Origin of the sequence: Streptomyces sp. NPDC056580 (assembly GCF_042793175.1) — a bacterium.
In the GTDB taxonomy this organism is placed as follows: domain Bacteria; phylum Actinomycetota; class Actinomycetes; order Streptomycetales; family Streptomycetaceae; genus Streptomyces.
This window is the reverse complement of record NZ_JBHTVE010000006.1, coordinates 224,840-333,944: the sequence shown is the minus strand read 5'-3', so window position 1 is coordinate 333,944 and position 109,105 is coordinate 224,840. Positions and strand designations below refer to the sequence as shown.

Annotated in this window: 98 protein-coding genes, 1 tRNA gene and 15 pseudogenes (2 of these 114 cut by a window edge); 60 read left to right on the top strand and 54 right to left on the bottom strand. The window is 72.5% G+C overall.

Features of this window, described 5'->3' with window-relative positions:
- A pseudogene (locus ACFQ9Z_RS15375) lies at window positions 1–339 on the bottom strand (PAS domain-containing protein); its annotated part reaches 213 nt to the left of the window's first position; the annotation flags it as partial.
- Window positions 340–943: 604 nt separating this feature from the next.
- Here ACFQ9Z_RS15375 and ACFQ9Z_RS15370 point away from each other — a divergent pair.
- Both ACFQ9Z_RS15370 and ACFQ9Z_RS15365 read left to right on the top strand, forming a co-directional pair.
- On the top strand, window positions 944–1,618 hold the full coding sequence (locus tag ACFQ9Z_RS15370; RefSeq protein WP_383016646.1) for a helix-turn-helix domain-containing protein: 675 nt from the start codon (window positions 944–946) through the stop codon (window positions 1,616–1,618).
- Between the two features lie 141 nt (window positions 1,619–1,759).
- Complete coding sequence (locus tag ACFQ9Z_RS15365; protein ID WP_143634572.1) at window positions 1,760–2,221, top strand: hypothetical protein; 462 nt, start codon at window positions 1,760–1,762, stop codon at window positions 2,219–2,221.
- On the opposite strand, the gene ACFQ9Z_RS15360 is transcribed toward ACFQ9Z_RS15365, so the two are convergent.
- Window positions 2,200–3,108, bottom strand: a complete 909-nt coding sequence (locus ACFQ9Z_RS15360; protein ID WP_383016643.1) for an alpha/beta fold hydrolase — start codon at window positions 3,106–3,108, stop codon at window positions 2,200–2,202. The genes ACFQ9Z_RS15365 and ACFQ9Z_RS15360 overlap by 22 nt on opposite strands.
- Window positions 3,109–3,449: 341 nt before the next feature.
- Between ACFQ9Z_RS15360 and ACFQ9Z_RS15355 the strand changes: the two are divergent.
- Window positions 3,450–3,581, top strand: a pseudogene (locus tag ACFQ9Z_RS15355) (LysR family transcriptional regulator); the annotation flags it as partial.
- Between the two features lie 92 nt (window positions 3,582–3,673).
- Window positions 3,674–4,148 (top strand): annotated as a pseudogene (locus ACFQ9Z_RS15350) (LuxR C-terminal-related transcriptional regulator); the annotation flags it as partial.
- Window positions 4,149–4,381: 233 nt separating this feature from the next.
- Here the strand turns inward: ACFQ9Z_RS15350 and ACFQ9Z_RS15345 are convergent.
- A complete protein-coding gene (locus tag ACFQ9Z_RS15345) occupies window positions 4,382–4,552 on the bottom strand; it encodes a DUF5670 family protein (protein ID WP_143634452.1) in 171 nt (56 codons plus the stop codon).
- Between the two features lie 246 nt (window positions 4,553–4,798).
- Here ACFQ9Z_RS15345 and ACFQ9Z_RS15340 point away from each other — a divergent pair, with 246 nt between their 5' ends.
- Entirely contained in the window at window positions 4,799–4,972 is a 174-nt protein-coding gene (locus tag ACFQ9Z_RS15340; RefSeq protein ID WP_383016640.1) for a CsbD family protein, read from the top strand.
- A gap of 165 nt (window positions 4,973–5,137) precedes the next feature.
- Here the strand turns inward: ACFQ9Z_RS15340 and ACFQ9Z_RS15335 are convergent.
- The 4 genes and pseudogenes from ACFQ9Z_RS15335 to ACFQ9Z_RS15320 all read right to left on the bottom strand — a co-directional run.
- Window positions 5,138–5,290, bottom strand: a pseudogene (locus ACFQ9Z_RS15335) (TetR family transcriptional regulator); the annotation flags it as partial.
- A pseudogene (locus tag ACFQ9Z_RS15330) lies at window positions 5,290–5,684 on the bottom strand (maltose acetyltransferase domain-containing protein); the annotation flags it as partial. The pseudogenes ACFQ9Z_RS15335 and ACFQ9Z_RS15330, both read right to left, overlap by 1 nt.
- 89 nt (window positions 5,685–5,773) lie before the next feature.
- Entirely contained in the window at window positions 5,774–6,403 is a 630-nt protein-coding gene (locus tag ACFQ9Z_RS15325) for a DedA family protein (protein WP_383016637.1), read from the bottom strand.
- Between the two features lie 130 nt (window positions 6,404–6,533).
- Window positions 6,534–6,758, bottom strand: a pseudogene (locus tag ACFQ9Z_RS15320) (fic family toxin-antitoxin system, toxin component); the annotation flags it as partial.
- 187 nt (window positions 6,759–6,945) lie between these two features.
- On the opposite strand from ACFQ9Z_RS15320, the gene ACFQ9Z_RS15315 reads away from it, so the two are divergent.
- Together ACFQ9Z_RS15315 and ACFQ9Z_RS15310 are read left to right on the top strand one after the other, a co-directional pair.
- Window positions 6,946–7,377: a peptidoglycan-binding protein gene (locus ACFQ9Z_RS15315; protein ID WP_383016634.1), complete on the top strand. Its 432-nt coding sequence runs from the start codon at window positions 6,946–6,948 to the stop codon at window positions 7,375–7,377.
- Window positions 7,378–7,999: 622 nt separating this feature from the next.
- Window positions 8,000–8,365 carry a gas vesicle structural protein GvpA gene (locus tag ACFQ9Z_RS15310; RefSeq protein WP_383016631.1) on the top strand — a complete coding sequence of 122 codons (366 nt, stop codon included), beginning with the start codon at window positions 8,000–8,002 and terminating at the stop codon, window positions 8,363–8,365.
- Between the two features lie 30 nt (window positions 8,366–8,395).
- On the opposite strand, the gene ACFQ9Z_RS15305 is transcribed toward ACFQ9Z_RS15310, so the two are convergent.
- Together ACFQ9Z_RS15305 and ACFQ9Z_RS15300 are read right to left on the bottom strand one after the other, a co-directional pair.
- Window positions 8,396–9,472 carry an enoyl-CoA hydratase/isomerase family protein gene (locus ACFQ9Z_RS15305; RefSeq protein WP_383016629.1) on the bottom strand — a complete coding sequence of 359 codons (1,077 nt, stop codon included), beginning with the start codon at window positions 9,470–9,472 and terminating at the stop codon, window positions 8,396–8,398.
- A gap of 73 nt (window positions 9,473–9,545) precedes the next feature.
- Window positions 9,546–9,710, bottom strand: a complete 165-nt coding sequence (locus ACFQ9Z_RS15300) for a DUF6191 domain-containing protein (protein WP_383016626.1) — start codon at window positions 9,708–9,710, stop codon at window positions 9,546–9,548.
- Window positions 9,711–10,276: 566 nt separating this feature from the next.
- Between ACFQ9Z_RS15300 and rph the strand changes: the two genes are divergently transcribed.
- Window positions 10,277–12,874, top strand: a complete 2,598-nt coding sequence (rph, locus tag ACFQ9Z_RS15295) for a rifamycin-inactivating phosphotransferase (RefSeq protein ID WP_383016623.1) — start codon at window positions 10,277–10,279, stop codon at window positions 12,872–12,874.
- Between the two features lie 50 nt (window positions 12,875–12,924).
- Here rph and ACFQ9Z_RS15290 read toward each other — a convergent pair whose 3' ends face one another.
- Window positions 12,925–14,001, bottom strand: a complete 1,077-nt coding sequence (locus ACFQ9Z_RS15290; protein WP_383016620.1) for a fatty acid desaturase family protein — start codon at window positions 13,999–14,001, stop codon at window positions 12,925–12,927.
- Between the two features lie 219 nt (window positions 14,002–14,220).
- On the opposite strand from ACFQ9Z_RS15290, the gene ACFQ9Z_RS15285 reads away from it, so the two are divergent.
- Window positions 14,221–14,373, top strand: a complete 153-nt coding sequence (locus tag ACFQ9Z_RS15285; protein WP_383016617.1) for a hypothetical protein — start codon at window positions 14,221–14,223, stop codon at window positions 14,371–14,373.
- Window positions 14,374–14,715: 342 nt separating this feature from the next.
- On the opposite strand, the gene ACFQ9Z_RS15280 is transcribed toward ACFQ9Z_RS15285, so the two are convergent.
- From ACFQ9Z_RS15280 to ACFQ9Z_RS15265, 4 genes are all read right to left on the bottom strand, one after another.
- Window positions 14,716–17,469 carry an alkaline phosphatase family protein gene (locus ACFQ9Z_RS15280; RefSeq protein ID WP_383016614.1) on the bottom strand — a complete coding sequence of 918 codons (2,754 nt, stop codon included), beginning with the start codon at window positions 17,467–17,469 and terminating at the stop codon, window positions 14,716–14,718.
- 4 nt (window positions 17,470–17,473) lie between these two features.
- Complete coding sequence (locus ACFQ9Z_RS15275) at window positions 17,474–18,829, bottom strand: ABC transporter permease (protein WP_383016612.1); 1,356 nt, start codon at window positions 18,827–18,829, stop codon at window positions 17,474–17,476.
- Window positions 18,826–19,773, bottom strand: a complete 948-nt coding sequence (locus tag ACFQ9Z_RS15270; protein ID WP_383016609.1) for an ABC transporter ATP-binding protein — start codon at window positions 19,771–19,773, stop codon at window positions 18,826–18,828. The genes ACFQ9Z_RS15275 and ACFQ9Z_RS15270 overlap by 4 nt, the downstream gene beginning before the upstream one ends.
- A gap of 170 nt (window positions 19,774–19,943) precedes the next feature.
- A complete protein-coding gene (locus ACFQ9Z_RS15265) occupies window positions 19,944–20,861 on the bottom strand; it encodes a phosphotransferase (protein WP_383016606.1) in 918 nt (305 codons plus the stop codon).
- Window positions 20,862–21,142: 281 nt separating this feature from the next.
- Here ACFQ9Z_RS15265 and ACFQ9Z_RS15260 point away from each other — a divergent pair, with 281 nt between their 5' ends.
- Complete coding sequence (locus tag ACFQ9Z_RS15260) at window positions 21,143–22,096, top strand: YihY/virulence factor BrkB family protein (protein ID WP_383016603.1); 954 nt, start codon at window positions 21,143–21,145, stop codon at window positions 22,094–22,096.
- A 117-nt stretch (window positions 22,097–22,213) separates the two neighbouring features.
- On the opposite strand, the gene ACFQ9Z_RS15255 is transcribed toward ACFQ9Z_RS15260, so the two are convergent.
- Window positions 22,214–22,582 (bottom strand): hypothetical protein, encoded by a 369-nt coding sequence (locus ACFQ9Z_RS15255; protein WP_383016600.1) that lies wholly within the window; start codon window positions 22,580–22,582, stop codon window positions 22,214–22,216.
- A gap of 176 nt (window positions 22,583–22,758) precedes the next feature.
- Window positions 22,759–23,061 carry a hypothetical protein gene (locus tag ACFQ9Z_RS15250; protein ID WP_383016597.1) on the bottom strand — a complete coding sequence of 101 codons (303 nt, stop codon included), beginning with the start codon at window positions 23,059–23,061 and terminating at the stop codon, window positions 22,759–22,761.
- Between the two features lie 272 nt (window positions 23,062–23,333).
- Here ACFQ9Z_RS15250 and ACFQ9Z_RS15245 point away from each other — a divergent pair, with 272 nt between their 5' ends.
- Window positions 23,334–25,487 carry a SpoIIE family protein phosphatase gene (locus ACFQ9Z_RS15245; RefSeq protein WP_383016594.1) on the top strand — a complete coding sequence of 718 codons (2,154 nt, stop codon included), beginning with the start codon at window positions 23,334–23,336 and terminating at the stop codon, window positions 25,485–25,487.
- 99 nt (window positions 25,488–25,586) lie between these two features.
- Here the strand turns inward: ACFQ9Z_RS15245 and gdhA are convergent, their stop codons facing one another.
- From gdhA to ACFQ9Z_RS15225, 4 genes are all read right to left on the bottom strand, one after another.
- Window positions 25,587–26,945 carry an NADP-specific glutamate dehydrogenase gene (gene gdhA, locus ACFQ9Z_RS15240; protein WP_383016591.1) on the bottom strand — a complete coding sequence of 453 codons (1,359 nt, stop codon included), beginning with the start codon at window positions 26,943–26,945 and terminating at the stop codon, window positions 25,587–25,589.
- 245 nt (window positions 26,946–27,190) lie between these two features.
- Window positions 27,191–28,375, bottom strand: a complete 1,185-nt coding sequence (locus ACFQ9Z_RS15235) for a type III polyketide synthase (protein ID WP_383016588.1) — start codon at window positions 28,373–28,375, stop codon at window positions 27,191–27,193.
- A gap of 302 nt (window positions 28,376–28,677) precedes the next feature.
- Complete coding sequence (locus ACFQ9Z_RS15230) at window positions 28,678–29,889, bottom strand: PP2C family protein-serine/threonine phosphatase (protein WP_383016585.1); 1,212 nt, start codon at window positions 29,887–29,889, stop codon at window positions 28,678–28,680.
- Window positions 29,886–31,469, bottom strand: a complete 1,584-nt coding sequence (locus ACFQ9Z_RS15225) for an ATP-binding protein (RefSeq protein ID WP_383016582.1) — start codon at window positions 31,467–31,469, stop codon at window positions 29,886–29,888. Before ACFQ9Z_RS15225 ends, ACFQ9Z_RS15230 begins: the two co-directional genes overlap by 4 nt.
- 106 nt (window positions 31,470–31,575) lie before the next feature.
- Here ACFQ9Z_RS15225 and ACFQ9Z_RS15220 point away from each other — a divergent pair, with 106 nt between their 5' ends.
- Both ACFQ9Z_RS15220 and ACFQ9Z_RS15215 read left to right on the top strand, forming a co-directional pair.
- On the top strand, window positions 31,576–31,938 hold the full coding sequence (locus tag ACFQ9Z_RS15220) for a hypothetical protein (RefSeq protein WP_383016579.1): 363 nt from the start codon (window positions 31,576–31,578) through the stop codon (window positions 31,936–31,938).
- A gap of 3 nt (window positions 31,939–31,941) precedes the next feature.
- Window positions 31,942–32,373, top strand: coding sequence for a response regulator (locus ACFQ9Z_RS15215; RefSeq protein ID WP_383016576.1), 432 nt, complete (start codon window positions 31,942–31,944; stop codon window positions 32,371–32,373).
- A 115-nt stretch (window positions 32,374–32,488) separates the two neighbouring features.
- Here the strand turns inward: ACFQ9Z_RS15215 and ACFQ9Z_RS15210 are convergent, their stop codons facing one another.
- Window positions 32,489–33,355 carry a Rieske 2Fe-2S domain-containing protein gene (locus tag ACFQ9Z_RS15210; RefSeq protein WP_383016573.1) on the bottom strand — a complete coding sequence of 289 codons (867 nt, stop codon included), beginning with the start codon at window positions 33,353–33,355 and terminating at the stop codon, window positions 32,489–32,491.
- Between the two features lie 167 nt (window positions 33,356–33,522).
- On the opposite strand from ACFQ9Z_RS15210, the gene ACFQ9Z_RS15205 reads away from it, so the two are divergent.
- From ACFQ9Z_RS15205 to ACFQ9Z_RS15190, 4 genes are all read left to right on the top strand, one after another.
- Window positions 33,523–33,726, top strand: coding sequence for a DUF6207 family protein (locus ACFQ9Z_RS15205; protein WP_383016570.1), 204 nt, complete (start codon window positions 33,523–33,525; stop codon window positions 33,724–33,726).
- A gap of 212 nt (window positions 33,727–33,938) precedes the next feature.
- A complete protein-coding gene (locus ACFQ9Z_RS15200; protein ID WP_383016566.1) occupies window positions 33,939–34,604 on the top strand; it encodes a hypothetical protein in 666 nt (221 codons plus the stop codon).
- 216 nt (window positions 34,605–34,820) lie between these two features.
- Window positions 34,821–35,423, top strand: a complete 603-nt coding sequence (locus ACFQ9Z_RS15195) for a rhodanese-like domain-containing protein (protein WP_383016564.1) — start codon at window positions 34,821–34,823, stop codon at window positions 35,421–35,423.
- Window positions 35,420–36,601 (top strand): cysteine desulfurase family protein, encoded by a 1,182-nt coding sequence (locus ACFQ9Z_RS15190; protein ID WP_383016561.1) that lies wholly within the window; start codon window positions 35,420–35,422, stop codon window positions 36,599–36,601. Before ACFQ9Z_RS15195 ends, ACFQ9Z_RS15190 begins: the two co-directional genes overlap by 4 nt.
- Before the next feature lie 29 nt (window positions 36,602–36,630).
- Here the strand turns inward: ACFQ9Z_RS15190 and ACFQ9Z_RS15185 are convergent, their stop codons facing one another.
- Window positions 36,631–37,242, bottom strand: coding sequence for a peroxiredoxin-like family protein (locus ACFQ9Z_RS15185; RefSeq protein WP_383016558.1), 612 nt, complete (start codon window positions 37,240–37,242; stop codon window positions 36,631–36,633).
- Window positions 37,243–37,310: 68 nt separating this feature from the next.
- Here ACFQ9Z_RS15185 and ACFQ9Z_RS15180 point away from each other — a divergent pair, with 68 nt between their 5' ends.
- Complete coding sequence (locus ACFQ9Z_RS15180; protein ID WP_383016555.1) at window positions 37,311–37,925, top strand: TetR/AcrR family transcriptional regulator C-terminal domain-containing protein; 615 nt, start codon at window positions 37,311–37,313, stop codon at window positions 37,923–37,925.
- A 69-nt stretch (window positions 37,926–37,994) separates the two neighbouring features.
- On the opposite strand, the gene ACFQ9Z_RS15175 is transcribed toward ACFQ9Z_RS15180, so the two are convergent.
- The 3 genes from ACFQ9Z_RS15175 to ACFQ9Z_RS15165 form a co-directional block, all read right to left on the bottom strand.
- On the bottom strand, window positions 37,995–38,915 hold the full coding sequence (locus tag ACFQ9Z_RS15175; protein ID WP_383016552.1) for a class I SAM-dependent methyltransferase: 921 nt from the start codon (window positions 38,913–38,915) through the stop codon (window positions 37,995–37,997).
- 110 nt (window positions 38,916–39,025) lie between these two features.
- A complete protein-coding gene (locus ACFQ9Z_RS15170) occupies window positions 39,026–39,370 on the bottom strand; it encodes a hypothetical protein (protein ID WP_383016549.1) in 345 nt (114 codons plus the stop codon).
- Window positions 39,371–39,380: 10 nt separating this feature from the next.
- The gene (locus tag ACFQ9Z_RS15165; RefSeq protein ID WP_383016546.1) at window positions 39,381–40,070 is read right to left on the bottom strand and encodes a hypothetical protein; all 690 of its coding nucleotides are present in this window, start codon (window positions 40,068–40,070) and stop codon (window positions 39,381–39,383) included.
- A gap of 92 nt (window positions 40,071–40,162) precedes the next feature.
- On the opposite strand from ACFQ9Z_RS15165, the gene ACFQ9Z_RS15160 reads away from it, so the two are divergent.
- The gene (locus ACFQ9Z_RS15160) at window positions 40,163–41,185 is read left to right on the top strand and encodes a magnesium and cobalt transport protein CorA (protein WP_383016543.1); all 1,023 of its coding nucleotides are present in this window, start codon (window positions 40,163–40,165) and stop codon (window positions 41,183–41,185) included.
- Window positions 41,186–41,239: 54 nt separating this feature from the next.
- Here the strand turns inward: ACFQ9Z_RS15160 and ACFQ9Z_RS15155 are convergent, their stop codons facing one another.
- Window positions 41,240–41,719 (bottom strand): ATP-binding protein, encoded by a 480-nt coding sequence (locus tag ACFQ9Z_RS15155; RefSeq protein WP_383016540.1) that lies wholly within the window; start codon window positions 41,717–41,719, stop codon window positions 41,240–41,242.
- Between the two features lie 133 nt (window positions 41,720–41,852).
- On the opposite strand from ACFQ9Z_RS15155, the gene ACFQ9Z_RS15150 reads away from it, so the two are divergent.
- The 8 genes from ACFQ9Z_RS15150 (at window position 41,853) to ACFQ9Z_RS15115 (ending at window position 48,284) form a co-directional block, all read left to right on the top strand.
- On the top strand, window positions 41,853–42,425 hold the full coding sequence (locus tag ACFQ9Z_RS15150) for a phosphatase PAP2 family protein (RefSeq protein ID WP_383016537.1): 573 nt from the start codon (window positions 41,853–41,855) through the stop codon (window positions 42,423–42,425).
- A gap of 89 nt (window positions 42,426–42,514) precedes the next feature.
- Complete coding sequence (locus ACFQ9Z_RS15145; RefSeq protein ID WP_383016534.1) at window positions 42,515–42,946, top strand: phage holin family protein; 432 nt, start codon at window positions 42,515–42,517, stop codon at window positions 42,944–42,946.
- Window positions 42,943–43,401 carry a DUF3618 domain-containing protein gene (locus ACFQ9Z_RS15140; RefSeq protein ID WP_383016531.1) on the top strand — a complete coding sequence of 153 codons (459 nt, stop codon included), beginning with the start codon at window positions 42,943–42,945 and terminating at the stop codon, window positions 43,399–43,401. The genes ACFQ9Z_RS15145 and ACFQ9Z_RS15140 overlap by 4 nt, the downstream gene beginning before the upstream one ends.
- Before the next feature lie 4 nt (window positions 43,402–43,405).
- Window positions 43,406–43,672, top strand: coding sequence for a DUF4235 domain-containing protein (locus ACFQ9Z_RS15135; RefSeq protein ID WP_383016528.1), 267 nt, complete (start codon window positions 43,406–43,408; stop codon window positions 43,670–43,672).
- A gap of 363 nt (window positions 43,673–44,035) precedes the next feature.
- Entirely contained in the window at window positions 44,036–44,299 is a 264-nt protein-coding gene (locus ACFQ9Z_RS15130) for a hypothetical protein (protein ID WP_383016525.1), read from the top strand.
- Window positions 44,300–44,351: 52 nt separating this feature from the next.
- Entirely contained in the window at window positions 44,352–44,738 is a 387-nt protein-coding gene (locus ACFQ9Z_RS15125) for an SRPBCC family protein (protein ID WP_383016522.1), read from the top strand.
- A 743-nt stretch (window positions 44,739–45,481) separates the two neighbouring features.
- Window positions 45,482–46,408, top strand: coding sequence for an SDR family oxidoreductase (locus tag ACFQ9Z_RS15120; protein ID WP_383017169.1), 927 nt, complete (start codon window positions 45,482–45,484; stop codon window positions 46,406–46,408).
- Between the two features lie 178 nt (window positions 46,409–46,586).
- Window positions 46,587–48,284 carry a RecQ family ATP-dependent DNA helicase gene (locus ACFQ9Z_RS15115; protein ID WP_383016519.1) on the top strand — a complete coding sequence of 566 codons (1,698 nt, stop codon included), beginning with the start codon at window positions 46,587–46,589 and terminating at the stop codon, window positions 48,282–48,284.
- On the opposite strand, the gene ACFQ9Z_RS15110 is transcribed toward ACFQ9Z_RS15115, so the two are convergent.
- Window positions 48,206–48,733, bottom strand: a complete 528-nt coding sequence (locus ACFQ9Z_RS15110) for an STAS domain-containing protein (protein ID WP_383016517.1) — start codon at window positions 48,731–48,733, stop codon at window positions 48,206–48,208. The two genes, ACFQ9Z_RS15115 and ACFQ9Z_RS15110, sit on opposite strands and share 79 nt — an antisense overlap.
- Window positions 48,734–48,848: 115 nt before the next feature.
- Between ACFQ9Z_RS15110 and ACFQ9Z_RS15105 the strand changes: the two genes are divergently transcribed.
- Window positions 48,849–49,178, top strand: a complete 330-nt coding sequence (locus tag ACFQ9Z_RS15105) for a helix-turn-helix transcriptional regulator (protein WP_383016514.1) — start codon at window positions 48,849–48,851, stop codon at window positions 49,176–49,178.
- Window positions 49,179–49,347: 169 nt separating this feature from the next.
- Window positions 49,348–49,773, top strand: coding sequence for a DUF6003 family protein (locus ACFQ9Z_RS15100; protein ID WP_383016511.1), 426 nt, complete (start codon window positions 49,348–49,350; stop codon window positions 49,771–49,773).
- A 49-nt stretch (window positions 49,774–49,822) separates the two neighbouring features.
- Here the strand turns inward: ACFQ9Z_RS15100 and ACFQ9Z_RS15095 are convergent, their stop codons facing one another.
- The 4 genes from ACFQ9Z_RS15095 to ACFQ9Z_RS15080 all read right to left on the bottom strand — a co-directional run bounded on the left by ACFQ9Z_RS15095 (window position 49,823) and on the right by ACFQ9Z_RS15080 (window position 53,180).
- Window positions 49,823–50,215: a DUF2267 domain-containing protein gene (locus ACFQ9Z_RS15095; protein ID WP_383016508.1), complete on the bottom strand. Its 393-nt coding sequence runs from the start codon at window positions 50,213–50,215 to the stop codon at window positions 49,823–49,825.
- 80 nt (window positions 50,216–50,295) lie between these two features.
- Complete coding sequence (locus tag ACFQ9Z_RS15090) at window positions 50,296–50,793, bottom strand: hemerythrin domain-containing protein (protein WP_383016504.1); 498 nt, start codon at window positions 50,791–50,793, stop codon at window positions 50,296–50,298.
- Between the two features lie 66 nt (window positions 50,794–50,859).
- On the bottom strand, window positions 50,860–51,504 hold the full coding sequence (locus ACFQ9Z_RS15085) for a transglycosylase SLT domain-containing protein (RefSeq protein WP_383016501.1): 645 nt from the start codon (window positions 51,502–51,504) through the stop codon (window positions 50,860–50,862).
- Between the two features lie 257 nt (window positions 51,505–51,761).
- Window positions 51,762–53,180: an MFS transporter gene (locus ACFQ9Z_RS15080; RefSeq protein WP_383016498.1), complete on the bottom strand. Its 1,419-nt coding sequence runs from the start codon at window positions 53,178–53,180 to the stop codon at window positions 51,762–51,764.
- Between the two features lie 263 nt (window positions 53,181–53,443).
- Here ACFQ9Z_RS15080 and ACFQ9Z_RS15075 point away from each other — a divergent pair, with 263 nt between their 5' ends.
- Together ACFQ9Z_RS15075 and ACFQ9Z_RS15070 are read left to right on the top strand one after the other, a co-directional pair.
- Window positions 53,444–54,373, top strand: a complete 930-nt coding sequence (locus ACFQ9Z_RS15075; protein ID WP_383016494.1) for an amidohydrolase family protein — start codon at window positions 53,444–53,446, stop codon at window positions 54,371–54,373.
- A gap of 161 nt (window positions 54,374–54,534) precedes the next feature.
- Window positions 54,535–56,616: a SpoIIE family protein phosphatase gene (locus ACFQ9Z_RS15070; RefSeq protein WP_383016491.1), complete on the top strand. Its 2,082-nt coding sequence runs from the start codon at window positions 54,535–54,537 to the stop codon at window positions 56,614–56,616.
- Between the two features lie 84 nt (window positions 56,617–56,700).
- Here the strand turns inward: ACFQ9Z_RS15070 and ACFQ9Z_RS15065 are convergent, their stop codons facing one another.
- Together ACFQ9Z_RS15065 and ACFQ9Z_RS15060 are read right to left on the bottom strand one after the other, a co-directional pair.
- Entirely contained in the window at window positions 56,701–57,702 is a 1,002-nt protein-coding gene (locus ACFQ9Z_RS15065) for a DMT family transporter (protein ID WP_383016488.1), read from the bottom strand.
- The gene (locus ACFQ9Z_RS15060) at window positions 57,699–58,304 is read right to left on the bottom strand and encodes a TetR/AcrR family transcriptional regulator (protein WP_383016485.1); all 606 of its coding nucleotides are present in this window, start codon (window positions 58,302–58,304) and stop codon (window positions 57,699–57,701) included. Before ACFQ9Z_RS15060 ends, ACFQ9Z_RS15065 begins: the two co-directional genes overlap by 4 nt.
- A 192-nt stretch (window positions 58,305–58,496) precedes the next feature.
- Here ACFQ9Z_RS15060 and ACFQ9Z_RS15055 point away from each other — a divergent pair, with 192 nt between their 5' ends.
- On the top strand, window positions 58,497–58,979 hold the full coding sequence (locus ACFQ9Z_RS15055) for an SPW repeat protein (RefSeq protein WP_383016482.1): 483 nt from the start codon (window positions 58,497–58,499) through the stop codon (window positions 58,977–58,979).
- Window positions 58,980–59,147: 168 nt separating this feature from the next.
- Window positions 59,148–59,990, top strand: coding sequence for an SDR family NAD(P)-dependent oxidoreductase (locus ACFQ9Z_RS15050; RefSeq protein WP_383016478.1), 843 nt, complete (start codon window positions 59,148–59,150; stop codon window positions 59,988–59,990).
- 37 nt (window positions 59,991–60,027) lie between these two features.
- Here the strand turns inward: ACFQ9Z_RS15050 and ACFQ9Z_RS15045 are convergent, their stop codons facing one another.
- The 3 genes from ACFQ9Z_RS15045 to ACFQ9Z_RS15035 all read right to left on the bottom strand — a co-directional run bounded on the left by ACFQ9Z_RS15045 (window position 60,028) and on the right by ACFQ9Z_RS15035 (window position 62,854).
- A complete protein-coding gene (locus ACFQ9Z_RS15045; RefSeq protein WP_383017166.1) occupies window positions 60,028–60,288 on the bottom strand; it encodes an STAS domain-containing protein in 261 nt (86 codons plus the stop codon).
- A gap of 52 nt (window positions 60,289–60,340) precedes the next feature.
- Window positions 60,341–61,141: a thioesterase family protein gene (locus ACFQ9Z_RS15040; RefSeq protein ID WP_383016475.1), complete on the bottom strand. Its 801-nt coding sequence runs from the start codon at window positions 61,139–61,141 to the stop codon at window positions 60,341–60,343.
- A gap of 426 nt (window positions 61,142–61,567) precedes the next feature.
- Window positions 61,568–62,854: a PAS domain-containing protein gene (locus ACFQ9Z_RS15035; RefSeq protein ID WP_383016472.1), complete on the bottom strand. Its 1,287-nt coding sequence runs from the start codon at window positions 62,852–62,854 to the stop codon at window positions 61,568–61,570.
- Window positions 62,855–63,191: 337 nt separating this feature from the next.
- Here ACFQ9Z_RS15035 and ACFQ9Z_RS15030 point away from each other — a divergent pair, with 337 nt between their 5' ends.
- From ACFQ9Z_RS15030 to ACFQ9Z_RS15020, 3 genes are read left to right on the top strand one after another with little or no spacing between them, the layout of a single operon-like run.
- Window positions 63,192–64,565, top strand: coding sequence for an acetyl-CoA carboxylase biotin carboxylase subunit family protein (locus tag ACFQ9Z_RS15030; RefSeq protein WP_383016469.1), 1,374 nt, complete (start codon window positions 63,192–63,194; stop codon window positions 64,563–64,565).
- On the top strand, window positions 64,562–66,574 hold the full coding sequence (locus ACFQ9Z_RS15025) for a PEP/pyruvate-binding domain-containing protein (RefSeq protein ID WP_383016466.1): 2,013 nt from the start codon (window positions 64,562–64,564) through the stop codon (window positions 66,572–66,574). The genes ACFQ9Z_RS15030 and ACFQ9Z_RS15025 overlap by 4 nt, the downstream gene beginning before the upstream one ends.
- A gap of 8 nt (window positions 66,575–66,582) precedes the next feature.
- Complete coding sequence (locus ACFQ9Z_RS15020) at window positions 66,583–67,929, top strand: MFS transporter (protein ID WP_383016463.1); 1,347 nt, start codon at window positions 66,583–66,585, stop codon at window positions 67,927–67,929.
- Between the two features lie 264 nt (window positions 67,930–68,193).
- Here the strand turns inward: ACFQ9Z_RS15020 and ACFQ9Z_RS15015 are convergent, their stop codons facing one another.
- From ACFQ9Z_RS15015 to ACFQ9Z_RS15005, 3 genes are all read right to left on the bottom strand, one after another.
- On the bottom strand, window positions 68,194–70,503 hold the full coding sequence (locus tag ACFQ9Z_RS15015) for a S9 family peptidase (protein ID WP_383016459.1): 2,310 nt from the start codon (window positions 70,501–70,503) through the stop codon (window positions 68,194–68,196).
- On the bottom strand, window positions 70,476–72,260 hold the full coding sequence (locus ACFQ9Z_RS15010) for an N-acetylglutaminylglutamine amidotransferase (RefSeq protein ID WP_383016456.1): 1,785 nt from the start codon (window positions 72,258–72,260) through the stop codon (window positions 70,476–70,478). Before ACFQ9Z_RS15010 ends, ACFQ9Z_RS15015 begins: the two co-directional genes overlap by 28 nt.
- Before the next feature lie 248 nt (window positions 72,261–72,508).
- Entirely contained in the window at window positions 72,509–73,702 is a 1,194-nt protein-coding gene (locus tag ACFQ9Z_RS15005) for a glutamate--cysteine ligase (protein WP_383016453.1), read from the bottom strand.
- A 257-nt stretch (window positions 73,703–73,959) separates the two neighbouring features.
- On the opposite strand from ACFQ9Z_RS15005, the gene ACFQ9Z_RS15000 reads away from it, so the two are divergent.
- The 3 genes from ACFQ9Z_RS15000 to ACFQ9Z_RS14990 all read left to right on the top strand — a co-directional run bounded on the left by ACFQ9Z_RS15000 (window position 73,960) and on the right by ACFQ9Z_RS14990 (window position 75,980).
- Window positions 73,960–74,754, top strand: coding sequence for a hypothetical protein (locus ACFQ9Z_RS15000; RefSeq protein ID WP_383016450.1), 795 nt, complete (start codon window positions 73,960–73,962; stop codon window positions 74,752–74,754).
- 470 nt (window positions 74,755–75,224) lie between these two features.
- Window positions 75,225–75,581, top strand: a complete 357-nt coding sequence (locus ACFQ9Z_RS14995; RefSeq protein ID WP_383017163.1) for a PRC-barrel domain-containing protein — start codon at window positions 75,225–75,227, stop codon at window positions 75,579–75,581.
- Between the two features lie 225 nt (window positions 75,582–75,806).
- Window positions 75,807–75,980 carry a hypothetical protein gene (locus ACFQ9Z_RS14990; protein WP_174266353.1) on the top strand — a complete coding sequence of 58 codons (174 nt, stop codon included), beginning with the start codon at window positions 75,807–75,809 and terminating at the stop codon, window positions 75,978–75,980.
- A gap of 75 nt (window positions 75,981–76,055) precedes the next feature.
- Here ACFQ9Z_RS14990 and ACFQ9Z_RS14985 read toward each other — a convergent pair whose 3' ends face one another.
- The 3 genes from ACFQ9Z_RS14985 to ACFQ9Z_RS14975 form a co-directional block, all read right to left on the bottom strand.
- Window positions 76,056–77,423 carry an alkaline phosphatase PhoX gene (locus ACFQ9Z_RS14985; RefSeq protein WP_383016447.1) on the bottom strand — a complete coding sequence of 456 codons (1,368 nt, stop codon included), beginning with the start codon at window positions 77,421–77,423 and terminating at the stop codon, window positions 76,056–76,058.
- 155 nt (window positions 77,424–77,578) lie between these two features.
- Window positions 77,579–77,926, bottom strand: coding sequence for a hypothetical protein (locus tag ACFQ9Z_RS14980; RefSeq protein WP_360669273.1), 348 nt, complete (start codon window positions 77,924–77,926; stop codon window positions 77,579–77,581).
- 313 nt (window positions 77,927–78,239) lie between these two features.
- Window positions 78,240–79,151, bottom strand: a complete 912-nt coding sequence (locus tag ACFQ9Z_RS14975; protein ID WP_383016443.1) for a DMT family transporter — start codon at window positions 79,149–79,151, stop codon at window positions 78,240–78,242.
- A gap of 364 nt (window positions 79,152–79,515) precedes the next feature.
- Here ACFQ9Z_RS14975 and ACFQ9Z_RS14970 point away from each other — a divergent pair, with 364 nt between their 5' ends.
- Window positions 79,516–80,550, top strand: coding sequence for a galactosyldiacylglycerol synthase (locus tag ACFQ9Z_RS14970; RefSeq protein WP_383017160.1), 1,035 nt, complete (start codon window positions 79,516–79,518; stop codon window positions 80,548–80,550).
- A 339-nt stretch (window positions 80,551–80,889) separates the two neighbouring features.
- Here ACFQ9Z_RS14970 and ACFQ9Z_RS14965 read toward each other — a convergent pair whose 3' ends face one another.
- The gene (locus tag ACFQ9Z_RS14965; RefSeq protein ID WP_383016440.1) at window positions 80,890–81,657 is read right to left on the bottom strand and encodes a polysaccharide deacetylase family protein; all 768 of its coding nucleotides are present in this window, start codon (window positions 81,655–81,657) and stop codon (window positions 80,890–80,892) included.
- Between the two features lie 67 nt (window positions 81,658–81,724).
- Window positions 81,725–82,531 (bottom strand): SDR family NAD(P)-dependent oxidoreductase, encoded by an 807-nt coding sequence (locus tag ACFQ9Z_RS14960; protein WP_383016437.1) that lies wholly within the window; start codon window positions 82,529–82,531, stop codon window positions 81,725–81,727.
- A 397-nt stretch (window positions 82,532–82,928) separates the two neighbouring features.
- Between ACFQ9Z_RS14960 and ACFQ9Z_RS14955 the strand changes: the two genes are divergently transcribed.
- On the top strand, window positions 82,929–83,816 hold the full coding sequence (locus ACFQ9Z_RS14955) for a DMT family transporter (RefSeq protein ID WP_383016434.1): 888 nt from the start codon (window positions 82,929–82,931) through the stop codon (window positions 83,814–83,816).
- Window positions 83,817–83,951: 135 nt separating this feature from the next.
- On the opposite strand, the gene ACFQ9Z_RS14950 is transcribed toward ACFQ9Z_RS14955, so the two are convergent.
- Window positions 83,952–84,749, bottom strand: coding sequence for a hypothetical protein (locus tag ACFQ9Z_RS14950; protein ID WP_383016431.1), 798 nt, complete (start codon window positions 84,747–84,749; stop codon window positions 83,952–83,954).
- A gap of 336 nt (window positions 84,750–85,085) precedes the next feature.
- On the opposite strand from ACFQ9Z_RS14950, the gene ACFQ9Z_RS14945 reads away from it, so the two are divergent.
- Together ACFQ9Z_RS14945 and ACFQ9Z_RS14940 are read left to right on the top strand one after the other, a co-directional pair.
- Complete coding sequence (locus ACFQ9Z_RS14945) at window positions 85,086–85,628, top strand: DUF5709 domain-containing protein (protein ID WP_383016428.1); 543 nt, start codon at window positions 85,086–85,088, stop codon at window positions 85,626–85,628.
- Window positions 85,629–85,673: 45 nt separating this feature from the next.
- A pseudogene (locus tag ACFQ9Z_RS14940) lies at window positions 85,674–85,772 on the top strand (DDE endonuclease); the annotation flags it as partial.
- A 4-nt stretch (window positions 85,773–85,776) separates the two neighbouring features.
- On the opposite strand, the pseudogene ACFQ9Z_RS14935 reads toward ACFQ9Z_RS14940, so the two are convergent.
- Window positions 85,777–85,971 (bottom strand): annotated as a pseudogene (locus tag ACFQ9Z_RS14935) (RNA-guided endonuclease TnpB family protein); the annotation flags it as partial.
- Window positions 85,972–86,087: 116 nt separating this feature from the next.
- Between ACFQ9Z_RS14935 and ACFQ9Z_RS14930 the strand changes: the two are divergent.
- Window positions 86,088–86,615: a DinB family protein gene (locus ACFQ9Z_RS14930; protein WP_383016425.1), complete on the top strand. Its 528-nt coding sequence runs from the start codon at window positions 86,088–86,090 to the stop codon at window positions 86,613–86,615.
- Window positions 86,616–87,015: 400 nt separating this feature from the next.
- On the opposite strand, the gene ACFQ9Z_RS14925 is transcribed toward ACFQ9Z_RS14930, so the two are convergent.
- Both ACFQ9Z_RS14925 and ACFQ9Z_RS14920 read right to left on the bottom strand, forming a co-directional pair.
- Window positions 87,016–87,089, bottom strand: a tRNA-Met gene (locus ACFQ9Z_RS14925).
- A gap of 62 nt (window positions 87,090–87,151) precedes the next feature.
- Window positions 87,152–87,461 (bottom strand): annotated as a pseudogene (locus ACFQ9Z_RS14920) (transcriptional regulator); the annotation flags it as partial.
- Here ACFQ9Z_RS14920 and ACFQ9Z_RS14915 point away from each other — a divergent pair.
- A complete protein-coding gene (locus tag ACFQ9Z_RS14915; RefSeq protein ID WP_383016422.1) occupies window positions 87,411–88,208 on the top strand; it encodes an SDR family NAD(P)-dependent oxidoreductase in 798 nt (265 codons plus the stop codon). The pseudogene ACFQ9Z_RS14920 and the gene ACFQ9Z_RS14915 overlap by 51 nt on opposite strands.
- Window positions 88,209–88,560: 352 nt before the next feature.
- Here ACFQ9Z_RS14915 and ACFQ9Z_RS14910 read toward each other — a convergent pair.
- Both ACFQ9Z_RS14910 and ACFQ9Z_RS14905 read right to left on the bottom strand, forming a co-directional pair.
- Window positions 88,561–89,151: pseudogene (locus ACFQ9Z_RS14910) on the bottom strand (IS5 family transposase); the annotation flags it as partial.
- Window positions 89,152–89,296: 145 nt separating this feature from the next.
- Window positions 89,297–90,454, bottom strand: a complete 1,158-nt coding sequence (locus ACFQ9Z_RS14905) for a nuclear transport factor 2 family protein (RefSeq protein ID WP_383016419.1) — start codon at window positions 90,452–90,454, stop codon at window positions 89,297–89,299.
- 94 nt (window positions 90,455–90,548) lie between these two features.
- Between ACFQ9Z_RS14905 and ACFQ9Z_RS14900 the strand changes: the two genes are divergently transcribed.
- The 6 genes and pseudogenes from ACFQ9Z_RS14900 to ACFQ9Z_RS14875 form a co-directional block, all read left to right on the top strand.
- Window positions 90,549–91,514 carry a LysR family transcriptional regulator gene (locus tag ACFQ9Z_RS14900; RefSeq protein ID WP_383016416.1) on the top strand — a complete coding sequence of 322 codons (966 nt, stop codon included), beginning with the start codon at window positions 90,549–90,551 and terminating at the stop codon, window positions 91,512–91,514.
- Window positions 91,515–91,736: 222 nt separating this feature from the next.
- Window positions 91,737–92,516 (top strand): alpha/beta fold hydrolase, encoded by a 780-nt coding sequence (locus ACFQ9Z_RS14895; RefSeq protein WP_383016413.1) that lies wholly within the window; start codon window positions 91,737–91,739, stop codon window positions 92,514–92,516.
- A gap of 51 nt (window positions 92,517–92,567) precedes the next feature.
- Complete coding sequence (locus tag ACFQ9Z_RS14890; RefSeq protein ID WP_383016410.1) at window positions 92,568–93,551, top strand: transposase family protein; 984 nt, start codon at window positions 92,568–92,570, stop codon at window positions 93,549–93,551.
- A gap of 169 nt (window positions 93,552–93,720) precedes the next feature.
- Complete coding sequence (locus ACFQ9Z_RS14885) at window positions 93,721–94,674, top strand: BlaI/MecI/CopY family transcriptional regulator (RefSeq protein WP_383016407.1); 954 nt, start codon at window positions 93,721–93,723, stop codon at window positions 94,672–94,674.
- Between the two features lie 102 nt (window positions 94,675–94,776).
- Window positions 94,777–94,929: a hypothetical protein gene (locus ACFQ9Z_RS14880; RefSeq protein ID WP_383016404.1), complete on the top strand. Its 153-nt coding sequence runs from the start codon at window positions 94,777–94,779 to the stop codon at window positions 94,927–94,929.
- Between the two features lie 36 nt (window positions 94,930–94,965).
- A pseudogene (locus tag ACFQ9Z_RS14875) lies at window positions 94,966–95,637 on the top strand (transposase); the annotation flags it as partial.
- Between the two features lie 317 nt (window positions 95,638–95,954).
- On the opposite strand, the gene ACFQ9Z_RS14870 reads toward ACFQ9Z_RS14875, so the two are convergent.
- Window positions 95,955–96,860: a helix-turn-helix transcriptional regulator gene (locus ACFQ9Z_RS14870; protein WP_383016401.1), complete on the bottom strand. Its 906-nt coding sequence runs from the start codon at window positions 96,858–96,860 to the stop codon at window positions 95,955–95,957.
- Window positions 96,861–97,104: 244 nt separating this feature from the next.
- On the opposite strand from ACFQ9Z_RS14870, the gene ACFQ9Z_RS14865 reads away from it, so the two are divergent.
- The 3 genes and pseudogenes from ACFQ9Z_RS14865 to ACFQ9Z_RS14855 form a co-directional block, all read left to right on the top strand.
- Complete coding sequence (locus tag ACFQ9Z_RS14865) at window positions 97,105–97,962, top strand: SDR family NAD(P)-dependent oxidoreductase (RefSeq protein WP_383016398.1); 858 nt, start codon at window positions 97,105–97,107, stop codon at window positions 97,960–97,962.
- Window positions 97,963–98,036: 74 nt separating this feature from the next.
- Window positions 98,037–98,261, top strand: a pseudogene (locus tag ACFQ9Z_RS14860) (SDR family NAD(P)-dependent oxidoreductase); the annotation flags it as partial.
- Between the two features lie 67 nt (window positions 98,262–98,328).
- A pseudogene (locus ACFQ9Z_RS14855) lies at window positions 98,329–98,769 on the top strand (RNA-guided endonuclease TnpB family protein); the annotation flags it as partial.
- Here the strand turns inward: ACFQ9Z_RS14855 and ACFQ9Z_RS14850 are convergent.
- Window positions 98,725–99,429 (bottom strand): annotated as a pseudogene (locus ACFQ9Z_RS14850) (transposase family protein); the annotation flags it as partial. The pseudogenes ACFQ9Z_RS14855 and ACFQ9Z_RS14850 sit on opposite strands and share 45 nt — an antisense overlap.
- Window positions 99,430–99,723: 294 nt before the next feature.
- Here ACFQ9Z_RS14850 and ACFQ9Z_RS14845 point away from each other — a divergent pair.
- The 4 genes and pseudogenes from ACFQ9Z_RS14845 to ACFQ9Z_RS14830 all read left to right on the top strand — a co-directional run bounded on the left by ACFQ9Z_RS14845 (window position 99,724) and on the right by ACFQ9Z_RS14830 (window position 102,297).
- Window positions 99,724–100,044 (top strand): PadR family transcriptional regulator, encoded by a 321-nt coding sequence (locus ACFQ9Z_RS14845; RefSeq protein ID WP_069782265.1) that lies wholly within the window; start codon window positions 99,724–99,726, stop codon window positions 100,042–100,044.
- A complete protein-coding gene (locus ACFQ9Z_RS14840) occupies window positions 100,041–100,895 on the top strand; it encodes a hypothetical protein (protein WP_383016395.1) in 855 nt (284 codons plus the stop codon). The genes ACFQ9Z_RS14845 and ACFQ9Z_RS14840 overlap by 4 nt, the downstream gene beginning before the upstream one ends.
- Before the next feature lie 284 nt (window positions 100,896–101,179).
- Window positions 101,180–101,403 (top strand): annotated as a pseudogene (gene tnpA, locus ACFQ9Z_RS14835) (IS200/IS605 family transposase); the annotation flags it as partial.
- A gap of 519 nt (window positions 101,404–101,922) precedes the next feature.
- Entirely contained in the window at window positions 101,923–102,297 is a 375-nt protein-coding gene (locus tag ACFQ9Z_RS14830; RefSeq protein WP_383016392.1) for a hypothetical protein, read from the top strand.
- Between the two features lie 95 nt (window positions 102,298–102,392).
- On the opposite strand, the gene ACFQ9Z_RS14825 is transcribed toward ACFQ9Z_RS14830, so the two are convergent.
- Window positions 102,393–103,139: a hypothetical protein gene (locus tag ACFQ9Z_RS14825; RefSeq protein WP_383016389.1), complete on the bottom strand. Its 747-nt coding sequence runs from the start codon at window positions 103,137–103,139 to the stop codon at window positions 102,393–102,395.
- Between the two features lie 152 nt (window positions 103,140–103,291).
- On the opposite strand from ACFQ9Z_RS14825, the gene ACFQ9Z_RS14820 reads away from it, so the two are divergent.
- On the top strand, window positions 103,292–105,403 hold the full coding sequence (locus ACFQ9Z_RS14820; RefSeq protein WP_383016386.1) for a glycosyl hydrolase family 28-related protein: 2,112 nt from the start codon (window positions 103,292–103,294) through the stop codon (window positions 105,401–105,403).
- 199 nt (window positions 105,404–105,602) lie between these two features.
- Here the strand turns inward: ACFQ9Z_RS14820 and ACFQ9Z_RS14815 are convergent, their stop codons facing one another.
- Window positions 105,603–105,980 (bottom strand): hypothetical protein, encoded by a 378-nt coding sequence (locus ACFQ9Z_RS14815; RefSeq protein WP_383016383.1) that lies wholly within the window; start codon window positions 105,978–105,980, stop codon window positions 105,603–105,605.
- 1,142 nt (window positions 105,981–107,122) lie between these two features.
- Here ACFQ9Z_RS14815 and ACFQ9Z_RS14810 point away from each other — a divergent pair.
- Window positions 107,123–109,105, top strand: the 5' portion of a protein-coding gene (locus ACFQ9Z_RS14810; RefSeq protein ID WP_383016380.1) for an NACHT domain-containing protein. It continues 1,005 nt past the right edge of the window; only the first 1,983 of its 2,988 coding nucleotides appear in the window; its start codon is at window positions 107,123–107,125; the stop codon falls past the right edge of the window.

Sequence of the window (109,105 nt, the reverse complement as noted above, 5' to 3'; positions counted from 1 at the left end):
CGCGAAGACGGGCGCGTTGACCGGGCTCCAGTAGCGCTCCTCTCAGCGGCCGGGGTGCGCGGTGGATTCCACGTCGTAGCGTTGCAGCGCCATGGTGTCGATCTCGCGGTTGGCCAGGACGGCGCGCAGGGACAGCTCCAGATTGCGGGCGCCGGAGGCCGCGGGGTCGGCCGGGTTGGCGGGGAAGGCATCGAAGACGTAGCGGCCCACCACCTGCTCCTGCCTCCGGCCGGCCTGCCGCAGAAACGCGGTGTTGGCGTCGGCGACCACCAGGTCGGGTGTCACCAGCGCGACCGCGCCGGGCAGCGCCTGGAAGACCGCCGCGTAGTCGATACCCATTGGTGCAGCGTATGAATGCACGGAGGGATATAGGGCTTTGCCACCTTTGGAAGCGCGTACGGGGTCTGTGACCGTCTCCAGAGCCCATGTGGAACGGCTTGAGGACGGGACCGAGGTGAAGCTGGGCGTGTTTCTGTCGAACACCAAGACCAGGCGGGCGAAGCTGGACCCCGAGCAGCTGCAGGCGGGCTGGACTGGGCGCAGCAGACACTGCCCCAGCCTCGCTTCATCCGCCGTCCACGGGCGCGGCAGATCCTCATCGCCGGGTGTCCGAGTGGTGCCGCCGTCAGGCGCTGCCGGGTTCCGGCCGAAGGCCCCGACCCCGCCCGGCACCGTCCGCACAACCGACCAGTCGGGCGTGGGCGGGATCCTTTGCTGCTCTTGACCTTGCCCCAAAGGCAAGCCCCAGCGGCCTGGGCGTCGTTCTCAGCAGTCACGGGAGCGGTGGCGCGGAAGCAGCCTTCGAGCATCCCAGGTGTGTGCGGGGCGACACGCCGGAATGGTTTCGCCCGGCACAGCGGTCCGGGGAACATGGTCCCGGACGTTGAGGGCCGCGCCGTTGTGGGGGGACGCGACCGGGACACGCCATCGGGGGGGGGATGCCATGGACACAGCCGTACGCACACGAACGGCGGACAGAGGACGCGGAGTCCTGGAGGGGGCGTTCGCGCTGCTGGAAGCCCTGCGGCAGCGCGGCGACGAGGCAGGGGTGACCGAACTGGCGGTCGCTTGCGGAGTGCCCAAGAGCACGGCTCACCGACTGCTGGAGCAGTTGGTGACCCTGGGGGCCGTGGAGCGCCGTGGCGCGCGCTACCGGCTGGGCGCACAGCTCTACCGGCTCGGCCAGGCATGGCAGCCGCACCCGGGACTGCGCATGGCGGGACGCCTGCCGCTGCACCGGCTGAGAGCCGCCACCGGAGGCAGTGCGGTGCTGGCGGTGATGCACGAGGAACGGGCTCTGACAGTCTGCTCGGTGCCTGGCCGGACGGAGCCACTCGTGCCGGTCCGCAACGGCGAGGCGTTCTCGCTGGACACGGCGCTGGGCAAAGCGCTGCGAGGCCCGGTGCGCAGCGGCGCCGTCCTGGACCGGGAGGATGTGGTGGCCGGGGTCTGCTGCGCCGCGCTGCCGGTGCGGCTCGCGGCGGGGGCCGTGGTGGGGGCGGTGGCTGTGATGGTCGAGGCCGGCCAGCGGCTGGAGGTGATGGCGGACCGGGTCGCCGAAGCAGCCGCCGCCGTCACCCGAGCACTGGGCCGGTCCGGGATCGAGGTACGTCCGTGAGGGCGTCCGGCCGCGTTCCGCTCAGTGGGACGCGCGTAGATGCGAGGCGGTGACGGCGGGCAGGGTGGATGCGTGCCGGGGGACGGCACGGGCCTCGCAGGACAACGCCGGGCCACCACACCGTTCAAGGGGGAACCAACCATGCGTGGAATCGCTCGAGTGGCCACGGCCGCTCTGCTCTCGCTGGGCAGCGTCGCCGGATTCGCCGCGGCGGCCCAGGCCGAGCCGATCGACTACGTCCGCATCGAACTGCTGGAGCTGACCTGTCACCAGCAGAGCGAGGGCGATCACGACGAGGCCTACCTGAAGGTCACCGACGCCAACGGAAACGCCGTCAAGGTGTGGCCAGGGAGCCTCAAGTACCAGACGATGGGCCCGGGTTACGTCCGGTCGATGACCGATGGCAACGGCAACGCGGCCCTCGTCCTCGGCAAGCAGCAGGCGCGCACCATGACGCTGTGGGACTACGACACGACGAGCGGCGACGACAAGCTGGGTGCGACGCTGGTGACGGGCAGTGAGGCGGGCGCCGAGATCCAGTACCGCTCGCTCGAGGGGTCCGGTGGCGTCTACACCATCGCCTACCGCGTCATCGACATCTGACGGTCCGGCGCCCTCGCGTCGACGGCCTGCCGGGCGGGTGTCGCCGCGCGTTCGGCGGAGCCGATGTCGTCCGCGCCCTTGCTCGGCGGACGGCCGTCATTGTGGTCGATCAGCGCGGTGAGGGCCTTGGCGAGCGGCGTCCAGCCGTCCGTGCCCAGGTCGAGATGGTCGCTGATGGCGTACGCGAGGTCGTCGGCGTCGATTTTCCTTCCGGCGCCGGCCGGGGCGGGCTTCTTCTCCAGGCGGTCGGCCAGACGCGCCATGCGCCGCGCTGCCTCCTCGGGCCCGTCGCCGGTCGGGCAGTGGCGGATACGGGCTGCGCAGTGCGCGGCGAACCGGTCGAACGCCGCCTGGACCGCCTTGACCTGCGACACCTGTTCCTCATCGAGGTCCTCGGTCGGATCGACGGGCGCTTCGAGGACGAGCCGTCCGACGTGCGCCGGGTACAGGTGGGCGTAGACCGCGCCGAGCGCCGTTCCGTACGAGACGCCGAAGTAGTGCAGCCGCTCGTCGCCGAGGAGGTAGCGCATCAGGTCGAGGTCGCGCGCGGTGTGCGAGGTGCCGATGTACGGGAGGAGCGTCCCGGAGTGCTTGGCGCAGGCGTCGGCCCCGTCGTAGCCGGTGTCGTCCGCGGACTTCCCACAGCGCACGGGAATGGTCGCACCGACGCCGCGCGGGTCGAAGGAGACCAGGTCGTAGCGGTCGAGGAGCGGTTCGTACTGGCTGAGGCGTTCGGGCAGTCCGCTCACCCCGGACACGCCGGGGCCGCCGAAGTTGAGGACGAGCGAGCCTGTGCGCCGGGCGTTCGATCCGGTGGCCTTGCGGCGGATCAGGGCGACGTCGATCGTCCTGCCGTCCGGTTTCCGGTAGTCGAGAGGGGCCTTCATGGTGGCGCAGTCGTAGCCCGTGCGCGCGGTGGGGGGCGAGGTGCAGCGGGACCAGTGGAGGTGCTGGCCGGTGGTGAGCGCGGTGGGCAGACCGGTGGGCGGGTTGTGCGCGGTGAACTCCGTACGCGGCTACGTACTCCGGCCGGAGACGTCGTACTGGAGCCAGGCGCCGACGGCACGTGCGACGCGTCCTTCGTCTGGTTACCGCTGCCCGACCCGGACCGCTACCGGTGGGTGGTGGTCGCCGAGGAACCCCGCCTGGTCGCCCTGCCCGACGCCCACCGCTCGCCGGCCAGGAGGTCGTCGACTTCCCCGACCTGCTGGGCGAGCCGTTCCTGGCGATGCCCGACAGTGCCGGGCCGCTGCGGGACTACTGGCTCGCCACCGACGCCCGCGGCGGAAGACCGGCACTGATCGGCGCGGAGGTGGCAAGCAGCGAGGAGACGTACGAGGCGCTGGTGGCGGGCCTCGGCGTGGTGCTGCTGGCGGCCGGGAACGCCCCGCTGGTCACTCTCGGCGGAGTCGTCACCCGTAATCCCGTGCGGGGCCCCGCGGCAGGACGAGGGGCCTGCGCGCGGCCATGCGCCTGCGCGAGACCCGCCCCGCGCTCCCCGTTCTGGTCCTCAGCCAGTACGTGCAACGGGCCTACGCCGCCGAACTGCTGGACTCCGGCGAGGGATCGGGCGTCGGCCACCTCCTCAAGGACCGGGTCGGCCACAAAGGACCGGGTCGGCCACATCGAGGAGTTCACTGCGGCGCTGCGCAAGGTGGCGGAGGGCGCGACCGTGGTCGACCCCGAGGGGGTACGCCAGTTGCTGCGGCGCCGCCGGGATCCGCTGGAGCAGCAGACCCCGCGCGAGCGCCAGGTGCCGGCGCTGATCGCCGAGGGCAGGTCCAACAAGGCGATCGCCGGTGAACTGGTGGTCTCCGAGGCCGCGGTCGGCGAGCACATCGGCAACATCCTCACCAGGCTGGACCTGACGGTGACGGACACGACCCACCGCAGGGTCCTGGCCGTCCTGACCTATCTGCAGGCCTGACCCGGCCGAGGCGGCGCACCGGCCCCGCAGGGATAGGAGGCGCAGGGTTCCACTGCTGCCACTGCGGGGCCGGTGCATGGGACATGTACCCCCTGAAGCGCCCGATACGCCCGATCCCTCCCCGCAGCCCCGGCGCGTTGCGGCCCGCGCACGGCGTGGGGCCCGGCCGTTCCCGGCCGGGCCCCACGTTCATCCGCGCTGCCGACAGCGCTCCTCGATCCGAGGGACTGCGTCTACCAGCGGTACCAGCGGCCCTTGCGCCCCGAACCGTCCGCGGACCGGACGACGAAGCCCAGCAGCCAGACGACCAGCACGATCACCGCGATCCACCACAGCGCCTTCAGGGCGAAGCCCGCGCCGAAGAGGATCAGAGCCAGCAGAAGAACCAGAAGCAGGGGAACCATTGTTATCAACCTCCTGGCCACCGGATGCCCTTATCCCGCCCCTACAAGCCCACAAAACGTAAGTTACTTTCACCGGATGCAGGGCATGCGCACGCCTCGCACAATTCCCCCTGTCCACCGTCCGACACTCGGTGGACCCGAATGGACGATCACCCGACGCGATTCTCTGGCCATAGGTTTGCCCGCGCCGTACGGGGCCATGCGCACAGCCAGAACCGCACGCCGGAACCGAGGAGGGTGGGCAGCATGACCGCCAGTGAGAAGGCACGGGCCAAGGCCGAGCGGGCCGTCGGCAAGGCCGCCCAGGCAGTCGGACGAGCCACCGGTAACGAGAAGCTGGTCGCCAAGGGCCACGCGGCCGAGGCCGCGGGCAACGCCCGCGAGGCCAAGGACTCGCTCAAGGACACCGGCCGGCCCTGACCGGCCTGAGATACCCGCGAGTGGGGGTGGTCCCGGAATCCGGGACCACCCCCACTCGTACGTCCCCACTCGTACGTCCCCACTCGTAGGTGCCGCCCGTGCCCGGCGAATGGCGCCGGCGGGTGAGCCCGTGCGGCGCCGGTCAGGTGGGTGCCACGCGGACGGTCAGCGGGCGCGCTCCCCGCGTGTGGCGATGCGGTCGATCGCTTCGAGCGTCAGCGCGTGGTCGTGCGGCTGACGCGAGAGTACGCGGTGCAGGGTCAGCCCCTCGATGAGCGCGTCGAGTTGCCGGGCGGTGCCGGCGTCGAAGTGCCATTGTCCCGCCGTGGCCGCGGCTCCAGCGGGTGGGTCGGAGTCAGCAGCTGGACGCCCGGGCCGATCTGGCAGTCCTCGCCGATCGTGATGGCCGCGACGTCCAGCGCCGTGAGGTTGTAGTTGACGAAGGTGCGCGCCCCGACGCTGATGTTGCTGCCGTAGTCGACGTGGACCGGCGGCCGCAGATGGGCTGCTCGCCCAGGAATCCGAGCAGTTCGCGCAGCAGCGCCTGCGCGGCGTCGGCGTCCTCCGCGTAGGCGGCCTGGTAGCGGGCGGCCAGGCGCACGGCCCGCTGCCGGCGATGAGCGATCTCGGGATCGTCGGCGATGTGGAGATCGCCCGCTTCCATGCGTTCCAGGTTCGTGCGCGGGTCCTGCGCGAAGTAGTCCGTCGGCATGCGCGTCTCAGTATGCACTCGAATGTACGAACTGTACGAACGTACACTCCTCGTCGGGACGGCACCGGCGTTCCGCGTACCGCGAGGGGTCAGTCCGCCGTCCGGCGGCGACGGCGCACCACGGCGCGGACGACGAACGCGACGACCAGCACGCCCAGGGCGATGAGGACGTAGGTCGAGTAGCGGTTGACCTCGGTGTAGATGGTCGTGATGTGGTCGCCGGCGTAGTACCCGACGCCCGCCCACAGACCGACCCACAGCAGGGCCCCGAGCGTGTTGAAGGCGACGAACCGGGGCCAGGGCATCTCGGCGGCGCCCGCGATGATGCCGTTGAGCTGGCGCAGCCCCTCGATGAACCGTGCGACGGTGACGACCTTCCCGCCGTGGCGGGTGAAGAACTTCTCGGCCTTCTCGTACCGTTCGGGCGGCAGGAAGACGTACTTGCCGTAGCGCTGCACCAGGGCGTGCCCTCCGGTGCGGCCGATGAGGTAGCCGACGTTGTCGCCGAGGACGGCGGCGAAGACGCCGATGGCGATGACGGCGAAGATGTTGAGCTGCCCGGCCCCCGCGTACACCGCGGCGGCGATGAGGATCGTCTCGCCAGGCGCGGGCACGCCGAAGTCCTCCACGAAGATCACGCCGCCCACGGCCCAGTAGCCCCAGTGGTCGAGGATCGGTGCGATGTCACCGAGAACCCCGGGCAACGGTGGTGAACTCATGCGGATCGCGTCCCTTCCGCGGAAATGGCGAGGCAGGTCGTCGTGCGTCTGGTACCGGGGCCGTGGCGGGGCGGTCGTGTTCAGCCTATTGCGGCGCCGCGGTGCCGTGGGGGAGGCGCGGGGAGGGGCGGGCCTGCGCGACGGCCGGATTGATTCGCTCCAGCCAGCGGTAGCGGGCCAGGGTGTGCACCAGGGCGGCGGCCGCGGCGTAAGGGCCGTCGTGAACGGGCCGCCCGAACGGCTCGGCCCGGTGACGGGCGGCCACCGGGACGGGTACGCCGTAGTCGTCGGGTGCCGGATCATGCGCCCCGGCGGGCTCGGCTACCTGCAGGATGTACTCGGCTACCTGCAGGATGTAAAAGCGGGGCGCTCGTACGTCACCGCCCGTTCCTGCCACGCACCAAGGTCCGCAGGGGTCGTTGAGGAAACCGTGCCACGAGTGACCGTATAACCGCCACGCGCCCCGCCACTCCCCCAGATGCAGCCCACGACCTGCAAGCGCAGCATGAAAGAAAGGGCACGCACCTTCTACGGAGGGGGTGATGAGGATGCGACGCGGGTACACCGTCGCCGCGGCCCTTACTTTCTCAGTCGCCCTGACAGTAGGTCCAGCCGCCGGGGCCTCTCACGACACGGGACCTGCCGTGTCCGGCACAGTCGTTCACGCAGAGAAGCCGTGGGGTGCGACAGTTCGCAAGGACGGCCCCGGACCGGACGACGTCTGCAACTACACCAAGAAACGACCGAACCTCCAACGTGGGTCCTCTGGGCCGGCAGTCCAGCAAGTGCAGTGCTACCTGAATAACGCTATTGGCGCCAACCTGGGCGAGGACGGCCAGTTCGGTAGCGACACCCAGACCGCGACCAGGGACTTCCAGCGATGCGCCGAGATCCCCCCTGACGGGCGCGTCGGAGCTCAGACATGGTCCTTCCTGTCCTTCTGGGCCAACAGCGCAGGCGCGCCCTTCTGTTGACCCCGCCTGAGACCAAAGGGGCATGACCGTTCGTCCAGGCCACCCACCTGACCCGCAGTCGTCGTTCTTCAACGTGAACGCCCCCGTGCCCGAAGTCAGCGCGGATCATGTCGTCAACGCATGGTGCGGCAAAGCCGAATGGGCGGTGACGGTGCAGGGGCCGGTCCGGCTGGCGATGGCAACGGCGAGGTACGGAAGCCCCTGGCCGAGGAGCTTCGCCAGCGGCGGACTGACAGACGACTCCGGGGCATTCGAAGCACCGGACGATCAGCCGTGCCGGCTGTCGCGAGCGCTGTACAACAGTCGGCCACATGCCAGGAGCCCATTGCCCTCGTCCGTCCTCGCGCACCGTGTGTGCGGGACCCGTCACAGGGGGCCAGGTGGGCCTGGACGAGGGTGGCCGGCAGGTCATCTTGGTCGGTTCGAGGGTGTCAGGCTTGGAACCGGCCCGTCGGACTGCCGGCTGCCTGCCGTCACGGCGAGCGGACTCGTACTGGTGTTTCGCCGCAGGTGGTGGGGGCAGTCGCAGATTGAGGTCCGGGCCGCGCTGCCGGCCGACGACAGACGAGCCCGACAGGCTCCGCGGACAAGGCCGAAACCAGACGATGAGGGGTTGGTCGCAATGACCGTGGCGACACAGCAGGGCGGCGGGGGCGGTTCCAGCGGCCTGTACGACGTTCTGGAACTCATTCTCGACCGCGGGCTGGTGATCGACGCGTTCGTGCGGGTCTCCCTCGTCGGCATCGAGATACTCAAGATCGACATACGGATCGTGGTCGCGAGCGTCGACACCTACCTCCGCTTCGCCGAGGCGTGCAACCGGCTCGACCTGGAATCGGGGCCGCGCAAGCCGGCCGGACTCACGGAGCTGAAGGGAAAGCTCACGGAGTCCGGCGCACAGGGCATGACCAAGGGCGCCCTCTCCGGCGCCGCCGAGACCATTTCCGACGCCTTCAAGCAGGCGCGCGCCGAGGGCCGGGAGCGCTAGCGCGGCCCGGCCGGCCGGGCCGGGGCCGGCTCACCGCGCCGTGCGCGCCGTGGCGGCAGGCCCGGCGAGTCCGAGTTCGTGCTCGCCGAGCGGGGCGAAGAAGCGTTCGACGTCGGCGTCGCCCACCTCGGACAGGGCACCCGGCGACCAGCGCGGATCACGGTCCTTGTCGACGACCTGGGCGCGGATGCCCTCCACCAGGTCGGCGGTGCTCAGTGCCGCGCAGGAGACGCGGTACTCCTGGTCGAGGACCCGTTCCAGCGGGCCCAGGCGCCGGGCGCGGCGCAGGGCGGCCAGCGTGACCTTGAGCGCGGTGGGCGACCTGGCGAGCAGGGTCTCGGCGGCTTCCTTGGCGGCCGGGTCCCCGTGCGCCAGCAACCGCTCGACGATCTCCTCCACCGTGCCGGCGGCGTAGCAGGAGTCGATCCACTCCCGCCGGCCGGCCAGCTCGCCCTCGTGCGCGGGCCGCGCGTGGCGGCTGACCGCCTCCCCTGCGGGCATGCCGGCGAGGTCGTCGAGGAACCGGGGCAGCTCTCCGCTCGGAACGCAGTGGTCGGCGAGACCGCAGTGCAGGGCGTCGCCCGCACCGATGACGGCGCCGGTCAGCGCGAGGTGGGTGCCCAGCTCGCCCGGCGCCCGGCCGAGCAGATAGGTGCCGCCGACATCAGGGACGAAGCCGATCCCGGTCTCCGGCATCGCGACCCGCGAGCGTTCGGTGACGACGCGGACGCTGCCGTGCGCGGAAAGCCCGACCCCGCCGCCCATGACGATGCCGTCCATGACCGCCACGTAGGGCTTGCCGTAGCGGGCGATCAGGGCGTTGAGGCGGTACTCGTCGCGCCAGAACGCGGCCGAGGCGGCGCCGTCGCCGTCCCGGGCGTCGTCGTGGACGGCGCGTATGTCGCCGCCCGCGCACAGCCCGCGCTCCCCCGCGCCGGTGACGACCACGGTCTCCACGGCCGGGTCGCGCTCCCAGCGCCTGAGCGCCTCGTCGATGCGGCGGACCATGTCGTGGTTGAGGGCGTTGATGGCCCCCGGCCGGTTGAGGACGATGTGGGCGGCCCGGCCGGTGGTGCGGAACAGGACGGGTTCGTCGGCGCCGGTCATCCGGGCACTTCCGTCCGGCCGCGGGCCGCGATGACGTGCATGATCTCTTCGGATCCTTCCAGTGGTCGGAACATCACGGAGTCCTCCGGCCGGGCATCCGGACCAGCGCGGTGCCGCCTTCCGGGCCCACCGTCGTCCTGTTCGACGGCGCCCCGTCGTCCTCGTCGCCCGGCAGGACCGGAGCCGACCGCCGCTCCTTCAGCTCGTTCCGCCTGCCCGGCGGGAAGACGAGTGCCATACGGCCATTGTGGACGCAACGGCGCCGGGCCGGACGGCAGGGTGCCGTTGCACATGGGTCCCCCGGAAATCATCCGCGGCATGCCCGTTCGTCATCCGAGTGACGACCCTGACGGACCCGAAGAACGGCGAACGGAGCGGAACGATGAAGTACCTGATGCCGGTGTGCGTGCTTGAACCCGAACCACACCCCACGACAGGACGACGGCGCGCCCGATGTCGATGACCGGGTCCACGAGATGGACGGCAGGGGGATCCGGCTGATGGGCGGCAGCCGCAGCCGGCCGGCCGATGACGCCACCACGGTTCGTGTCCGCGACACGCTCGTCTCCCGGACACGCGGCCCGGTGCGGCGCTCGGCGCTCGGCGCTCGGCAAAAGACGAAGGCAAGGAGTCGTCTCTCCTTGCCTCTCTCAACTTATAGCGCACTGGGGGGCTTGCGGCAAGGCCCCGGGGCTGGCGCACAATCGTCGGCCGAGCCCACCACCTGCGGAAACGGGACGCGACGTATGTGTCGTGGCCGATGCACGGGGGTGAGGCGACGTCAAGGCCGTAGCGGGAGAGGCGATGACCGAGCAGTACGTGCTGGATCTTCAAGAGGTCGACGAGGGGCAGGCCGGCGCGGTCGGCGGCAAGGCCGCGAACCTGGGCGGACTGTCGCGCATCACGGGCCTCCGCGTGCCGGCCGGCTTCTGTGTGACGACGGACGCCTTCCGGCGCGTCATGGCGGAGACGCCGGACGTCGAGGCCCACCTCGAACGGCTGTCGCGCCTGGACCCGGACGACCGGGAGGGGATCCGGACGCTCAGCGCGCGGATCCGCCGGGCCGTCGAGGAGGTCACCGTCCCCGGCGATCTCGCGGCGGAGATCACCCGGGCGCTCGTGCGTCACGGCGAGCAGGCCGCCTACGCCGTCCGCTCCAGCGCGACGGCGGAGGACCTGCCGACGGCCTCCTTCGCCGGCCAGCAGGACACCTACCTGAACGTCGTGGGACCCGCGGCGGTCCTTCGGCACGTCAGCCGGTGCTGGGCCTCGCTGTTCACCGAACGGGCCGTCGGCTACCGCCGCCGCAACGGCATCGACGACCGTGCGGTGCACATGGCCGTGGTGGTGCAGCGCATGGTCTTCCCGCAGGCGTCCGGCGTCCTGTTCACCGCCGACCCGGTGTCGGGCGACCGGAAGGTCGCCACCGTGGACGCCGGTTTCGGGCTCGGCGAGGCGCTGGTCTCCGGCCTGGTGAACCCGGACGTCTTCAGGGTGCGGGACGGCGAGGTCGTCGCCGAGGCGATCTCCGCCAAGCGGCGCGCCGTTGAAGCCCTGCCGGGTGGCGGTACGCGGTTCGTGGTGGTCGACCCGCGGCGGCAGCAGCGGCCGGCGCTGACGCATGCTCAGGTCCTCCGGCTCGTGCGGCTCGGGCGGCGGATCGAGGCGCACTTCGGGCGACCGCAGGACATCGAATGGTGCCTGGACGACGATGACTTCCAGATCGTGCAGAGCCGGCCGATCACCACGCTGTTCCCCGTCCCGGAGACAGCTGACCGGGAGAATCACGTGTACCTCTCCGTCGGTCACCAGCAGATGATGACCGACCCCATGAAGCCGCTGGGACTGTCCATGTGGCAGCTCACGGCCATGGTGGAGATGCCGGTGGCCGGCGGGAGGCTGTTCGTCGACGCCACCCGGCGTCTGGCCTCGCCCGCGGGCCGCGCCGCCCTTCTGGACACCGTGGGCAGGTCCGATCCGCTGACCAGGGACGCGCTGGAGACGCTGCTGGCCCGCGACGGCTTCGTCCCCTCGCTCCCGGACCCGGGTCCCGGCAGGACGCCGGCCGGCGCCGCCCCCGCCCCGGTCGACACCGATCCGGCCGTCGTCACCAAGCTGATCGAGCGCAGCGAGGAGTCCGTCGCCGCCCTGCGGCGCGGCATCGAGGGGAAGAGCGGGCCGGCGCTGTTCGACTTCCTGCTGGAGGCCTTCGAGGAGCACAAGCGGATCCTCGGTGATCCGCTGAACATCCAGGCGATCATGGCCGGGATGGAGGCCACGTGGTGGCTGAACGACAAGCTGTACGAGTGGCTCGCCGAGAGGAACGCGGCCGACACGCTCACGCTGTCGGCTCCCGGCAACGTCACTTCGGAGATGGGCCTGGCGCTGCTCGACGTGGCGGACGCCATCCGCCCGCACGCGGAGGTGGTCGCCTACCTGCGCGGCGTCGGCGACGAGAACTTCCTGGAGGAGCTGCCGCGGCTCCCGGGCGGAACCGAGGCACGCGACGCCATCGAGGGCTACCTCGACCGGTACGGCATGCGCTGCGTCGGCGAGATCGACATCACGAGGCCGCGCTGGCGCGAGCGCCCCTCCGCACTGGTGCCCGTGATCCTGGACAACGTCAGGAACTTCGAGCCGGGTGCCGCGGCACGGCGCTTCGAGCAGGGGCGTCTGGAGGCGCGGAAGAAGGAGCAGGAGGTGCTGTCCCGCCTGCGGGACCTGCCGGACGGGGAGCGGAAGGCCGACGAGACCAAACGGATGATCGACCGGGTGCGGACCTTCATCGGGTACCGGGAGTACCCGAAGTACGGCATCGTCAGCCGCTACTTCGTCTACAAACAGGCCTTGCTGGAGGAGGCCGGACGCCTGGTGCGGGCCGGTGTGCTGCGCGAGCGGGAGGACGTCTTCCACCTCACGTTCCAGGAGTTCCAGGACGTCGTGCGCTCGAACCGGGCGGATCACCGGCTCATCCAGCGGCGCAAGGAGGAGTTCCGGTCGTACCTGGCACTGACGCCGCCCCGGGTGCTGACGTCGGACGGCGAGTGCCTCAACGGGGCCTACCACCGCGACGACGCGCCGGCCGGTGCCCTGATCGGCCTGCCGGTGTCCGCCGGGACCGTGGAGGGCAGGGCCCGCGTCGTCCTCGACATCGCCGACGCCGATCTCGAAGCGGGTGACATCCTGGTCACGGCCTACACGGACCCCAGTTTCTCGCCCCTGTTCGTCGGCATCGCGGGCTTGGTGACCGAGGTGGGCGGCCTGATGACGCATGGCGCGGTGATCGCCCGGGAGTACGGCCTGCCCGCCGTGGTGGGTGTGGAGCGGGCCACCCGGCTGATCAGGGACGGGCAGCGGATCCGTGTGCACGGGGCCGGCGGTTACGTCGAGATCCTTTCCTGACCGGCCCGCGGGGCCGCGGCCGGTCAGGACGCCTGCCGCGGTGGCGAGGGTCAGTGTGCTGCCCGCTGCCGCCTGATCGGCTCTCCCACCCGGTGCAGGTGGGTCAGGGCCTCGCGGTAGGAGCGGATCAGGCCGGTCTCGTGGTAGGGCACGCCGATCTCCGCGCAGTACTCCCGGACGACGGTCTGGGCGCGGCGCAGGTGGGGCGTGGGCATGCTCGGGAACAGGTGGTGCTCGATCTGGTAGTTGAGGCCGCCGAGCAGCACGTCGGTGAACGGGCCGCCGCGCACGTTGCGGGAGGTGAGGACCTGGCGCCGCAGGAAGTCGGGCCGTTCGTCACCGGTGAAGGTGGGCCTGCCCTTGTGGTTCGGGGCGAAGGTGCAGCCGAGGTAGACGCCGAACAGGCACTGGTTCAGCGCCAGGAACGCCACCGCCTTGCCCGGCGGGAGGACCAGGAACAGGGCGGACAGCACGCCCGCGATGTGCAGCAGGAGCAGGGCGGCCTCAAGGGCTCGCTCCCTCATGTACGGCGAGCGCAGCGCCCGCAGGCTCGCGACGTGCAGGTTGAAGCCCTCGAGGGTCAGCAGCGGGAAGAAGAGCAGGGCCTGGTGGCCACCGATCAGACGGGCCACGCCACGGCTGGCGCGCGCCTGTCCGGTGGACCAGACCAGGATGTCGGGTGCGACGTCGGGGTCGAGGTCCTCGTGGTTGGGGTTGGCGTGGTGGCGGGTGTGCTTGTTCATCCACCAGCCGTAGCTCATGCCCACGCCCAGGTTCCCGAACAGCCTGCCCATGGTCTCGCTGGGCCAGCGCCGCCGGAAGACCTGCCGGTGTGCCAGGTCGTGTGCGAGCAGGGCCACCTGCCCGAACACGAAGGCCAGGAAGGCGGCGACGGCCAGCTGCCACCAGGTGTCGCCCAGGGCGAGGAAACACCCCCAGCCGGCCGCGTACGAGGCTGTCACCAGGCCGATGCGTGCGGCGTAGTAGCCGGGGCGGCGACGCATCAGGCCGGCGGCGGCTATCCGCTGGGAGAGCCGTGCGAAGTCGCTGCCGCCGCCGGCACCGGTCCGCTCCGGGGCGGCGGGGTGGGACCGGGACGTCAGGGAGACAGCGGGAGAAGTCGTCATGTCCGGAAGTCTCCTGGCGGCGGTACGGCCCCAAGAAGCCTGCCAGCCACCCTCCGCGCGCAAGGTGTCCCCCCTGTGCGACCGGGGGCTGTCCCCCGTGCGACGGTCTGCCGGGCTGCTCGCGCCGGCCCTCGCCGAGCGGTACTGGACGGCCGGGCGCCGGGTAGCCGTAACCGCACGGGGCCGCCGAGGACGAGGCCCCCTGGCGAAGGGAGTGACATGTCGGGAGTTCTCCAACGGCTCAAGCAGTTCGCGAGGAGCCCGCAGGGTCAGCGCACGATCGAGCAGGTACGGCGCACCGCGGCCGATCCGCGGCGCCGGGCACAGGCCCAGCGGCTCCTCGGCAAGCTGCGCGACCGCCGGTCGGCTTGAACGCAGCGGATCGCCGGCACCGTCCGGGACACGCTCTGCCCTCTCCGCCTCATGACACGCCCCAGGGCTGTTCCCGTGACCCGGGCCTCCGGGTCACGGGGTGCGCCCGGCCGCGGTCGCCGCGTGCCGGTTCCCGCGTGATCCCCGCTCCCGTCAGCACGGCGGTGGCGTGCAGCGCGACGGCGACCGCGACGTTCTCCGAACGTCCTGCTGGGCTCGCCGCGTCCGCGGCCCGGGTGACGCTCCCGGCCCCAGGCCCCAGGCTCCGTGCGGTCCACAGGACGGCGGAGCCCCCGCCCGGCGCGCAGCCGGACAGGGGCCCCTTCGTGCCGGGAGTGGGTGTCAGCCGTCGGACTCCGCCGACGGGATGTAGGCGCCCGGCACGTCGTCCGGCTCGAAGATCTTGCTCTCGCCGGGGTACGGCTTCTTCCAGTTGTGCGTCTCGTACCAGGTGAAGTGGTTCATCTGGGCGGGGTTCGCGTAGTCCGGCACCGCGTTGGGTCCGGTCAGGCGCTGCTTGGACTTCCAGCGGTCCCAGTGCGCGGCGAGCGACCGCTTGTCCGCGGGGACCTTCGCCGACGGCGCGGGGGCCGCGGCGGGGTCCTGCGGCGCCGGTGTGTCCGTGCCGCAGGCGGGCGGGGTCTTCAGGCCGCCGGTCAGGGAGGTCCGGTTGGGCAGCGCGGTGAACGGCGTGAGGTCCGCCTTCCTGGTGAAGGCGCCCCGCATCGGGGTGGCCGCGCTGTCCTTCTGGTTCATCGGGTGGATCCCGAGGATCTGCTCGATGGTCCGGATGACCGTGATCTGGGAGTAGTAGCGGCTGTCGACCGCGCCGTGCCGGGCCCAGGGGCTGATGATCTGGATCGGGGCACGGTGGCCGTCGACGTGGTCGAGGCCGGCCTGGGAGTCGTCCTCGACGACGAAGATCGCCGAGTCCTTCCAGTACCGGCTGTGCGAGATCTCGTCGACGATCCGGCCGGTGGCGAGGTCGTTGTCGGCGACCTGGGCGGCCGCGTTCGCCGGGCCACCGGTGTGGTCGCTAGAGAGCCAGAACATGTTGAGGTCCGCCGGCCCGTTCTTCTCGAAGTCCCGCTTCCAGATCTGCTGCCGGTAGATGTCCGGCACGCTGGTGTCGAACTTCGCGAAGCCGTGCGCGGACACGTCGTTGAGCGACGGGATCGGCGAGGACGAGTTGAGGGTGTACGCGGTGTCCTGCCCGGTGGCGTCCATGTTCCTGGCGTCGCAGTACAGGTTCTGCCAGCTCGCGTCCGCCGGCTTCGACAGGAACTGCTGGAACTCGCCGAAGTCCCGCACGCTCCTGCCCGCCGCCTGGGCGCCGGACCAGATGAACCCGGTCCGCTGGTGGCCGAGGGCGTCGTCCTCGGTGTCGTAACTGCGCTTGTACTCACCGGCCGAGGACTCCGTGTACTCCGGATTGTCGGCCTGCATCAGCCAGTTGTGGCCCTCGGCGGAGTTGGTGCCGATGTCGTACGCGTTGTCGTACAGTCCGAACTGCCGTGCCAGCGCGTGCTGGTTGGGGGTGACGTTCTCGCCGAACTGGGCCAGCGACGGGTCGCCGTCGCCCTGCGGGAGGTCGCCGAAGAGCTGGTCGTAGGTCCGGTTCTCCTTGACTATCAGGAACACGTGCTTGATCGTCGAGGGGTCGCCGAGCCGCTGCGGGACCGGCACCGGCTTCTGGCGGCCCTTGCCCTTGGCGAACTGCACCGAGCCGCGGCTCCAGCCGTTCTGCCGGAAGACCTCGGGGGTCCGGGACCTGATGACACTGTCGTCGGGCAGCTCGAACCGCGTGAGGCTCGACGTCGTGTCGTGGGTGGCGTGCCCGGCGCTGCTGGTGGGACGGCGGGCGTCGACACCACGCGTGTTGGACACCAGCACCTGGTCGCCGACGGTGGCGATTTCCGCCGGGAAGTAGTCCGTGGGCAGGAGACCGACGTAACTGACCGGCTCCTGGGGGGTGGTGTAACGGTAGACGGCGACCGCGTTGGCGCGGCCGAGCGTCACCAGCAGGTGGCCGTCGTCGGTGAGCGTCACCGCGTCGGGCTCGTAGCCCACGGAGGCCTCGGGCCAGGGCTGGGTCGCGATGGTCTGCACGACCTTGTCGCGGCGGGTGTCGATGACCGACACGTCGTCGGTGGCGGTGTTGGTGACGAACAGCGCCCCGCGCTTGGCGTACAGGGCGGTCGGGTGCAGGCCGACGTCGATGCTCGCCGGGGCGGCGTCCGGGTGCGCCAGGTCGATGACGCCGACCGTGCCGGTGGTGGTGGCACCCGTCCTGGGGTCGGCCGGCACCTGGGTGTCGTAGGAGTTGAGCGTGGTGTCCCCGGGCTTCGCCGGGCGCCCGCCCTCGTTGCTGACGTACAGCTTGTCGCCGACCCGGACCAGGTCGCGCGGGGCGTTGCCGACGGCCCAGCTGCGGCGGACGGCCCCGGTCGCCGCGTCCAGGGCGACCACCCGGTTCTGGCCGTTGACCGCGGAGTACACGGTCGAGCCGTCGGGCGAGAACACCGCCTCGCCGACCAGCGCGTGCTTGGTCCCGTCCGCCGGGATCTTCACCGTCACCGGGTCGCCGACGCTGCCGTCCGGGCTGACGGTGAACCTGGTGTAGCCGTCGGTCTGGCCGAGCCAGAGCTGCGAGCCGTCGGGCGAGTACGCGGGGCCCTCCTGGCCCACCTCGTTGCTGCCCAGGCGCGGGGTGGAGGAGGCGGCGCTGCCGACGAGTTGCTGCACCGTCCACTTCTTCAGGTCCACGATGGACAGTGCGGAGCCGCCGTCGGTGACCGAGGCGGCGAGGTGGGTGCCGTCCGGGCTCACCGAGGACGACATGATCTTGCCGTTGTCGATGACGAGGCGCTCGCCGTACGGCGCGATGTACTGGTCGCTGGAGACGACCTGGCCCCGGTCGGTGACCTGGCCGACCTGGTCGGTGCCGAACTGGTGCGTCTGGGCGAAGGCGGTGCCCGCGGCGGTGACGGCGACGGCGGTGATGCCGGCGGTCAGCAGGGTCCTGCGGCCGACGCGTCTGCCGAGGAGAGCGACACCGTTCTTCTGGACACGCCTGCGGTGGCGTGTTACCTGCATGGGTTCATCCCTTCGGGGTGGAGAGCAGATCGACGCTGCCGTCGAACTGCCAGAGCGGGTTCGGTGCGTCTCCGGTCGGGGTGCGCACCAGGAAGTAGCCGTTCACTTCCTTCGGCCCGTCGCCGTCGGCGACGAACCGCCCGTCCGCGGTGATGTCGAGCTGGTAGACGGCCGAGCCGGTGGCCTCGACGCCGGGCAGACGCCACGAGACGACGCAGCGCCAGTCGTTGCCCGGGCCCTCGGCGGCGACCCGGACGCTCCCCTTGTCGCACGTCGCGGCCGTCCTCAACTGCGCCTCGGTGACGTCGGGGCGGTGCAGCTGCCCGGTCTGCAGCCGGTAGAGGTGCGCGAACTCCGTGGCGAGGGAGCGCTGCACCTTGTCCTGCTCGATCCCGGAGCCGGTGGCCGTGGTCGTGGTGGCGACGACCACGACGGTCGCGGCGACCAGTCCGGCCGGCGGCAGCACGCCCGCGGTCAGAGCACGGCGCCCCGATCCGTCGTAGGCGGCGTTGGTGAAGTCGCGGCGCACGAACAGCAGGCAGGCCAGCGCCGTCGCGACCACGGCCCAGACCAGGCTGACCGCGATCGCGATCAGCAACGGTTCGAGCTGCGCCGGGTTGGTGAACAGGCCGTTCCAGGCGATGAAGGCGTAGCCGGGCAGGGCGAGCCGGACGGCGACGGGGAGCGGCAGCATCTGGGCGAGCTGCATGGTGAGCGCGAACAGCGCGGGCAGCAGCAGTCCCGTCGGGGACCGCCCCAGCGTGACGGAGCCCAGCAGTCCGATCGCGGCGAGTGCCAGCGTCGGGGCGAGCACGCACAGCCAGGCGAGCAGGACCCGGCCGGCGGCGTCCGCCGGGGACAGCAGGTGGCCGTCGAGGCCGACCAGCGGTCGGTCGCCGACCGCCGCAACCCCGCCGGCCGCGCTGGAACAGGCCAGACCGGTCACCAGCAGCAGGATGACGGTGAGGGCGGCCAGTGCCTTCGCCGCGAAGATGCGTCGCGGGGAGCGCACCGCCACCAGCAGATGGCGCCAGGTGCCCAGGCGGTCCTCGGCCGCGAACACGTCACCGGCCACGACCGAGGTGAGCAACGGCAGCGCCCAGGTGCCCGCGAAGCCCAGCACCACCAGCGGTCCGGCCCAGCCCGTGGCGTGCATCCAGCGGCCGAAGAGGGTGTCGACTGGCAGGGTGCTCTGCCGGCTCACCGCCGCCACGAAGAGCGCCGGCGCGATCCAGCAGGCGGCGACCAGCAGGCGCATCCGCCACTGCGAGACCAGTTTCACCAGTTCGAACCGGTAGCCGCGCAGCAGCGGAACCGGGCTGGGCCGCACGTCGGCGCCGGCTACGAGGGTCGCGGTCACCGGGCCGCCTCCCGCGCGTGCTGCTCGGTCAGGGCGAGGAACGCGGCTTCGAGCGGTGAGACCACGGGGGTGATCTCGCGCGGGGCGACACCGGCCCGCACGAGTTCCGCCACCAGTGCGTCGAGGGCGGACACCAGCGCGCGTACGACGAGGACTTCGACGCCGTACCGCGTCGTGGTGTCGTCGATGACGCGGATCCCCTGGGCGCCGGCGGCCAGGCGGCGGGCGGCAGCGGGGTCGGAGGTCAGCAGCCGGTAGTCGAGTTCGCGTTTCTCGGCGGCCAGCTTGTCCAGCGGGCCGGAGAAGACGACCCGTCCGGTGGCGATGATCGTCACCTCGGAGCACAGCGCTTCGAGGTCGTCCATGCGGTGGCTGGAGAGCACCACGCTGGTCCCGTCCGCCACGAGGCGGGTGAGGACCCCGTGGACGTGCCTCTTGCCTGCCGGGTCGAGGCCGTTGGCGGGTTCGTCGAGCACGAGCAGACGGGGCTGGGTGAGCAGGGCGGCCGCGAGCCCGAGCCGCTGGCGCATGCCGAGGGAGAACCCGCGCACCCGGTCGTCGGCGACATCGGTGAGCCCGACCTGGTCGAGCGCGTCGTCGATGCCCGTCGCCCGTGCGCCGGTTCCGCGCAGAGCGGCCAGCGCGGCGAGGTTCTGCCTGGCGGTGAGCGAGGGGTAGAGGCCGGGCCCGTCCACGAAGCCCGCGACCCCGTCCGGGGCGGTGAGCGCCCGTCCGACCGGTGTGCCCAGGATCTCGAGACGGCCGCCGTCGGCGGCGGCCAGACCGAGCAGGAGGCCGAGCAGGGTCGTCTTCCCGGCGCCGTTCGGTCCGACCAGACCATGGATCTGACCTCGCGTCACATCCAGGTCGACGCCGTCGAGCGCGACGACGTCGCCGAAACACTTGGTGATCCCGCGAGCCCGGACTGCGAGGAGTGCGTCCATGAGTCCCTTCTTCCGCAACGCTCAGGGACCTTACGGACGGCACACAGCCCGGACGGGGACGGCCGGTTGAACACCCAAGGAACGAGTTGTCAAAGCATTGACAAGACGGGGTGCCCGAACCGGCCGACATCCCTTCCAAGTCGGGCAAGCACTGCGGCCCGGCGGCCGCGTCAACCGTGCACGGACGCGGTGAGGCGCCGGAGTGCGGCGTGCGCCGGTGGGCCCCAGGTGGGCTTGCCTCCGGGGCGGCCGTGGACGCCGGCGTCTGCGATGTGGATGCCGGCGAGGGCGCGCAGCACCGCCCAGCCGCGGGCGCGGCGCAGGGTCGCCGCGTCCGGGCGCGGCCGGTAGGTCTCGTGGAAGAGGTCGGCGGCGCCGTCCGGCAGCAGGATCCAGGCGGCGGCGAGATCGCAGGCCGGGTCGCCGGCGAAGAGGTCTCCGAAGTCGATCACGCCGGAGAAGTCGCCGTTCGCGGTGACGATGTTGGCCGGGTGCAGGTCCCCGTGCAACCACAGTCGCGGGCCCGTCCAGCCGGGCGCGGCGGCCGCGTCCGCCCAGACCGCGCGGACGGCCTCCGGGTCGCGGACCAGGCCCGACTCGACGGCCGAGTCCAGCGCTCGGGTGAAGTGCCCGGCGGTGTCGGCCAGCGGGCCACCGCGGTCCCGGCCCGCTGGCGCCGCTTCGGGGGCGGGACGGTGCAGAGCGGTCAGGAAGGCGGCGAGGGTGGCGGCCGCCTGCGCGGGGCGCGTCGCGGGTGCGAGGTCGGCGGGTTCGCCCGGCACCCAGGTGGTGACGAGCCAGGGCCGCGGGAACCGTTCGGAGGGCTCACCGAGGCGCTGCGGGACGGGGATGGGCAGCGGCAGGTGCGCGGCGAGGCCGGGCAGCCAGGCGTGTTCCTTGCGCAGCAGGGCGTCCGCTGACCGGGTCGCCCAGGGCACCCGGACGGCCAGGTCGTCGCCGAGCCGCCACACCTGGTTGTCCCAGCCGAGCGCCCCGAGTCTCAGGGGGCGGTCCGCCAGGTCGGGGTGCTGCTCGCGCAGCAGGTCGCGGATCAGGTCCGCCGTGATGTCCATCCCGGTGACTGTCATGCGGAGCACGGTAGTTGTGCGGCGAGCGGCCCGGGTCCGGTGGCTCCGTGCCCGGTGCGGGTCCGCGGCGGGTTCACCGGGCCGCCTCGCGAACTCGGGCTGGGGCGGCTCCGGTTGCGGGTAGACGGACAGGGCCGCCGTCGGCGGCCGACGAGGAATGGGGACAGCACATGCCTGAGACAGTGGCGGGCGCCGCGTGCGAGGCGGGCGCCGGCGCAGCCGGTCACCCACGCATCGCCGCCCGGGCGCTCACCGCCCGGCCGGGCCGCGAGGAGAGGTGAATGGGCACCGCCACGAAGGTTCCCGAGACGCGGGACATGAGCGGGGAGGAACTGTCCGGTGACGAGGCATGGGCGGCACTGCGCCGCTACGGCGGCTGGTCGCTGCTGCGGGACGCCTTCGTGCGCTTCCGGTACGCCGACGGCTTCAGCCACTCGCGTGCCCTCGCCCTGCAGACGGTACTGGCTCTCGTACCCCTGACCATCGCCTTCGTGGGGCTCTCGAGCGTCCTGCACACGGAGGCCGTGGGACGGCTGGCGGAACTGACGGTCCACCGGATCGCCCGTGGGCCGAGCGCCGGCGTCGTCGACGACGCGCTCGCCCGCGGCCGGCGCACCGCGGGTGACGGCGCCGCCGTCGCCCTGTGGCTCTGCGCGGCCTTCTCCCTGGTCAACGTAACGACCGCGATGTGCCAGATCGAGCGGGGCGCCAACCGGATCTACGGCAACGAACGGGACCGGCCCTTCCACCTGAAGTACCTGCGCGGGCTGCTCATGGCGGTCGGCGCGGGGCTGCCGCTCGGCCTGGGGTTCGTCGTGATGGTCGCCGGGGACGATCTCGCCTCGGCGGCGGTGACCGTCTACCACCTCGACTCCAGCGCGCGGACGGCCTGGGACGTACTGCGCTGGCCCTTCGGGCTGCTGCTCGCACTCATCTCCGCGAGCAGCGTCTTCCGCCGCTCGCCGCGCCGCCGCCAGCCCGGCTACACCTGGCTGGCCTTCGGCGCCGCCGTCTACCTGGTGCTGTGGACGACGCTGACCTGGCTGCTGAGTCTGTACCTGAACCTCAGCGGCTCCTTCGACACCGTCTACGGCCCGCTGAGCGCGTTCATGTCCCTGCTGCTGTGGGCGTATCTGACCTCCATCGCCCTGTTCCTCGGGCTCTCCTTCGCCGCGCAGCTGGAAGCGGCGCGCGGCCGTCGCCCGGGTCCCGTGGAAGACGACCCGGGAGTCTGAGGGCTCGGCGGGGTCCGCGGGCGCGGCCCACGCGGTGTGGCGGCGTGGCCCGGCCGTCTGTCCGAACGGCGGTCGGCGCGGGGTACGCCCCGGCCTGCCGACCGCCGTGCTGGCCGTTCAGGAGGACGTCCGCCGCGACTCGCGGACCTCGGTGCGGTGGTCGAAGAAGGCCCAGGCGCCCACGGCGAGCAGTCCCGTGAGCACCGTGACGACCAGGCGGAACGGCCCCGGCGTGACGATCGCGGCCCCCGCGACCGCCAGGGCTCCGCCCAGCATGACCAGGCGGCTCGCGAAGTGCTGCCGGGGCGGCTGCGCCGGCTGCCTGTCGCCGATATCGCGCAGCGCCCGACGGGCGGCGTCCGGGGAGCCGCGTCTGCGCCGTGCCCGGTACTCCAGGAGGTAGCTCATGGCGAAGTAGGCGGCCAGGACGCCCAGCAGCCATGCCCAGTCAGAGGCGTCGTCCGTCGACCCACGCGCATGGATCACCGTGACGCTCCCCGTGCGACACCGCGGCGGTTTCCGCTCCCTGGCGTGTGCCCGCCCGCCGGGAGCCCATACGGTGGCACCGGCTCGGCGCAGGGGTGAACCGGCCGTCCCGTCGGTCGGGCCGTGACGCGCGCGGCGGTCACACCCCCGGCGCGCCCTCGGTGCCGCTGCGCCGGTCAGTTCCCCGCGGGGGTGCTGAACTGGGCGATCTGGTCCTTGACCCACGGGTCGTAGATCGCGAGCGAGTGGGCGGCAGCGGGGCAGAACTGTGCCAGTTGGCCCGCGATCCAGGCGTCGGGCTGCCGGTGTCCGGCGGCCTGCCGCGACGGGTGGTGGGCGGTGGCCGCCGCCGGGGCGGACGCAGGCGAGGCCTGCGGATTCGTGGCCGCGCTCGCGGGGCCGCCCGTGGTGATGAGAGCGCCCACGGCGGCCGCAGCGGAAACGCCCGTGACGGCACAACGCCGAATCAGCTTGCTCACGGTCTGTCCTCCAGCATCTTTCTACGGCGGATCCAAAGCGGAATCATTGGCTCCGGTTGGGTCGATTACCCAGCCGCACCCGCGCCACACACCTCGATTCCAAGGCGTGCGCAGCCCTTCACCACGCGATCCGCCCAGCGGCTGATCGGCTGATGTGGGCGAAGCGACCCCCGCTGTTATTCAATGAGGTGTGCGGTCAGGGATCTCGGGGCCCCGACGCACGGGTCCGCGTACGGCCCCGGCGCCGTGCCGGGGATTGCTGAGAGAGCCGCATGGACTCCACACCCTCCCCTTCGCCGTTCCACCTGGTCAGCAGCGCCCTCGGGCGGTACATCCCGCGCGGTGGAGGCGCGGCGCCGGCCGGGCCGGTCGGCACGCGGGACGACCGGGCCGGCGACGGGCGCGTCACCGACGACGCGGCGGCCGGGCCGCAGGACCAGATCCTCGGCGCGATCAAGCTGGACCGGGACCTGCTGATCACCCGCTGCAACCTGGACGCCCCCGTGTTCGCGGGTCTCGACGCGAGACCGGGCAGTCCCTTCGTGGATCTGCTCCCCGCGGGCGACGTGCCCACGGTCACCAGGCGGTTGCGGCAGGTGCTGGAGACCGGTGAGGCACACGTCGCCCGGATCCAGCGGCTGCGGCGCGCCGACGGTTCGGAGCTGGTGGTCTCGCTGAGCATCCTGCCCGCCGCGGTGCCGCAGGAAGGCCTGACCGTCTCCGTGATCGCCATGGCCACGCGGCTGCACCTGTACGCCGCGGAGACCGCGATCGGCACCTCGCTGGACATCGGCGAGACCGCGCAGTCGCTGGCGGAGTCCCTGCTGGCCTGGGGAGACGTCGCCGCCGTCGACCTGGACTTCGCGGTGTGGACGGGCGAGGGGGTCACCGAGCAGGCCCGGGGGCGCATCCGGCTGCGGCGGGCGGCCCTGGTGCCGGACCGGGCCTGGCCGGAGGGCTATGTGACGCCGGGCAAGGATCTGCCGAGCGACGCGAGCAGGCTGCTGGCGCAGGCGGTGCGGCGGGACGACGCCCCGCAGGCCATCGTCATGCCCGACCGGGAGGCGGTCGAGCGGGTGCTCGGCACTCCGCGGGCGATGCGCGCCCTGGTTCCCGGGGACCGGTCGGCGGGTGTGGCGTGCATACCGCTGGTCCTGGACGGCTCGCCGCCCGTCGTGCTGGGCGTGGCGGAGGTCTGGCGGCGGGCGGACTGCCCGTTCCGCGACAGTGAGCTCTTCGACCTGCAGGAACTGGTGGCCCGGACCGCCCACCACGTCGACCTGGCCCGTCAGCACCAGCGCGAGCACACGCAGGTGCTGGCGCTGCAGCGCAGGCTGCTGCCCCGGACCGGCGGTGACACCGTCGAGATCGCCAGCGTCTACCAGCCCGCCACGCCCGACAGCGCGGGCGTCGGTGGCGACTGGGTGAACAGCTTTCCGCTGCCGGACGGCCGTACCGCGCTGGTGGTCGGCGACGTGGTCGGGCACGGCCTGGGAGCGGCGGCGACCATGGGCCAGCTCAGCATGGAGGCGCGCGCGCTGCTGTCCGCGGGGCTGGCGCCCGACGAGGTGCTGGAGCACCTGGACGAGACGGTGACGCTGCTGGACGACTCGGAGTCCGGACTTGCGGCCGGCTACAGCGCCCTCGGTTCGACCTGCTGCATCGCCCTCTACGACCCGGTCAGCCACCGGGTGTCCCTGTCCAGCGCCGGCCACCTCCCCCCGGTCCTGGTGTCCAGGGACGGGCGCGCGGCCCCGCTCGCGGTCCGCCCGCATCCCGGGCTGGGCGCCGAGTTCGCGCTGCGGGAGCCGTTCCACGTGCACACCTTCGACGCTCCCCCGGGCTCGCTGCTCGCCCTCTACACCGACGGCCTGGTAGAGGATCCGGCCGTACCGATCGACGAGGGCATCGGCAGGCTGGCGGAGGCGGTGGCCACCGTGCACCCCTGGGACACCCTGCAGCAGGCCGCACGGCGCGTCGTCTCCACGCTGGCGCCCGGGCGCCAGCGCGACGACGTGACCCTGCTGCTCGCGCGCATGATCGGCTACCGCAAGGAGGACACCGCGACCTGGCGGCTGCCCGCCCGTGACGACGCGCCCGCCCGGGCCCGCGCGCTGGTCTCCGCGCTGCTGCGGCGCTGGCGCACCAGGGACGACACCCGGGACAACGCGCTGCTGCTGGTCAGCGAGCTGGTGACGAACGCGGTGCGGTTCGCCACCGGCCCTGTCACGGTACGGCTGATCAGGGCCGGCAACGGCCTGCTGTGCGAGGTGGGCGACACCGGCAACGGCAGGCCCCGCCTGAACCGGGGCGGCCTCCTCGCCGACGGCGGTCGCGGCCTGCACGTCGTGCACGGGCTCACCAGCCGGTGGGGGGTGCGCTGGACGGACACCGGCAAGGTGATCTGGGCGGAGGTCGCGAGGTGACGTGCGCGTGCCGCACGCCCCCGCGCCCGCTCCGGCCGGAGCGGGCATGGGCCGCTCCGGCCGGCGTCCCCGGTCCGGGACGCCGTGCCGCCGGGTGTGTCAGATGACGCCCTGCGCGAGCATCGCGTCCGCCACCCGCTCGAAGCCGGCGATGTTCGCGCCGGTCACGTAGTCGCCGGGGGCGCCGTAGCGGTCGGCGGTCTCGGCGCAGGTGGTGTGGATGTCGGTCATGATGCGGGCCAGCTCGTCCTCGACCTGGCCGGCCTTCCACGACGTGCGCGACGCGTTCTGCGTCATCTCCAGCGCGCTGACCGCGACCCCGCCGGCGTTGGCCGCCTTGCCGGGGCCGAAGGCGACGCCGGCCCGCTGGAAGAGCTGCACGGCCTCCGGCGTCGTCGGCATGTTCGCGCCCTCGGAGACCGCCTTCACACCGTTGCGGATGAGGGCGTCGGCGTCCACGGCGTTCAGTTCGTTCTGGGTCGCCGACGGCAGGGCGACGTCCGCCGGGACCTCCCAGACCCGCCCGCCGGGCACGAACCGCGCGGAGGCGCCCCGGCGTTCGGCGTAGGCGCTCACCCGGCCGCGCTCGACCTCCTTGATCTGGCGCAGCAGTTCCAGGTCGATGCCCTTCTCGTCCACGACGTAGCCGCTGGAGTCGGAGCAGGTCACCGGGTTGGCGCCGAGGGCGGTCAGCTTCTGGATGGTGTAGATGGCGACGTTGCCGGAGCCGGAGACGACCGCCGTCTGCCCCTCCAGGTCCTCGCCGCGGGCGCGCAGCATGGCCTCGGCGAACAGCACGTTGCCGTAGCCGGTCGCCTCCGGGCGGATCAGCGAGCCGCCCCAGCCGGCGCTCTTGCCGGTGAGCACGCCGCCCTCCCAGCGGTTGGTGATCCGCCGGTACTGGCCGAAGAGGTAGCCGATCTCGCGGGCGCCGACGCCGATGTCGCCCGCCGGGATGTCGGTGTACTCGCCGATGTGCCGGTACAGCTCGGTCATGAAGGACTGGCAGAAGCGCATGACCTCGGCGTCGCTGCGGCGCTGCGGGTCGAAGTCGCTGCCGCCCTTGCCGCCGCCGATGCCGAGCCCGGTCAGCGCGTTCTTGAAGATCTGCTCGAAGCCGAGGAACTTGATGATGCCGAGGTTCACCGACGGGTGGAAGCGCAGGCCGCCCTTGTAGGGACCGAGGGCGCTGTTGTATTCGATCCGGAAGCCGCGGTTGACGTGGACCCGTCCCCGGTCGTCCTGCCACGGCACCCGGAACATGATCTGCCGCTCCGGCTCGACCAGCCGCGCGACGAGCCCCGGCTCGGCGTACTCGGGGCGCGCCGTGAGCACCGGTGCGAGGGTCTCCAGCACCTCGCGCGCGGCCTGGTGGAACTCGGGCTCCGCCGGGTTGCGGCGCTCGATCTCGGCACGGAGCAGGTCGAGCGAGGTCTTGGCATCGGGTCGTGAGGTCACAGGGTCCCTTTCAGACACGGCTGACACCGGTGGTGACCGGTGAGGGGCGCTCGGCGCCGTCGCCGCGCGCGGGACAGCGGCCGCCCCGGACTGACGTGCCAGGACGGCCGACCCCCACAGTGTTACTCCTGTGTTAACGCGATACCAAGAACACTGCCGGATTGCCCGCTACCCGGACAGCCCGTACGGCGTAAGGACGGGCAGTGGGTCACGGACGGGCTCTCCCTGCCCGCGTCCTCCAGGGGTCACAGCCACTCCCCGTCCAGGGCGGTGGCGGTGAGACCCGGGGCCGCCGCGTACAGGACGGCGCGGCTGCCCGCCTTCTGCCCGGCGTCGTGCGCCCGCCGCAGGATGTCGAACACGGCGGCGCCGCCGCGGTTGCCGCTGGTGTAGCCGGCGCGGCTGTGGTCCAGCAGCCCCGAGGGCCACGCGTCGGGCATCGTCTGCTCCATGTACTCCAGCACCCGGGTCCCGCCGGGGTGCGCGAGCAGCGTGTCGGGGTACCAGGAGTCGGGGTCGTCCTGGTAGCGGGTGCGCAGCCACTCCCACATCGCGGTGACCGTCTCCTGTACGGCGCGCGGTCCACGGCGGTCCATCACGAAGTGGGTGCCGTCCGCCCGCGTCTCCAGGCGGTGCAGGTCCTGGGTGCCGGGCAGGGTGTGGTGCCAGGCGCCGTCGAGCCGCAGCACCGACTCGCGCCGCGGGCGGCCCGTGACCACCGCTGCGACCGCGGTGTCCGCGAACAGCAGCCGGACGATCAGGGATTCCAGGGTGTCGTCCGCCGGCTGGTAGGTCGTGCTCAGCGCCTCCGAGATCACGACCAGGACCACTCGGTCGGGGTCCGCGGCGACGAGCTCCGCCGCCAGCGCCAGCGAGCGGGTGCCCGCGACGCAGGCCCACTGCGTGGCGGGCAGCAGCATCGTGCCGGGGCGGAGCGGAAGCCTGTTGGCAAGGGCGATGTCCAGGCCCGGCAGCGCCGGAGTGGTGGAGTGGCTGGTGATCAGGCAGTCGACGTCGGCGGTGTCCAGTCCGGCGATCTGCAGGGCGCCGCGCGCCGCGCGCTCACCGTAGGACTGCACGGCCGCCCAGGCCGGCGCGGTGCGCTCCTGGACGGTCTGCGGCGCGGGCACCGCCTCCAGGGCGGCGATCGCGCGCTCCACGTCCTGCTCGGCGAACCCGCCGCGAGCGAGCGCCTCTTGGGCCCGCCCGGCGCCGAGGGCGCCCAGGGCCCCGCCCCCGCCCGGGGCGACGGCGGTCTCCAGCGGCAGCATCCAACCGCGGGTCTCGATGCCCGTGCCGGCCGCGATGCCGTCGATTCGCGGCGCCCACGCGGCATGCGGGTGCCGGTCGCGCACCTCCGCCACGATCTGGCTGGTCTTCACTGCGTGCTCGCCGTGTATCACGGCAGGAGGACAGAGGTAAGCGGCCATGGTGGGCACCTTTCCGGGGGAAGCGTGGGGGAGGTCACGAGTGCCGTGGCAGGGGTCACTTCGGCACAGTGCACCCAAGTTGATGCCGATGCGCCCCACTTCAGGCGTCGGCGACCGCTTCGAGCATGGACGCTAAAAGGACATTTCCGCTGTGATGCGCGCAACTTGGGCAGCCTTTGGGTGCGTGACACGGCACACACCACCGAAACGGGCGTGCCGCATGGCGACTTGGCGGATATGACCTGACGTGCGTCGATCCCGGAGGGGGCCCGGCGGGCTCCTGCGAGGGTGAGCGCCGCGGGCTACGGCACCGTGCGCCAGGCGCTCGGGGTGCGGCCGGTGTGGCTGTTGTTCCAGTCGAGGCGCAGGACGGCGAGGTCATCGGTGTGCCGGTCGGCGTTGAGCGTGCGGCTGCGGGCGATGAGCTGGTCCAGGTGGGCGCCGGGATCCGCGGTGTCGATGGTGCCGATGATGTCCAGCAGACCCTCGACGCCGAGCCGGGTGGAGTCGCCGGCGGCGAAGCCCTCGATGAGACCGTCGGTGTAGGCGACGAGCGCACCGCGGGCGGGCAGGGCGATGGTGGTGGACGGCCACTTGCCCAGTCCGGGGACGATGCCCAGCGCCACTCCGTGGGCCGCGGTGACCACTTGGGCCCCCTCGGCGGTGATGAGGAGGGGTTCGTGATGGCCGGCCAGATGGAGGGTGGCCGTGGCCGCGTCCGGCTCCACGGTGATGAGGGTGCAGGTGGTGAAGAGGTCGCTGCCGGCGCGTTCGGCGATGTGGATCTGCTCCAGCAGATGCAGCAGGTGCTGGTCGCGGTGCCCGCCGAGGATGAGCGCCCGCCAGGCGATGCGCAGGCAGACACCCAGCGCCGCGGCGTCGGGGCCGTGGCCGCTGACGTCGCCGATGACGGCGTGGATGCGCCCGTCGCCGGTCTGGACGACGTCGAGGAAGTCCCCTCCCAGCAGGGCCTGCGCCCGGCCGGGGTAGTAGCGGCTGGAGGCGGTGACGGTGGCGGACGACAGGAGTGGCTCGGGCAGCAGACCGCGCTCCAGGCGTGCGTTCTCCTCGGCGCGCAGACGGCCGATCTGCAGTGCGGCGTTGGCCCGTTCGGCCTGCTTGCGCTGGACGGCGTAGCGCAGGGCGCGCTGCATCAGGTCGGGACCGACCTTGCCCTTGATCAGGTAGTCCTGGGCGCCGGCGGCGAGGGCGTCGACGCCCGCACGCGGTTCCTCCAGTCCCGTGAGGACGATGATCGCGGCGTGGGTGTTCGACTGGACTGCCTGGACGGAGTCCAGTCCGGACGCGTCGGGCAGGTGCAGGTCGAGCAGGACGCAGTCGACGGCGTCCGAGGCCAAGGCCACGCGGGCCTCGGCGGCCGTGCGGCAGCGCGTCAGGGTGTGCGGCAGGTCGGTGTCGTGGAGCAGCTCCTCGACCAGGAGGGCGTCTCCGTCGTCGTCCTCCACGAGCAGGATGGCGTACTGCTCGTCGTGCGCTGCGGCCGGCCCGGTCACGGCTGGGGCTCACTCGGCGGGGCCACGGAGGGGGATCCGGCCGCGGGGAGGGTGAAGACGACACGGGTGCCCGGCGTGCGGTCGGGGTCGATCCCGATCGTGCCGTCGTGGAACTCCACGACCTTCTTGCACATCGCCAGGCCGATGCCGGTGCCCGGATAGGCGTCCTTGGTGTGCAGGCGCTGGAAGAGGACGAAGACCTTCTCGTGGAACTCGGGCGCGATGCCGATGCCGTTGTCGGTCACCGAGAACGTCCACACGCCCGCGTCGGACACCGCACCGACGTGGACACGGGGCGGCCGGTCGGGGCTGCGGAACTTGATGGCGTTCGAGAGCAGGTTCTGCCACAGCATGCCGAGCTGTGTGGCGTCCCCGACGACGGTGGGCAGCGGGTCGTGGGTGACCTCGGCCCCGGTCTCCTCGACGGACACGCTGAGGTTGTCCAGGGCCTTGCTCAGCACCGATTCGAGGTCGACTGTCTGGTGGTCGTTGTGGACACGGCCGACCCGGGAGAAGGCCAGCAGGTCGTTGATGAGCGTCTGCATGCGGTTGGCGCCGTCGACGGCGAAACCGATGTACTGGTCAGCCTTGGCGTCCAGTTGGCCGCCGTAACGGCGCTGCAGGAGCTGGGTGAAGCTGGAGACCTTGCGCAGCGGCTCCTGCAGGTCGTGCGAGGCGACGTAGGCGAACTGCTCCAGTTCCGTGTTGGAGCGCTTGAGGTCCTCGGCCTGCTCGTCCAGCAGCGTGCGCGCCCGCTCGCTGAACTCCAGTTCCGCCACCAGCCGTTGCCGCATCGCCTCCACGTCGTGGGCGAGCTGCCGCAGGTCGGCGGGCCCGGTGCCGGCGAGGGAGCGGTCGAACCGGCCCTGCGCCACGTCGCGGGCGGCCGAGCCGAGCCGGGTGAGCGGTCCGGTAACTCCCCGGCGCAGCCCCTCGGAGATGAGCGCCGCCACCAGGACGATGACGACGGCGATGACCGCGAACATCCAGTTCCGCAGCGTCTCCGCCCGCCTCAGCGTCCTCGTGGCCGCCTCCCGCTCGCCGCGCAGGTGGTCCTGCTGGCGGGCCATGACACGTCGCAGCGCGTCGAACTCGGCCTTGCCCTCCGCGGCCCGCTCGGTGGTGAGTTTCACGGCCTCCGGGGCCGGGGCCTGCGAGACGGGGTGGGCGACACGGCGCTGCCAGGTGCCGGCGAGCCTCTCGACCTCGGCCAGGTCGGCGCGCGCCCGGTCGTCCTCGGACAGCGGCCGCAGCCGGCGCAGGGCGGCCTTCTCGTCGGCCAGTCCGCGGGCGTAGGGCTGGAGGAAGTCGGACCGGCCGGAGAGGCCGTATCCGCGGATCCCGGTCTCCTGGTTGACCAGGGCCTGTTCCAGCCGCATGGCCTCGATCAGCGCGGGCGAGCGCCGGTCGACCAGCTCGGCAGTGATCTGCGACGTCCGCCACATCGCCCAGCCGCCCAGCGATCCCAGGACCGCCAGGACCGCCAGTGTGGTGGCGACTCCGGTGCGCAGCCAGCGCCGGGTCGTCCAGTCGGAGAGCGCACCCTTGTCGGACGACTCGGTTCGTATGGCGGTCTGCATGTCTTCCTCGGCGAGTGGAACGCTGTTGCCATATGGCAAGCACACTGTACCCGTGGCCCGACAACCTGTGTTGTCCCTGTCGGGAACGTCACCGTACAGTGGCGCCATGCCTGGTCCCGCTTCCACTCCGCCTTCGCCCGGGGAGACGGCCGCACTGGTCACCCAGGTGGTGGACGAACTCACCCGGCGGCTCACCCAGGACGTGCGCCACTCGGCCGCGGACCTCGTGGACACGGCCCCGGACGCCCGCCGGCACGCCCTCGCGCGCCTGCGTGTGCTCTGTGGTGTCAAGGAGGCCGTCAGACGCCTGGAGGACCAGGCGGCGCACGCGGCGGCGGCGAGCGGGGCGGGCTACCCCGAGATCGGCCGGGCCATGAGCATGAGCCGGCAAGGGGCCCGGCGCCGCTGGCCCGGGCTCATCACCAACAGCACACCCACCCCGTCCCACCCCGAACCCCGGAGCTCGTGACCCATGGCTGCCGCCGCTACCCGCCCCTACGACGTCCTGCTGGTCGAAGACGACGTCGCCGACGCCATGCTCATCCAGGACGCCCTCGCCGAACGCGGCACCCGCAACCTCACCCAGGTCTCCGACGGGATCGCGGCCCTCGAGTACCTGCGCGACCCGGACAACGCCCGCCCGGACCTCATCGTCCTCGACCTGAACATGCCGCGGATGAACGGCCGCGAGTTCCTCGCCGTGGTCAAGGAGGACGCCGAACTCAGGACCATCCCGGTGGTGGTGCTGACCACGTCCGCCGCTCCGGACGACGTCACCGGCGCCTATCACCACCACGCCAACGCCTACGTCACCAAGCCGGTCAACCTCGAGGACTTCGAGGCGGCCGTCCGCAGCATCGACGCCTTCTACCTCGACATCGCCGTCAAGCCGCCCAGGCACTAGACCCCGGGCGGTCGACCACCGCGTACAAGGCGTCGTAGCGGGCCGTGCGCGAACGGGCGGCTCCGTGCGCCGACGGGCCGGCTCCACGTCCGGACCGCCGGCGGCACGCGGGGCGTCAGTCCTTGAGCCGGACCTCCACGGCGCCGTCGGTGACCCGCGTGTCGAACGCGGGCTGGGGAGCGGTGGCCGGTCCGCGTACGTTCCAGCCGTCGGCCAGCCTGAAGACGCTGCCGTGCCACGGGCACCGCACGCACCCGTCGGCGAGATCACCCTGCGATAGCGGGCCCGCCATGTGACTGCACCGGTCGGCCAGGACGTGCACCACGTCGCCGCTCCCCCGCACGACCATGACGGGCACGTCGTCCACGTGCCGGCGCACGGCCTGCCCGTGGGGGAACTCGGCGAGCTCCCCCACGCGGTGCCAGCCGGGGGACACCGCGTGCGCGACGTACTCGGCGTGGTTGGCCCCGGCGGCCTGGCGGTAGGCCATGTGCCCGCCGAGGGCCCCGGCGAGCCCGGTGAGGCTCAGCCCGGCGATCCCCAGCGCCTTGCCCGCCGTCTCCCGGCCCCGGACACGGGCGACCAGGGATCCGGTGAACAGCGCGAGCGCGGCGCTGTTGGCGAGGGCGTGGACGACACCGACGCGCTGCTGCGGGCGGTGCAGCTCGGCCCAGTCCACCCAGCCCGTCACCGCCGCGGGCACGGCGACCACCAGGCCGGTGAACGTGAGCGCGCGCTGGCCTCGCCGCACCCCGGGCAGCGCGTCAAGCAGGCTCGCCGACAGCCAGGTGCCGATGGGGACCTGCACGAGCAGCGGATGCACCGGGTGCCCGAGCCAGCGCCCGTGCAGCGCGTCCCGGCCCGCTCCGAGCGGCAGCGCCCGCACCGCGCGCTGGACCGCCTCGATCACGCCGTCGGCGCCGGGCCACCGTTCCAGGCGGTCGAGCATCTCCAGAGCCCGTCCGGGGCCTTTTCGCGTCATGGGGTCCTCCTGGAGCCTTGGCCACGCGCTGAGGGAAACGAGGTCAGGACGGGTAGCCCCGCCGGCCCGGCGGAAACCGCCGGCGGCGAGCGGCCGCCCTTGCGCCGCACGGGTGAACTCCGGGAAGGAGACGAACCCCCGGACGGCCGCCGGACGTCGTGGCGGGCATGGAAGTGATCAGCGAGGTGCACGTGTCCGAACCGGGTCTGGTCGTCCTCGACATCACGGCCGCCGACGACCGGACCGCCTTCGCGTTCCACGCCGCCCTCGCGGCGATGTGGGCGACGACCGCGGTGGAACGCATGACGCGGGGCCCCGGGCAGCCCGGAATCCGGCTGCGCTGTCATCTGGACATGCGCCGGCCCCCCTGAGCCGGACACACGGCGCCCGGCTGCGGGCGGGGCGATGGCGCATGGCCGTCCCCGGGAGCCGTCGGTGCGGCGCCGCCCGTGCCGGGGGTGTCGTCAGGACCACCCCGTATCCGGTACCCACGCCCAGCGACGCGGAGCGCCGGGAGCGGCAGCATTCACGTCGACGGCAACAACCGACGAGTGGCCCGGCACTCGGGCACGGGGGGACATCCATGAACGAGACCGCAGCCAGACGCCTCACGGGTGTCGCGGGCATCGCCACCGCGGCCGCTCTCATCGTCGAAGTACCGCTGTACTTCGTCTACCCCGGCCCGCCGCCGGACTGGAACGTCCTGGCCAGGCTGCTGATCGGCATCCTCGCGCTGGCGTTCCTGATCGTGTTCGTCACGGCCTACCGCGAACTGGTCAAGAGGGCCGCCCCGGCCTGTGAATGGGCCGGCACGATGGCCTTCGCCGCCGGACTGGTCTACGCGACGATCACCCTGGTCTCCAGCGGGCTGGAAGCCGGCGCGGTCATCGCCGCCGACCACCCGATCGACCCGACCGTCACGGTCAGCGGCACCTACATCCTCTACGGGTCGATCGGCCGCGTGGTGCTCGCGCTCTTCCTGACCGCCGTGGGCCTCGGGATCTCCCGTACGCGGCTGCTGCCGCGGTGGACCGGCCGCTCCGCCTTCGTGCTGGCGGGGGTGAACCTGGCGTTCGTGCCGTCCCTGTTCTTCGGCAACGACCCCGCGCACTTCTACGCGGCGAACGGCTGGGGCACGACCGCCCTGATGGGCGCGGTCCTCAGCTACTGGCTGCTGGCCCTGGGCATCTCGGTCCACCGCAGCGCCGCACGCCACGCCCCCGCCGGCGCGCCCGCGCCGCGGCGCTGACGTCCCCGCACCGCCGAGTGCATGCGGCGCCTCGGGCGCGCCCGCGGTCCCGGCCGCGAGCCGCCCGGAGCGCCGCGAAGGCGTTGCCGCCCGGGCCCCGGCGGAGCCGGGTGAACCGCGCCAGGTTCCCCTGCCGGCCGAGCCGTACGGGCCGTCCGGAGGAGTCGGACGGTGCGGTGCCGGGAGCGGCGCCCGAGAACCGGCACCCTCCGTGTCATGGACGAATTCCTGCCCCTGTGCGCCCGCGTGGCCGCCCGGTCCGCCGTCGAGGACGGCGACGTCGCGGTGCCGGACCCGTTCCGGGACCCCGGCGGCGGCCATGGCGCGTTCGCCGTGGCCCGGCGCGGGCACGGGGAGGCGTCGTCGTCCCCGCCGCGCGTGCCCGCCGTGATCCATGGATGCGAGGAGGGCGACGTGGCGGTGCCGCGCGGGGGCGCCGAGGCCGACGCGGCCTCCGTGCCCGCCGCCCGGGACGCGCGTCCCGGTGCGGGCGCGGCGACCGGACCGGGCCGTGCGGAACGGCGGGGCCGGACCGCCGCCGGGGATGTCGTGTTGCTCGACGTGCGGCCGGCCGGGGACTACCGGGCCGGGCACGTGCGGGGCGCCGTACGCGTCCCGGTCCAGGAGCCGGCCGGGCGGATCGGCGGGTCGCCGGGCGCGAGCGGGAACGCGGGCTGCCGGCGCGGCGAGTGCCGCGTCCCGGCCCACGGCACGGGACGGCCGCTGACCAACCGCGGGAGCCGGGCGGTCCGTCCCGGCGACGGCACGCCGGAGCAGCGCCCGCCGGAGCCGCCCGCCGACGTCCCGGGCCCTGAGTGACCGGCGCGGGCGGCGGCCTCACGACGCACCCCGGTCTGGCCGGCGGCCCCGTCTACCTCGATCACAACGCGACGACCCCGGTCGACCCGCGCGTCGCGCAGGCGATGACGCCGTACCTCACCGACTTCTTCGGCAACCCGTCCAGCGGCCACTCCTACGCCGACCCGCCCCGCCGGGCGCTGGCCGAGGCCCGCGACCGGGTGGCCGGCGTGATCGGCGCGGCGCCCGGCGAGATCGTGTTCACCGCCTCCGGCTCCGAAGCGGACCTGCTCGCCCTGCGCGGGGCGGTCCTGGCCTCCGGCCGTCCGCGCCCCCATGTGATCACCCAGGCCACGGAGCACCCGGCGGTGCTGGAGACCTGCCGCGCGCTGGCGCGGCTGCACGGCACCCGGGTGACGGTCCTGCCCGTCGGGCGGGAAGGGCTCGTCGAGCCTGCCGACCTGGCCGCCGCGCTCACCGAGGACACCGTCCTGGTGTCGGTGATGGCCGCCAACAACGAGACCGGCGCCCTGCAGCCGGTGGCCGAACTCACCGGCCTCGCCCACGCGTCCGGCGCGCTCTTCCACTGCGACGCCGCCCAGGCGGCCGGGAAGGTCCCCCTCGACGTGCGGGCCCTCGGTGTCGACCTCCTCACGGTCGTGGGGCACAAGATGTACGCGCCGAAGGGAACGGCCGCGCTGTACGTGCGGGACGGCGTGCGGCTGGAACCGGTCGTGTACGGCGGAGGTCAGGAGCGCGGCCTGCGCGCCGGGACCGAGAACGTCGCCCTGGCCGTAGCGCTCGGCGCCGCCGCCCTGCTCGCGGCGGCCGAACTGGCCGACGGCTCGCCGGCCCGCGTGGCAGCCCTGCGGGACGACCTGCACCGGCGGCTGGCCGAAGGGCTGCCCGGCCGCGTCCACCTCAACGGCCCCGGCCGGCAGCGTCTGCCGAACACCCTGAACGTCAGCGTCGACGGCGTCCTCGGCCACGAACTCCTCGGCGCCGCCGGCCGGATCGCGGCCTCCACCGGCTCGGCCTGCCACAGCGGCATCCACACCCCCTCACCCGTGCTGACCGCGATGGGCCTCGATCCGGCCCGCGCGCTCGGCGCGGTGCGGCTGTCCCTGGGCCGCTGGACCGGTCCGGACGACATCGAGACAGCGGCGACCGACCTCGTCCGGGCGGCCGCACACTGGTGACGACGCACCGCGAGTGATCCCCGCAGTGGTCAGACGCCGGACCCCGGCGGCCGCTCGGCGGCCGTCGGGTTGTCCGCACCGGCCGCCAGTCGCAGCAGTTCGTCGACCGGCCACTGGTCGTAGGCGTGCTCGCCGTACTTGCACGCGAGCACACGGCCGTCGGGTGCGATGAGGAAGTCTCCCGGGAGCCCGAGCCGGCCGCCGTGCGGGCGGGTGGAGGGCAGCCGCTCCCGTCCGCGCACGACGTTCCAGGCGCCGCTGACGACCGCCCGCACGACGGGCAGCCACACCCGCGGGTCGAGCAGCGCGCGCGGTGCCCGCTCCACGCCGAACTCCGTGTAGAGCCGCCTGTCCGGGTCGGCGACCACCGCGAACGGCAGATCCGCCGCGTGCGGCGCCAGTTCTTCGGCCGGCGAGTGGAACACCACCACTTCCCGCACACCGGCGGCCTCGATCTCCCGGTGCCGCAGCACCACCGTCCGCAGGTGCAGGTTGCAGACCGGGCATCCGGCGAAGCGCCGGAACTGCAGGTGGATCAGCCGACCGGGGTCGGGAAGGACGACCCGGTCCCCCGACACGGCGGTGAGCTCGCGCCGCGCGACGACGACTTCGGACTTGCCCGGGGTCGGGACCATGCGCATGCCTCTTCTCCGTAGGCGTACGACGTACGCCTACCAGCGTAGGCGTATGCCGTACGCTGTCAACCGTCATGCCACGACCGCGTTCCCTCACCGCACACCAGATCGCCTCGGCCGCCCTCGCCGTCATCGACCGCGACGGGCTGGCCTCGCTGTCCATGCGCGCCGTCTCCCAGGAGCTCGGCACGAGCACGATGGGGCTCTACCGGTACGTGCGGGACCGCGAGGACCTCGAGAGGCTCGTCGTCGAACGCGTACTGGGCGAGGTGGACACCGAGCCGCCCGACCCCGGCGCGTCATGGCGTGACCAGGTCGAGGTCATGGCACGACGCCTGCGCGACACCGTGAGCGCCCACCCGGAGGTCGTCCCGCTGACCGTCGTCCACCGGCACCACTCCCCCGCCGTGCTTCGCTGGGCGGAGACCGTGCTTTCCGTCCTCACGGCGGCCGGGATCGACGGCGAGCGGCGCGTGATCGCCCTGCGCGCCCTGCTCGCCTACCTCATCGGAGCCATCCAGCTCGAACATCTCGGCCCGCTGGCCGGACCGGGAACCACGGCGATCACCCGGCTGCCGGCCACCGACTTCCCCCACATGAGCGCGACCGCCCGCACCGCCCGGCACGTGGACGCCGACCAGGAGTTCCTCGCCGGGCTCCGGCTCCTGCTGGACGGGCTCGCCGCCTGACCCGCCCGCACGCGCGCGTGCACGTCGGACCCGGGGCCCGGTCAGCGGCTGCCCGCGAAGGCGGCCCGGTCAGCGGCTCTCCGCGACGGCCACGCGACCCGACCGCAGGGACGCCCGCCCGCGCACCGGGCCGCCGAGAGCGTGTGCGAGGGCCAGGAGGTCGTCGTCCGACACCACTCGCAGTCCGTGCCCCGCGAGCAGCGCGGCCATCCGCCGCGGCCGCCACAGCGAGCGCCACGGCTCGCCCGCCGTGACGGAAGCCCCGAGCACGTGCGTCAGCAGCCGCCCCGCGGCCGCCTTCGCCGACGGCGCCTGGTAGTTGACGACGAGTGAGCTGCCCGCGACCGTCCGGGCCGCGAGTGCGGCCACCGTCGCACGCACCTCCGCGCGCGTCAGGTAGGGGACGACCCCCTCCCACAGCCAGGTCGTCGGCGCGGAGGGATCGTGTCCGGCGGCGTCCAGCGCGGCGCCGAGGTCGTCGACGGCGAAGTCGACCGGCGTGAACCGCACGCAACGGGCGACGGCCGGGAGCCCGGCGGCCGGTACGCGACCGTCCTCACCCGGTCCGCCGAGCGCCGCCGCGGCCTCGGCGAGGCGGGCACGCTTGTCCTGCTGGGAAGCCGGATGGTCGACTTCCCAGACATCCGTGCGCGCCAGGCCCGGCAGCCGCCACGCGCGTGTGTCCAGGCCGGCGCCGAGGATCACGAGCTGGCCGGTCATGCGGGTGCGCAGGGCCCCGTCGATGGCGGCCGTCCGCGGCACGACCACCTCGGCGCACGCCCGCACGCTCTCGTACACGAGGCGCTCCCGCCGGCCCTCCGGCGGGGTGTTCGCGCGTACCTCGTCCACGGGCACGCGCTCCGCGGCGCGCAGCAGCCCTACCGCGACCGGATCCGCGAACCGGTCCGTGGCCGCCCTTCCGTCAGCGGCCGCCCGCCCCTGGCAGACCAGTACCGCCGTCCGGCTCGCCGCACGCCCGCTTCCGCCCATGGAGCCACATTCAACACCAGGCCCACCCCCCTCGGCGGCCGGTCCACCGCTCGGCCCGGAACCGCCGGCCGTGCACCGCTCGGCCCGGGCGGTGCGCCACGACCGGGCTGTCAGTTCCAGCGCACGGCGTGGAACAGCGTGGCGTCCTCGGGGTCGTTGACGCCGCACTCCCCGACGGTGGTGCCGCTCACGGCGACCGAGCCCGGAACGCACGCGTTCCCGCCGCCGGCCGGCACACCGAGATCGGTCGCGTCGCCGTTCGAACTCCACTGCACGGCACGCGGGTCGAGTCCGCCCTTGGTCGACTCGCCGACGGCGACCCCGAGGTTGCTGACGGCGGTGGCCTCGCCACCGTCGTCGCCGCCGAGTGCCGGCAGAGCGCTGACCGTCCCGTCGGCCTTCCAGCGGACCGGAACGAGTCGCCGCGGCCCCGTCGCGGTGCTGACACCGGACATACCGACGACCTCACCGTTGTCGTTGAGGCCGTTGGCCCGGCCGGCGGTGCCGCCGGGCAGCACGGGCAGTTCCTGCGCCGTGCCGTCCGGGTTCCACCGCACCGGGCGCAGGCGGAGGGCGGGACTGAGGGACGCCGACGGCCACCCCGGAGCTGTTGACCCCCAGGGCCCATGCCTGTCTGTCGCCGGGGAGCGAGGGCAGGACCGTGGCGCTGCCGTCGGGACTCCAGCGCGCGGCCCGTCTGAGGCCGCTGGTCGCGTCGTAGGTCAGCCCGGCGATGAAACAGTTGCCGCTGACGGCCTGCGCCACGCCGCCCTTGCCACCCGGTGGCGCACCGAGGCGGGTGACCGTTCCGTCCGCGTTCCAGCGCACCGGTTCCTGGCCGTCGGAGCCGGTCGCGTCGCCGACGATCACGCCGGCGTCGTCGACGGCGAGAGCCTCGCTCCCGGTGCTTCCCTTGGGGCTGGTCAACCGGCTGATGGCGCCTTGCGGGTCCCACCGTGTGGCGTAGGTGGCGTTGGCGGAAAGACGGGCCCAGCCGACCGTCAGACCCTCGCTGTTGACCCCGGTCGCGCTGCTCTGCCTGCCGCCCGGAAGGGTGCCGAGGTCGGTCGTGACCGCGGACGCGGGTGCGGCCGGCGCGATGACCGCGGTCGCCGCCAGGAGGGCGCCCCATGCTGTGTGCCGAGGAGGTCTCATGACCGCGAGCCTGATCGACACCGCACCCCGGTCACAACAGGATCTTGCGCCGGAAACCGGCACCCGGCGGTGATTTCCTCAGGTCGCGGCGCATGGAACGCGCCGGCGGAAGCACCCGTGAGGGCATGGAGTGCGTGATCTACCAGGAGAAGACCGGTGAGAGCGAGCACATCGACTGCCGGCGGGCGGACGGCGACTGCGAGGGCGCCCTGGAGCGTCTGGCCGTACTGAAGCCGGACGAGTTCGCCTGGATTCGCATGGACGAACCCCGCGAGGAGGAGCTGCAGAAGCTGGGCGAACACGTGAAGCTCCATCCGCTGGCGATCGAGGACGCGGTCCAGGCGCGGCAGCGGCCGAAACAGGAGCGCTACGGCGACGTGCTCGCGGTGGCCCTGAAGACGCTGTGGTTCGTCGAGCGGACGGCGGACGTGGAGACCGGCGAGGTGATGATCTTCCTCGGCCCGTCCTTCGCGCTGACGGTCCGGCACGGTGCGGACGATCCCACGGCGGAGGCGGCGCGCCGGCTCGCGGAGCAGCCGCAGATGGCCCGGCTCGGGCCGGTCTGCGTACTGCACGCGGTGACCGATGTGATCGTCGACGCCTACGCCGAGGCCGCCGTCCAGGTCCGCACGGACCTCACGGAACTGGAGCGGTGCGTGTTCTCGTCCGCCCGCGACGACCTGACCGAGCAGATCTACTCGCTCAAACGCGAAGTGGTGGAGTTCCGCGACGCGGTGCAGCCGCTGGTTCCGGTCGTGGAGCCCTTCACCAAGCCGCGCGACGGCTGGCCGGCGCAGGTCGTGCCGTACTTCCGTGACGTCGCCGACCACCTCACCCGCACCGACACCGAGGTCCGCGCCCTCGACGACCTGCTCGCTTCCGTCCTGGACGCCCATCTCGCGAAGGTCGGCACCTGGCAGAACGATGACATGCGCCGCATCAGCGCGTGGGCGGCGGTCTTCGCCGTTCCCACCACGGTCACCGGCATCTACGGCATGAACTTCGCCGACATGCCGGAACTGGACTGGCGCTACGGCTACCCGTGCGCGCTCGCCGTGATGCTGCTCGGCGCCGGGCTGCTGTACCGGGTCTTCCGCCGCAACGGCTGGCTGTGACAGCCGGCCGGCGCCGGGCCGCGCCCGAGTCCCGCCCCGGTGGCTGAAGTCGGGCTACTGGGGCCGGCGCCCGGACACGGCGCCGCCGGGGTCGTCGGCCAGGGCGATACGCGCGGTGACGCGCTTGCCGACCGGCTCCCGCTGCGCTTCGAAGCCCTGGGCGACGGCCATGACGATCTCCAGCCCGTGCTGGCCCACCCGGCCGGCGTCCGCGGCTCTGGCCATGGGCAGCACCGGATCGGAGTCCCACACCATGACCTCGACCGTGTCACCGGTGACGCGCAGGTCCAGCAGCACCGGGCCGGGTGCGTACTTCCGGGCGTTGGTGACCAGTTCACTGACCACCAGTTGGGTGAGGTCCATGGCGCGCTGCGAGACGGGCAGCCCGTGCTCGGTCTGCACGCGGGTGAGGAACTCCGCGGTCAGATGGCGGGCTTGCCCGATGTCCGCGCCGTCCCCGTCCAGGGCGACCGTGGTCTGCACGGTCCACTTCCCCGGCGTGGTGCCGTCCTCGCCCAGCGGCAGTGGTTCCATGGCGGCCATCTTCTGCACCCCGTTCGTCCCTCGCGCGTATACCCGCGTCGGTCATGGGTGACGCCAGATACCCGGGTGCCGGATCCGTCTCGCCCCGACATCACCCGCGGCCGGCCCCCGGATCCGCGTGGGCATGGAACGACGGCGCCTGGGATACCTGCTGTTCATGATGGTGTTGGCGGGGTTGCGTGAGACGGATCGGCGTCTGACCCGGAGGATCGCCGCGTGCGCCGGACCGGGCGTGCACCGGACGTTGTCGGCGGTGGAGGAGTGCGCGCAGGGCACCAAGCTGTGGTGCGGCGCGGCGGCGGTCATGGCCGCGACGGGAGGCCGGCGCGGGCGTCGCGCCGCCGGGGCGGGCCTGGCGGCGCTGGGCGTGGCGCAGTTGGTCTCCAACGGGTTGTGCAAGCGACTGGCGGACCGGCCCCGGCCGCCGAAGGAATGGATACCGCACGACGAGGTGGAGGACCGGCCCGACTCCTCCTCGTTCCCCTCCGGGCACACCGCGGCCGCCGCGGCGTTCACGGCCGCGGTGCTGCCCGCGTGGCCGGCGGCGGGCGTCCTGTGCGCGGTGCCGGCCGCCCTGGTGGCGGTGGAGCGCGTGCAGAGCGGGGCCCACTATCCCAGTGACGTCGCCGCCGGGGCCGTGATCGGGCTGGCCGCCGCATGGCTCGTGCGGCGGCAGCGGGCGAATTGGGTGTCCTGAACTGGCCTGTTCGGGGTACCCGCCCGCTCAACGGGGGCGCCGAGGGGCGCTTCCCGCAGGACGGAGTCGGTACGAAGGAGGTGATCCCCATGTCGTCCAGTACGCAGCCGCGTCAGGGCCTCGGCCCCGAGACGGCGGGGCCGGAGCCCGTGGGCGAGCTGGTGCAGCGCGCCTCGCAGCAGTTGACGGAACTGGTGCGCGGTGAACTGCGCCTGGCACAGGCGGAGATGAAGGAGAAGGGCAAGAAGTACGGCAAGGGCGGCGGGCTGTTCGGCGGCGCCGGCCTGGTCGGGTTCCTGATGCTTCAGGCCCTGGTGAGCACCGTGATCGCCGCACTGGCGGTGGCGCTGCCGGTGTGGGCCGCGGGCCTCATCGTGACCGTGGTCCTCGCGGTGGTCGCCGGGGTGATGGCGCTGACGGGGAAGAAGGAGTTCGCCGAGGCCGCGCCCCCCGCGCCCGAGGCGACGATCGAGAACGTGAAGGCCGACGTGGCCGAGATAAAGGAGAGTGCGCACCGATGACCCAGCCGCCTCATGACGAGCCGACCGCCGAGAGCCCCGACGAGCTGCGCGAGCAGGTCGAGAACACTCGCCGGGAACTCGGAGACACGGTGGAGGCGCTCGCGGCCAAGGCCGACGTCAAGGCCCGTACCAAGGAGAAGGCCGCCGAGGTGAAGGACCAGGCGGCCGTCAAGGCGGGCGAGTTGAAGGAACGGGCCGCGCTCAAGGCCGGGCAGGCCAGGGCCGCGGCCGCCCAGGCGGTCTCGCGTGTGCAGGAAAAGCTGCCCGACCCGGTCAGGGAGCAGGCCGCGCAGGTGGCCGGGCAGGCCGGCCAGGTGTGGGAGGAGAAGGTGCCCGAGCCGGTGCGGGCCAGGACGGCCCAGGGCGCGCGGATGGCGCGGGACAACCGCGGCCTGGTGCTCGCCGCCGCCGGAGCGGTCACGGTGCTGTGGCTGATGTGCCGCCGGAAGGGATGACGCGGTGAAGGCATCCAAGATCGCCTACAAGCCGGTCGGTCTCGCCCTGGGCGCCGTCAGCGGCATGCTGGCCGGCGGCCTGTTCAAACAGGCGTGGAAAGTCGTCGGTCACGACGACGACGCCCCCGACGCCACGGACGAGGACCGCGGCTGGCGCGAGGTTCTGCTCGCCGCGACACTGCAGGGCGCGATCTTCGCGGGCGTCAAGGCGGCCGTGGACCGTGCGGGCGCGGTCGCCACTCGCCGGCTGACCGGCGCCTGGCCGGGCTGACCGGCCGACGAGGGGGCGGGGCCGGTGAGTTCTGCCGGCCCCGCCCGCCGCGTTCACCGCGAAGCGGCGCAGGAGAACCCGAGCGACCAGCGCTGTGCGGGACCCCCGGTGCAGGCCGCGGTCGAAACGCGGTCGTTCGCCGTCCGGGCGGGGCACGTGCGGCTGACCATGTTCCTGATCAGCGCGGGCTGGATCTCGGCCGCCACTCGTTCGGGTGGCGCGAAACCGCGCCACCCGTCTCGGCCGGCCCCGGTGGAGCCGTTCCGGCCACTCGGGCGCCCGCCGGGAGATGCGGCCGGCCCGGCGGGCCGCGATGGTGGAAGCGCTGAGCACCACCCCCGCGACGCGATGAGGAACGTCTACATGGACAAGTCCAAGCTCATCGAGATGACCGCCCGCCGCCAGGCCGAACGCGCTGCCGACGGTCAGCTCGGCACGGACGAGGTGGGGCGGGTCCTCGACACCCTGTTCGGCACGGTGGAGCACGCGGGCACGATCGCCGAGGTACTCAAGGTCCAGGAGACGGTCACCCTCGGCAGCTTCGGCAGCTTCCACGTCGCCGACGGAACGGCCGCGTTCCGGCCCGGCAAGGCCCTCACCGAATACCTGCGGGACCAGACCGGGTGAGCGCCGGCGGCGCCCGGGCGTCCTCCCGCGCACGGTGTCCCGCGGGTGCGTCGTGGGCCGCCTGACCCTGCGCGCCACCGGCCCGGCCGCTCCCGGGACGGTCTGGCGGCGCTACGCGTGCGTCGATCGCTGGCCGTCCTGGTCCCCGCAGATCAGAGCCGTGCACACGCCCGATCGCAGGCTGACCGCCGGCATGAGCGGAACGGTCGAGTCGGTGGCGGGGTTCCGCGTCGCCTTCGTCGTCGAATCCGTCGACCACGACCGGCGCACCTGGACCTGGCGGGTCCGGCTGGGCCCGGCCCGGCTCCGCCTGCGCCACGACGTGCGGGCACACGGGCGGGGCAGCACGACGAGCCTCACGATGCACGGCCCGTGGCTGGTCCTGACGGCCTACGCCCCGCTCGCCCGGCTCGCCCTGCGCCGCCTGGTGCGGCCCTGACCAGGCAGGCGGCATACGCCCGGCGCCGCGGGCCTCGGCACACGCCCGGCGCTCCGGGGCCCGCTCGCGCGTAGCCGGGAGTCGGCGTGGTACCCGCGCGGTCCGGGGCCCGGGCACACCCGCCGGTCACTCGATTCGTGTCGGTCCCACCTCGGCCCTGGACATCGCCATGCCACATGACCTCGCCACCGTCCACACCGCCATCGCACGGGAGACCAGTGCCCTCGCCGAACGGCTCTGGCGGATCGCGCTGGACCTGCACGCGCATCCGGAGCCCGCCTTCGAGGAGCACCGTTCGGCCGCCCTGCTGATCGGGGAACTGGAGGCCGGCGGCTTCACCGTCGAGCGCGGTGTCGCCGCCATGCCCACCGCCTTCACCCGGCGATCCATCCGTTCGTCGCCATCCTGGACTCGACGCCTCGGACCACACCCCCGAGTTCGCCGCCGCGGCGGCCGGTCCCCGGGGCCGGGCCACCATGCTCGCCGCCGCCGAGGCACCGGCGTGCACCGCGGCCGACGTGCTGCTGGAGCCCGGCCTGGCCGACAGCGCCTGGTCGGACCTGCGCCTGAAGGCGGTGGCGGGCCGTTGACCCGCACACCGGGGCCGCCGTCCCCGCCGCCGGCGGACCACCGCTCGGCCGAACGGACCAAGCACCGCGGGCCGGACGGCCCGGGCCGGGTAGGTGAGCCGGAAGGGCGCCGCCCGCCGCCTTCCAGAGGAGCGAGGACCCCAAGTGCGTGAGATCTCCGTCACGGCCGGGCACCGCCGTGGCACCGGCGCACCGCTGCGCGGACGGATCGCGGTGGTGACCGGGGCCGCGCGTGGGGTGGGCGAGGCGCTGGCCCGGCGCCTGTCCGATGCGGGCATGAACGTGGTCCTGCTCGGACGCGAGGACGAGACCCTGCGCCGGGCTGCCGCTGCCCTGCCGAACCGGACCCTCTGCGTCGAGGCCGACGTCACCGACCGCGCCGCCCTCGAGAGCGCCGCCCGCCTGGTGGAGCGGGAACTGGGCCCGGCGAGCGTGGTCGTGGCCAACGCCGGCATCGCGGCCGGCGGTCCGTTCGCGGACACGCCCGCGGACCTGTGGCAGCGGGTCGTCGACGTCAATCTCGTCGGCGCCGCGAACACCGCCAGGGCCTTCCTGCCGCAACTGGCACGCACACGAGGCTACTTCCTGCAGATCGCCTCCACGGCCGCCTTCGGCTCCGCGCCGATGATGAGCGCCTACTGCGCCTCCAAGGCCGGTGCGGAGTCGTTCGCCCTGGCTCTGCGCGGCGAGGTCGAACCCGATCACATCGGCGTGGGCGTCGCGTACCTGCACTGGACCGGCACCGACATGGTCGCCGGCATCGACGACCACCCCGTGCTGAGCGCCCTGCGCCGCAACCAGCCCCGGTTCGCGCGCCGCGTCCACAGCCCCGACCAGGTCGCCGGCTGGCTCGCCTCCGGCATCGCCCGGCGCGCCCGGTCCGTCTACGCGCCACCGTGGCTGCGCTGGTGCCAGCCGCTGCGGCCGCTCTTCCCGGCCGTCGTCGCCCGGATCACCCGACGCGAACTGCGGCACCACTCCCCCGCCGAACTGGCCTCCGATCTCGGGGTGCTGGGCGCCGGCGGACGCGCCGACTGGGACGCCTACCGGTCCGCGGGCCGGCCCGCCGACCAGCCGTAGATCCACGGCACGGGCGGCCCCCGGTCGTCCTCCCGGGCCGGACTCGCACGCCACGGGCGGGCCTTTCGTACCCGCCGCACCGCGTCGCACCGCGTGTTTGCCGGGAACGCACCAGGTGACCCGGGCAGCGCCGCGTTCCGGCGGCGCCCCGTGGATCACCGATGGATGGATCGCACACATGACCGAGGACGGACGACGGACGGGCGGACGGTCGGCGACCCGGCGTCTGCGCGAGACCGCTGCCGAGGTGTTCGGCTGGGACGAACTGCGTCCCGAGCAGCTCACCGCCATGCGATGGGTGCTGGAGGGACGGGACGCACTCGTCGTCATGCCGACCGGGTCCGGCAAGTCCGCCGTCTACCAGGTTCCCGCGCTGCTGCTGCCCCGGCCGGTGGTGGTCGTCTCGCCCCTGCTCGCACTGCAGCGGGACCAGATCGCCGGGCTACCCGGTGGCGACCGCGGCCCGGGCGCGGTGGCCGTGAACTCCGACCTCGGTGCGGCGGAGACCGAGGCCGCGTGGGAAGCGGTCCGGGAAGGCGCGGTGCGCTATGTGTACCTGTCTCCCGAGCAACTGGCCAACGACGAGGTCGTGGGGCGGCTGGCCGAGGTGCGCCCCAGCCTCTTCGTGGTGGACGAGGCCCAGTGCGTGTCGTCCTGGGGCCACGACTTCCGGCCCGACTACCTGCGACTCGGCCAGGCGGTACGACGGCTGGGCAGGCCGCCCGTGCTCGCGCTGACCGCGACCGCCGCGCCCCCGGTGCGGCAGGACATCGTCGAGCGGCTGGACATGGAGCGGCCACGCCAGCTCGTCACCGGTTTCGACCGCCCCAACATCAGACTCCAGGCACACCGCCACCTGGAGGACGCCGAGCGGCGACGCGTGGTCGTCGAGGAGGCCGCCGCCGCCGCGAAGCCGGGCATCGTCTACGCGGCGACGCGGAAGGACAGCGAGTCGTACGCCGCGGAACTGGCCTCCCTCGGGCTCGCCGCCGAGGCCTACCACGCGGGTCTGCGCGCCGCCGAACGCCGGCGCGTCCACGAGGCGTTCCTGGCGGGCGACACGGACGTCGTCGTGGCCACCTCGGCCTTCGGCATGGGGATCGACAAGGAGAACGTGCGGTTCGTGCTGCACGCCTCGCTGCCGGGCTCCCTGGACGCCTACTACCAGGAGATCGGGCGCTGCGGCCGCGACGGGCGGCCCGCCCTGGCCGTACTGCACTACCGGGCCGAGGACACCGGGATGCAGGCGTTCTTCAGCAGTCGCACGGTGCGGCCGGAGTCCGTGGACGAGGTCGTGCGGGCGGTCCACGACAGTTCCGGCGATCCCCCTGACCTGGACGAGCTGCGGCGCGACGTGGGGATGTCCCGGGCCCGGGTCACCACGGCCGTGAACCTGCTCGAGGAGGCCGGCGCGGTGGTCACGGACGGCTTCGGCGCCATCCGGCCGGCCTCGGGCATGAAGCCGTCGAGCGCGGTGCGGCGGGCCGCGGACAGCGCGCAGGCGCACAAGCGGATGGACCGGTCCAGGGTGGACATGGCCCGGGCGTACGCCGAGGCGACCGGCTGCCGGCGGCGCTTCCTCCTCGGCTACTTCGGCGAGCGGTACGGGACGGTGTGCGGAAACTGCGACGTGTGCGACGAGCAGGAGGCCGCCGGCGCGGACGGGACGGGCGAGGAGCGGCCCGCGAACGCGGGCTCGTATCCGGCCGGGGTCCCGGTGCGGCACGCCCGGTGGGGCCGGGGCACCGTGCTGAGCGAGGACGGGGACCGTATCACCGTGCTCTTCGACGAGGTCGGTTACCGGACGCTCTCCCTGGACGCCCTGGCCGACCGGGAGCAGCTGCTGACGGTGGTGAGCAGGCCGGACGGGGAGTGACCGGCGGCCGGGGTGCGGTCCCCGGCGCCCGGCCGCCGCGCCGGCCTGCGGCACATGTGCGGGGCGTCGAACAGCTCGCGGGCGCCGACGAGCTCGAGCAGCCGCTCGACGGCCGGGCCGACCGCGCCGATCGTGACGGTCTTGCCCTGGCGCAGGGCCTGCTGCCGCAGGTCCAGCAGGACGCTGAGGCCCGCGCAGTCGCAGAAGCCGAGTCTGCTGAGGTCCAGGTCGAGGCCGCAGGCCGAGCCGGCGAGCGCGGTGTGCAGCCGGTGGCGCACACGACGGCCGGAGTTGAGGTCGAGTTCACCACGGACCGTGACGCGGGTGCGGCATCCCCTCGCCGTGGAGGTGACGACCACGGAGCCCGGCGGTACCGGATCCCGGCCCTCCGGCACGCCCGCCGAGGGGCGTGGCAAGAGGGGCTTTCCGTGGTGGGCCGACTCGCGCATGGCTCCCTCCGTCATCTGTTCGACGCGTTGCTCGGCAACCAAAGTACGTCAATCGATGCCTGAAAAAAAGTACGTGTTTTTGGATGCGTGAAGCCGTAACCAGTAAACTCGGAGCATGGATGGAGTGCCCGAGCCACACAGCGGATGGACGTTCCTCACGAACCATGCCCGCGTACTGGCCGCCATCGCGGACGACCACAACGCCCGCATCCGCGACATAGCCGCCCACTGCAGGCTCACCGAACGCGCCGTGCAGAAGATCATCACCGACCTGGAGCAGGACGGATACCTGTCCCACACCCGTCAGGGGCGCAGCAACACCTACCGGATCGACCCCAGCCGGATCCTGCGCCACCCGGCGGAGGCCGGCATCGGGCTGACCGTGGCCTCGCTGCTGTCACTGCTCGCCCAGGACGACGCCGACCGAACGGTGCGGTACGACTAGACGGGCCGGTCCGGGCCGCGGACCCCGCCCGCCGCGGCCGCCCCTCGTGCGTACACGTGATCGGTGCGCCATCCTCCGGGGTGAGTGAGCGGTGCCGATGCGGGCAGAGCGAGTGGGGAGGGGATAGTGATGGGATCCCTGCCGAGCTGTTGTGAGAAAGGTGCCGACCATGGCCGACGAGGCCCTGCTGTTCGTTCTCCCGGAACGTCATCCGCGTCTGGGTGCGGCCTTGTCCGCGGTCGGTGAGCTGGAGTGCGCCGACAGCCCCGCGGTGCAGGGCTGGCTGCACGCCCATGGACTCCCCGCCTCCTCCGAGCACGTCAGGATCCTCCCGGCCGGGTCCGAGGTGCTCGTCCCCGAGGAGGCGGAGCGGCTGCCGGTCCCCCTCAGCGAGGAGGAGACCCTGCGGGTGGAGCACGCCTGTGCGCCGAGGTCCGTGACGGACCTGGAGACCGAGCTGCTCAACTTCCGGGACACCACCCAGGACTGGCAGTCGCTGGTCCACCGTGCCCTGACCGCCGGCATCCCCGCGCCGCGCATCGCACAGCTCACCGGCCTGGATCCGCAGGAGATCGTCCAGGCCGTCGGCGACTGATCAGCGGCCGCACTCCGGAACACGGCGCCCGGGCGGGCGGCCGGGCCGGTCAGCCGGGTTCGGTGCGGCCGAACAGGCCGGCGTGGCCCGGCGGCAACTGCGTGAGCACACGGCGCAGCAGCGCCTGGTCCGCCACCTCGGCGAGGGTGGGCAGCACGGCGTCGATCTCGCGTCTCGCCTCGGCGAGGTCCTCGTTGCTGCGGTCGGCCACGGCCTCGACGAACGACGCAGGCGTCAGCGGCTCGCTGGCCGGCGCGCTCGCGGTCAGCAGTGCTCCGCAGCCGCCGGGCAGGAGCGCGGCCAGGTCCGTGCGGTCGTCGCCCACCAGGTGGGCGCCGAGGACCTCCAGCACGTTGCGCACGGCTCTTGCCCCCTGCTGCGGCCCGTCGTAGCCCGCGCGTTCGGCGACCTGGGTGAGGAAGGTGTCCAGGGTCCAGTTCATGACGGCCTCCTGTCGTGGGTCTCTCCTCCGCGGCGGCCGGGACGATCCCGTCGCCGGGTGTTCACGAAGCAGGCGGGACATCACAGGGGTGCGGCGTCGTGGACCATGCGGTGCACGTTGGCGACGCTGCCGCACCGCGCCGTCAGCAACTCGGCCTCCGTCCGGGCGAAGCCGGCGCCGAGTTCCTCCCGGCACCGCCGACTGAGGCTCTCCCGTACCCGGTTGACCAGGGTGCGCTCCTCGGCGTCCGTGTGCCGGGCGGTGGCGGAGGCCAACTGCTGGAGCCTCCAGTCCCATTCGGCGGAGCCGATCCGGCCCACCTGGAGGAGTGCGAAGAGAACCTTGACGGCTTCCCGGTGCGCGGCCTCGACGTGCTCGACGGTGTCGGCGTCCTCGAACGTCTCCAGCACGGGGTGCACGGAGGCTCTCCCGGCCTCACCGTGCGCGATCATCAGGTGGGCGAAGTCGTGCAGCGCGCCCTGTCGATCGGCCTCCGTGCTGCGCATCAGGCGGAGCAGGTCCTCCATCGTCCGGTGATCCTCCAGGATCATCTCGACGACGTCCTGAGTCGGCGTCATGGGATGCACCTCCCTGTAGGAGTGACTTTCACATCCCGTTACCCGCGCCCTCACCCAGGATGCTCTTTATGCCCCGTTTGCCCGATTCCGGCTGGCCGGCCGCGTCGTCGCGGCCCGGGAAGCCGGGGCGTCCGGGCCGGCGACCGCCGCGAGCGCCCTGGCCGAACGGTGGCGGTTGGCCCGCAGGCGGCGGAGGTAGGACCGGGCCATGGGGCCCGGGGGCACACCGCGGGCGAAGGCCCGCATGTTGCGCTCACCGGCGTTGTAGCCGAGGGCGAGGAGTTCGTCCCGGCTGTACCGGCGCACGTGCCGCCCCGGCAGCCGCCGGTCGAGGTCCTTCAGGTGCAGGGCCGCTGCCCGCACGGCGAACGCGGGGTCGTCGCGCAGGTCCTCCCACCGGCCCGTCAGACCGTGCGCGCGCCGCACCTCCTCGAACGTCGCCCGGTGCATGTTGGCGATGCCGAAGGAGGCCTCGGGCTTCCACCAGTGCCACAGCCGCTCCAGCAGCGGGTGGTGGGGCTTGTACGCCTCGTTGTGGAGCACTCCCATCAGCAGCAGCGCCGACACCCCGGCCTCCTCGGCGCCGCGCACGACGAGCGCGGCGTAGTCGCCCGGGTCGTACCCGCCCGGCCGCAGCGGCGGCGTCGGGGCGTCGTCCCGGCCGGCCGGCCGGGACGGTCCTCCCGGCGCCGCGATCGTTTCCCGCGTCATCCCCTGCCCACTCTCCCTGGTCGAACCGGCGGACGCGGCGGGGCCCGTCCGGGCTCCGCCGCCGTGACGTCCGCTTGCCCGCGCGGTGGTGCCTCAATCCACCGCCCGCCGCGCCGGCGGGCACGCCACGGCCCCCGGCGGCGGAACGCGAGCCGGGGGCCGAAAGGCGAGGCACGGGCCGGGTGAGCGGCGGGAGCAGAGGCTCCGGGGCCACGAGGCGCGGGCCGGGTGAACGGCGGGAAGAGAGGACTCCGGGGCTACGGAGCGACCGCGGAGGAGGCCGCCGGGGCGCGCGCGCCGTCGCCCGCCGACGCGGCCTCGCCCTCGTCGAGGGAGACGTCCTTGGTCTCCTCCCCGAGGAAGAGCGCGACCAGCGTCAGCACCGCCATCGCGGAGAGGTAGACGCCGACCAGCCAGGGGGATCCGCCGCCGGCCTTCCACAGCGCCACCGCGATGAAGGGGGCGACGGCCGCCCCGAGGATGGAGCTGACGTTGTACGAGATGCCGGATCCGGTGTAGCGCACGCTCGTCGGGAAGAGCTCGGGCAGGAGCGCGCCCATCGGGCCGAACGTCATGCCCATCAGCGTGAAGCCGAGCACGAGCCACAGGACGACGCCGAGCGTGCCCAGACCGATCAGCGGCACCCAGACCAGCCCGAAGACCACGATCGCGGCGGTGACCCACAGCAGGGTGGCCCGTCGGCCGTACTTGTCGGCGAGCGGGCCGGAGACCAGGGTGAACACGGCGAAGAACAGCACGCCGAAGATCATCATCAGTACGAACGTGGTGTAGCTGTAGCCCAGGCCCGGCACGGCGGCGTCCTTCGGGGTGCGGCCGTAGCTCAGCGAGAACGTCGTCATCAGGTAGAAGAGCACGTACGTGGCCAGCATGAAGAAGGTGCCGAGGACCAGCTGCTTCCAGTGGCCGCGGACCACGGTGGCCAGCGGCAGCTTGCGCACCTTGCCGGTCTCGCGGGTCTTGGCGAACACCGCGGACTCGACGAGCCGCGACCGCACCCACAGGCCGATGGCGACCATCACCGCGGAGAACAGGAACGGGATGCGCCAGCCCCAGCTGACGAAGGCGTCGGAGGGCTGTGTGGGGTCGCCTCCGGCCGCTGACGGGAGCAGGGCGCCGATGATCAGGAAGAGACCGTTGCCGATGATGAAGCCGAGCGGGGCTCCCAGCTGCGGGAAGGTGCCGTACAGGGCGCGCTTGCCGCGGGGCGCGTTCTCGGTCGCGACCAGCGCGGCGCCGCTCCACTCGCCGCCGAGCGCGAAGCCCTGCGCGAGCCGCATGAGCACGAGCAGCGCGGTGGCGATCCAGCCGGCCTGGGCGTAGGTGGGGAGAACGCCGATGAGCAGGGTGGCGAGGCCCATCGTCAGCAGCGAGACCACGAGGGTCCGCTTGCGGCCGAGCCGGTCGCCGAGGTGCCCGAAGACCACGGCGCCGATCGGGCGGGCGACCATCGCGGCGCCGAACACCGCGAAGGACGACAGGAGGGCCGTGGTGGGGTCGCCGCCCGGGAAGAAGAGGGAGGGGAAGACCAGGACGGCGGCGGTCGCGTAGACGTAGAAGTCGTAGAACTCGATCGTCGTGCCGATGAGACTGGCGATGAGGACGCGGGACCGCGAATTGACGGGTGTCTGGGCGGAGCCTGTGGCTGGTGCGGGCATTGCTCGGTCTTTCGCGCGCGAGGTGGAGATCGGTTGCCGAGGGCCCGGATCACGCACGTGTCCCCTCGCCGAAAGACCGTGCGACCTGTGCGGGCGATGCAAACGATCTCATTTGTCTTGCTTTCTGAAAAGCAAGTACCACGATGTGAGATGCGAGGTCCTCGACCAGGCCCGCGGCAGAGGTTCCGTGGTCCCTCACTGCCCGCAGGGGGTGGACTCGGGCCCCCATCGGAGCCGATGGTGGGGGCATGAATGATCACCGCATGCCACTCGGGGCGACCGGTTCGCGAGGTCCGGCCGGTGACGTGACCTCCGGCGGGGACGAGGCCGGGGAGGTCCGTCGTTTCTGGCGCCGGCTCGGGCTTCCCGGGCTGATCGACGTCCACACGCACTTCATGCCCGAACGCGTCCTGCACAAGGTCTGGGACTACTTCGACGAGCAGGGACCGCTGACCGCCGGCCTGGAGTGGCCGATCACCTACCGGAAGGCGGAGGAGGAACGCACGGCCCTGCTGCGCCGGTTCGGTGTCCGGGCCTTCACGTCGATGCTCTACCCGCACAAGCCCGGCATGGCCCGGTGGCTGAACGGCTGGGCGGCCGACTTCGCCCGGCGCACCCCCGACTGCCTGCACACCGCCACGCTCTACCCCGAGCCCGGCGTCGAGAGCTACGTCCGTGAGGCCGTCGACGCGGGCGCCCGCGTGTTCAAGGCACACGTGCAGGTCGGGGCGTACGACCCGGCCGACGAGCTGCTCCGGCCGGCCTGGGCGGCGCTGGCGGAGGCCGGGGTCCCCGTGGTGATCCACTGCGGTTCCGGGCCCGCGCCGGGCGAGCACACCGGTCCCGGACCGGTCGCCCGGGTGCTGGCGCGCCATCCGGGGCTGCGGCTGGTCGTCGCACACCTGGGAATGCCCGAGTACGAGGACTTCCTCGGACTCGCCGAGCGGTACGACCAGGTGCGGCTGGACACGACGATGGTGTTCACCGACTTCACCGAGAAGCTCATGCCGTTCCCGCGGCGGGCCCTGTCCCGGCTCGCCCGGCTCGGCGACCGCGTCCTGCTCGGTTCCGACTTCCCCAACATCCCCTACGCGTACGCGCACCAGTTGCACGCCCTGGAGCGCCTCGGTCTCGGACGGGACTGGCTGCGGGCGGTCTGCCACGACAACGCGGCGAAGTTGTTCGGGCTGTGAGCATGATGGACACGCCCCGTTCACTCCGCCGGGGGCGGAGTCCGGCCCGCGGCCGGCGCGGGCCGCCCGCCCCTCCGGCGGGGCGGTGGAGGCGGCGCGCCGCCTCTGCACGTGCTGTGCTGTAGGGGGTTCCTCCGCGGCGAGGGAAGGGAGCGAGCCCGATGAGCCGAGCCGAGCAGCGCCCGCGGTGGGCGGCGGACCGCGTGGAGAGCACCGTCGCGGAGCCGAGCGGGTTGCTGGACCTGCTGGGTGTCGCGGCGGTGCTGCTGGAGGCCGACGGCCGTATCGACATGTGGAGCCCACAGGCCGAGGAGCTGTTCGGCTACGCCGGGGAGGAGGCGGTCGGGCAGTACGCGGCGCCGCTGCTGCTGCACCCGGAGCACCGCGACGCGGCGATCAGGCTCTTCGCCGAGGTGATGGAGTCCGGCCGGGGCTGGGCTGGGGCGTTCCCCGTCCGGCACAAGGACGGCCGTACCCGCATGGTGGAGTTCCGCAACATGCGGCTCACGGACCATCTGGGCGACCACTACGCCCTGGGCCTGGCCACCGACCGTGCCACGCTGCGGCAGGTGGAGCGCAAGGTGGCGCTGTCCACCCGGCTGGTGTCGCAGGCGCCGGTCGGACTGTCGGTCCTGGACAGCGAGCTGCGGTACCTGGACGTCAACCCTGCGATGGCCAAGATGCACGGACTGTCCGAGGCGGAGCACGTGGGCCGCAGCTTCCGGGAGGTCCTGCCCGGTGAGCCGTTCTCGGGCGCGGAGTCCGCGATGCGGGAGATCCTGGCGACCGGCGTGCCCGTCGTGGACCGGCAGGTGGTGGGCCGCACCCCGGCCGACCCGGACCACGACCGCGCCTGGGCGGTGTCGATGTACCGGCTGGAGGACACGCACGGGCACGTGCTGGGCATCGCCAACGTGGTGGTGGACGTGACCGACCGCTACGAAGCCGGCCGGCGAGCGGACCGGGCGCAGCAGCGGCTGCGGCTGATGGCGAACGGTTCGGCCCACATCGGCACGACCCTGGAGGTGGAGCGGACGGCGCGGGAGCTGGCCGACGTCGTCGTGCCGGATCTGGCCGACATGGTCGCGGTGGACCTCCTGGACTCCGTCCTGCAGACGGGCCGCGCGGAACTGGGCGAGGGCCCCGCCCAGTTCCGCGCCATGGCGGTCAAGACGGCCTATCCGAGCGAGGCCGCCGAGGCGATCGTCGCGCCCGGCTGCCTCACCACGTACCACGCGGACCACCCGGCGGCCCACTGCGTCCGCACCCGCAGGCCGCTGCTGATCACCCACGTGGGCAGCGGCGGCCACGGCCGCATCGCCGCCGACGCCGGCAAGGCCGGTCTGCTCGCCCGGGCCGGTGTGCACACCGACATGGCCGTCCCGCTCATCGCCCGGGACAACGTCATCGGCGTGATGGGCCTGGCGCGCGCCCGCAACCCCCAGCCGTTCGACGAGGACGACCTCGCCCTCGCCTGCGAGCTCGCCTCGACCGCCGCGCTGAGCATCGACAACGCCGTCCTGCACGAGCACATCCGCAGCGCCGCCGAGACCCTCCAGCGCAGCCTGCTCCCGCGTCTGCCGGCCCGCCATCCCGGCCTGGAGGTGGCCGCGCGCTACCTGCCCGCCCAGGCGTTCAGCCAGGTGGGCGGCGACTGGTACGACGTGATCCCGCTGGACGGCGACCGCACCGTGCTCACGGTCGGCGACGTGATGGGCAGCGGCATCGACGCCGCGACCACCATGGGCCGGCTGCGCACCGCCACCTCCACACTCGCCGATCTGGACCTCGACCCGGCGCGCGTCCTGGCCCACCTCGACAGGATCACGCTCGGCCTCGACCCCTACATCGCCACCTGCCTGTACGCCGTCTACGACCCCCGCCGCACCCGGCTGCACCTGGCGTCCGCCGGTCACCTGCCCCCGGTCCTGGTCCGGGCCGGGCGGCCGCCCGAACTGCTGGACCTGCCCACCGGAGTTCCGCTGGGGGTCGGCGGCGCGCCCTTCGACACCACGACCCTCGCCCTGGACCCCGGCGACCAACTCGTCCTCTACACCGACGGCCTGGTCGAGACCCGCGACGACCCCATCGACGACCGCCTCGGCGCCCTGCTGCGTCTGCTGGCGGAGCCGGGCAGCACCGTGGAGGAGACCTGCGACCGGCTCCTGGGGCGGCTGCGGCACTCGACCGGCCACGACGACGTCGCCCTGCTCGTGGCCCGCGCGCGGCCGCTCGCGCCGTAGCCGACGGAGACGGCGCGGCGCGACCCGCGCCTCCGGGCGCGCACGGGAGCGCACGGGAGCGCCCCCCTGCGCTTCCCCCGGCCCTCAGCCGGGCCCGCTCCCGGCCGTGTGCGCCGGGGCCGGCACGGGCGCCTCGTCCGGGCGGCTGACCGCGTCCCGCTTCCTGGCGCCGGCGCGTGTCGGTGCGGTGAGGAGGGCGAGGCACATGATGACGAGCGCGACGCCCGTCCAGCCGAGAGCGGGGAGCCGTTCGCCGACGACGAGGACCGCGAGGACGGCCGCGACCGCCGGTTCGAGCAGGGACAGGGTGGTGGCCGTGCTCGCCGACACGTGCGCGAGCCCCCAGCCGAAGAGGACGTAGCCGGTGAACATCGGGACCAGCGCCATGTAAAGGCCGACGGCCGCGCCGGTCCAGGAGTGCACGAGCGGGGCGCCGGTCGCCAGCAGGACGGGGACCAGGAGCAGCCCGCCGAGTCCGAACACCGCGCCCATCGCCGCGCGGGAGGGTGTCCCACGGGTGATCAGCCGGTGCGCGGCCCAGGAGTAGAGGGCGTACGTCGCGGCCGCCACGAGCCCCAGGCCGACTCCGAGCAGCATGCCGGCCACGGACCGCCGCCCGGTGCCGTCGGAGGCGCGGGACGCTTCCGCGACGCACAGCGAGGCCGTGCCGAGCAGGCCGAGGCAGGCGGCGAGCGTCCAGCGGCGCGTGAGGCGGCGCCGGTCCACGGCCCGCTCGATCACCGCCGAGGCCAGTGGGGCGGTGCCGATCGACACCACGGTGCCCACGGCGACCCCGGCCAGGCGCATGGAGCTGTAGAAGGCCAGCGGGTAGACGGCCACCGAGACGGCGCCGAGCAGCACCGTGCCGCGCCGGGCGCGCAGGCGCGGCACGCTGCGGAGGGTCGGCCGCGCGGCGAAGAGCGCCTGCAGGAGCCCGCCGATCCCCATGGCGACGGCGCCGATGGCCAGCGGGCCGACTTCCGGCGCGAAGGTGGCGGCCGTTCCCGTCGTGCCCCACAGCACGGACGCCGCCAGCACGCACAGCGTTCCCGTGCCCGCGGACCGGCCGCGGCCGGCGCCGTTCACAGCCGGTCCAGCAGGCCCGCGGCGAGCGCGCGGGCGTGCCGCAGGCGCTCGCCGTCCCCTTCGAGGCCGGCGCGCGCCATCGCGCCCTCCAGGAGGAAGGACAGGTGCTCGGCCGTCGCGCGGGCCTCTTCGGGGCGGCCGGGCAGCAGCTCGTCCAGGTGCCCGGCGATCAGGCGCTCGACCTCCTCCTTGTGGGCGCGGACCACGGCCCGGCCCTCGTCCCCGGCGGGCAGCTCGGCGGCGGCGTTGAGCAGGCCGCAGCCGCGGAAACCCCGCTCGTACGCGTACGCGGCGTGGTCCGCGTACGCGTCGAACACCGCCAGGACGCCGTCTCTGGGCCCCCGGGACGGCTCCAGCCGCGCCCGGTACAGGCCGAGCCACTCCTCGTGCCGGGCGTCGAGGTAGGCGCGGACCAGCTCGGCCTTGGAGGAGAAGTTGTTGTACAGGCTCATCTTCGCGACGCCGGCCTCGGCGGTGATCGTGTCGATGCCGGTCGCCGCCACGCCGTCGGCGTAGAAGCGCCTGGCCGCTGCCTCCAGCAGCCGCTCCCGCGCCGGGCGCCGCCTGCCGCGGGTCGTCGAACTCGTGTCGGTCTCGCCCATGACCATCCAAACTAGGTAGGTAGGTCTACCTAGATTAGGCCGCGGACGGAGTCCCGGCCACCCCGTGCCGGAGACGGCCGCACGGCTGCTGTGACATGGACCCGCACATCGGTGGGCGGTGAGTCGGGTTCCGCCGCGGTGGCTGGGTACCCGGCGGGCGAAATGAGCGTCACTCGTTCCGAGGTGAAGGCAATGACCACTTCCCACGGGCCGTCCATGGAGACGCACCCCGACATCGTCGACATGCGTATGCGCCACGAGATGGCCGAGCGCGCCACCAGCACCCCCCAGGGGCAGGCCGTAGGCACACTTGCCTTCCTCACCGGCATCTACATGGCCGCCTCGCCCTGGATCACCGGCTTCAACGCCCTGTCCACCCTCGCGGTCACCAATCTCGTCGTGGGCATCGCCTACGCCCTCCTCATGAGCGGGGGCTTCGGCCGCGCCTACGAGCGGACCCACAGCATGGCCTGGGGCGCCTGCATCATGGGCATCTGGACGATCATCGCCCCCTGGGTCGTCGCCGGCAGTGTCAGCACGACCAAGACCATCGTCAACAACGTCGTCGCCGGCGCCATCGCCACGCTCCTCGCCCTCGCCGCGATCGCCGCGACCCACAAGGCCGCGGCCGGCCAGGCCGGCCGCGGCATGACAGCCCCCTACACACGCCGCTGACGCGGCACCGGTCCCCCGCGGGCCGCGCCCCGTCGCGTGTTCCCGGTGGACGCGCGGGGGCGGCTCAGCCGCCCGCCGATCGACTCCCGGGCGCACCGGGCCCGCGTGGGCGACCGGGACGGCGGGACCGGGCGGTCATCGAGCGGTCATCGAGCGAAGGAGCAGCGCATGGCATCCGGGGAACCGGCCCGCCGCGCCGTGGTGACCGGGGCGTCGTCCGGGATCGGCACCGAGTACGCGGCCGCGCTGGCCGCGCGCGGCTGGGACCTGCTGCTGGTCGCCCGGCGCGCCGATCGGCTGGACGCGCTGGCGGGACGGCTGCGCGAGGAGAGCGGGGCCGCCGTCGAGCCGATGGCGGCCGACCTCGCCAGCTCGCCGGACCTCTCCCGGGTCGCGGAGCGAGTGGCCGCCGACGACGTGGCGCTGCTGGTCAACAACGCGGGGATCAACGGGTACGGGCCCTTCGCCGAGGTCGACGCCGCCCTGCTCGCCAAGGTGATCGACGTCAACGTGGTGGCGCCGACGGTGCTGACCCGCGCGGCCCTCCCGCACATGCTGGCGCGCGGCCGGGGCGCCGTCGTCAACGTCGCCTCACTGCTGGCGTTCGCCGGCGCCCTGCCACCGGACCCCCTCCCCCACCGCGCCGTGTACGGGGGCACCAAGGGCTACATCGTGGCGTTCACCAGGACCCTCGCCGCCGAACTCGCCGGCACCCCGGTGCGGTTCCAGGTGGTCTGCCCCGGGCTCACCGCCACCGAGTTCCACCTCGGCACCGGCGAGGCCCCCGTCGCGGGGGAGGCCCGGGTCCACGACGCGGGCGGGATGCCCGCCGCCGACGTGGCCGAGGCGTCCCTCGCCGCGCTGGAGAGCGACGAGGTGGTGTGCGTGCCCGGCCTGTCCGACCCCGGGGCGGTGACCCTGCTGGCCGACGCGGAACGAGCCCTGCGCGCCGGCTCGGGCGCCACCCTGGCCCCGCGCTACCGCGACGCCGGCCGGGCCGCGCACGGCTGACCGCCGGCCGGACCTCGCCCGCGCCGGGACGGCGTGGTCATCCTGCCGCGGCGCCGGCGGACGGAGGGTCCGGAGCCGGGCGGAGGGTGAAGACCTGGTCGAGACCGACCGTGGTGAGGACTCTGAGCAGGTGCGGCGGGGCCCCGGTCAGGACGATGCCCGCGTCCGCCGCCCCGGCGTACCGGCGGGCCGCGAGCAGGACGGTGATGCCGGTCGAGTCGCAGAACTCCAGGCCCGACAGGTCCAGGTCCAGGCACTGGCCCGCCCGCAGGGCGAGGGAATCGACCTCCCGCCGCAGGAGGTCGGCCTGGGGCCCCCGCCGTCCGCTCCGCGTCGCCGTGGGCGGCCGGTCAGCCGCGCTCGGTCACGTAGAGGCTCTGCGTGCCGCGGCCCAGCGGGCCCTTCTCGTCGTGCAGTGCGGACTCGGCGAGGCCGATGCCGGCGCCGTCCACCATCGTCCGCGCGTCCAGGCAGACCCACTCCCCCTCGGGGTGGCGGTGCAGGCTCACGGTGAGATCGGCGTTGACGAAGACGTAGCGGTGGTAGTCGAGCGCCGAGCTGAGGCCGTTGCCCGAGTCGGCTGCGGTCAGCACGCGGCTGAGCGGTGCGGTCTCCTCGCCCGCGACCAGGGGCACCCGCATGCGCATCCACGCCGTGGCCGGGCCGGGCTCCAGGAACGATCCCGCGGCGAAGCGCACGTCCATGGCGGTGTGGTAGCCCTGGTCCCAGGGGACGGGGAAGAACGCCTGCGGGGACACAGCCGCGGGACCGGGCACCCGCGGGCCCGGCGACACCTGCGGCACCGACCCGGGCGCCGTCCGCATCAGCAGGGCCGTCGCCCGCATCACCTCCGCCCCGCCGTCCGGGGTCAGGGAGGCCTCGACGAGCTCCACGCCGCGCCCGGCCCGCAGCACCCGGGTGGTGACGGTGAGCGGCCGTATGGGCACGGGCCGGGTGATCTCGTAGGTGAGCCGGGCGACGCGCATGTCCGGCCGGCCGCCGGGACGCTGTTCCACGGCGAGCCCGAGCAGCGCGGCCGGCGGGCCGGCGTGCTGGGAGCCGGCGTCCCAGGGGCCCCGGGTGTAGTCGGTGGGCAGGAACCGGTCGGCGGCCTCCCGCTCGTAGAAGGCCTCTGCTTGCGACGACGGCATGGCGCATCCTCCCTGTCCCAGTGGACTCGCCGAGCACCTTACCAAGCGCTTGCTCACCTAGGGACGGATGCGGCCCGGCTTAGGACGCCGCCCGCCCGCCACCGCTCCCGCCGGTGTCGCGCCGCCCGCCCGAGGTCGAGAGGAATTGGGGCTTCCGTTTGCGGCGGCGGGCGCGTAGGTTCCGAGTACCCCGCGTCGGCGCCCATCGAGGTGTCGGCCCGCCGGTCCCGGGACGGCGGGCCGCGCGGGGTCCAAATACCTGCTCGTGGCGGGCACTTGAGCCTGCCTGGTACGCGACGCGCCGCTGTCCGGCGGCGCGGGTGCGCCCTGCCCGACGGCGGCCCGTCGGCCGCCGCGGTGCACCCGGACCCGGCCGTCTCGGAGAGTCCGCCGGCCCTCACGGAGGAAGAGCGGCGACGCGCGGTCTCAGACCGGGCTCAGCGGGTGCGCCGCCGTGACGGACCTCGGCGGCCAGGCCTGCGGGGAGAGGATGCCGAGCACGTAGGCGCGGGCCACCAGCGCCGGGCGGGTGGCGGCGTCCAGCAGGTCGCGCAGCCGGCTCAGGTGGTAGTCCACGGTCTGCCGGGACAGGTGCAGCGCCCCGGCGATCTCCGCGTTGCTGCGCCCGGCGGCCAGCAGGGCGAGTATGCGCACCTGGGCCGCGGTCAGGGGCGGTCGCGCCTCGTGTGGCAGGCCGAGGTGCGTCATGACTGCCCACACGCCGGTCTCCCGCTCCGGCACGCGGGAGACCGCGCTCAACTGGACCAGGGCCCGGCGCTGCCGGCTGTCCGCGTCGACGAGTACGGCGGCGGCGCGCGCGCTTCTGCGCCGGCCGCCGACGAGGTCGTGCCACAGGCGGTGCAGGACGCCGCGTTCGGGGGTGTCGGCCAGCAGGGTGTCCGCGGGCCGGCCGATGAGGTCGGACAGGCGCACGCGCAGGAGTTCGGCGACCGCGGTGCCGGCCTCCTCGACGAGGCCGTCCGCGGACAGCCGTACGCAGGGCAGGCCGCTGCGGTCGCGCAGCGCGCGTAAGTCCTCCTCGGCGCGGTGCCGTTGGTCCAGCGCCCGGGTGTGCTCGGTGACGTCGACGTAGATGCCGGCCACGCAGCGTGCGGCGCCCCAGCGGACCGGGAAGCGGTACCCGGCGGCGTGCCCCGGTGAGCCGTCGGAGCGCCGGTAGGTGAGGGTGTGCCGGACGGGGGTGCCGCAGGACAGGGTCTCACGGTCCAGGGCGCGGAACCGTTCGACGTCCTCGGGCTCGTCGATGTCGGCGAGGTGCCGGCCGATCAACGCGTCGCGCGTGGTGCCGTACAGGTGGGCGTAGGCGTGGTTGACCCACAGGTAGCGGCCGGCGGCGTCGCGCACGAAGGCCACGGCCGGGGTGAGGTCGGCGAACGAGGCGTACGGGTTCCCCTCCGCGCGGCCGCCCACCTCGACGGCCACTCCCCTGCTGCCGTGCCGGTCCGGGCCGTCGTCGCGGGCGGGCCAGTTCACGTCGAAGGTCCGGCCCTCGAAGGACGCCTGGTACGGGCCGGTGCCGGCGGGGAGCGGCGTGCCGCCGCGGTCGGCGCAGAGGGCTTCCAGGAAGCGCCGCGCGGTGCGCTCGTCGTCGAACGCGCCGCCCCCGCTGTCGACGACTGTCAGTCCGCCGTCGGCCTCCCACCAGGACACCGGAAGGGTCTCGAGCAGCGCCTTGAAATCGGCTTCGTCCACGGCTCAACTCCTTCAACCGTCTACTGCGTTACTTTGCGTAACACTTCATGCGTATCCCGTAGTGCGGCGGACATGCGGGGTGGCCGGACGCGGCGCCTCAGGACGGCCGCGGCACCGGCGCACCACCGGCCGTGCGCGGGCCGGCCGAGACCGCCGGCAGTCGGGCATTTGCCTGAGCCGTTCGCGTATCGCGGCCCCACGCAAGGGGGTTGGGCCTGGTTCGCTTGAAGGAGGCGGTGGAACGGCGGGGTCGTACCGGCCCGGCCGCGGGCCCGCCGCCGGCACACGGCGCGGTGCGCGCCTCGGACGTCGTCGAGTCAAGAGGAGTTGGGTATTCGTGAGCAGGGTGCTGTACGTGCATGCCAAGGGCGGTCCCCCGGTGGGGCACGCCCTGACGCGGGTGGCCGCGAGGTCCGCGGTGCACCTGCTGGCACTCAGCGAGCTGCCCGCCGGGGTGGCGGCGGACGCCGCCGGGCTGTGCGACTCGGTCGTCATGGCAGGCGACCGGTCCGGTTCGGATCTGGTCGGGCTGATCGCCGGGCGGGCGCGCGAGGTCGGCGCGGACGCGATCGTCACGTTCTCGGAGTACGCGGTGGTCGCGGTCGCCGAGGCGTCCCGGCGGCTCGGCCTGCGCGGTGCCGGGCCCGCCGCCGCGCTGGCCCGGGACAAGCGGCTGATGCGCCGTGCCTGGGAGCGCCACGGGATACCGCAGCCCAGGTTCCGCTCGGTCACCGGCGCAGCCGAACTGGACCGCGCGGCCGCCGAGTTGACCTACCCCCTGCTGCTGAAGGCGGCCTGGAGCGCCGGTTCGACGGCGCACCAGATCATCGAGGCGCCCGAGCTGGCGCGGGCGGCCTGGCAGCGGTCGCGGGCGGTGATGACGGAGTCGGCGCGGCTGGGGTTCGCCGAGCTCCATGTGGCGGGCGCCGGCGAGGACTTCATCGTCGAGGAGATCGTCAGCGGCTGTGCCGGCGACTGGTTCGACGGCTCGGGCTGGGGTGACTACGTCAGCGTCGAGGGCGTGGTCGTGGACGGTGTCTTCCGCCCGGTGTGCGTCAGCGGGCGGATGCCGACGGTGGCTCCGTTCACCGAGCGGGCCGGCATCACCCCGGCCGCGCTCGGCGGCGCCGCGCAGGACCGGATCGTGGAGCTGGCCCGGCAGGCCGTCGAGGCCCTGGGGCTGGAGGACTGCGGGACGCACACGGAGATCAAGCTGGGCGCGGACGGCCGCATGTGGGTCATCGAGACGGCCGCGCGGTTCGGCGGCGCGATGACGGTGCCGCAGATCGAGGAGGTCTTCGGGCTCGACCTGGTGGGCCTGTTCACCGATCAGCTCCTGGGCCGTTCGCCCGAGTGGCCCGTGCGGGCGCTGACCGGCGAGGACGCCGAGGGCGCGGCCGGTTCCCTGGTGGTCCTCGCGGTGGACGGCGACGGCGCTCCCTGGGCCCGGCGTCATCTGTGGGACCCGGCGGCCGTGCTGCGCGGCGCCCCGATCGGCGCGGGCAGTTCACTGTCCGTGGTCCACGAGAACTCGCTGCCGCAGGGCGCGCCGGTGCCGGTCTACGACCCGGCCGCCGGGGCCAACACCATGGCGGGGCTCTGCCTGCTGTCGGCCGACCGGCCGCAGTCCGTGGTCCGGGACCTCACCGCGCTGGTGGACGCCATGCCGCGCATCCTGCCCACGCAGATCGGCGAGGGGGTGCGGGCATGACCCTCGCCCTGGGCGCGACGGGTGCGCCGGACGCGGCCGGCGACCGGACGGTCGTCGGCGCCAACCTCTCGCTGCCGCTGTTCCGCACCCTGTCCGGGGTGCTGGCCGGGCACCCCTACCTGAAGGTCGTGGTGGACCGTGCGGAGGACACCTGGCACCTGCTCGACACCCGGGTGCACCCCTTCCACGTCGACTACATCGCGACCCGGATCCTCGGCCTGACGCTGGACGAACTCGACGCGGACCTGGACGCGTTCAACGCCTCCGTCTACACGGACCCCGAACGCCGCTTCCTGCTCGGCGTGCTGTCCCTGCACACCGACGAGGAGGCCGACGGCGACGAGCGGCCCTTCCTGGTGCTGGAGACGACCGAGGCCGACACCATGCACGGGGCACTGCTGGAGGAGTTCTACGGCTATGTGCGCGGGCGGGTGGACGGACGCCTGCCGCTGCTGCTGAAGCCCGCCAACCACGGGCAGGAGCACGAACTGTCCCACGTCAGCGAGACGCGGGTGCCGCGCATCCTCAGCCACGAGCTGTTCGGCAACCGGACCCGCACCTGTCTCAACCCGGGCGAGGCGCGGGGCCGGCTGCGCTACTTCCGCACCCTGGCGGAGTACGAGAGCGCGGCGCGGGAGCTGGGCTGGTCGGACATCGTCGCGATGCCCTGTCCGCCCGACGACGTGCCGCGCGTCGCCGGGATCATCAACACGGCCCCCATCACGCCGCTCTCCCACACCAACGTCCTCGCCTCGGGCTGGGGCATCCCCAACGCGATCGTCCGCGACCTCGACGACATCGTGCGGCGCGACGGGCTCGACGGCGCCTGGGTGCGCTACAGCGCCCAGGAGGACGCCGTCACCGTGGAACGGCTGTCGCGGGCACCGGCGCTGACCAAACCCGCCTGGCACCAGCAGCGGATCCGTCTGGAGGCGCCGCTGCTGGAGGACGCTCCGGTGCTCGCGCTGCACCGGCTGCGCGGCGCCGACCGCGACAGCTACGGCACCAAGGCGGCGAACCTCGGGGAGCTGCACCACGTCCTGGACAGCCGCGCCGCGGACCTGACCGCGTTCTACGCGCGTCCGCGTCCGCCGCGGCCCGATCTGCTCGGCCATCTCGCCGCCCGGCTCGGGGAGCCCGGCGCGTCACGGGAACGGCTGCGCGCCGCGGCAGCGGCCCGCGTGGCGGAGACGGTCCGCGCACCCGAGGGAGTGGCGCTGCCGTTCCGGCTGCACCATCTCTTCCTCACCTCGTCACCCGCGCTGCAACAGGGCATCGGCAAGCTGAAGATGGCGCTCGAACTGGAGGCGTTCGACGTGGTCGACTCCCTCGCGCTCAGCCTCCAGCAGCTGACGCGCGCCACGCCGGTGCCCGACGAGGTGGAACGCGCGATCATCTCGTCGGTGGCACCGCTGTCGGCCGGCGGGGGCCGTCTGGTAGTGCGCTCGTCCTCCAACGCCGAGGACCTGCCGGGCTTCTCCGCCGCCGGCATCTACGACTCGGTCACCACGGTGCGCGGCACGGACCAGCTCATGGACGCCGTGCGTCAGGTGTGGGCGTCGCTGGTGTCGCCGCGCAGTGTGCGCCTGCGGCACCAGGCCGGTATCCCGCTGGACGACACCTACATGGGCGTCATCGTCCAGGAGTACGTGCCGGCCGGTCTCGGAGGGGTGCTGGTGACCTGCAATCCGACCCGTCGTGAGGACTTCCGGAACGTGTACCTCAACTGCACGCCGGGATCGCCCGAGCGGGTGGTCGACGGCACGGTCCTGCCCCAGCAGTACCTCTACAACACCGTGGAGGGCGGCGGCCGTACGGTCGACATCGGGTCGTCGGGCGAGGACCTGCCGGCCGCGACCCGCGCCGCGCTGGCCCGGCTGGCCCTGGCCGGCCGACTGCTGCAGTCGCACTTCGGCGCGGACGACCCGGACGGCGCCCTGGACATCGAGTGGCTCATGACCGCCGAGGGGGCGTTCCGCCTGGTCCAGGTCCGCCCGTACTCCCGGTGAGGCCCGGCATGCGCTCCCCGCGCCTGACCGCACCGGCGCCGGCCCCGAGTCCGGCCGCACGGCGTGTCATCCGTCTGAACAACGGCTTCCAGCTTCTGTTCAACCTGCTGTGGTGGATGCCCGTCTTCTACGCCTACCAGCGTGACGCGGGCCTGTCCGACGACCAGATCTTCGGCATCCAGAGCATCTACTACATCGCCTTCTGCCTCTTCGAGATACCGACCGGGGTCGTCGCCGACCGCATCGGTGCCCGCAACTGCCTGGGCGCCGGGGCGGTGGTCATGACGGCGGCCAATCTGGCCCCGGTCCTGTCCCCGTCGTACACGGGCTTCCTGGTGCACTTCCTCGCCATCGCCGCCGGGCGCTCGCTGACCTCCGGGGCGGCGAGCGCCTACCTGTACGACGCGCTGCGGGCCGAGGGGGCGCAGAGCCACTATCTGCGCGCCGAGGGCACGGCCCGGGCCCTCGGGCTCGCCGCCAAGGTGGTCTGCTGGCCCCTGGTCGGGCCCCTGATGACGCTGGCCCCGCAGTCCCCGTACGTGCTCAGCGCCGCGAGCGCGGCCGGTTCCCTCGGCTGCGTCCTCGCCCTGCCCCGGCCGGCCGGGCCCCAAGGCGGCCACGTCCGTCCGGGCGCCCGGCCGGGGCGCGACGGCAGTCTCCTGCGCGACACCCGGGCGGCGCTGCGCACCCTGCGGTCGTCACCGTGGCTGGCCCTGCTCATGGTGCAGGGCGTGGCCGTCTTCACGCTGTCCCGGATCTGCCAGGTGAACCTGTTCCAGCCGGTGCTCCTGGACCACGGCATCGGGGAGGGCGCGCACGGTGGGGTGCTCGCGGCGATGACGGTCGCGGAGGCGGTGACCTCGGCCCGTCCCCAGTGGCTGGCCCGCCGGGTGCCGCCGGTGGCGTGGGTGTCCCTGCTGAGCGTGGCACTCGCCGGGACGCTGGCGGGCACCGCCGTCGGCGGGCCCTGGGCCGTGGTGGTGCTGTTGTGCGCGTTCGCCGCGATCACCGGGTTCGTGTACCCCGTGCAGCGCAAGCTCGTCAACGACGCCATCCCGGCGAACGCCCCGCGGGCCACGCTGCTTTCGGTGGAGAGCATCGTGGACCGCGGTGTGTGCGCGCTGGCCGCGGTCGCCGCGGGCGCCTACCTGGCCGCCGGGCGGCTCGACGCGCTCCTCTGGCAGAGCGCCGCGGTCACCTGCGTGCTGATGCCGGTGCTGCTGCTGGCGCTGCACCGCACGCGCTCGCGAAGCGGCCGCCGGAGCAGGGGACTCGGCACCGGCGCCCCGGCCGTACCGCGGGCCGACGAGCCGGTCGCCCTGCCCGTCGACGAGGGCGCCGCACCCCGCCCCTGAGCCCGCCGGGCCGCCGGAGGCCGGCCGGGCCCACCCGGCCGGCCGAGCCCTTTGCCTCGTCGCCGGTCATGTACGAAGCCGATGCGCCCTGCCTGTCCGCCTCCTGTGCGCGCCGGCGGCGGCCTCGGTCGTCGTGCTGCCGCTGCGCGGAGCCGGGGAGGCGTCCCAGGCCCTTCGCGGGGGTGTGAGCTGGACCGTCGAGGAGGAGTCCGACCCGTCGATCGTGTGAGCCGGCGGCGCCGCGCCGGCGCCCGGTGGGGCGGATCAGGCGGGCCGGCTCGTCAGGTGCCGCTCGATCCAGTCGGCGGCGCTCCTGCGGAACAGGCGCCGGTTGTCGGCACGGCGGAAGTCATGCCCTTCCTGACGCAGCATCAGCAGTTCTGCCTCCAGGCCGCGTTCGCGCGCCGCCCGCACGAACTGCCGTGACTCGCCCACGGGCACGTTGGTGTCGTGCTCCCCGTGCACGGCGAGCACCGGCACGCGCAGGGCGTCGACCCGGCTCATCGGGGACAGGGACCGCAGCAGTTCACGGTCGTGTTCGGGGTGCCCGTACTTGTGGGCGGCCGACTCGGCGATCCACGGTTCGGTGCCCGCGAAGAACGTGGTGAGGTCGGACATCCCGCAGACCGCCACCCCGGTGCGGAACAGCTCCGGATGCCAGACGAGGGACGCCATCGTCAGGTAGCCGCCGTAGGAGCGGCCCATCACCGCGAGCCGCCGGGGGTCGGCCAGGCCGGCGACGACGACGTGGGCCGCGCAGGCGGCGACGTCCTCGATCGCGGCGAACCGCCTGGTGCCGAGGTCCGCGTCCACGAACGAGCGGCCGTAGCCCGACGAGCCGCGTACGTCGGGGGCGAAGACGTCCAGTCCACGGCCGAGCAGTTCGTGGTAGAGCGTCTGCAGCACGGGGCGCTCCTGTTCCTCGGGGCCTCCGTGCAGGTAGACGACGCAGGGCGCCGCCTCGCCCGGGGAGCGGCCCGGCGCCCTGTAGTACCAGCCGCCGAGGGCGAGCCCGTCCCGGGCGACGGGACGGACGGGAAAGGGCTGTACGGGCGCGTGTCCCGCGTCGGGCACGGCGTCCTCGTCACGCGAGGACCAGGGGGTGCGCAGGGCGGAGGCGTGCGGCAGCCACCACACGCCGGGCCGCCGCCGCGAGCCCGACAGGGCCACGACCGGGTCGTCGGGGTCGGGGCCGGGCGCGAGCCGGGTGACCACCTCGTGGGGCAGCGAGAGGCCGCGGGCGACGCCGGCCGGCGGCCCGGCGGCGCCGCGCAGGGCTGTCGGGCCGTCTGTCTCGGGGACGGCGGCGGGCAGCTTCATGATCTCCAGTTCGCTGACTCCGCGCACGTTCCAGGACAGCACGGCGTGCTGCCCGTCCCGGTGCAGGCTCAGCAGCTCCAGGTCGCAGTCCGGCCGGGCGGCGACCGGCCACTGCGCCAGCCGGCGGCCCCCGGCGTCCAGCCGCACCGCGAGGAGCGCCGCGAACTCACGGCCGCTGTCGCTGCGCAGCCACACGGTGCGGCCGTCCGGGGCGAAGCCGCCGATCCACGGATCGCCGTCGGCCACCCGTACGGTGCAGGTGACGGCGCGGTCCCGGCGGCGGACGACGAGCGCCTCGCGCCGGCCGCGTGGACCCCGGCGCAGCAGGGCGAGCCTGCCGTCCCGGCTCAGCCCGCAGACGCGCAGGGTCGGCGCCCCCGCCTCGCTCGCCACCAGCACCGGCGCGGTCGCGCCCTCGGGGTCGACGAGGTACGCCGCCAGCGCCCTCGGGCCCGGTTCCCGCGACGGGGCCGCGCCGGCCCCCTGGATCACGGCCGTGTCCCGTTCCGTCGGGGCGCCGAGCGGTGATCCGCCCAGCAGTACCGCACGGCCGTCCCGGCCCGCCCAGCCGCCGGAGTGGGCGGGCTCCGGGAGGTCCACCGCCTGCCCGTCGTGGCCGGTCCGGGTCCGGCCGGCGGGCGCGGGCTCGGTGAGCGTCACCGCGATCGCCGAGCCGTCGTGCGTCCAGCAGCCCAGGTAGGCGGAGGCGCCGGGCTCGCCGCCGGCCAGCAGGCGGCGGCCGGTGCCGTCGGGGCGTACGCACAGCACGCGGGTCAGTTCACCGCCGCCGGGGGCCGTGGTGTACGCGATCCAGCGGCCGTCCGGCGACCAGGAGACCTCCGTGACCGGGTCGGGGTCGGCGTCCAGCAGCCGCGCCTCCTCGCCGTCGACGGGCCCGGTCCACAGTTGCGGCACGCCGGTCCGGTCGCAGATGAAGGCGACGTTGCGGCCGCCGGGGTCCATGGAGGGGTACCAGCAGCCGTGCGCGGTCAGGCGCTGCGGTACGTCGTGCGCGGCGGCGGCGTCGGCGAGGAGCACCGGCTCGGGCGCCGGACGGGCCGCCGCCGTGGCTCCCCCGGCCAGGCCGGGGGCGGGACGGGCGGCCGTGTCCGCGGAATCGGCCGGCGGTGTCCCCGCGGGCCCCGCCTCACCGCCGTGCGGGTCCGTCGCCGGGGCGGCGCGCGCGCCCGGCGGCCCCGGTTCCCGTGCGTCCGGGTCCGTCGCGGTCAGCGGATTCCGTGCGTCTGCAGCCATATCTCCAGCAGCGCTACCTGCCACAGTGTGTTCGCTCCTCGCCTGGTGCGGTGCGCGTTGGGTGCGTCGAGCAGCTCCGCGACGTACTCCTGGCGGAAGACGCCGCGTTCCTTCGCCTCGGGGGCGGTGAGGGCCTCGCGGACCCGTTGCAGCACCGGTCCCGCCATGTGCTTGATCGCCGGGACCGGGAAGTAGCCCTTGGGCCGGTCGACGACCTCCGCCGGGAGGACCCTGCGTCCGGCGGCCTTGAGGATCCCCTTGCCGCCGTCGGCGAGCTTCAGCTCGGGCGGGCAGGCGGCGGCCAGTTCGACCAGCTCGTGGTCGAGGAAGGGGACGCGGGCCTCCAGGCCCCAGTCCATCGTCATGTTGTCCACGCGCTTGACGGGGTCGTCGACCATCATCACCTGGGTGTCCAGCCGGAGGTCGGCGTCCAGGGCCGTCTCGGCGCCCTCGGCCGCCATGTGGGCGCGCACGAACTCGGCGGAGACGTCCCGCCCGGCCAGCAGCCCGGGCTGGAGGATGCGGGCCAGTTCGGCGTGGGAGCGGTCGAAGTAGGTGTCGATGTACGCCTCGGCGGCCTGCTGCCGGGGCACGCCGGACATCGCCGGGTACCAGTGGTAGCCCGCGAACACCTCGTCGGCGCCCTGGCCGCTCTGGACGACCTTGACCTCCTTGGCGACCTGCTCGGACAGCAGGTGGAAGGCGACCACGTCGTGGCTCATCATCGGTTCGCTCATCGCGAGCACCGCCGACTCCAGCGCCCCGGGGATGCGGTCGGACGGCACCAGGAGCTGGCGGTGGCTGGTGTCGAAGTGGCGTGCGACCAGGTCGGAGTAGTGGAACTCGTCGCCCTCCTCGCCGCCCTCCGCCTCGAACCCGACGCTGAAGGTGGCGAGGTCCCGCTGTCCCTGCTCGGCGAGCAGAGCGACGATGAGGCTGGAGTCCAGCCCGCCTGAGAGCAGCACGCCCACCGGGACGTCGGCCACCATCCGGCGGCGCACGGCGGTGCGCAGCGCGTCCAGCACGGCGTCCGTCCAGTCCTCGGCGCCGAGGGCGGCGAACTCGGGCCGGCGGGTGTGCGACGGCTGCCAGTAGCGGTGGTCGTGCTGGGTCCCGTCGGCCTCGATGACGCGCACCGTGGCCGGGGGCAGTTTGCGTACGCCGTTGAGCACGGTGTGCGGTGCGGGCACGGTGGCGTGCCAGCTGAAGTACTGGTGCAGGGCCACCGGGTCGAGGGAGGTGTCCACGCCGCCGGCCGCCAGGAGGGCGGGCAGCGAGGAGGCGAACCGCAGCCGGTCGGCGTTCTGCGTCAGGTACAGGGGCTTGACGCCGAGCCGGTCGCGGCCGAGCACGACCCGTCCGCTGTCCAGTTCGACGAGCGCGAAGGCGAACATGCCGTGGAAGCGCCGGACGCAGTCGGCACTCCACTGCCGGTAGGCCTTGAGCACGACCTCGGTGTCGGAGTCGGAGAAGAACTGGTGGCCCAGCGCCCGCAGTTCGTCACGCAGCTCGCGGTAGTTGTAGACGCAGCCGTTGAAGACGCCGGCGATCCTGGCGCGCGGGTCCACCATGGGCTGGGCGCCGCTGTCGGAGAGGTCGATGATCTTCAGCCGTCGGTGGCCCAGCGCGACGGGTCCCTGGGACCACACCCCGCGGCCGTCGGGGCCCCGGGCGGCGAGCCGGTCGGTCATCCGCTCCACCGCGGCGATGTCCGGCTTCTCGCCGTCGAGACGTATCTCTCCGCTGATTCCGCACATCAGCTGCTCCTCCGTCCGCTGCCGGCGGGCCGGGCCGGCCGCGGCGCGGGTTTGCCGCGCCGGCGCCGGGCCCCGGGCGCGCGCGTGCGGGCGGCGCGCCCGGGGCTGTGGTGGGCGGGGGCCGGGGGATGCTGCGAGGTGTGCATGAGGACGTGACTCTCCTTGATCGATGGATGGGGCGCCCCGGCCGGCCGGGGCTGCGGTCCGGCTCGCGCGGGCCGTGGGGCCGGCGCCGCGGGACGTGTGGCTCAGGCGCTCCGGGCCGGAGCGGCGCTGTCGTGGCCGGGGACGTGCACCGGGACGGGGTCCTGCCACGCGGTGACCCGGGCCGGCCGCTCGGCGGGATGGCCGCCGGGCCGCTCGCCGCGGGTCTCGGCGATCAGCGTGTCGACGCCGGCCAGCAGGCCTCCGGCCCGGACGGCGCGGCGCAGCCGGTGCGCGGGGCTCCCTTGGGCCAGCGCCTCCTCCAGGAGCGCGTGCACGGTGTCCCAGTCGCCGGACGCCTCCAGCGCCGGGCGCAGCCGGGCCAGCATGCCGGTCAGCACCGTGCGGGCCGGCGCCGCGCACCGGGTCGCGGGGTCGACGAGCCGGCCTTCCAGGCCCGATCGCGCGGCCCGCCAGGAGGCGGCCCGCAGCCAGTCGTGCCGGCCGTCGCACAGCGGGCCGTCCGCCTGGGCCAGGCGCTCGCAGGCTTCGCGGACCAGGGCCCGGAAGAGCCCCGCGACCAGCACCACGGTCTCCGTACGCGGGCAGGCGTCGCAGATGCGCAGTTCGAGCGTGCGCTGGTGGGCCGAGGGCCTCACGTCGTGGTAGACCATGCCGGCGTCGCTGATGACGCCCGAGCCGATGAGTTCCGCCAGGGCCCTGTCGTAGTCGGCGGCGTCCCGGTGGCAGCCGGCCGGGCCGGCGGTCGGCCACCGCTGCCACAGCATGGTCCGCCAGCTCGCGTACCCGGTGTCGGACCCCAGCCAGAACGGCGAACTGGCCGTCAGGGCGAGCAGCGGCGCAAGCCAGGGTGACACCAGGCACATGGCGCGCACGGCGGTGTCCCGGTCGGGGACGTCGACGTGGATCTGCGCGCTGCAGATGAGCTGTTCGTCGGCGACCATGCGGTAGTCGTCGGCCATGTGCCGGTAGCGGGCGTCGGCGGTGACGTCCAGGGGGCGGACCCGGGCCAGCGGCACGGTGCCCGCGGCGACCACGGCGAGGCCGGCCCCGGCGGCCGCCGAGTCCAGGCACCGCCGCGTCGAGGCGAGGTCGGTGTACAGCTCCTCCAGCGTGTCGTGCACCGCGCTGTTGCTCTCCACCACCGAGCGCTGCAGCTCGGTGGTGAAGCCCGGTCTGCCCAGACGCCCTATCAGCTCCGCGGCGCGTGGTACGAGTCGGCCGCTCTCCACGTCCAGTACATGGAACTCTTCTTCCGCTCCGAGGCGTGGTGTCACGGCTTCTCCCCTGCGAATGGACCACAGCCGCCGGTGCGGCCGTGTGGGCGGTCGGCACCGGCCGGTCGACGGGCTCCGGGTTCCCTGATCAGTCGGGGTCAATCACTTCGGCTTGCACATGTGAACATCCACTGCCTCATGTGAGCGTAGTGATACGGGGAGTGCCCGATGGCCCGGCTCCCACGGCGGGCGTGCCGGGTTGGGCCGGATGCCGGGTCTGGATGCGGGCCCGGGACGCGCGCCTCAGGATCCTGATCATGCGGAGATCCACAGTCACCGGGTCCGTCCCGGGGTCCACGTCCCGGCGGCCGCGGCGCGGCGGGGCGCGGCACGCCATAGGGGCGGCCCTGGCCTGCGGCCTCCTGCTGGCGGCGACGGACGCGTGCGACGCCGACGAGCCGAAGGGCCCGGGCGGCGCGCCGGGTACGAGCAATCACGCGGTGTCGGCCCCTCCCCCGGCGTCCGTGGGCTCACGCCCGCCGGGGGTCGGTGACCGGATGTGGCAGCAGGTGCCGGCCTCTTCCAGCCAGGTCGTGGTCGTCTACGGAGACAGCCGTAACTCGCCCGACAGCTTCCTCGTGCTCTACGAGCGGGGGGTCTCGGGATGGGAACGCCGGGCCGCGTGGCCCGCGCACAACGGCAGGCTGGGCTGGACCGCGGAGCACCGCATGGACGACGAGCGCACACCCGTGGGCGTGTTCGGCCTGACCGACGCGGGCGGCACGCTCGGCAATCCGGGCAGCCGGCTGCCGTACTGGCACGACGACCACGCCTTCGCCTCCACGATCACCGACGACGCGGCCCACGCACACGACTTCGACTACGTCATCGCCATCAACTACAACCGCCTCGTGGGCGCCCCGCCCTACGACTGGTCGCGTCCCGAAGGCGTGGACAGGGGCGGTGGCATCTGGCTGCACCTGGACCACGGGGACGGCACGTCCGCCTGCGTCACGATCCCGGAGTCCGGCATGCGGACCCTGCTGCGCACCCTCGATCCGGCCGCCCGGCCCGTCGTGGTGATGGGGGACCGGGAGCGCCTGATGTCCTGAGCGGGTCGTCGCGGCCCGTCCGCGTCGAGCCGGGCGAGTCCGTCCTGCCGACGCCGGCGGCGCTCGGCCCCGGACTGCTCCCACCAGGGTGCGCCGCGCTCGCCCAGCGCGACCTTGGGGCGGTGCACGCATGCGCGTGCCGACCGTTCGGCCTGCGGGTCCCCCGCGGAGGTCGCGGACCGCACCGCGCGGCGAGCCGCCGCCATGAGGCGCCGTCGCAGGCGGGCGGCGGCCTCCCCGGGAAGGGACGGGTCGGTCGTCCGCCAGCGCCGCCCGCCGATGACGACGTAGTGTCCGTCGGGCGTCGGGCGCGGTGGCCGGTGCACGTCCGTCGCGGTCGACTCTGCCCGCACTCGGCCCCTTAGGCGCGTGGACGGCCCCGGACCAGGGCGCGGACCCGGGAGGCGCGCCGGGCCCGTCAGCGGACATCAGGCGGCCGAACGCGGGTACCAGGTCTGCGGAGGTTCATGATGTTCGAGGCTGGCGACATCCGTGAGTGGCGTGGGCACGACGTGGTCGACTCCGGCGGGCACAAGATCGGCACACTGGAGTCGGTCTACGTCGACACCGCCACCGACAGACCGTCCTTCGCCACGGTGACCGTGGGGCTGCCCACCCGCCGCCGACTGGCCTTCGTGCCGCTCGCGGGAGCGACCGTCGGACCGGGGTACCTGCGGGTCGCGTTCGCGAAGGACGCGGTGAAGAAGGCTCCCGCCATCGACACCGACGGCGAGTTGCCGGCGTCGGACGAGCCGGCGGTCTTCGCGCACTACGAACTCGACTACGCGCCGGGCGCCGGCGGCGAACGCCGCCTGGCCCGCCGCTGAACGACCGCCGCCGGACGGCCGTCTCCGGACCGCCGCAACCTGATGGCCGTCACCGGACGGCCGCAACCGGATGACAGTCACCGGACGGCCGGCGCCCACCGACCGGCCGTCGCGGGACGACCGTCTCCGGACGCCGTCTCCGGCACGGCCGCCACGCACGGAACGACCGACGACCGCCACGTCCAACCGGCCGCCGCCGAGCGGCCGAAGCCACCGGGAGAGCCGATGAGCCTGTTCCTGCTGCTGATCCTCGTGGCCCTCGTGCTGGGCATCATCGGGTTCGCCGCCCACGGCCTGTTCTACCTGCTGATCATCGGTGCCGTCGTGCTGCTGGCCGACCTCGTGTACGCGGCCGTGCGCCTGCACCGGGGCGGCCGCAGGCACCGCGTCGTGCGGTAGCGACCGGACGCCCCTGGACCTCCGCGTCATGGCGGGGCGAGTGCCCCGTCCCGCCATGACGGCGGTTGCGCCCCGTTACCTGCGCCAGGGCCCGGTCACCGCGAAGGTGGTGCCGGGCGTGTAGCAGTTGACGTACATCGTGCGGCCGTCCGGGGCGAAGGTGACGCCGGCGAACTCGCCCCATTCGGGCTCCTGCGCGGTCCCGATGTTCTGCCGGCCCCGTGCCATCGCGTACACCTCGCCCGCGCGGGTCACGCCGAAGACGTACTGGGCGCCGTTGCCGTCCTCGCACACCATCAGGCCGCCGCTGGGGGCGAGGCAGATGTTGTCCGGCGACTCGCCGGGGAGCTGCACATCGGTGTCCGGGCCGAACACGACGACCAGGGTCAGCCGGCGGCGCGCCGGGTCGTAGCGCCAGATCTGCCCGTGATGATCGGCCGCCGAGCCGTCCGCGCCGCGGGCGAAGGAGGACACGAAGTACACACAGCTCCCTCCCCAGTAGCAGCCCTCCAGCTTCTGCGCGTGGGTGATGCCGCCGGGGCCGTAGTCCTGCAGCCGGGTGGGAGTGCCGGTGGCCAGCGGGTCGGGTACGTCGGCCCACTCGACGCCGTCGAAGTGCGCGCCGGTCTCCTGGACCGTGGAGAGGTCCGGCACGCCGGGCACGCGCATCGCCTGGAGCCGGCCACCCGCCCGCAGCGAGCCCACGCCGCCCAGCGGCTTGTCGGGCAGGAAGCGGTAGAAGAGGCCGAACGGCTTGTCGAAGGCGTCCTCGGTCTCGTAGACGACGCCGTGGCGCGGATCGACGGCGATCGCCTCGTGCTGGAAGCGGCCCATCGCGGTCAGCGGGACGGCGCCGGTGCGGTGCGGGTCCGTGGGGTGGACCTCGAAGATGAATCCGTGGTCCTTGGTGTAGCCGTTGGTGCCGGCCCGGTCCTCGGTCTCCTCGCAGGTCAGCCAGGTGCCCCAGGGTGTGCGGCCGCCGGCGCAGTTGACCGCCGTGCCGGCGATCGCGACCCGCTCGGACAGCACGCGCCGCCCGGCGTCCAGGGTCAGCGCCGTGCAGCCGCCCTTGCCCGCCGGGTCGTAGGTGAGGCCGGCGACCGTCGGGACGGGGATCTTCGCGGTGACCCGGTTCTCGTGGTTGCGGACGAGGTGCGTACGGTTCGCGGGGCCGGCGAACGCGGCCATGCCGTCGTGGTTCGAGGGCACCGGGCCCTCTCCCGAGCGGAGGCGGTCGCCTTCGCGCGAGAGCACGGTGTAGCGGAAACCTTTCGGCAGGTCGAGCAGTCCATGGGGGTCCGGGACGAGCGGGCCGTAGCCGGTGTCGCCCAGGCCTTGCGCGGCGGCGGTGCCCGCGAAGAGCTCGGACAGGGCCCCGGTGAAGGCGATACCCGCCCCCACGGCACTTGCCCGGGCCAGGACCTGACGGCGTGTTGCAGACATGCGGCAGCAACCTTCCTGCTGGCGGACAGGAACTGTGACCCCGCTGTGTCTACCACCTGGTGCGGAACTCGGGAACCACGCCCATCGCACGTGTCACACCGCCGGACGGGACGCGAGCGGCGGGCCGGCGGACGCGCCGTGCGCCCGCCCGGGCCTCAGGCCGCCCGGGCCATCTGCCGCACGGCGTTCCCGCGGACGGACCGCGCCGGGGCGGACCTGACGCGGTACGTGACCTTGCCCGGGTCCACGAGCGGGTCGCCGAGGACGATGCGTCCGGCCGCGTGCAGCGCGTCGCACTCGGCCACCGGCAGCGCCATGTACCCGCCGCCCCTGCCGGTGGCCGGGTCGAACGGCTGCCAGTACGCGTACCGGCGGCGCCCTCCCTCGTGCACCGTCAGGAAGACCGTGGTGCTCGGGTCCGCGATGATGCGCAGGAGATCGGCGGCGCCGCGGCCGAGCGGGGCACCCTGGGATCTCTGGTGACGCGGGAGCATCATCTGCATCAAGAACGGCCTCCTACGGCAGGAACTGACGACCGATTACCCACTTCGGGCCATGTCGATCTCTCTGCACCGGAATTAATCAGACGGCACTGACAATCGGCCCTCCCGCGACGGCGCCGACCGTCTTCGTTCCCCCCTGTGTCACCGCCCGGACCGCCCCCCGACCGCCGCCCCGGACCCGCGTGGCGTCGCGCAGCGGGCCGCCGGACACCGTTGTCCCGCGTCGCCGGTCACCCGCCTGGCGCAATGCCCGTCCACCGCCCCGCTCCGGCCGGCCGGCCGGCACCGCGGCGCGGCCGGGGCCGCCTCCCGGTCAGGCGTCCCGCCGGGCCCGGGTGGGTTCCGGCTCCGCGGCGTCCCAGGTCCGGCCCGTCGACATCACGGGCGAACGGGTCAGGCCGACGATGCCGAGCGCCATGAGGAGGATGCCGGCGATCTCGGGCACGACGCGCCAGCCCAGGGCGATGCTCTCGCCGAAGAGCAGGCCGCCGAGGATGACGCTGATCAGGGCGTCACCCAGGGTGAGGGCCGGCTGGGAGGCGGCCAGGGTGCCGGCCCGCAGCGCCCACTGGAGCAGCAGGACGCTCAGCAGGCCGGTGACGGCGACGGCGTAGGTGTGCCAGGTGGTGAGGACCGCGACGGCACCCTCCGGGAACCTCCCGGTCACCTCCTTGATCAGCGCCGCCGTGACCGCGAAGCAGGCGGCGGTCGCACAGCCGAGAGTGGCGGCCTGCAGCGGGCCGCGCATGCGCCTCGCGGCTGCCAGCAGGACGGCGACGCCGCACGCCAGCCCGCCTCCGACGGCGAGCCACTCCCAGTCGGAGGCCCGGTCGCCGCCGGGCGCCGGGGAGGCGCTGAGCAGGAAGAGCGCCAGTCCCCCGGCCAGCGCGGCGAAGGCGCGCCAGGTGGCGGCCCTGGGCCGGCGGCGGAACACGATCGCGCCGATGAGGAGGGTGAACAGCAGTTCGCTGGCCAGCAGGGGCTGCACCAGCGAGAGCTGTCCGGAATCCAGGGCGATCACCTGGAAGACCGCGGAGGCGCACATGGCCAGTGCTCCAGCCCACCAGAAGGGGCGGCGCAGCAGTCCTGCCAGGCGGGCCGCCGCCGCGCGGGCGCCGCGGCCGGAGACCTCGTCGGGTTCGACCGCGGCCCGCCGCTGCAGGACCGACGCCGCCCCGTTGGACAGCGCCGACAGCAGCGCCGTGATGACGGTGAGCACGTTCATGCGACTGCCTGTCGTTCGCGGGCGGACTCGGCGGGCGGCCACCGCACGCTCGGTCGATCGATGGACAAAGATAGGCAAAGCGAACAAAGACGTATCCGCCGTGCGCGGTGATAAACCTGTTCGTACCCGCCCGTCCGCGACGGGCGGGCACCGGCCGGCGCCCCCTGCGGCCGGTGCCGGGGAACCCCGTCGTTCCCGCCGTCCGCCGCCCCCACGAGGTGACCATGCCGCGTACGTGCCACCAGCCGAGCCCGGGCCGCCCGGCTCCCCGGTCCGCTCCGCGCGTCCGCCCGGCCGGACGGGTGCGGGACGTCGCGCCGGTGCGGCATCTGCCGTGAGCCGGCTGCTGCTGGTCAGCGCGAGCATGGGCTCGGGCCATGACGCGGTGGCACGCGAACTGGCCCGGCGGCTGCGCGCGGCCGGGCACGAGGCCGTGCACCGGGACGTGCTGGAACTGCTGCCCGCCCGTGCCGGAGCCGGGCTGCGCGGCTTCTACCGCGCGACGATCCGGCACGCGCCCGCCCTCTACGGGGGCATCTACGCCGCCTTCTTCCGGGGCGGCGCGGGACTGCGGCCGGGCAGCGCGCCGCTTGCCGCGCTCGCCGGCGACCGGTTGCGGGCGGTGGTGGCGGGCGAGCGCGCCGACGCGGTCGTGGCGGTCTTCCATCTCGCCGCCCAGCTCACCGGCGGCCTGCGGGCGCGGGGCCGGCTGGCGGTGCCCAGCGCGGTGGTCATCACCGACTTCGCCGTCCACCGGCAGTGGCTGCACCACGGCAACGACCTGCACCTGTGCCTCACCCCGCAGATCGCCCGGGAGGTGCGGCACCGCCTGGGGCGCCCCGCCACCGCCTGCGGTCCGCTGCTGCCGGAACGGTTCCGCCCGCACCCGTCCGGCGAGGCGTCCTGGCGCCGGCGCCTCGCTGCCGGCGGCGACCGCCCGCCGGTGCTGCTGTCGGCCGGTGCGTGGGGGGCGGGCAGCCGGCTCGGCGCGACGGCCCGGCTGCTGGCCTCCGCCGGGTACCTGCCGGTCGTCCTGTGCGGGCGCAACGAGCGCCTGCGCCGCCTTGTGTCGAAGGCGCCGGGAACGCTCGCCCTGTCCTGGGTGGACGACATGCCGGGCCTGCTCTCGGCGTGCGCGGCGCTGGTCGACAACGCGGCTGGGCAGACGGCGCTGGAGGCGCTGGCCGTCGGTGTGCCGGTCGTCGGGTACCGGCCCATCCCGGGCCACGGCGCCGAGGGGGTGCACCGCATGGCGTCGCTCGGCCTGACCGAGCACGCCACCGACCCGTGGCAGCTCCTGCAGTGCCTGGACCGTCTCACCTCGGCCACTCCGGCACCCGGCGGCCGCGGCCTGCTGCGGGGCGACGTCGTGGGCCCGCTGGAACGTCTCTGCTCCTGACGCCGGGGGGCGGGGTCAACCGACGCGGGCTGTACTGGCCCGACACCCGAACCCCACAGCCCGGCGCACGATGACGCCATGCGCGAGCCGAAGCGTCTCCGCACCTGACGTCCGGGCAGCCGGGACGACCGACGCGAATGGAACCAACCCGGCCCCCGCCCCCCGGCCCGGTACACGACGACGCCGTACGCGAGCCGGAACGACTCCCCACCTCACGCCCGGCAACCGGGTCAACCGACGCGGGCTGTACTGACCCCACACCCGAACCCCACAGCCCGGCGCACGATGACGCCGTACGCGAGCCGGAACGACTCCCCACCTCACCCCCCACCAGCCGGGTCAACCGACGCGAGCCGAACCGGCCCGGCACCCGACCCCGTGTTCGGCGAGCGGGCCGACGGTCAGGTCCGCCTCGCGGCAGGCGGCCACCAGTCGGGGCAGCGCGGCCAGCGCCGCGCGCCAGCAGTCCGGGGCGGCGTGCCGGTCGGAGTCGTGCAGCAGCACCGTGCCGCCGCCCCGCAGGTCGGGCAGGACGGTCGCCGTCACGGAACCGGCGGTGGCGCCCGCCGTCCAGTCGCGGCCCCAGGCGGTCCACAGGACCGGGCGCAGCCCGGCGCGGCGCGCGGCCAGCAGCCGGTCGCCGGTGAGGATGCCGTACGGGGGCCGGTACCAGACGGGGCTCGTGCCGGACACCTCCGCCACGGCGTGCGCGGCCCGGACCAGCCGCCGGGTCTCCCGGACGGGGGCGGGCCGCCAGGGGCGGTCGTGCGTCCAGCCGTGCACCGCGAGTTCATGACCGCGCCGGACGATCTCGTGGCTCAGGCGCCGGTGGGCCAGCACCCGCTCGCCCAGCACGAAGAACGTGGCGCGGACCGCCAGCTCGTCCAGCGCGGCGAGGAAGGCGGGGGTGGAGCGGGGATCGGGTCCGTCGTCGAAGGTGAGCGCCACGTGGTCCGCGCGGCCGGTGCCGGCGAGCGACGGCAGCCAGGCGCGGCGCGGCCCGGGGAGCCAGGTGGCGGCCGGGGCGATATGGGCGGCGGCGGCCAGCACGGGCAGAGCGGCGAGGGCCGCGGTGAGCAGCCGGCCCCGGTCGGCACCGCTCCGCATGCGCGTCTCCCTTCAGGTCCGTCCGGATCCGGTGGTCGCCGGACCCGGACGGGCCGCCGGCCGGTGGTCAGCCGAACCGGGCCGCCAGGCGCCGGTACGGTGAGGGGGCCAGGGCGCGCACCGCGACCGGGAGGCGCAGCCAGCCGGGCACGAACACCTCGTGGCGTCCGCCGCGCACCGCGGCCACGACCGCCGCGGCCACCCGCTCGGCCGGTACCGGACGCGGGTGACGGCGGGAGTAGGGCACCCCTCTCCTGGCGAAGAACGGTGTGCTCACGACACCGGGTACTACGTGGGTCACTCCTACGCCGGTGCCGTCCAGTTCGTAGCGCAGCGCGTCGGCGAAGGTGCCGATGCCCGCCTTGGCCGCGGAGTACACCGCTTCCTCACGCACCCCGACGCAGCCCGCGACGGAGCCGATCAGCACCAGCCGGCCGCGGCCGCGCGCCACCATCTGCGGCAGCATCTCGCGGACCAGGTGCACCACCGAGGCCAGGTCGACGGTGAGCACCCGGTCCACCTCGCTGCCCGGCATCGAGGTGAACGGCCCGGCCCAGCCCACGCCGGCCGCGGCGACGAGGAGATCGACGCCCGGCGCCCGGCGCAGCGCGCGGTCGGCCAGTTGCCGGGCTCCGTCGGCGCCGGCCAGGTCGCAGGGGATCGCGACGCCGGACGTCTCGCGCGCCACCGCGTCCAGCCGGGCCCGGTCGCGTCCGGAGAGCAGCAGCGTCCACCGCTCCCCCGCCAGGGCCCGCGCCACCGCCGCGCCGATCCCGGAGGACGCGCCCGTCACCAGCGCCACGCCCGTCGTGGACGCGGCGCCCGGCGGGAGGGTGGACGGGGCCGGGTACGGATCCGCCGTGGCGCGTCCCAAGCTGAACCTCCTCGAGTGATGGTCCCCGGCGCGGCCCCGGGGTCCGCCGGCGGCCCGGCGGGGACGCCGTCTCGGCCCCGCCCGTCCCCGTGCGTCCACGGGCCGTGCGCCCGGCGGCGCCGGCGACCATCGAGGGATAGCCGGAGCCCATGGCTTTCAAACGTGCGGCGGCGCCGGCCCGCGGGCGCGGGAGCCCGTCCGGCGCGGTGCGGCCGGGCGCCTTCGCGCCGAACCGGTGAGGTGACCGCACACGGGGCCGGGCGGCGCTCCGCCGGCGCCGGCGCCGGCGGGCGGCCGGCACGGCGCTGAGCCATGCGGGTGCTCTTTGCGGGGCGGTCCCGGCCGGGGTCCCGCCGTCCGGAGCCTTCGCCCGGTCCGGGCAGGAGGATGGCACGCCGTGGTGTACCTCTTCGGCCTTCCCGCCGCGTGTCTGCTGGGCTTCGGCTTCGTGCTCCAGCAGCACGCGGCCGAACGCGAACCGCTGTCCCTGATGCTGTCCTTCCGGCTGCTGCTGGACCTGGTGCGGGTGCCGCTGTGGCTGGCGGGCATCGGCTGCATGGTCGTGGGCCAGATCCTCGGCGCGCTCGCGCTGACGCAGGGCAGCCTGGCCCAGGTGGAGCCGTTGCTCACCATGAACCTGCTGTTCGCGATGGCCCTGGCCCGGTGGATGGGCGACCAGCCGCTGGGCTGGTCGGGGTGGCTGGGGGCGCTCGCGCTCAGCGGCGGCGTCGCGGCCTTCGTGGTGGCGGGGCGCCCGCACAGCGGTCAGGGCGAGGTCGGCGCGTTGCGGCACTGGGCCGTGGTCGGCTGTGTGCTGGGGGTGGCCGGAATCCTCGTGTTCGCCTCCCAGCGGCTGCGGCTGCTGCACCGGCCGCCCCTGCTGGCCGCGGCGGCCGGCACGCTCTACGGACTGCAGGACGCGCTCACCCGGGTGTGCGGCGGCATCTTCGGGGCCGAGGGGTTCGTCGGGCTGCTGACCTCCTGGCAGCCCTGGGGCGTGGTGTCGCTCGCGGTGGTGGGGCTGCTGCTGGTGCAGAGCGCCTTCGAGGCCGGGCCGCTGCGGCTGTCGCTGCCCGCGCTGAGCGCCGCCGAGCCGCTGAGCGGCATCGCCTGCGGCATCGGCTTCCTGCACGACGAGCTGCGTACGACGCCGGGCGCGCTGGCCTGGCAGGCGGCCGGTGTGGTGGCGGCGCTCACCGGCGTCTTCGTACTCGGGCGGCACCCCGTCATGCCCAGCGGCGAGCGCCGGCCCGAGCCGCCGCACCACCTCGCGCACCGGTCCTGACCGGAACCCGCACGCCAGGCCCCGTCCGACAGTTCCCGCCGGGCCCGCGCCCACGGCGCTTTCTCCTCCTGTGTCCGGGCCGCGTCCGGGCACCCTTCCTGGCCTCCGGCACGACCCCCGGCCGCGGCGGCGCCGTCAGGCGGCGCCGCCGGGGTCCGGGCAGAACACCGGCACCCGCTGGACGAGGTTGTTGGCGAAGCCGCCCCGGTTCCACGCCTGTTCCAGTGGCTGGGTGTTCCCGGCCGCGTCGCGGGCTCGGACGCTCAGCACGTGGTCGCCGGGCTCGGCGGACCACTCGCAGGTCCAGCGGCGCCAGGCCCAGCGGTGTCCGTCGTCGGGCGCGAGTACGGCCGGCCCCCGGCGCGGGCCGCCGTCCGTGCCCACCTCCACACCGGTCACCGGTGCCCATCCCGACCAGGCCCGTCCCTCCAGCCGGACCGGGCCGGGCGCGACGACCCCCCGACGGCCACCTCGCCGCACGCCCGGTCTCCACAGCCGTCGACAACGTCCAAAACAACGGCCCCCACCCCCACGACCGGTCAGCCCGTAGCGTGCGCCCCGGCCGTGCGAAGGTAGCTGCGCCCCAGCGGGCGGCGGCAGGTGCAGTGCGCGACGGCGTCCGGTCAGGGTGCGCACTCGGGCATCGAGGTCGTCCCAGGCCGCCGCGTCGTCCGGGCCGGCGGGGCGCGGGCCCACTCCCGGCACACCAGTGATGGCGCGGCGGGTGCGCCACAGCTCGGCGAGCGCTGCGGTTGTGGTCCAGACGTGACGGCGCCGGGGCGCGCTGGTGGGCGGCGGAGTGCCGAGGGGGCGGGCCCAGGCGGGCGGGGCGGTGGCCTGGGTGCGGCCGCGGTCGGCGAGGGAGCCAGGATGCGGTGGTGCTGGGCGAGGTGCAGGCGCCAGTGGGCGGGGGGTCGGAGTGGACGAGGGCATGGGAGTTGGCGATCCAGTCCGGGATTACCCGCGGTGGCGGGGGCGGTGCGGGGGGTGGTCGGCCAGGCGCTCGCGGAAGCGGATTTCGGCGTAGATCTTGCCGTACAGTACTGCGGCCCGGGCACCACCGTGCAGCCGCTGCGTCGACGGGCGGTCACAGCGTGTGGGTGTGATGCCCCGCTGATTGACTGTTCAAGTTTGACCGGAGGGTAATTCTCCGCTCGCTGTCCGGAGTTCAACCAGTGCTGCGGCCAAGCAATTTGATTGGGACGGCAATACCGGGAAACGCGGATGTCGACGCTCCTAGTAAGCGCCACTGATGGACGGAGGCCACCCGTGAACACCGACCCGATGGCCGACGACGTCTATCAGCCGACCGAGAACGACGTACGCGAAGTGGACGGCGCACGGCTGGACGACCTGGAGGACGCGGTCGACGAACCGAGCTATGACGAACTCCTCGACGAGGGGTACTCCCCGCCCGAGAAGCCGCTCGGCGTCACCAAGTACGGCACGACCGCGGCCGAGCAGCGGGCGGGCGAGAGCCTCGACCAGCGATTGGTCCAAGAGGAGCCGGATGTACGGGACCCGGAGGGTGACGGGGTGGGCGACCTGCCCGGCGGCGACGGCGAGCTCATCGACCCGGAGGCGGGTGAGGCGCGCGCCGGCCGCCTGATGGCCCCGGACGAGGGCGCACATCCCGATACCGAGAAGGACGAGGTCGCCTACGACGTGGGAATCGACGGAGGAGCGGCCAGTGCCGAGGAGGCCGCAGCCCACGTCACCGACGACGACTTCTCGCTGCCCGACGACGACCCCATCCCTCCGGACGATCCCCTGCTGTACCCGCACCCCCGGCGTCGGCACTGGCAGGGCTGAGGAGTCAGTCCCGCAGACGGTCGATCTGCCGCAGCTTGTTCGTCATACCAACTCGCGCCCTACGCACCCGACCTCAACCCGGTCGAAGGCATCTGGTCCGTACTGCGACGCAACACCACAGCCAACCGCGCCTTCGCCGGCCCCGACCGCCGATCCTCGGCAGGCGCAGCTTCCCGCCCGCCGTGATCGACCAGCGGGCGTTCGCGGTGAACCGGACGGCCTGCCGGGTGTCCTTGCGGGACTTGTACCGGGGAGCGCCCACGCGCGGGCGCTTGCCCTTCAGGGCGTCGAAGAAGTTCCGGTACGCCGCATCCAGGTCGCGCAGGGACTGCTGCAGGACGACCTCGCCTGGGTGATGAGCCGCTTCGAAAGGTCCCTCGCCTTGGGCGGGGAAGGGATGCGTGTTCGTTGCCAGCGAAGGTGGTCGTGGGCGGCGGCGGTTGCTGCCATGGTGCGCCCATGAATACGACACCGGATGGACGGCCTATCCCACCCGCGCATGCTGACGAGCGTGCCATGCTGGAGGCGTGGCTGGACTTTCACCGTGCAACTCTTGCCCTGAAGTGTTCCGGCCTCAAGGATGATCAATTACGGCTCGCTGCAGTGCCACCCTCGTCGATGACGCTGCTCGGTCTCGTTCAGCACGTGGCTGAGGTGGAACGCAACTGGTTCCAGCGTGTATTCGCAGCTCAGGATGTGCCGCCGGTCTTCGGGGACGACAACGTCGACGGCTATGCCCTCCGGCCGGACCGAGGGCTCGACGAGGCGAGGGCTGCCTGGCAGGCCGAGGTCGCCCGAGGCCGTGAGCTGATCGCTGACGCGTCGCTGGACGATTCCGGCCGCCTGTCCGAACAGGAAGCGGGTTTCGTCGGCGATCAGGGGGTCTCCCTTCGCTGGATCATGGTGCACATGATCGAGGAATACGCACGTCACAACGGCCATGCTGATCTCATTCGCGAACAGATCGACGGAGTCACCGGCGCATGAGACGTGCTTGCGCGAGAACTACCGCTGTTCCGCGGACACCCGGCCTGCGGGTGGCATGCCACGTGGCCAGGTGGACCACGGCGCAGGTCCCACACGGCACGGCGGCTCGGTGACGGTTATGCGCATACCGGCTTTGTGCCCACCAGAACCTGCGACGAGATCCCATCGCGGACCGCGCATGGCAACCCTGCACTGTACAGACGCCAGCCACTGCGATCCGCGCACCGTCACCGACGACTCCTCCGTTCGCCGCAGAGCGTCCAGCGAGAACGGCCTGGGATCGATCACCTCGAGCAGGCAGTAAGGACGGCCGGGCCTCCTGCCGGGCAGTAGTCAGACGTGAACTCGTGCCGGGAACACGAAAGAGCCCGGATCGTATAGATCCGGGCCTCTTCGGCAGTAGCGGGGACAGGATTTGAACCTGCGACCTCTGGGTTATGAGCCCAGCGAGCTACCGAGCTGCTCCACCCCGCGTCGGTATCCCCCACCGTACGCCATCCCAGCAGGCGCCGAAGACCACCTTCCGGCGCCGGGCTCTATGCGGCGAAGCCGACATTGGTGACGTACTCGTACTGGCCCCACTGCGAGCCAAGGTCGACGATCGTGTCCTGCCACGCGGCGTCGAGATCCTGACGGTCACCAGCCGCCCAGGAGCCGACGATGCGGTCCCAGCGGCGCACGTTCATCGTCCGATACTCCACCACGCGCTGCAGCGGCTGCGGCACCTGGGACTGGCTTGATCGGGTGGATCTCCACTCGCGTACCGCGTCCGCCACGGTTGAGGCGCCTGAGGAGATGGCGGGCAACGTTGTGACGGCGCACCGCCCGGTAGGCCTGCTCGATGCGTTCCGGGCTGGCCTTAGAAGGGCGGGCCCGGCGGGCCACGAGCGCGACGGAAGCCCCTTCCTGCGCGAGCCGCCGCGCGGTGGCTGCTCCGATCCCGCTGCTGCGGACCGCCTGGCAGAGGTGGTCGCCGCCATCGAGTACGAGGGCGGCACCGCACAGGCCATCACTTCCGACATCACCACCGCGGCGGCCGCCCATGAGGCCGTCGGGCAGGCCGTAGCCGCGTTCGGCCGCCTCGACACGGTCGTCAATAACGCCGGGGCCATGCTGGTCGGCCCGTTCGCGGACGCGCCGGAAGGCGAGTGGGAACGGATGGTCGACATCAACGTGATGGGGCTGCTGTACGTGACGACGGCAGCGCTCCCCCACCTGATCAAGGCGGCCGAGCGGGAGCCCCGGCGGACGGCAGACCTGGTCAACATCAGCTCGTCGGCCGGGCGCGTTGCCCACCCGGGTACCGCGGTGTACAACCTCACGAAGTTCGGGGTGAACGGGTTCAGCGAAGCGCTGCGCCACGAGATGCAGCCGCTGCGCGTACGCGTGAGCGTGGTCGAACCGGGCAACGTCGATACCGAACTCGTCTCCCACACTCGTGAGGAACTGCGTGCGGGCGTCGAGGCTCAGACCCAGGCCATCGAAAGGCTCCAGCCCGAGGACATCGCCGACGCCGTCGCCTACATCGTCACCAGCGACCGTCGTGTAGCCGTCAACGAGGTGTTCGTCCGCGCCGCGGACCAAAGCTGGTAGAGCACACTACGGGCGCCGAAGTGGCAACGCAGCATGCGCCACGGGCCCGCGAGCGTACGCCAAAGCACACACCACCGGTCCGGTTCCATGGGGCCCGACGCCCCCTGCCTGTGGTTGTGCCGCGGTGCGTGTCATGCTGTGCCGCATCAGGTCCTCCGAGTCAGGTCCTGGACAGCCCGTCGGGCCGCAATCCCAAGGGCCCGTCGCGATCACTCTCCTCTTGGGCAGCTGACTGCTTGTAGAAGCGGCGCGACGGCCGCGAGCCGCTCGGGCTCGGCACGGCGACCACCATGATGATGACCGAGCGCGGCATGGTCGCCCCGGCCGCCGGCGGCAGCGTCCTCGCACGTGCGTCGAGGAGAGCGCGGGTGATGTCCAAGTCGTATCCGGCATCCAGGTGCACGGTGATGCCAGTCGGGAGCGGGCCGAGTTCGTAGAGTCGGTCGAGGGTCGGTGCCAGTAGTGGGGAGTCGTGATGGTTCGCTCCGGCCAGGACTCGACCGAGGGGGATTCCGTAACCGTCGGTCATGCCGGAGCGTTTCAGGCCCTGTTTGCCACGGTCCACTGTGGAACGGCCGGCGGCTTCGCCGCCTCCGGGGGCTTTGGTGATCGCGCCGTCGATGGCGATCCTGTCCAGTTCCAGGCCGACGATGCGGTCGTAGGCGTCCAGTGCGATCCGCTTGAGCTTGCTGAAGATTCCGAGGTGGATCCATTCGTCGCGGCGGTTGCGGATCGTGCTGGCTGAGCAGGTGCTGTCGGCTATCGCCTCGTAGGAGCAGCCGAACCGCAGGACTTGCAGCAACTTGTCGAAGACGATCCGGTCGCTGATCCGCCTGCGATGGCAGCCCAGCGGATGGTTCGGGTGGTAGCACGGCCGCTCGGGCAGCAGCACGGTGAACTGGTTCCACAGCGGTTCGGTCAGCCATCGTGGCAAAGCGGGCACAGTTGTCCCTCGGCGATCTGATGGTTGGTGTGGGGTGAACTGGGGTGTTCACGAGTGGGGCTGACGTGCGGTGACAAGAGACTCTGAAGATCGTTCCCCATGTGGGTAGGGATCGTTCTCCGAGGACATGGATCGGTTCCCGTTCTCAGTCGTGGCGGTGATACGCCTTGTTGGCGATGCGCCAGCTGCCGTCGGCGAGGACCAGCAGGAAGATGTCGGTGAACGTGTCTGCCCCGTGCGAGAGCGTCATGGTGGCGGTCGCGACGGTCGCGTGGACATCGATGGCGTCGATGCGGCGGGTGCGGGTCGGTTCGTCCGGGGCCGGCTGGCCCTGGAAGAGGGTGCAGTACTCATCCAGGCGCCAGGAGACGAATGCGCCGTCTCGGATCCCTTCGATGTGGCCGGTGGGAAGGAACGCGTCGCGGAAGTGGGAGGGGTCGCCGGTGGCGTGTCCGCGGATGTAGGCGCGAAGCGGTTCGAGTACGGCGTCCTCCACGGCGGGGACCGTGGCGGCAACAGCGATATCGGCCTCAAGGGCAGCAGGGGTGTCGGCCAGGCCAGCCGCGCTGCGCAAGGGGGTATCCGACGCGGTGGCCAGCAGAGCCATGTCCTTGGCCAGCGCACCGATCGTGAATTCGGCCGTGGCAGCGGTTGGCTCACCGAGGAGGAAGGGTCGCTTGCGGGCCACGAGCCCGCCGAGCTGGCCGAGTTCGAGGACGTCCAGCGTTTGGGTACGGGGCAGGCCGAGGGCGTCGGCTTGCCGCAGTGAGTCGCGCAGCGCGAGGACGGCTCCGGCGAGGCTGTTGTTGGCGATCAGTTTGAGCGCGGCGGCGGTGGAGGCGTCGTCCACGTGCCGGACGGTGCCCAGCGTTTCCAGAACCGGTCGAACTCGGTCAAGTGCCTCCTGGTCGGCGGCGGCGATGATCTGCAGGGCGCCGGCGGCAGCAGCCGACACCGAGCCGAGAAGAGGCGCGTGGACGTAGGACGGGCCAAGTCGCCGGGCCAGCCTCGTTGCTTCGGCGGGGGCGATGGTGCTGGTGTTGAGCACGATCGCGTCCGTTCGCAGCGAGTCAGTGACATCGTCGAGGACCTTCTGGCAGGCCGGGCCGTCGAACAGTGCCAGGAGGACGAGGTCCGCCTGGGCCACGGCCTCGTTCGGGTCGCCGGTCATCCTCACAGTGCCTGACGCGCGCCCTGAGCGCGTCCAGCCGACGACGTCCAAGCCCTGGGCAGCCAGTCGTGTCGCGATCGCGCCACCCATGCGCCCCAGACCGAGGACGGCAGTCGTGTGTGGTGTGGTCATGCGCGCCACATTGGTGCACCTCGATAGATGCGGCAAGCGCAGATTTCGCAAGCCAGCCCTGCGGAGTCCGCATACCGACTGCCATACTGCCGTCGTGGACTTGACTGTGTGGCGGGCTTTCGTGACCGTGTGCCGGGTCGGATCGCTGTCAGCGGCGGCAGCCGAGCTGAATCACACGCAATCGGCCGTCTCCCGGCAGATCGCCGGGCTGGAGCGGCAGCTCGGCGTGCCTCTGGTGGAGCGCCATGCGCGTGGTGTGCGTCCGACGCCGGCCGGTGAGGTATTCCGGCGCCATGCCCTCGCCACGCTCAACGAGGCCGACCGCACCGTTCGCGCGGTACGAGATGTTTGTAACGGGGTGTGTGATCGGCCCCTGGCCATCGGAGCAACTCCGTCTCTCGCCGCGGGGATCGTTCCTGAGGCTCTCCGGGGCCTGCTGAGGCAGGCCGGACCGGTTCGGTGGAGCCTGCTCCCCGGCCTGAGCGCACAGTTGCACGGCCGCGTGATCGCGGGCGATCTCGACATCGCCGTCGTCACAGACGCTCCGCCGGGGCTGGCCGCCGACCCGCGGGTCGACCGGCGGTTCCTCGGGCTGGACGAGATGGTCGTCGTACTGCCCGCCGGCCATTCGCTGGCCGGGTGCGGACCGGTGCGCATCCAGGCGCTGGCCGACGAGACCTGGGTCGAGGACAACGACGGCTCTGCGGCGCTCCTGCGCCAGCACGCCGCCCGTGCGGGAGTCAGCGCCCGCATCGACCTCACCGCGGCCGATCTGCCCGGCAAGCTGGCCCTGGTCGCTACCGGTCATGCCATCGCGCTGATACCCGGGGTGATGACGTGCGCGCTGCGGGCCGACGTCACCACCACGCCCCTCGTCGGGCCCCCCACGCGTGGGATTTACGCGATCACGCCACGCCGCGACCCCCACCCCTGCGCAGTACCTCTGCTGGACCAGCTCACCACAGCTTTCGCTTCGGTCCATCCGGCCCAAGTTGATTACCAGCCGACCGAATCGGACGCCCATGACGCTGCGCCGGGCACTTCACGACGGCACCAGTGAAACGCCCCACGACAGACCCGAACCCGGTAGCAGGGGCCGGAGCCACGAGCCTATTTGCGCGGCCTCTAACGACGTTGTGAACGAAATCGGGTTGGGTGTCTTGAACGAGGCCCGAAGCTTCTGGTGCCCACGCCGCGTCCACTGCTGGGGGCGGTGACGGTGCACTGAGGCCCGGTGGCTAATCTCGTCTCTCCGTCGATCTGGAGTGGAGGGGAGCAGGCTGTGCGCAGTGCCGCCGTGACGCCCGAGGGCGGCCAGATCCGCTGGGTTGAGCTGCCTGGACAGGAGCCGTCCCGCGTCTACGTCCATGGTCTGGGCGCCACGTCGCCGGCCTACTTCGCGGAGGTTGCGGTTCATCCTCTGCTCGCCGGACGTCGTTCGCTGTTGATCGACTTGCTCGGGCACGGCATCAGCGACCGGCCGACGGACTTCGACTACACCCTGGAATCCCACGCCGATGCCCTTGTCGCGGCCCTGAACAGCGCGGGTGTCATGGGCACCGAGCTGATCGCGCACAGCATGGGTGGCTCGGTGGCCATCGTCCTGGCCGCCCGGCACCCCCATCTGGTCTCCCGCCTGGTCCTGGTCGACGCCAACCTTGACCCGATCCCGCCCGTACCGGGCGCCGCGGGCAGCAGCGGCATCGCCGCGTACTCCGAGGAGGAGTTCCTGGCGGGCGGCTGGGAAGAGATTCGTGACCGGGCTGGTTCCCACTGGTGGTCCACGATGCGCCTGGCAGGCCGGGAGGCCCTGCATCGCAGCGCGGTCCACCTCACCCGCGGCACCGTCCCCACCATGCGTGAGCTTCTGCTGGACCTGAAGATCCCCCGCACCTACCTGCTGCCCGAGGCCGACGGCCCGCTCCGGGGAACCGATGCGCTCACCGAAGCCGGGGTGGCCGTGGTCTCCATCCCGGACTGCGGGCACAACATCATGCTGGACAACCCGGAAGACTTCGCCCGCGCCACCGCATCGGCGCTCTCGGACCACAACCAGCGATAGCGCCCAAGCGGCCCGTAACGCGGAGAGAGCCGCGCGGGTTCCTCCTGTGTGATGACGAGGGAATGGGCCCGTGCGGCCCTGTCTCATCCTGCCTTCACCGGCATCTCCCGTGCACATCTCGGCGGTTTGATCGACGAGCTGGCCGGGCCGTGGACCGCGCGCTGTGAATCCGCACTGCACGAGCGGCGCGGCGGTAACCGCAGGCAGCGGCCTGGTGCCGGACCAAAGCACGCCCTCGTCTTCACCGACCGGGTGCTGGTCACCCTGGTCCACCTGCGTCACCAACTCCCGCACGCCGCCCTCGCGGAGCTCTACGGCCTGGAGCGGTCCACCATCACCAGGGCGATCGGCGAGATCCGTCCGCTGCTGGCCGCGCGGGGCTTCGCCGTCCCCGACCGGCCGGGGCTTCGGCTGCACACGCTGGCCGATGTCTGCGCATACGCCACAACCGAAGGGATCACGCTCCGCATCGACGGCACCGAGACCCAGGTCCGCCGCCCCAGGGCCCACCGGCCCGGCCGTTGTGCGTTCGTCTCCGGCAAGAAGAAGCAGAACACCATGAAGACCACCACCATCAGCGACGCCCAGGGCCGCACCCTGTGGTCCGGGGCCGACCGGCCCGGAAGAATGCACGACCAGACCGCGATGCGCACCGAAGGCATCGCCGAACAGCTCCGCCTCCACCCGGACGTGAGAGCCGAGGTCGACGAGGGCTACCGGGGCCTGGCCAACGAGTTCCCCGACCAGATCTCGGCACCGCCCAAGAAGCCGAAAGACTTGGAGGACATGCCGCTGACCGAGCGGTACGGATGGCGTGAGATGCGCCGCCGCCAATCCTCACGCCGGATCTGCGTCGAGCACGCCAACGCCGAGCACAAGCAGTGGCGCCCCTTGCAGCGGTTCCTCGGACGTCGTGAGCACTACCCGGCCACCCACCGCGCCATCGCCGGCCTGGTCTCCGACCGCGCCGCCCAACGTGCCACCCACCGCAAAGTGAGCACCGCACTCGTGCCCGTCACCCCGACGACCCGCTGAATCACCTACCAGCCGAAACCCCAGACCAGCACGCCCCAACTCATTCGCTCACGACCTCGTAAGCCGGGCTCCACTCTCACCGCAAGAGTGATGACGGTGGGCAAGAGCAACTGTCGCTCTGTCACAGTGGCTAGCATCCGGCAGCAACAACCAGGCAAGGAGTGTGGTCGTGGCCGACGAGCCCGCGAGGACCCCCATCCAGAACAAGTACGCCCAGCAGTACTCCGATGACCTCGCGGCCAACCGCGAGGAGCAGAGCGAGGTCACCGCGCAGATCGCCGGTCTGCAGGAGCGCCTGGACCAACTCAAGGCCGAGGAAGCCTGGTTGGCCCAGGCGCAGGGCAGTTTGCCGGGAGCCACGGTGTCGAGCGTGCCCGAGGACCAACCGGCCACCGGGGTGGCCGAGGTCCCGCAGGGGGCCACGGCCGAGCAGGCCGGCACCTCCGCGCCGGCCGAAGAGGCCGCCGACGCGGCCCAGACTGTTCCCCGACAGCGGCAGGAGCAGTCGGTGAAGGAGGAGCAGCCCAGACAACCTGCCAGGAGGACGGCCGCAGCCAAGAAGACAGCCCCGGCGAAGAAGTCCACAGGCAGGAGGGCCACCGAGAAGGCCACCGCCAGGACCACGACGAAGAAGACGTCGGCCGAGCCGGCGAAGAAGGCCACCGCGAATAGGGCCGCCCCGAAGAAGGCATCAGCCGAGCCGGTGAAGAAGACAACCGCGAAGAAGGCCACTGCGAAGGAGACGTCGGTCGGGAAGGTCCCGGCCCAGCAGGCCGCCGCCGCGCAGGCGTCGGCGGGAAGGGCCGCGGCTGGGGAGAAGTCGGGGCCGCCGCTGTGGCAGCTCATCCTGGACATCCTGCGCAAGACGGGGCAGCCGTGCGTGGCCCGTGAGGTCCACGACCAGCTCGCGCAGGACCACCCCAGTCGGAAGACATCCGCCCAGACGGTACGCAACAACCTGCAGACCCTCGTCCAGAAGGGCCTCGCCGAGAAGACGCGCCAGCAGGGAAACGTGATGTACACCGCCTACGCAGACACCGCAGCGGGTGCGGCGCCCGCCGTGGACGGCGAGGGCGAGCAGGCTCCCGAGGACGCTGCCGAGAAGGTTGTGGCGGAGGTCTGATCCCCGCTGCCGCCCGACCGGGCACCCGCGACGGCCGGCAGGCCGCGCGCCCGGGTGCCCGGGCAGCAAACTCCGGGAACGTGGGCGCCGGAGAGCTGGGCGGTGACCGTGACAGTAACCGTCACCTTCGTCCCGGCCGGGGCCTGGGCCACCTTCGGCGTGACGGCCGGCTACGAGGTTCCCGGCGACCCGGGCACGCCCGAGGGCGGGGAGTTGCTGGAGATGCTGTACGCGGTACTCAATCCGGACGGGTGACGAACGCCGGATGGCTCAGTACGCGGAGTTGCGCCGACCTACAAACACGGCTTCGGCTACCACCCGATGCTGTGCTTCCTCGACAACACCGGCGAGGCCTTGGCCGGCCTGCTGCGGCCCGGCAACGCCGCGGCCAACACCGCCGAGGACCACATCACCGTGCTCGACGCCACGCTCGCCCAGCTCCCCGATGTCCACCGCCACGGCGCCGACATCCTCATCCGCGCGGACAGCGCCGGATCCGCCAAAGCGTTCCTGACTCACATCCGCGGCCTCCGCTCGCGCGGAATCCACACCTCCTTCTCCGTCGGACGGTCCATCACCGAACCGGTCCGCCGAGCGATACGCCAACTGCCTGACCAGGTCTGGCACCCCGCCCTCGAACAGGACGGCACCCTGCGACAAGGCGTTCACGTCGCCGAGCTCACCGGCCTGGTCGACCTGCCGGGACTGCCCGAGGACACTCGGATCACCGTCCGCCGCGAGCGCCCGCATCCCCGCGCCCAACTGTCCCTGTTCGATCTCGACGAGGGCATGCGCCACCAGGTCTTCCTCACCGACACCGCCTACGGCGAAGGCTCATTGCAGCACCTGGAAGTCCGCCACCGCGCACACGCCCGCGTCGAGGACCGCATCCGCTGCAGCAAGACCACCGGCTTCGGCCGCTTCCCCTCCCGACACTTCCAGGTCAACCAAGCGTGGCTGGAGCGGCAGCCGCCGAACCGAAGAAGCTCCGCTCCTGGCTGTACTTCCCCTCGTACCGAACCGGCACAGCAGGGGAAGTTGGGAGTCATGGCACCCAGGCAACGCGTGTATGACGCCGAGTTCCGTGAGGGCGCGGTGCGGATCGTCAGGGGAACCGGGAAGACGATCCCGCAGGTCGCCGAGGACTGGACATCGACCCCGGGACCTTGCACTCGTGGGTTTCGCAGGCGAAGCGCAGCGGCTCGCCCACCTCGGACGCCCCGGCGGCGCCGTCACCGGCCAGCCGCTTGCGAGGGGCGGAGCGTGAGGAACGGGAGCGGCTACGAGCCGAGGCTGCTGGTTCGCCGTGTCTGAGGAGGCGGGCTTGTGGTGTGGTCAGCGAGGGGGTCGCCAGTCAGCCGCTGGGTGCCGATGACCGCCAGTACCTGCAGCTTCTCATAGCTCTCCGTGCCGGGCGTGGCCGTGAAGACGAGGAGTGAGTGTTCCCGGTCGGGGTCGAGGAGCGCCTGACAGTGGAGGGTGAGTTCGCCGACCTCGGGGTGGGCCAGACGCTTCTCGTCGGTGAACGCGAGGTCGATCTGGTGCTCGCTCCAGATGACCGCGAACTCCTCACTTTCGTGGAGGAGTCGGCGGGCGAGGGCGGCGGCCGGTGACTGCGGGCCTTGCCGGGCCGCGACGCGCCGTAGCTGGGCGGTGTAGGCACGTCCGTGGAGAGGGTGGTCGCACACCGGGTAGATCAGCCTCGACGAGGGGTCGGTGAACCACCGGTAGACGGCACTCCTGGCCGGGCCTGTGTAGTGGGTCTGGTCACCGAGCAGGGTCGTCGCCATGGTGGTCTGGACGAGTGTCTCGCCGAGGCTGCCCATGATCTGCGCCGGGGTGTCGTGCAGCCGGTCGAGGATGCGCAGGAGCCCTGGGCTGATGTGGTCGCCGCGCAGGGCGGGACGCGGTGTGCCGTGGCCGGCGAGCAGGAACAGGTGGTCGCGCTCGGCCAGGGTCAGGCGCAATCCGCGGGCGATCGCGGCGATCATCTGTTCCGAGGGCTGCGGGCCCGTTCCCCGCTCGATGCGGGCGTAGTAGTCGGTGGACATGCCCGACAGTTCGGCGACCTCCTCCCGGCGCAGGCCGCGGGCCCGCCGCCGGGGCCCGCGTGGCAGCCCGACGTCCTCGGGTTGCAGGGCCTCTCGGCGGCCTCGGAGGAAGGCCCCGAGATCCGATCGGTCCATGCTCACTCCCGTTCCTCCCGCGACGTGCCGAGATCCTCGTCCACGACCACTATGGCGAAGGGCCCGGCGGTTATCCACGGCCTGCGAATCAGTGGATGAGCGCGTCCTTGTTCCGCGCTGCGGCTGCGGATCGACTGGTTCCAGGGCCGTTGAGGCCCGAGACGCTGAGCGCGGCCCCAACGGCCCGCGCCGGAACGACGGGATGGACACCATGACGAAATGGACTACAGCCGATCTGCCAGACATGACGGGCCGCACCGTGTTGATCACGGGGGCGACGAGCGGGATCGGCCTGATCTCCGCGCGTGAACTGGCCAGGGTGGGCGCGCTCGTGGTCCTCGCCGTCCGCTCGGTGGACAAGGGGCGGGCGGTCGCCGCGACATTCCCGGGACGACGCGCCGAGGTACGTGAGCTCGATGTGTCCGACCTCGCCTCGATCCGGCGGTTCGCGGCCCAGTGGTCGGGCGGGATCGACGTCCTGATCAACAATGCCGGGATCATGGACGTGCCGCTCAGCCGAACGGCCGACGGGTTCGAGCTGCAGATGGCGACAAACTTCTTCGGACCCTTCGCGCTGACGAACCTGCTCCTGCCCCACCTGACCGACCGGGTCGTCTCCGTCACTTCGCAGCTGCACAAGATGGGCAGGACGCACCTAAAGGACGCGGAGGATCTCGCCGGGCAGCTCCGGCCCTACAAGGGCACGGCCGCCTACAACGACTCGAAGCTGAACCTGACCTTGTTCTCCACCGAGCTGCAGCGGCGCCTCACCGCGTCCGGTAGCCCCGTCAGGTCGTTCCTCGCGCACCCCGGCATCGCCGCCACCAATCTGGCGACCCACACCGTCCCCGGCAAGGTTACCCGCGCGCTGCGCTTCCTCTTCAACGACGTGGAACACGGCGCCCTCCCGACGCTGTTCGCCGCCACCCAGGACCTCCCAGGAAACGCGTACGTCGGCCCGGACCGGCTCGGCGGCATGAAGGGCCACCCCAAGATCGGCAAGCTCGCGGAAACCGCCCTCCACCCGCAGACGGCCGCGCGGCTGTGGTCCCTCGCGGCCCAGCTGACTGGCACGGGGGCGGATCTTCCCGCCGTCGCCTGACCAGGGGCCCGCACGCACTGGCAACGCGTCGGATCGACCGTCCAACCCGGAGCACGGACAGAAGTGACCACATCATGAAGACCGCGGGAAACACGATCTTCGTCCCCGGTGCGACCTCGGGCATCGGGCTCGGCCTGGCCCTGCGCTTCCACGCGGCAGGCAACAAGGTCATCATCGCCGGACGCCGCGAGGAGCGGTCGCGCCGGATCACGGCCGAGCGTCCTGGTATCGAGGCCGTCGTGCTCGACACCACCGACCAGGCATCCGTCACGATGGCGGCCGAGACGGTCCAGACGCGCTTCCCCGAGACCAACGTGCTGATCACCAAGGCCGGCATCATGCGGCCCGAGAACTTCCGCACCCCCGAAGCTGATCCGCGAGAACCAAGCGGTCGCGGTGGAGGACCTGGCGGTGAAGGGACTCGCCCGCACGCGTCTGGCCAAGTCCGTGCACGACGCCGGATGGTCGGCGTTCGTGGGCATGCTGGAGTACAAGGCCGCCCGGTACCGGCGCACCTTCGTGAAGATCGGCCGGTTCCAGCCGACCTCCCAGCTGTGCTCGGCCTGCGGCGTCAAGGACGGCCCCAAGCCCCTGCACGTGCGCGTGTGGACGTGCAGGGCATGCGGGACCGTCCTGGACCGGGACATCAACGCGGCGGTCAACGTCGCAAAGGCGGCCGGACTGGCCGTGACAGCCGGTGGAGCGCAGGTAGGACGGGGACCCGTCCCCGCACAGCGCGGCGAAGCGGGAACCCGCCCGGAGCCGCACCCGACAACGGTGCGGCAGACGGGAATCGCCCTCCTTTAAACGCGCGAAGGCTCGCTCGCCGGGTGCCCGCAGCTGGGCGTGGTCCCGGTTGAACTGGGCGTACTTCTCGGGTAGGTCGCGGCCATAGTAGGGGGTGCGGACCGTTGCGCCGGCCCCGCGGTACGCGCGGTCGGCGAGCACCAGGATCTGCCTGGTCAGGCACGCTTGGATCACTCCGTTAGCGCGAGCGGCCGTGAGGTCGTGGGTCCGCCCGGGCAGAGCACGCGAAAACCACAGCGCAGTGCCGCCCGGCCGGGCGAGGACCTGCACATTCATCCCGTGATGGCGGTGCTTTTGAGAGTAGTACGGCTCGTCGACGGCCACCCGGTCAGTCCTGATCAGCGTGCCGTCCAGGATGAGGAACTCGTTCGGATCATGGTGGTGCAGCGCGTCCAGCAGGGTGGGAGCGTGATCGGCCAGGACGTCGACGGTCTCGGTCGCATACCGACCGGCAGTGGCGGTGGAGACGCCGAACCCGGCGCCCACCTGCTGCAGTGTCTCGTTCTTGCGCAGGTGCACCAGCACGAGGACGGCCTGCTGGAAGCAGCTCAGCCGCCGCCAGCGCGAACGCAGTTCACGCCTTTGGGCGTAGATGAGCCAGGAGACGTACTCGACTACCTCATGCGGAATGTCGAGCGTGGCTCGATACGGGACCAACAGGGCTCCTACGTCCGGGCATTGATGGGTGGGGTCACCAGCCGAACGACCAGGAGCCCTGCCACGTCACGAACCCCCACCAGGCCTGCGCCATCGGCCCCGAATCTCAGGACGAGAAGGGTTTCACTGAGGCGGCACGCCGGGGGCCAGGTGGATCTGCCGCTGGTCAGCGCGGCCTCCACGGTGGGCGGGGCGTAACGAGATGCATCGCGCCCGGCTCCTGCCGGATTCGACTAATACTACGTACGACGCAGTATCGTATAACGTAGTAGCCGCTAGGGATGAAGGAGGTGCCTGATGCCGCGTCAACGGGACCGCGTCGGATGGGCCGAACCCGCGTTGCTGATCCTGGCCAGCCTGGCCGACGGCCCCAAGCACGGCTACGCGATCACCAAGGATGTCGAGGAGCAGACGTCCATCAGGCTGGGACCAGGCACGCTGTATGCCGCCATCGCGCGGCTGGAGGAAAGCGGCCTGGTCGCGCCGCTGGACGAGGACGAGCGCCGGCGGCCCTACCGCATCACCGCGGAAGGCCAGACCGTGCTCGACGACAGGCTCCGGGCGATGGCTCGCTTCGCACGCACCGGACTGACCCGACTGGGGGTGGCAAACGCGTGATCAACATGGCGGCCCGGGTGGCCTTGCGGGCATACCCTCCCTCGTTCAGAGAGCGCTACGGTCGCGAACTAGAAGCACTGGTCGAGGACACCGGCGCCGGCCCACGCGCCGTCGCGGACCTCCTTGTCGGCGCGCTGCGGGCGTGGCTTCGCCCGGTGATGCCCGAAGAGTCCGCCGAACGGCGACGTCGCCGCATGCAGGCAAGCATCGCCACCACCTGGGTCACCTGGTGCGCCGCACTGTATGCCCTGCCGATGCTGCACTTCGTCCTGTCCGAGGAACCCGGGCTGGCTCCGGACCTGGTGTGGCAACTGCTCGACGTTGCGCAGTACGCCATGTACGGCGCTGGGCTCATCCTGCTGGTCGGCGGTCTCACCCTGCTTGCGGAAACCTCCAGAACCGGCAACCGGACCGCGTGGCGCCCGCTGGTGGCTCTACTCCCGACGCTGCCCACATGGCTGATCGCGCCGCTGCTCCTGGCGTTCGCCTCCATCGACCCGATCGACCGGATCTCCTATCTGATCGGGGCCTTGGCGGTACTTGGGCCGGCCGCGTTCCTCATCACCATGGCCGTGACACCGGCCGTCGCCGTCACCCGGTGCCGGCCATCTGTCAAGGTCCTGCGGCCGCTTGCCCTGTCCGGGGTTGCCGTGGCACTCGCCGTGACGACGACAGCCATCGCCTGCGCCGCAGCATTGACCATGAATACCGTTTACACAGCCCATCTGGTTACGATGCCCCTACTCGCCGTCACCATTGCCGCTTCCACGGCAGCCCTGGTCAGCTCCGGTCGCGGAGCCAAGGCCGCACTCCATAAGGAGCATCCGGTGGATCTCGGCGGTGACGTGTGAGTGACGCTGCGATGCTCCCGCTCCAGGGCACGCTACGAGTCCTGTTCACCTGGCCGGCCTGGGACGCCATCCGCTTATCTCCCACACCATTGTCAGGGACCTGACGCTTTCCGGGTAAGTATCTGACCAATGCGAGACCAACAGGGCTCCTGCGTCCAAGCGTTGATGAGTGAGATCGCCAACCGAACGACCAGGAGCCCTGCCGCATCACGAACCCCAACCAACCCATCGCCATCAGCCCCGAACCACAGGATGAGAAGGGTTCACTGGGTATTTCGCATGACCTGCTGGTGAACTTGCCGCCGAAGGTCGCCGTGTCCAGGCTGGTGAACTCCCTCAAGGGCGTGTCTTCCGGCAGGCTCCGCCAGGAGTTCCCAGGATCTCGTCCGCCACTCACTACTGGCGGGCACAACACCTCTGGTCTGGTTCGTACTTCGCCGGGTCGGTCGGCGGTGCGCCACTCAGCATCGTCAAGCAGTGCATCGAGCAGCAGAACCGGACGCTCTGACGCTGGCCGAGGTGACCAGTGCGGATCCGTGCCCGTAGCTGAGGTCAGAGCAGGCTGAAGATTCGCTTCACCACCGGGCTGAAGCCCGGTGCACTACGAATAGACCCGGTAGCGCGATCCGGCGCCAGCGGGTTAGGCCGCGTGATGGTCTTGCGAAGCGCGCCTTTCAGACGCCGAAGCGTTCTCGGCTGGAGGCAGGCGAAGGAGGCGCTGCATCAGTGCCGACATCCCAGCGAACCGCGGCGCACCTAGTCGAAAGTCGGCGAGACAATACGGTCGCGACCGCCGCACCGACGCTTCCAGAGCGACCGCGCGTTGCGGTACGGCTCGAGCGGCTCCAAGCCAACCGCCCGCATCTCCGCAACAGCCTGCTCAGAGTCCACGCGTGGCCTCAACACGCCTCCTGAAACAGCAGCCCCAGAGAGGAGCGGCTCGCAACTCCCGGTTGCGCAGGGAGCGTACGTGTCGGGTCTGACAATCGGGCAGGGCACCCAAGCCACGAAAGGTGGCGCATCCACCATGACCGCCCCGTCGTCCACGCCCCGGGGCGAGCACACGCCCCGGCCCGGCGTCACCTGGACCACCGAACTCGTCAGCCTGGGCGAGGTCGTCGTCGACCTCGACGACCGCGAGTCCCCGTTCGGCTGGCGGGAGCTGCCCGCTCCTGCCGGCCCCGAACCACGAGACCCGGCGCGCCGCGCGGCGTGCAGCACGGAAGAAGAAGTGACCGACCAAACCGCGGACTTCGACGGCTGCGCCCGCGCCTGCCGCAAGAAGGGCAAGCACACCCGCTCTCCACACCACGGCCCGGACCGCCCGCGAAACGAGCCCTACCGGCAGCGAGGAGAGCAGCACGCTCCCCTCCTCCGGTCCTGGGAGGCAGCGAGCCGGTAAAGGGGCGCTCAATGGGCAGCACGCCGATCGAGTACCGGACGCCGACGCGTTCTGACGGGCGGGGTCTGAATCGGTGCCGACGATCCTGGGCTACGTCAGCGCCAGGTGGTCGCCGACTGCTGGCCGTCAAGGTCGAGGCGCGGAAGAGTCTGCACGTACGCGGCCTCGACGTCCTCGGGGTTCCCGGCGAACCGGTATTTCTCCCACGCGGACTGGCGGGTCACGCCGAGCGCGTCGGCGAGCTTCTGCCAGGGCTCCTTCCGGTGCCGGGCGCGAGCCATGGCCATCACCCGCAGCGGCTCGGTCCGCCCCTCCAGCTCGCGCAGCGCGGCCATCGCCGCGAGCGGCTGCTGCTGGGCCAGGGAGCACAACCGAGAGAACAGGTCGTCCAAGTCGTCGGCGACGTCGACCGGATACATCGCCTCGGTCTTGGCCGTGAGGTGCTCTTCCCAAGCGGCCTTCACCGCGACCGCTGCCGTCTCCGGGCTGTCGCCGACCGGGTGGGATGGGCCGCGCCAGGTGCACTGGCACTCGGCACGCAGCGCGGCCGGCGTCTCGGGGCACAGGTCGAAGGTGACAAGCCCGGTGTCCTGCCAGGAATCCTCCTCCTGCCAGGCGGGCCCATTCCAGATCCCGCGGTCTGGCGCACTGGAGGCGTTCAGGGCGCGGGCCGGCCCCTCGTGCTCGAGGCGCGCATCACGCTCGTCGGCCTTCCCGAGGCGGTCTGTTTGCTGTTCCGCAAGCGGGTGTGTGCCACACCCAAGGGGCGTTTGAGAGCTCACCGAGTACTTGAGACGGCCCTTTTGCCGACCCTGCACTGCCGTCCAGGCCTGTCCTCTCACGGCGTTGCGAGCGCGCCGCTCTGGTGTGACGCTGAAAGGGGATCGACGACCCCTTGGCCGGGCCGTGGTCGTCTCGATTCTGTCCGCGGCATCGTTGCCGTGGGGAACTTCCCGTCCTGGCCTCCGTAGTCCGCGAGAGAGATCAGATCAACATGAGTGAGAATGTCCTGGACCACGGGGCTGATGCATCCGGTACTGCAGATTCCACTGCCGCATTCGTCAAGGCGATCGATGCCCTCGGCAAACGCGGAGGGATCGTCGACATACCCGTTGGGCGATATCGAATCGACCAAGCTCCCATCCGGGTCACCACCCCAGTTCACTTCCGGGGCGACGGCGGGATGGTGCGCACAGCCGTGGGTGCCGGTAGGCCTCAGGGCAGCGTGACCACGTTGATATTTCCGCCTGACCGGGACGGCTTCATCGTAGTGGCGCCTTCCGGAGCCAATGCGCACTTCGAGGGCTTCGCCCTGGTTCGGACAAAGTCTGACGGGTCGCCGCAACAGCGCTGTGCCAGACGCGGTATCTACGCGCAGAGCCGGATCTGGGCGGAGAGTCTGTACCTGGTGAACTGGCAACGTGGAATTGACCTCGACGGGCGCAAGACCCACCCGGACTTTCCGGACGTTCGCGAACCCTTCTCCGTGGATCAGTCTCAGGTCTCTAGAATTTTCGCCGAGGAGTGCTTCTGGGCAACGTACACCCACGGTCTGGACGCGCAAGGGTGCCACTTCGAACACATCATCACGTTGAGCTGCGAAGCGGGCATCTACGAGTCCAGCCAGGGCGGCAACGGGTACGTCGACTGTTATGTCGACGGAGGACTGACTGAACCGCCCTACTACATCGACGACAACCAATCTGTTCTGCTTAACTGCCGGTGCGAGTCCCGCCTCCCGCCACAGATTGGACCGAACGTACAGGTGGTGGGGGGCGCGTTTGGGGTGGGGGAACTCCCTAAGCAGGTTGCGGCCGCGCTGGGCGTCGTCCAAACCCCGCCGGGTGGCCCCTCGAGCCCGTTCCGGATGATCAACGGCCTTCCCGCGAGGCACGAGGGGGCTCCGTTCCCGGGCGGAACGGCCACATTCGTCGACGGAGAGCGGATCGACGTGACGATCGATGGCGTCAAACGAACCATTGAATTCACAGCGGGTGTGTTCACGCCCGCCCAGGTCGCCGAGAAGATCAACGCCGGTTTCGTCAACCTCAAGTTGCCGCGTGTCGCCACTGCCAACGGCTTCGCCAATCAATTGACCGTGGAAGGCTGGCGTGGGCACAACACCGGAACAGTCGCCGTAGACGGTGCCTCTGCCACACTCGCGAAGATCGGCTTCCCGGCTGCCGCCCCCACACCGGGAAAGCAATTTGGCCAACTCCTGTCGGCCCCTCAGAGCTCACACGTCGTCTTTCGCGGCTACTCCGGCCTGAAATCGGACGGAACTCCAGGCGCCAACGCCTTTGGGACCGATCAGCAGGTCGAGGTATTCATGGCGCCAGATGGCATCCGGCCGATTTTCTGGCAGGCGAGAGGGGACAACGGTGACGCGCACGAATTTGGCATACTGCGCGACGTCCGAAAGGACGCGCACCGCTGGGCGTTCGCCCGCGCGTCCTCTCCGAGCTTGATACCCCTCGCCTTCACTGTGCCACCGGATTCCCTGGGCGCAGACCAGGCAGTGGCCTACCGCGGCATCTGGCTCCAGGGCAGCAGTGGCCGACGCATACTCCTGAGCAGTGGCGTGCCCAGCAACTCCCAGGGAACGCTTGAGGATACCCAACCGCCCACCGTTCCCCACGACTTTGCCTGGGACATGGCCGCCAGCCCACCGAAGCGATACACGCGCACGGTGACAGGCTGGGTAGCCGACTCTGCCAGCGCCGTGCATGGGGTCGGCGCGGCGCAGCTCCCACCGCTGCTGAACCTGACCCTGCAGCAGCTCAACCTGCAAAACGTGGAGGATGCAGCCGGATGGTGGCTGTTCGAAGGCGGTGAAGTCTACGAGGACGGCAGCCATGTCGCCAACTATGCGAGCACCCGACGTGCTGTGACGGGTGGAACCGAAACGTTGAACGCCGCCACGTTGACGCTGACCCTCTTCTTCCTCGACGACTCCGGCGAGCTCGCAGAGAACATGACGCTGCAGGGAACGCACAGATTTGCCTCAAGCACCTCCATCGGTAGCGTCAGCGCCGTCTCCCAAGCATTCGCCGCGCGCATCGGCACGCAGTTCAAGCAGGTCGGCCAAACACTGACCGTTCAGTAGAAGTCGCGTATTGGTTCTGCCGTGGTCGGCAGCCTCCCGGGCTAGAGCTTCGGCGCCTTCCCGGTCCCCAGCCTCCTCCCGCATCAACGCCAGCAGGCGCGCCTACTTCCAGGAGATGGGGCCTCAAGGCAAGGTCCGCGAACCGGCCTGGCCCGGCGAGATGCTCAGCAAGTACTGGGCCGAGTCGTAACGGTTGCGATCACGTCATCCCGGAAGCCGCGCTCGTCGATCCGGTGAGATCCGGGCGCGGCCCGTAGGCACGACGGCAACGGGGGTGGGAGATCGGCCAATCCGCCGCGTCATCGACAGTACGCACCGTGTGGTTGGCCTTCTCGGGGTGTTGGTGGGCGGTCCAGCCGCAGTCCGCTCCGTCGAAGACCTCCACCGTGGTCACTCCGGCTTGGCGGGTTCGGTTGAGAGTGCCTGCGTTGTAGGCGACGGCCGACTTCGCGAGCCTGGTGGCCTCGGCCCACGCGCGCACCGGAACCCGCGCCCCGTTGCGGTAGACGACGTACGTCAGCTTGTACTTGGTGGCCAGCCGATCCGCGAGGTTCTTCGCGGCCAGCTTCGCGGCCATGTTGCCTGCCGCCAACAGCGCGCAGCTTCCCGCGCTACGCGATAAAACTGGCTGGCCATCCGCTCGGCTTCCTCAGAGCGGCGTAGGAAGTCGGCGTAGGAGTCTGCCGCGAGCGACTGGAGAGCGTCCCCCGTGGAACGTGGTCCAGGTGAAGATCATGCCCAGGGCCTCGCCGGCCTTCCGGCCGCCGGCTTCCTACAGGTAGGGGAGCTGCCGCCGTACGAACTGCTGGGTCCACGCGCTGACGGAACTCACGGATGGACTGCTTGAACTCCTCCAGCGTGGCCAGCGTGTACGGCATACGCGGGTTGTCGACGAACCTGGCGAGCACATCCTGCTGTTTGCTCGCCAGGCGTTCCCAGGCTTCCTCGAGTACGGCAGCGACCCGGCGCGCGATCTCGTCAGGGTCTCCCGGCACCAGCGGCGGCCACTCGTACGGCATGGCGCCCTCCCGTGGGTGCCGCCCCAGGGCAGCATGCCTTCGTTGATGACCTGCTCGGCCCGCCGCCTGGCGAGTGCCGGCGCGGCTTCCCACGCGCGGAACTTCGCTGCGTTGACGCGCCGTTTGCTGCTCTTCGAAGAGAACTTGACGTTGTCGATGTTCCGTTCGGCGAACACCTCGCGGGTGAGGAGGTAGTCCTCAGGCGTGGTGATCGCTCGGATGAACGCCTGGATGTCTTCGGGGACGATCGCACGTTGTCGGCAACGGCAACCTCGACCCGCGACTCGCCCGCTGGCCCGGCTACTGGCAGCTGGAGTACCTGTACGACGACATGCCTTACGCCCTGGCCCTGGCGGACCTCGCCATCGGCCGAGCGGGCCACCGCCCTGGCCGAACTCGCCGCCCTGGAACAGCCCGCCGTCCTGGTGCCGCTGCCCGCCTCCGTCAGCCGCGGGGACCAGCTGGACAACGCGCGCGCCTACGCCGCTCACCACCCGGAGCACTGCCGCGTCGTCGACGACGAGCAGCTGAACCGACACCGGCCTACTCGTCCAGTTCGGCCCGTTCGGCGCGGCCGGCCAGGACCCGCAGCCGCAAAGATCTCGGTGCAGCGGCGACAGAGGGCCTCCGCGCCTCTAACCTGATGTCGACGCGACGGTTCGCTGAAAGGCGGTCGAGGGTGGAGCCTGCGGCTTTGGGGATGGCGGCGCGAGTCGCCTCGACACTGATCAAGCCGCTCGTGGCGAAGCTGTTCGTGCGGGAGGAGAGCGGCGCCGACCTGATCAACAAGCCGATCCGTGTCTCCAACCTGGTCAGCTGGCGTGGCCAGAAGCGCACCCTGGACGAGCGAGACGTACGCAAGATCAGCGAGAAGCTGATCAGCCGGACCCTCGCCGCGAACCCGTACGAGCCGGCGGTGCACGACGGTGACCGGATAGCCGTGGTCGACGCGCTGACCAAGACCCTGCTCTCGCTCGGCGACCTGGAGATGGAGGACGTGCAGGCGGTCCACCTCGGGCACGTCGAGCTGGCGCGCAAGCTGTCGGCCGCGGCGGACGACTCGACGCGGAACATGAGCGCCGACGCGACGAACCTCTACCGTTCCCTGCTCGACGTCTGCTGCCTGCACATCCTGCAGTTCTTCACGCAGCGCTCGGCCTTCATCCCGGCCACGCTGATCACGCAGACCCGCATGATCGACGAGACCATGCGCCGCATGGAGGTGCTGACGGCGCGGCTTCCCCCGCCGCGCAGCCAGGACGCCGATTTCGAGCAGCGCTACCTGGAACACCTCGGGCTCAAGTACGGCAAGCTCGCCATCTTCGGGCTCGACCTCAGCGCTCCCGGTCAGGCCCGATGGCCGCTCGACACGGCCTATTTGAGCCTGGAACTCTCGGCGCAGAACCGCGACGGAGGTGTCTCGGCCACCCACCGGCTCCGGGTCGAAGGGGCCCTGACCGGGAAGCACCGTGTGGTGCTGCGGGGCCCCGCCGGTTCGGGCAAGACGACACTGGCCCAGTGGCTCGCCGTCAGCGCCGCGCAGAACGACTTCGACGACGAGCTCGCCTTCCTCCGCGGCCGTGTCCCGTTCATCCTCCCGCTCCGCAGCTTGGCGCAGGAGTCCACGCTCCCCACCGCTCACAAGTTCCTCGCCATGGCCGGCAGCATGCTGGACGGCGCGCAACCGAAGGGCTGGGCCGACCGGGTGCTGCACAGCGGGCGCGGCATCGTCCTCGTCGACGGCATCGACGAGATCTCGGAGTCGAAGAGGCTGCTGACCAAGCGGTGGCTCACGGAACTGACCGAGATCTACCCGCGCACGTTCTTCCTCGTGACCACGCGCCCCTCCGCGGTCCCGATCGGCTGGGCTGCGGACCTCGGGTTCGTAGAGTTCGACCTGCTGCCCCTCAACCAGCGCGACATCGACAAGTTCGTCAACCGCTGGCACGACGCGGCCCTGTCGACTCTCGGGGACGCCGAGGAGCGCACCGAGGTGGAGCAGTACCGTGCCGCCCTGCACGTCACCCTGCGCCGCAAGCCCGACCTGTACCAGCTCGCCACCAATCCCCTGATGTGCTCGGTGATCTGCGCTTTGCACCGCGACCGGCACTCGCAGCTGCCCGAGGGGCGCATGGACCTGTACGCGGCCGCGCTGCGGATGCTCCTGGTCCGCCGCGACAAGGAGCGGGAGGTCATCGCGCCGGAGGGCTTGCAGCTGACCGAGGAGCAGCAGGTCCAACTCCTCCAGCGGCTCGCGTACTGGCTCATCCGCAACGGGCGCTCGGAGGCGACCCAGGCGCTGGCCGTGCGCATCATCCGGGAACGGCTGCCCTCCATGCCACACGTCGTCCCGCTGGATGGCGCGCACCAAGTGTTCCGTCATCTGCTGCTGCGCAGCGGGCTGTTACGGGAACCCACACCGGACACGGTCGACTTCATCCACAGGACCTTTCAGGACTACCTTGGCGCGAAGGCAGCCGTCGAGGCCTCGGACCTGGATTTGCTCGCCAAGAACGCCGGCGACGACCAGTGGGAGGACGTCATCCGCATGGCCGTCGGCCACGCCCGCGAACGCGAGCGCGCCGAACTGCTTCGCAAACTGGTGGCCATCGGCGACCAGCGTCCCTCCCAGCGGCGCCGCTATCACCTCCTGGCCGCGGCGAGCCTGGAGAACGCCACGACG

What these genes read in the sequence shown, in the direction of transcription:
- ACFQ9Z_RS15170 (WP_383016549.1), bottom strand. Translation starts at nt 39,370, where the DNA reads ATGTCCGGTGTCAGCACCGCGACGGGGCCGCGGCGACTCGTTCCGGTC.
- ACFQ9Z_RS15325 (WP_383016637.1), bottom strand. Translation starts at nt 6,403, where the DNA reads ATGAGTTCACCACCGTTGCCCGGGGTTCTCGGTGACATCGCACCGATC.
- ACFQ9Z_RS15315 (WP_383016634.1), top strand. Translation starts at nt 6,946, where the DNA reads ATGAGGATGCGACGCGGGTACACCGTCGCCGCGGCCCTTACTTTCTCA.
- ACFQ9Z_RS15210 (WP_383016573.1), bottom strand. Translation starts at nt 33,355, where the DNA reads ATGACGCGAAAAGGCCCCGGACGGGCTCTGGAGATGCTCGACCGCCTG.
- ACFQ9Z_RS14980 (WP_360669273.1), bottom strand. Translation starts at nt 77,926, where the DNA reads ATGCAGATGATGCTCCCGCGTCACCAGAGATCCCAGGGTGCCCCGCTC.
- ACFQ9Z_RS14815 (WP_383016383.1), bottom strand. Translation starts at nt 105,980, where the DNA reads ATGGCCGCGAAGCTGGCCGCGAAGAACCTCGCGGATCGGCTGGCCACC.
- ACFQ9Z_RS15140 (WP_383016531.1), top strand. Translation starts at nt 42,943, where the DNA reads ATGACCCAGCCGCCTCATGACGAGCCGACCGCCGAGAGCCCCGACGAG.
- ACFQ9Z_RS14975 (WP_383016443.1), bottom strand. Translation starts at nt 79,151, where the DNA reads ATGAACGTGCTCACCGTCATCACGGCGCTGCTGTCGGCGCTGTCCAAC.
- ACFQ9Z_RS15100 (WP_383016511.1), top strand. Translation starts at nt 49,348, where the DNA reads ATGGCCGACGAGGCCCTGCTGTTCGTTCTCCCGGAACGTCATCCGCGT.
- ACFQ9Z_RS15060 (WP_383016485.1), bottom strand. Translation starts at nt 58,304, where the DNA reads ATGGGCGAGACCGACACGAGTTCGACGACCCGCGGCAGGCGGCGCCCG.
- ACFQ9Z_RS15200 (WP_383016566.1), top strand. Translation starts at nt 33,939, where the DNA reads ATGAACGAGACCGCAGCCAGACGCCTCACGGGTGTCGCGGGCATCGCC.
- ACFQ9Z_RS14830 (WP_383016392.1), top strand. Translation starts at nt 101,923, where the DNA reads ATGACCGCCCCGTCGTCCACGCCCCGGGGCGAGCACACGCCCCGGCCC.
- ACFQ9Z_RS15290 (WP_383016620.1), bottom strand. Translation starts at nt 14,001, where the DNA reads ATGACGACTTCTCCCGCTGTCTCCCTGACGTCCCGGTCCCACCCCGCC.
- ACFQ9Z_RS15340 (WP_383016640.1), top strand. Translation starts at nt 4,799, where the DNA reads ATGACCGCCAGTGAGAAGGCACGGGCCAAGGCCGAGCGGGCCGTCGGC.
- ACFQ9Z_RS14930 (WP_383016425.1), top strand. Translation starts at nt 86,088, where the DNA reads ATGAATACGACACCGGATGGACGGCCTATCCCACCCGCGCATGCTGAC.
- ACFQ9Z_RS15220 (WP_383016579.1), top strand. Translation starts at nt 31,576, where the DNA reads ATGCCTGGTCCCGCTTCCACTCCGCCTTCGCCCGGGGAGACGGCCGCA.
- ACFQ9Z_RS14820 (WP_383016386.1), top strand. Translation starts at nt 103,292, where the DNA reads ATGAGTGAGAATGTCCTGGACCACGGGGCTGATGCATCCGGTACTGCA.
- ACFQ9Z_RS15245 (WP_383016594.1), top strand. Translation starts at nt 23,334, where the DNA reads ATGGACTCCACACCCTCCCCTTCGCCGTTCCACCTGGTCAGCAGCGCC.
- ACFQ9Z_RS15000 (WP_383016450.1), top strand. Translation starts at nt 73,960, where the DNA reads ATGCGGAGATCCACAGTCACCGGGTCCGTCCCGGGGTCCACGTCCCGG.
- ACFQ9Z_RS15305 (WP_383016629.1), bottom strand. Translation starts at nt 9,472, where the DNA reads ATGACCGGCGCCGACGAACCCGTCCTGTTCCGCACCACCGGCCGGGCC.
- ACFQ9Z_RS14950 (WP_383016431.1), bottom strand. Translation starts at nt 84,749, where the DNA reads ATGCCCTCGTCCACTCCGACCCCCCGCCCACTGGCGCCTGCACCTCGC.
- ACFQ9Z_RS15270 (WP_383016609.1), bottom strand. Translation starts at nt 19,773, where the DNA reads ATGGACGCACTCCTCGCAGTCCGGGCTCGCGGGATCACCAAGTGTTTC.
- ACFQ9Z_RS15130 (WP_383016525.1), top strand. Translation starts at nt 44,036, where the DNA reads ATGGACAAGTCCAAGCTCATCGAGATGACCGCCCGCCGCCAGGCCGAA.
- ACFQ9Z_RS15055 (WP_383016482.1), top strand. Translation starts at nt 58,497, where the DNA reads ATGACCACTTCCCACGGGCCGTCCATGGAGACGCACCCCGACATCGTC.
- ACFQ9Z_RS15180 (WP_383016555.1), top strand. Translation starts at nt 37,311, where the DNA reads ATGCCACGACCGCGTTCCCTCACCGCACACCAGATCGCCTCGGCCGCC.
- ACFQ9Z_RS15185 (WP_383016558.1), bottom strand. Translation starts at nt 37,242, where the DNA reads ATGCGCATGGTCCCGACCCCGGGCAAGTCCGAAGTCGTCGTCGCGCGG.
- ACFQ9Z_RS14985 (WP_383016447.1), bottom strand. Translation starts at nt 77,423, where the DNA reads ATGTCTGCAACACGCCGTCAGGTCCTGGCCCGGGCAAGTGCCGTGGGG.
- ACFQ9Z_RS15370 (WP_383016646.1), top strand. Translation starts at nt 944, where the DNA reads ATGGACACAGCCGTACGCACACGAACGGCGGACAGAGGACGCGGAGTC.
- ACFQ9Z_RS15360 (WP_383016643.1), bottom strand. Translation starts at nt 3,108, where the DNA reads ATGAAGGCCCCTCTCGACTACCGGAAACCGGACGGCAGGACGATCGAC.
- ACFQ9Z_RS15025 (WP_383016466.1), top strand. Translation starts at nt 64,562, where the DNA reads ATGACCCTCGCCCTGGGCGCGACGGGTGCGCCGGACGCGGCCGGCGAC.
- ACFQ9Z_RS15205 (WP_383016570.1), top strand. Translation starts at nt 33,523, where the DNA reads ATGGAAGTGATCAGCGAGGTGCACGTGTCCGAACCGGGTCTGGTCGTC.
- ACFQ9Z_RS15235 (WP_383016588.1), bottom strand. Translation starts at nt 28,375, where the DNA reads ATGGCCGCTTACCTCTGTCCTCCTGCCGTGATACACGGCGAGCACGCA.
- ACFQ9Z_RS15085 (WP_383016501.1), bottom strand. Translation starts at nt 51,504, where the DNA reads ATGACGCGGGAAACGATCGCGGCGCCGGGAGGACCGTCCCGGCCGGCC.
- ACFQ9Z_RS15285 (WP_383016617.1), top strand. Translation starts at nt 14,221, where the DNA reads ATGTCGGGAGTTCTCCAACGGCTCAAGCAGTTCGCGAGGAGCCCGCAG.
- ACFQ9Z_RS15015 (WP_383016459.1), bottom strand. Translation starts at nt 70,503, where the DNA reads ATGGCTGCAGACGCACGGAATCCGCTGACCGCGACGGACCCGGACGCA.
- ACFQ9Z_RS15080 (WP_383016498.1), bottom strand. Translation starts at nt 53,180, where the DNA reads ATGCCCGCACCAGCCACAGGCTCCGCCCAGACACCCGTCAATTCGCGG.
- ACFQ9Z_RS15160 (WP_383016543.1), top strand. Translation starts at nt 40,163, where the DNA reads ATGGAACGCGCCGGCGGAAGCACCCGTGAGGGCATGGAGTGCGTGATC.
- ACFQ9Z_RS15150 (WP_383016537.1), top strand. Translation starts at nt 41,853, where the DNA reads ATGGAACGACGGCGCCTGGGATACCTGCTGTTCATGATGGTGTTGGCG.
- ACFQ9Z_RS14965 (WP_383016440.1), bottom strand. Translation starts at nt 81,657, where the DNA reads ATGCGGAGCGGTGCCGACCGGGGCCGGCTGCTCACCGCGGCCCTCGCC.
- ACFQ9Z_RS15090 (WP_383016504.1), bottom strand. Translation starts at nt 50,793, where the DNA reads ATGACGCCGACTCAGGACGTCGTCGAGATGATCCTGGAGGATCACCGG.
- ACFQ9Z_RS15040 (WP_383016475.1), bottom strand. Translation starts at nt 61,141, where the DNA reads ATGCCGTCGTCGCAAGCAGAGGCCTTCTACGAGCGGGAGGCCGCCGAC.
- ACFQ9Z_RS14890 (WP_383016410.1), top strand. Translation starts at nt 92,568, where the DNA reads ATGACGAGGGAATGGGCCCGTGCGGCCCTGTCTCATCCTGCCTTCACC.
- ACFQ9Z_RS15075 (WP_383016494.1), top strand. Translation starts at nt 53,444, where the DNA reads ATGCCACTCGGGGCGACCGGTTCGCGAGGTCCGGCCGGTGACGTGACC.
- ACFQ9Z_RS15265 (WP_383016606.1), bottom strand. Translation starts at nt 20,861, where the DNA reads ATGACAGTCACCGGGATGGACATCACGGCGGACCTGATCCGCGACCTG.
- ACFQ9Z_RS15155 (WP_383016540.1), bottom strand. Translation starts at nt 41,719, where the DNA reads ATGGAACCACTGCCGCTGGGCGAGGACGGCACCACGCCGGGGAAGTGG.
- ACFQ9Z_RS14905 (WP_383016419.1), bottom strand. Translation starts at nt 90,454, where the DNA reads ATGACCACACCACACACGACTGCCGTCCTCGGTCTGGGGCGCATGGGT.
- ACFQ9Z_RS15175 (WP_383016552.1), bottom strand. Translation starts at nt 38,915, where the DNA reads ATGGGCGGAAGCGGGCGTGCGGCGAGCCGGACGGCGGTACTGGTCTGC.
- ACFQ9Z_RS15050 (WP_383016478.1), top strand. Translation starts at nt 59,148, where the DNA reads ATGGCATCCGGGGAACCGGCCCGCCGCGCCGTGGTGACCGGGGCGTCG.
- ACFQ9Z_RS14970 (WP_383017160.1), top strand. Translation starts at nt 79,516, where the DNA reads ATGGGCTCGGGCCATGACGCGGTGGCACGCGAACTGGCCCGGCGGCTG.
- ACFQ9Z_RS15110 (WP_383016517.1), bottom strand. Translation starts at nt 48,733, where the DNA reads ATGCGCGAGTCGGCCCACCACGGAAAGCCCCTCTTGCCACGCCCCTCG.
- ACFQ9Z_RS15070 (WP_383016491.1), top strand. Translation starts at nt 54,535, where the DNA reads ATGAGCCGAGCCGAGCAGCGCCCGCGGTGGGCGGCGGACCGCGTGGAG.
- ACFQ9Z_RS14990 (WP_174266353.1), top strand. Translation starts at nt 75,807, where the DNA reads ATGAGCCTGTTCCTGCTGCTGATCCTCGTGGCCCTCGTGCTGGGCATC.
- ACFQ9Z_RS15020 (WP_383016463.1), top strand. Translation starts at nt 66,583, where the DNA reads ATGCGCTCCCCGCGCCTGACCGCACCGGCGCCGGCCCCGAGTCCGGCC.
- ACFQ9Z_RS14995 (WP_383017163.1), top strand. Translation starts at nt 75,225, where the DNA reads ATGTTCGAGGCTGGCGACATCCGTGAGTGGCGTGGGCACGACGTGGTC.
- ACFQ9Z_RS14865 (WP_383016398.1), top strand. Translation starts at nt 97,105, where the DNA reads ATGACGGGCCGCACCGTGTTGATCACGGGGGCGACGAGCGGGATCGGC.
- ACFQ9Z_RS15225 (WP_383016582.1), bottom strand. Translation starts at nt 31,469, where the DNA reads ATGCAGACCGCCATACGAACCGAGTCGTCCGACAAGGGTGCGCTCTCC.
- ACFQ9Z_RS14845 (WP_069782265.1), top strand. Translation starts at nt 99,724, where the DNA reads ATGCCGCGTCAACGGGACCGCGTCGGATGGGCCGAACCCGCGTTGCTG.
- ACFQ9Z_RS15345 (WP_143634452.1), bottom strand. Translation starts at nt 4,552, where the DNA reads ATGGTTCCCCTGCTTCTGGTTCTTCTGCTGGCTCTGATCCTCTTCGGC.
- ACFQ9Z_RS14870 (WP_383016401.1), bottom strand. Translation starts at nt 96,860, where the DNA reads ATGGACCGATCGGATCTCGGGGCCTTCCTCCGAGGCCGCCGAGAGGCC.
- ACFQ9Z_RS15310 (WP_383016631.1), top strand. Translation starts at nt 8,000, where the DNA reads ATGACCGTGGCGACACAGCAGGGCGGCGGGGGCGGTTCCAGCGGCCTG.
- ACFQ9Z_RS15165 (WP_383016546.1), bottom strand. Translation starts at nt 40,070, where the DNA reads ATGAGACCTCCTCGGCACACAGCATGGGGCGCCCTCCTGGCGGCGACC.
- rph (WP_383016623.1), top strand. Translation starts at nt 10,277, where the DNA reads ATGACCGAGCAGTACGTGCTGGATCTTCAAGAGGTCGACGAGGGGCAG.
- ACFQ9Z_RS15300 (WP_383016626.1), bottom strand. Translation starts at nt 9,710, where the DNA reads ATGGCACTCGTCTTCCCGCCGGGCAGGCGGAACGAGCTGAAGGAGCGG.
- ACFQ9Z_RS15195 (WP_383016564.1), top strand. Translation starts at nt 34,821, where the DNA reads ATGGACGAATTCCTGCCCCTGTGCGCCCGCGTGGCCGCCCGGTCCGCC.
- ACFQ9Z_RS14915 (WP_383016422.1), top strand. Translation starts at nt 87,411, where the DNA reads ATGGCGGGCAACGTTGTGACGGCGCACCGCCCGGTAGGCCTGCTCGAT.
- ACFQ9Z_RS15105 (WP_383016514.1), top strand. Translation starts at nt 48,849, where the DNA reads ATGGATGGAGTGCCCGAGCCACACAGCGGATGGACGTTCCTCACGAAC.
- ACFQ9Z_RS15280 (WP_383016614.1), bottom strand. Translation starts at nt 17,469, where the DNA reads ATGCAGGTAACACGCCACCGCAGGCGTGTCCAGAAGAACGGTGTCGCT.
- ACFQ9Z_RS15145 (WP_383016534.1), top strand. Translation starts at nt 42,515, where the DNA reads ATGTCGTCCAGTACGCAGCCGCGTCAGGGCCTCGGCCCCGAGACGGCG.
- ACFQ9Z_RS15260 (WP_383016603.1), top strand. Translation starts at nt 21,143, where the DNA reads ATGGGCACCGCCACGAAGGTTCCCGAGACGCGGGACATGAGCGGGGAG.
- ACFQ9Z_RS15010 (WP_383016456.1), bottom strand. Translation starts at nt 72,260, where the DNA reads ATGTGCGGAATCAGCGGAGAGATACGTCTCGACGGCGAGAAGCCGGAC.
- ACFQ9Z_RS15215 (WP_383016576.1), top strand. Translation starts at nt 31,942, where the DNA reads ATGGCTGCCGCCGCTACCCGCCCCTACGACGTCCTGCTGGTCGAAGAC.
- ACFQ9Z_RS15365 (WP_143634572.1), top strand. Translation starts at nt 1,760, where the DNA reads ATGCGTGGAATCGCTCGAGTGGCCACGGCCGCTCTGCTCTCGCTGGGC.
- ACFQ9Z_RS15095 (WP_383016508.1), bottom strand. Translation starts at nt 50,215, where the DNA reads ATGAACTGGACCCTGGACACCTTCCTCACCCAGGTCGCCGAACGCGCG.
- ACFQ9Z_RS15115 (WP_383016519.1), top strand. Translation starts at nt 46,587, where the DNA reads ATGACCGAGGACGGACGACGGACGGGCGGACGGTCGGCGACCCGGCGT.